This is a genomic window from Nonomuraea sp. B5E05 (genome assembly GCF_039880665.1).
Taxonomy (GTDB): Bacteria; Actinomycetota; Actinomycetes; order Streptosporangiales; family Streptosporangiaceae; genus Nonomuraea.
The window spans coordinates 167,951-282,899 of sequence record NZ_JBDPMJ010000002.1; the positions used below are offsets into that span (position 1 = coordinate 167,951).

97 protein-coding genes (2 of these 97 cut by a window edge) are annotated in these 114,949 nt (G+C 72.1%); 53 read left to right on the top strand and 44 right to left on the bottom strand.

The window, feature by feature from the left end; translation table 11 throughout:
- Both ABGB01_RS04225 and ABGB01_RS04230 read left to right on the top strand, forming a co-directional pair.
- Positions 1–57: the 3' end of an ABC transporter ATP-binding protein gene (locus tag ABGB01_RS04225; RefSeq protein WP_347770475.1), read on the top strand. 945 nt of this gene lie to the left of the window's left edge; only the last 57 of its 1,002 coding nucleotides appear in the window; its start codon lies beyond the left edge, outside the window; the stop codon is at positions 55–57.
- A complete protein-coding gene (locus ABGB01_RS04230) occupies positions 41–1,066 on the top strand; it encodes an oligopeptide/dipeptide ABC transporter ATP-binding protein (protein WP_347770477.1) in 1,026 nt (341 codons plus the stop codon). Before ABGB01_RS04225 ends, ABGB01_RS04230 begins: the two co-directional genes overlap by 17 nt.
- Before the next feature lie 31 nt (positions 1,067–1,097).
- Here ABGB01_RS04230 and ABGB01_RS04235 read toward each other — a convergent pair whose 3' ends face one another.
- From ABGB01_RS04235 to ABGB01_RS04260, 6 genes are read right to left on the bottom strand one after another with little or no spacing between them, the layout of a single operon-like run.
- The gene (locus ABGB01_RS04235; RefSeq protein ID WP_347770479.1) at positions 1,098–2,696 is read right to left on the bottom strand and encodes a fused response regulator/phosphatase; all 1,599 of its coding nucleotides are present in this window, start codon (positions 2,694–2,696) and stop codon (positions 1,098–1,100) included.
- Positions 2,693–4,375: an ATP-binding protein gene (locus ABGB01_RS04240; RefSeq protein ID WP_347770481.1), complete on the bottom strand. Its 1,683-nt coding sequence runs from the start codon at positions 4,373–4,375 to the stop codon at positions 2,693–2,695. The genes ABGB01_RS04235 and ABGB01_RS04240 overlap by 4 nt, the downstream gene beginning before the upstream one ends.
- Positions 4,345–5,352, bottom strand: coding sequence for an ATP-binding SpoIIE family protein phosphatase (locus ABGB01_RS04245; RefSeq protein ID WP_347770483.1), 1,008 nt, complete (start codon positions 5,350–5,352; stop codon positions 4,345–4,347). The genes ABGB01_RS04240 and ABGB01_RS04245 overlap by 31 nt, the downstream gene beginning before the upstream one ends.
- A gap of 16 nt (positions 5,353–5,368) precedes the next feature.
- Positions 5,369–5,770, bottom strand: a complete 402-nt coding sequence (locus ABGB01_RS04250) for an ATP-binding protein (protein WP_347770485.1) — start codon at positions 5,768–5,770, stop codon at positions 5,369–5,371.
- Positions 5,767–6,132, bottom strand: coding sequence for an STAS domain-containing protein (locus ABGB01_RS04255; protein WP_347771234.1), 366 nt, complete (start codon positions 6,130–6,132; stop codon positions 5,767–5,769). Before ABGB01_RS04255 ends, ABGB01_RS04250 begins: the two co-directional genes overlap by 4 nt.
- Positions 6,132–6,947: an STAS domain-containing protein gene (locus ABGB01_RS04260; protein ID WP_347770487.1), complete on the bottom strand. Its 816-nt coding sequence runs from the start codon at positions 6,945–6,947 to the stop codon at positions 6,132–6,134. Before ABGB01_RS04260 ends, ABGB01_RS04255 begins: the two co-directional genes overlap by 1 nt.
- A 159-nt stretch (positions 6,948–7,106) precedes the next feature.
- Between ABGB01_RS04260 and ABGB01_RS04265 the strand changes: the two genes are divergently transcribed.
- Together ABGB01_RS04265 and ABGB01_RS04270 are read left to right on the top strand one after the other, a co-directional pair.
- Positions 7,107–7,922 (top strand): alpha/beta hydrolase, encoded by an 816-nt coding sequence (locus ABGB01_RS04265; protein ID WP_347770489.1) that lies wholly within the window; start codon positions 7,107–7,109, stop codon positions 7,920–7,922.
- A gap of 118 nt (positions 7,923–8,040) precedes the next feature.
- Positions 8,041–8,685, top strand: coding sequence for a biliverdin-producing heme oxygenase (locus tag ABGB01_RS04270; protein WP_347770491.1), 645 nt, complete (start codon positions 8,041–8,043; stop codon positions 8,683–8,685).
- Between the two features lie 9 nt (positions 8,686–8,694).
- Here ABGB01_RS04270 and ABGB01_RS04275 read toward each other — a convergent pair whose 3' ends face one another.
- A complete protein-coding gene (locus ABGB01_RS04275) occupies positions 8,695–9,834 on the bottom strand; it encodes a Fic family protein (RefSeq protein ID WP_347770493.1) in 1,140 nt (379 codons plus the stop codon).
- 110 nt (positions 9,835–9,944) lie between these two features.
- On the opposite strand from ABGB01_RS04275, the gene ABGB01_RS04280 reads away from it, so the two are divergent.
- Both ABGB01_RS04280 and ABGB01_RS04285 read left to right on the top strand, forming a co-directional pair.
- Complete coding sequence (locus ABGB01_RS04280) at positions 9,945–10,553, top strand: TetR/AcrR family transcriptional regulator (protein WP_347770495.1); 609 nt, start codon at positions 9,945–9,947, stop codon at positions 10,551–10,553.
- 13 nt (positions 10,554–10,566) lie between these two features.
- Positions 10,567–11,979, top strand: coding sequence for an MFS transporter (locus tag ABGB01_RS04285; protein ID WP_347770497.1), 1,413 nt, complete (start codon positions 10,567–10,569; stop codon positions 11,977–11,979).
- Positions 11,980–11,985: 6 nt separating this feature from the next.
- Here the strand turns inward: ABGB01_RS04285 and ABGB01_RS04290 are convergent, their stop codons facing one another.
- Positions 11,986–13,218 (bottom strand): cytochrome P450, encoded by a 1,233-nt coding sequence (locus tag ABGB01_RS04290; protein WP_347770499.1) that lies wholly within the window; start codon positions 13,216–13,218, stop codon positions 11,986–11,988.
- 155 nt (positions 13,219–13,373) lie between these two features.
- Here ABGB01_RS04290 and ABGB01_RS04295 point away from each other — a divergent pair, with 155 nt between their 5' ends.
- Positions 13,374–14,753 (top strand): FG-GAP and VCBS repeat-containing protein, encoded by a 1,380-nt coding sequence (locus ABGB01_RS04295; protein WP_347770501.1) that lies wholly within the window; start codon positions 13,374–13,376, stop codon positions 14,751–14,753.
- Positions 14,754–14,837: 84 nt separating this feature from the next.
- Here the strand turns inward: ABGB01_RS04295 and ABGB01_RS04300 are convergent, their stop codons facing one another.
- The 3 genes from ABGB01_RS04300 to ABGB01_RS04310 all read right to left on the bottom strand — a co-directional run bounded on the left by ABGB01_RS04300 (position 14,838) and on the right by ABGB01_RS04310 (position 17,937).
- A complete protein-coding gene (locus tag ABGB01_RS04300; RefSeq protein ID WP_347770503.1) occupies positions 14,838–16,403 on the bottom strand; it encodes an alkaline phosphatase D family protein in 1,566 nt (521 codons plus the stop codon).
- A 128-nt stretch (positions 16,404–16,531) separates the two neighbouring features.
- Positions 16,532–17,110, bottom strand: coding sequence for an HAD family phosphatase (locus ABGB01_RS04305; RefSeq protein ID WP_347770505.1), 579 nt, complete (start codon positions 17,108–17,110; stop codon positions 16,532–16,534).
- On the bottom strand, positions 17,107–17,937 hold the full coding sequence (locus ABGB01_RS04310) for a hypothetical protein (protein WP_347770507.1): 831 nt from the start codon (positions 17,935–17,937) through the stop codon (positions 17,107–17,109). Before ABGB01_RS04310 ends, ABGB01_RS04305 begins: the two co-directional genes overlap by 4 nt.
- Before the next feature lie 168 nt (positions 17,938–18,105).
- On the opposite strand from ABGB01_RS04310, the gene arfB reads away from it, so the two are divergent.
- Positions 18,106–18,513, top strand: coding sequence for an alternative ribosome rescue aminoacyl-tRNA hydrolase ArfB (gene arfB, locus ABGB01_RS04315; RefSeq protein ID WP_347643030.1), 408 nt, complete (start codon positions 18,106–18,108; stop codon positions 18,511–18,513).
- A gap of 20 nt (positions 18,514–18,533) precedes the next feature.
- On the opposite strand, the gene ABGB01_RS04320 is transcribed toward arfB, so the two are convergent.
- Positions 18,534–19,073: an NAD(P)H-dependent oxidoreductase gene (locus tag ABGB01_RS04320; protein ID WP_347770510.1), complete on the bottom strand. Its 540-nt coding sequence runs from the start codon at positions 19,071–19,073 to the stop codon at positions 18,534–18,536.
- Between the two features lie 749 nt (positions 19,074–19,822).
- On the opposite strand from ABGB01_RS04320, the gene ABGB01_RS04325 reads away from it, so the two are divergent.
- Positions 19,823–21,832: a zinc ribbon domain-containing protein gene (locus tag ABGB01_RS04325; RefSeq protein WP_347770512.1), complete on the top strand. Its 2,010-nt coding sequence runs from the start codon at positions 19,823–19,825 to the stop codon at positions 21,830–21,832.
- Positions 21,833–21,857: 25 nt separating this feature from the next.
- Here ABGB01_RS04325 and ABGB01_RS04330 read toward each other — a convergent pair whose 3' ends face one another.
- The gene (locus ABGB01_RS04330) at positions 21,858–23,822 is read right to left on the bottom strand and encodes an AarF/UbiB family protein (RefSeq protein WP_347770514.1); all 1,965 of its coding nucleotides are present in this window, start codon (positions 23,820–23,822) and stop codon (positions 21,858–21,860) included.
- Positions 23,823–23,879: 57 nt separating this feature from the next.
- Positions 23,880–24,809, bottom strand: a complete 930-nt coding sequence (locus ABGB01_RS04335; RefSeq protein ID WP_347770516.1) for an acyl-ACP desaturase — start codon at positions 24,807–24,809, stop codon at positions 23,880–23,882.
- A 78-nt stretch (positions 24,810–24,887) separates the two neighbouring features.
- On the opposite strand from ABGB01_RS04335, the gene ABGB01_RS04340 reads away from it, so the two are divergent.
- On the top strand, positions 24,888–25,337 hold the full coding sequence (locus tag ABGB01_RS04340; protein ID WP_347770518.1) for an NUDIX hydrolase: 450 nt from the start codon (positions 24,888–24,890) through the stop codon (positions 25,335–25,337).
- Positions 25,338–25,340: 3 nt separating this feature from the next.
- Here ABGB01_RS04340 and ABGB01_RS04345 read toward each other — a convergent pair whose 3' ends face one another.
- The 3 genes from ABGB01_RS04345 to ABGB01_RS04355 form a co-directional block, all read right to left on the bottom strand.
- Positions 25,341–25,763, bottom strand: coding sequence for a hypothetical protein (locus tag ABGB01_RS04345; RefSeq protein WP_347770520.1), 423 nt, complete (start codon positions 25,761–25,763; stop codon positions 25,341–25,343).
- A 113-nt stretch (positions 25,764–25,876) separates the two neighbouring features.
- Positions 25,877–26,500, bottom strand: a complete 624-nt coding sequence (locus ABGB01_RS04350; protein ID WP_347770522.1) for a hypothetical protein — start codon at positions 26,498–26,500, stop codon at positions 25,877–25,879.
- 43 nt (positions 26,501–26,543) lie between these two features.
- Complete coding sequence (locus tag ABGB01_RS04355; RefSeq protein ID WP_347770524.1) at positions 26,544–27,323, bottom strand: HAD-IIA family hydrolase; 780 nt, start codon at positions 27,321–27,323, stop codon at positions 26,544–26,546.
- A gap of 110 nt (positions 27,324–27,433) precedes the next feature.
- Here ABGB01_RS04355 and ABGB01_RS04360 point away from each other — a divergent pair, with 110 nt between their 5' ends.
- From ABGB01_RS04360 to ABGB01_RS04395, 8 genes are all read left to right on the top strand, one after another.
- Positions 27,434–28,630 carry a M20 family metallopeptidase gene (locus tag ABGB01_RS04360; protein WP_347770526.1) on the top strand — a complete coding sequence of 399 codons (1,197 nt, stop codon included), beginning with the start codon at positions 27,434–27,436 and terminating at the stop codon, positions 28,628–28,630.
- A 1-nt stretch (position 28,631) separates the two neighbouring features.
- Positions 28,632–29,600 carry a zinc-binding alcohol dehydrogenase family protein gene (locus tag ABGB01_RS04365; RefSeq protein WP_347770528.1) on the top strand — a complete coding sequence of 323 codons (969 nt, stop codon included), beginning with the start codon at positions 28,632–28,634 and terminating at the stop codon, positions 29,598–29,600.
- A gap of 162 nt (positions 29,601–29,762) precedes the next feature.
- On the top strand, positions 29,763–31,583 hold the full coding sequence (locus tag ABGB01_RS04370) for an ABC transporter substrate-binding protein (RefSeq protein WP_347770530.1): 1,821 nt from the start codon (positions 29,763–29,765) through the stop codon (positions 31,581–31,583).
- Positions 31,584–31,594: 11 nt separating this feature from the next.
- Positions 31,595–32,605, top strand: coding sequence for an ABC transporter permease (locus tag ABGB01_RS04375; protein WP_347770532.1), 1,011 nt, complete (start codon positions 31,595–31,597; stop codon positions 32,603–32,605).
- Entirely contained in the window at positions 32,602–33,501 is a 900-nt protein-coding gene (locus tag ABGB01_RS04380; protein WP_347621319.1) for an ABC transporter permease, read from the top strand. Before ABGB01_RS04375 ends, ABGB01_RS04380 begins: the two co-directional genes overlap by 4 nt.
- Positions 33,502–33,503: 2 nt before the next feature.
- Positions 33,504–34,502: an ABC transporter ATP-binding protein gene (locus ABGB01_RS04385; protein ID WP_347770535.1), complete on the top strand. Its 999-nt coding sequence runs from the start codon at positions 33,504–33,506 to the stop codon at positions 34,500–34,502.
- Positions 34,499–35,509 carry an ABC transporter ATP-binding protein gene (locus tag ABGB01_RS04390; RefSeq protein ID WP_347770537.1) on the top strand — a complete coding sequence of 337 codons (1,011 nt, stop codon included), beginning with the start codon at positions 34,499–34,501 and terminating at the stop codon, positions 35,507–35,509. The genes ABGB01_RS04385 and ABGB01_RS04390 overlap by 4 nt, the downstream gene beginning before the upstream one ends.
- Entirely contained in the window at positions 35,509–36,411 is a 903-nt protein-coding gene (locus ABGB01_RS04395) for a GNAT family N-acetyltransferase (RefSeq protein ID WP_347770539.1), read from the top strand. Before ABGB01_RS04390 ends, ABGB01_RS04395 begins: the two co-directional genes overlap by 1 nt.
- A 68-nt stretch (positions 36,412–36,479) precedes the next feature.
- Here the strand turns inward: ABGB01_RS04395 and ABGB01_RS04400 are convergent, their stop codons facing one another.
- The gene (locus ABGB01_RS04400; RefSeq protein ID WP_347770541.1) at positions 36,480–37,607 is read right to left on the bottom strand and encodes a DUF1343 domain-containing protein; all 1,128 of its coding nucleotides are present in this window, start codon (positions 37,605–37,607) and stop codon (positions 36,480–36,482) included.
- 57 nt (positions 37,608–37,664) lie between these two features.
- Between ABGB01_RS04400 and murQ the strand changes: the two genes are divergently transcribed.
- From murQ to ABGB01_RS04460, 12 genes are all read left to right on the top strand, one after another.
- Positions 37,665–38,564 (top strand): N-acetylmuramic acid 6-phosphate etherase, encoded by a 900-nt coding sequence (murQ, locus tag ABGB01_RS04405; RefSeq protein ID WP_347770543.1) that lies wholly within the window; start codon positions 37,665–37,667, stop codon positions 38,562–38,564.
- 47 nt (positions 38,565–38,611) lie between these two features.
- Positions 38,612–39,667 (top strand): serine hydrolase domain-containing protein, encoded by a 1,056-nt coding sequence (locus tag ABGB01_RS04410; RefSeq protein ID WP_347770545.1) that lies wholly within the window; start codon positions 38,612–38,614, stop codon positions 39,665–39,667.
- 195 nt (positions 39,668–39,862) lie between these two features.
- Positions 39,863–41,164, top strand: coding sequence for an MFS transporter (locus tag ABGB01_RS04415; protein WP_347770547.1), 1,302 nt, complete (start codon positions 39,863–39,865; stop codon positions 41,162–41,164).
- A gap of 2 nt (positions 41,165–41,166) precedes the next feature.
- Complete coding sequence (locus ABGB01_RS04420) at positions 41,167–41,370, top strand: MbtH family protein (protein WP_132341522.1); 204 nt, start codon at positions 41,167–41,169, stop codon at positions 41,368–41,370.
- Between the two features lie 2 nt (positions 41,371–41,372).
- On the top strand, positions 41,373–44,858 hold the full coding sequence (locus ABGB01_RS04425) for an amino acid adenylation domain-containing protein (RefSeq protein ID WP_347770550.1): 3,486 nt from the start codon (positions 41,373–41,375) through the stop codon (positions 44,856–44,858).
- Between the two features lie 75 nt (positions 44,859–44,933).
- Positions 44,934–45,980 carry a MupA/Atu3671 family FMN-dependent luciferase-like monooxygenase gene (locus ABGB01_RS04430; RefSeq protein ID WP_347770552.1) on the top strand — a complete coding sequence of 349 codons (1,047 nt, stop codon included), beginning with the start codon at positions 44,934–44,936 and terminating at the stop codon, positions 45,978–45,980.
- A 32-nt stretch (positions 45,981–46,012) separates the two neighbouring features.
- Positions 46,013–50,674 (top strand): amino acid adenylation domain-containing protein, encoded by a 4,662-nt coding sequence (locus ABGB01_RS04435; RefSeq protein ID WP_347770554.1) that lies wholly within the window; start codon positions 46,013–46,015, stop codon positions 50,672–50,674.
- Positions 50,671–54,477: an amino acid adenylation domain-containing protein gene (locus tag ABGB01_RS04440; RefSeq protein WP_347770556.1), complete on the top strand. Its 3,807-nt coding sequence runs from the start codon at positions 50,671–50,673 to the stop codon at positions 54,475–54,477. Before ABGB01_RS04435 ends, ABGB01_RS04440 begins: the two co-directional genes overlap by 4 nt.
- On the top strand, positions 54,477–57,680 hold the full coding sequence (locus ABGB01_RS04445; RefSeq protein WP_347770558.1) for an amino acid adenylation domain-containing protein: 3,204 nt from the start codon (positions 54,477–54,479) through the stop codon (positions 57,678–57,680). Before ABGB01_RS04440 ends, ABGB01_RS04445 begins: the two co-directional genes overlap by 1 nt.
- Before the next feature lie 3 nt (positions 57,681–57,683).
- On the top strand, positions 57,684–59,660 hold the full coding sequence (locus ABGB01_RS04450; RefSeq protein WP_347770560.1) for a beta-ketoacyl synthase N-terminal-like domain-containing protein: 1,977 nt from the start codon (positions 57,684–57,686) through the stop codon (positions 59,658–59,660).
- A complete protein-coding gene (locus ABGB01_RS04455; RefSeq protein ID WP_347770562.1) occupies positions 59,657–60,865 on the top strand; it encodes a cytochrome P450 in 1,209 nt (402 codons plus the stop codon). Before ABGB01_RS04450 ends, ABGB01_RS04455 begins: the two co-directional genes overlap by 4 nt.
- 9 nt (positions 60,866–60,874) lie before the next feature.
- Positions 60,875–61,258 carry a VOC family protein gene (locus ABGB01_RS04460; RefSeq protein ID WP_347770564.1) on the top strand — a complete coding sequence of 128 codons (384 nt, stop codon included), beginning with the start codon at positions 60,875–60,877 and terminating at the stop codon, positions 61,256–61,258.
- On the opposite strand, the gene ABGB01_RS04465 is transcribed toward ABGB01_RS04460, so the two are convergent.
- The gene (locus tag ABGB01_RS04465; protein ID WP_347770566.1) at positions 61,255–62,142 is read right to left on the bottom strand and encodes a TIGR03619 family F420-dependent LLM class oxidoreductase; all 888 of its coding nucleotides are present in this window, start codon (positions 62,140–62,142) and stop codon (positions 61,255–61,257) included. The two genes, ABGB01_RS04460 and ABGB01_RS04465, sit on opposite strands and share 4 nt — an antisense overlap.
- Positions 62,143–62,536: 394 nt before the next feature.
- Between ABGB01_RS04465 and ABGB01_RS04470 the strand changes: the two genes are divergently transcribed.
- From ABGB01_RS04470 to ABGB01_RS04480, 3 genes are all read left to right on the top strand, one after another.
- Positions 62,537–62,875: a hypothetical protein gene (locus ABGB01_RS04470; protein ID WP_347770568.1), complete on the top strand. Its 339-nt coding sequence runs from the start codon at positions 62,537–62,539 to the stop codon at positions 62,873–62,875.
- Between the two features lie 288 nt (positions 62,876–63,163).
- Positions 63,164–64,021, top strand: a complete 858-nt coding sequence (locus ABGB01_RS04475) for a phosphotransferase (protein ID WP_347770570.1) — start codon at positions 63,164–63,166, stop codon at positions 64,019–64,021.
- Positions 64,022–64,080: 59 nt separating this feature from the next.
- A complete protein-coding gene (locus tag ABGB01_RS04480; protein WP_347621338.1) occupies positions 64,081–64,347 on the top strand; it encodes a zf-TFIIB domain-containing protein in 267 nt (88 codons plus the stop codon).
- 58 nt (positions 64,348–64,405) lie between these two features.
- Here the strand turns inward: ABGB01_RS04480 and ABGB01_RS04485 are convergent, their stop codons facing one another.
- The 3 genes from ABGB01_RS04485 to ABGB01_RS04495 all read right to left on the bottom strand — a co-directional run bounded on the left by ABGB01_RS04485 (position 64,406) and on the right by ABGB01_RS04495 (position 67,827).
- Positions 64,406–65,374 (bottom strand): hypothetical protein, encoded by a 969-nt coding sequence (locus tag ABGB01_RS04485; protein ID WP_347770572.1) that lies wholly within the window; start codon positions 65,372–65,374, stop codon positions 64,406–64,408.
- A 37-nt stretch (positions 65,375–65,411) separates the two neighbouring features.
- Positions 65,412–67,064 carry an ABC-F family ATP-binding cassette domain-containing protein gene (locus ABGB01_RS04490; protein ID WP_347770574.1) on the bottom strand — a complete coding sequence of 551 codons (1,653 nt, stop codon included), beginning with the start codon at positions 67,062–67,064 and terminating at the stop codon, positions 65,412–65,414.
- Between the two features lie 241 nt (positions 67,065–67,305).
- The gene (locus ABGB01_RS04495; RefSeq protein ID WP_347770576.1) at positions 67,306–67,827 is read right to left on the bottom strand and encodes a CGNR zinc finger domain-containing protein; all 522 of its coding nucleotides are present in this window, start codon (positions 67,825–67,827) and stop codon (positions 67,306–67,308) included.
- 25 nt (positions 67,828–67,852) lie between these two features.
- Between ABGB01_RS04495 and ABGB01_RS04500 the strand changes: the two genes are divergently transcribed.
- Positions 67,853–68,026: a hypothetical protein gene (locus tag ABGB01_RS04500; RefSeq protein WP_347770578.1), complete on the top strand. Its 174-nt coding sequence runs from the start codon at positions 67,853–67,855 to the stop codon at positions 68,024–68,026.
- 52 nt (positions 68,027–68,078) lie between these two features.
- Positions 68,079–69,848, top strand: a complete 1,770-nt coding sequence (locus ABGB01_RS04505) for a long-chain fatty acid--CoA ligase (protein WP_347770580.1) — start codon at positions 68,079–68,081, stop codon at positions 69,846–69,848.
- A gap of 111 nt (positions 69,849–69,959) precedes the next feature.
- Here the strand turns inward: ABGB01_RS04505 and ABGB01_RS04510 are convergent, their stop codons facing one another.
- Both ABGB01_RS04510 and ABGB01_RS04515 read right to left on the bottom strand, forming a co-directional pair.
- A complete protein-coding gene (locus tag ABGB01_RS04510; RefSeq protein WP_347770582.1) occupies positions 69,960–71,048 on the bottom strand; it encodes an acyltransferase family protein in 1,089 nt (362 codons plus the stop codon).
- Positions 71,045–71,665 (bottom strand): TetR/AcrR family transcriptional regulator, encoded by a 621-nt coding sequence (locus tag ABGB01_RS04515; RefSeq protein ID WP_347770584.1) that lies wholly within the window; start codon positions 71,663–71,665, stop codon positions 71,045–71,047. Before ABGB01_RS04515 ends, ABGB01_RS04510 begins: the two co-directional genes overlap by 4 nt.
- A 113-nt stretch (positions 71,666–71,778) precedes the next feature.
- Between ABGB01_RS04515 and ABGB01_RS04520 the strand changes: the two genes are divergently transcribed.
- Entirely contained in the window at positions 71,779–72,219 is a 441-nt protein-coding gene (locus ABGB01_RS04520; protein WP_347770586.1) for a YbaB/EbfC family nucleoid-associated protein, read from the top strand.
- A gap of 81 nt (positions 72,220–72,300) precedes the next feature.
- Here the strand turns inward: ABGB01_RS04520 and ABGB01_RS04525 are convergent, their stop codons facing one another.
- From ABGB01_RS04525 to meaB, 4 genes are all read right to left on the bottom strand, one after another.
- Positions 72,301–73,005, bottom strand: a complete 705-nt coding sequence (locus ABGB01_RS04525) for a hypothetical protein (protein ID WP_347770588.1) — start codon at positions 73,003–73,005, stop codon at positions 72,301–72,303.
- On the bottom strand, positions 72,989–73,198 hold the full coding sequence (locus ABGB01_RS04530; RefSeq protein WP_347621348.1) for a hypothetical protein: 210 nt from the start codon (positions 73,196–73,198) through the stop codon (positions 72,989–72,991). Before ABGB01_RS04530 ends, ABGB01_RS04525 begins: the two co-directional genes overlap by 17 nt.
- A 296-nt stretch (positions 73,199–73,494) precedes the next feature.
- Positions 73,495–73,620: a hypothetical protein gene (locus ABGB01_RS04535; RefSeq protein ID WP_347770590.1), complete on the bottom strand. Its 126-nt coding sequence runs from the start codon at positions 73,618–73,620 to the stop codon at positions 73,495–73,497.
- Positions 73,621–73,636: 16 nt separating this feature from the next.
- On the bottom strand, positions 73,637–74,596 hold the full coding sequence (meaB, locus tag ABGB01_RS04540) for a methylmalonyl Co-A mutase-associated GTPase MeaB (protein WP_347770592.1): 960 nt from the start codon (positions 74,594–74,596) through the stop codon (positions 73,637–73,639).
- A 111-nt stretch (positions 74,597–74,707) separates the two neighbouring features.
- On the opposite strand from meaB, the gene ABGB01_RS04545 reads away from it, so the two are divergent.
- Positions 74,708–77,272 (top strand): protein kinase, encoded by a 2,565-nt coding sequence (locus tag ABGB01_RS04545; protein ID WP_347770594.1) that lies wholly within the window; start codon positions 74,708–74,710, stop codon positions 77,270–77,272.
- A gap of 2 nt (positions 77,273–77,274) precedes the next feature.
- Here the strand turns inward: ABGB01_RS04545 and scpA are convergent, their stop codons facing one another.
- From scpA to ABGB01_RS04570, 5 genes are all read right to left on the bottom strand, one after another.
- Positions 77,275–79,434 carry a methylmalonyl-CoA mutase gene (gene scpA / locus ABGB01_RS04550; RefSeq protein ID WP_347770596.1) on the bottom strand — a complete coding sequence of 720 codons (2,160 nt, stop codon included), beginning with the start codon at positions 79,432–79,434 and terminating at the stop codon, positions 77,275–77,277.
- Positions 79,431–81,269: a methylmalonyl-CoA mutase subunit beta gene (locus ABGB01_RS04555; RefSeq protein ID WP_347770598.1), complete on the bottom strand. Its 1,839-nt coding sequence runs from the start codon at positions 81,267–81,269 to the stop codon at positions 79,431–79,433. The genes scpA and ABGB01_RS04555 overlap by 4 nt, the downstream gene beginning before the upstream one ends.
- A 60-nt stretch (positions 81,270–81,329) precedes the next feature.
- On the bottom strand, positions 81,330–83,174 hold the full coding sequence (locus tag ABGB01_RS04560; protein WP_347770600.1) for a peptidoglycan-binding protein: 1,845 nt from the start codon (positions 83,172–83,174) through the stop codon (positions 81,330–81,332).
- Positions 83,175–83,256: 82 nt separating this feature from the next.
- The gene (mtnA, locus tag ABGB01_RS04565; RefSeq protein ID WP_347770602.1) at positions 83,257–84,195 is read right to left on the bottom strand and encodes an S-methyl-5-thioribose-1-phosphate isomerase; all 939 of its coding nucleotides are present in this window, start codon (positions 84,193–84,195) and stop codon (positions 83,257–83,259) included.
- Between the two features lie 41 nt (positions 84,196–84,236).
- Positions 84,237–86,102, bottom strand: coding sequence for a TrkA C-terminal domain-containing protein (locus ABGB01_RS04570; protein WP_347770604.1), 1,866 nt, complete (start codon positions 86,100–86,102; stop codon positions 84,237–84,239).
- Between the two features lie 204 nt (positions 86,103–86,306).
- On the opposite strand from ABGB01_RS04570, the gene ABGB01_RS04575 reads away from it, so the two are divergent.
- The 5 genes from ABGB01_RS04575 (at position 86,307) to ABGB01_RS04595 (ending at position 92,257) form a co-directional block, all read left to right on the top strand.
- Positions 86,307–86,507: a hypothetical protein gene (locus ABGB01_RS04575; protein WP_347770606.1), complete on the top strand. Its 201-nt coding sequence runs from the start codon at positions 86,307–86,309 to the stop codon at positions 86,505–86,507.
- A gap of 59 nt (positions 86,508–86,566) precedes the next feature.
- A complete protein-coding gene (locus tag ABGB01_RS04580) occupies positions 86,567–87,676 on the top strand; it encodes a DUF5925 domain-containing protein (protein WP_347770608.1) in 1,110 nt (369 codons plus the stop codon).
- Positions 87,677–87,784: 108 nt separating this feature from the next.
- Complete coding sequence (locus tag ABGB01_RS04585; protein WP_347770610.1) at positions 87,785–89,137, top strand: C39 family peptidase; 1,353 nt, start codon at positions 87,785–87,787, stop codon at positions 89,135–89,137.
- 4 nt (positions 89,138–89,141) lie between these two features.
- A complete protein-coding gene (locus ABGB01_RS04590) occupies positions 89,142–90,998 on the top strand; it encodes a prolyl oligopeptidase family serine peptidase (RefSeq protein ID WP_347770612.1) in 1,857 nt (618 codons plus the stop codon).
- On the top strand, positions 90,995–92,257 hold the full coding sequence (locus ABGB01_RS04595) for a M20/M25/M40 family metallo-hydrolase (RefSeq protein WP_347770614.1): 1,263 nt from the start codon (positions 90,995–90,997) through the stop codon (positions 92,255–92,257). Before ABGB01_RS04590 ends, ABGB01_RS04595 begins: the two co-directional genes overlap by 4 nt.
- A 56-nt stretch (positions 92,258–92,313) precedes the next feature.
- Here the strand turns inward: ABGB01_RS04595 and ABGB01_RS04600 are convergent, their stop codons facing one another.
- From ABGB01_RS04600 to ABGB01_RS04610, 3 genes are all read right to left on the bottom strand, one after another.
- Positions 92,314–93,057 carry a DUF427 domain-containing protein gene (locus ABGB01_RS04600; RefSeq protein WP_347770616.1) on the bottom strand — a complete coding sequence of 248 codons (744 nt, stop codon included), beginning with the start codon at positions 93,055–93,057 and terminating at the stop codon, positions 92,314–92,316.
- Positions 93,058–93,108: 51 nt separating this feature from the next.
- Positions 93,109–93,696 carry a hypothetical protein gene (locus ABGB01_RS04605; protein WP_347770618.1) on the bottom strand — a complete coding sequence of 196 codons (588 nt, stop codon included), beginning with the start codon at positions 93,694–93,696 and terminating at the stop codon, positions 93,109–93,111.
- Positions 93,697–93,790: 94 nt separating this feature from the next.
- Positions 93,791–94,258 carry an adenylyltransferase/cytidyltransferase family protein gene (locus ABGB01_RS04610; RefSeq protein ID WP_347621364.1) on the bottom strand — a complete coding sequence of 156 codons (468 nt, stop codon included), beginning with the start codon at positions 94,256–94,258 and terminating at the stop codon, positions 93,791–93,793.
- Between the two features lie 180 nt (positions 94,259–94,438).
- Between ABGB01_RS04610 and ABGB01_RS04615 the strand changes: the two genes are divergently transcribed.
- On the top strand, positions 94,439–94,900 hold the full coding sequence (locus ABGB01_RS04615) for an ATP-binding protein (protein WP_347770620.1): 462 nt from the start codon (positions 94,439–94,441) through the stop codon (positions 94,898–94,900).
- Here ABGB01_RS04615 and ABGB01_RS04620 read toward each other — a convergent pair.
- Complete coding sequence (locus ABGB01_RS04620) at positions 94,897–95,211, bottom strand: hypothetical protein (RefSeq protein WP_347770622.1); 315 nt, start codon at positions 95,209–95,211, stop codon at positions 94,897–94,899. The two genes, ABGB01_RS04615 and ABGB01_RS04620, sit on opposite strands and share 4 nt — an antisense overlap.
- A 4-nt stretch (positions 95,212–95,215) precedes the next feature.
- The gene (locus ABGB01_RS04625; RefSeq protein ID WP_347770624.1) at positions 95,216–96,205 is read right to left on the bottom strand and encodes a LuxR C-terminal-related transcriptional regulator; all 990 of its coding nucleotides are present in this window, start codon (positions 96,203–96,205) and stop codon (positions 95,216–95,218) included.
- A 76-nt stretch (positions 96,206–96,281) separates the two neighbouring features.
- Here ABGB01_RS04625 and thrS point away from each other — a divergent pair, with 76 nt between their 5' ends.
- The 4 genes from thrS (at position 96,282) to ABGB01_RS04645 (ending at position 101,236) form a co-directional block, all read left to right on the top strand.
- Complete coding sequence (gene thrS / locus ABGB01_RS04630; protein WP_347771236.1) at positions 96,282–97,589, top strand: threonine--tRNA ligase; 1,308 nt, start codon at positions 96,282–96,284, stop codon at positions 97,587–97,589.
- Positions 97,590–97,677: 88 nt separating this feature from the next.
- Positions 97,678–99,798, top strand: coding sequence for a TRAP transporter fused permease subunit (locus ABGB01_RS04635; RefSeq protein WP_347770626.1), 2,121 nt, complete (start codon positions 97,678–97,680; stop codon positions 99,796–99,798).
- Complete coding sequence (locus tag ABGB01_RS04640) at positions 99,795–100,742, top strand: TAXI family TRAP transporter solute-binding subunit (protein ID WP_347770628.1); 948 nt, start codon at positions 99,795–99,797, stop codon at positions 100,740–100,742. The genes ABGB01_RS04635 and ABGB01_RS04640 overlap by 4 nt, the downstream gene beginning before the upstream one ends.
- Positions 100,743–100,768: 26 nt before the next feature.
- Positions 100,769–101,236, top strand: coding sequence for a DUF1850 domain-containing protein (locus ABGB01_RS04645; RefSeq protein WP_347770630.1), 468 nt, complete (start codon positions 100,769–100,771; stop codon positions 101,234–101,236).
- Here the strand turns inward: ABGB01_RS04645 and ABGB01_RS04650 are convergent.
- Together ABGB01_RS04650 and ABGB01_RS04655 are read right to left on the bottom strand one after the other, a co-directional pair.
- The gene (locus ABGB01_RS04650) at positions 101,214–102,182 is read right to left on the bottom strand and encodes a magnesium transporter CorA family protein (protein WP_347770632.1); all 969 of its coding nucleotides are present in this window, start codon (positions 102,180–102,182) and stop codon (positions 101,214–101,216) included. The two genes, ABGB01_RS04645 and ABGB01_RS04650, sit on opposite strands and share 23 nt — an antisense overlap.
- Entirely contained in the window at positions 102,182–102,889 is a 708-nt protein-coding gene (locus ABGB01_RS04655) for a DUF72 domain-containing protein (RefSeq protein WP_347770634.1), read from the bottom strand. The genes ABGB01_RS04650 and ABGB01_RS04655 overlap by 1 nt, the downstream gene beginning before the upstream one ends.
- An 87-nt stretch (positions 102,890–102,976) precedes the next feature.
- On the opposite strand from ABGB01_RS04655, the gene ABGB01_RS04660 reads away from it, so the two are divergent.
- Complete coding sequence (locus ABGB01_RS04660) at positions 102,977–104,356, top strand: YibE/F family protein (protein WP_347770636.1); 1,380 nt, start codon at positions 102,977–102,979, stop codon at positions 104,354–104,356.
- A 125-nt stretch (positions 104,357–104,481) separates the two neighbouring features.
- Here the strand turns inward: ABGB01_RS04660 and ABGB01_RS04665 are convergent, their stop codons facing one another.
- Positions 104,482–105,828, bottom strand: a complete 1,347-nt coding sequence (locus ABGB01_RS04665) for an MFS transporter (protein WP_347771238.1) — start codon at positions 105,826–105,828, stop codon at positions 104,482–104,484.
- Positions 105,829–106,162: 334 nt separating this feature from the next.
- Between ABGB01_RS04665 and ABGB01_RS04670 the strand changes: the two genes are divergently transcribed.
- On the top strand, positions 106,163–107,329 hold the full coding sequence (locus tag ABGB01_RS04670; protein ID WP_347770638.1) for a pyridoxal phosphate-dependent aminotransferase: 1,167 nt from the start codon (positions 106,163–106,165) through the stop codon (positions 107,327–107,329).
- 61 nt (positions 107,330–107,390) lie between these two features.
- Here ABGB01_RS04670 and ABGB01_RS04675 read toward each other — a convergent pair whose 3' ends face one another.
- The gene (locus ABGB01_RS04675) at positions 107,391–108,071 is read right to left on the bottom strand and encodes a GntR family transcriptional regulator (RefSeq protein WP_347770640.1); all 681 of its coding nucleotides are present in this window, start codon (positions 108,069–108,071) and stop codon (positions 107,391–107,393) included.
- Between the two features lie 212 nt (positions 108,072–108,283).
- Between ABGB01_RS04675 and ABGB01_RS04680 the strand changes: the two genes are divergently transcribed.
- Genes ABGB01_RS04680 through ABGB01_RS04695 form a run of 4 tightly spaced genes read left to right on the top strand, consistent with a single transcriptional unit; the run spans position 108,284 to position 113,635 of the window.
- Positions 108,284–109,933, top strand: a complete 1,650-nt coding sequence (locus ABGB01_RS04680; RefSeq protein WP_347770642.1) for a thiamine pyrophosphate-binding protein — start codon at positions 108,284–108,286, stop codon at positions 109,931–109,933.
- 2 nt (positions 109,934–109,935) lie between these two features.
- Entirely contained in the window at positions 109,936–111,333 is a 1,398-nt protein-coding gene (locus ABGB01_RS04685) for an MmgE/PrpD family protein (protein WP_347770644.1), read from the top strand.
- Entirely contained in the window at positions 111,330–112,199 is an 870-nt protein-coding gene (locus ABGB01_RS04690; protein WP_347770646.1) for a DUF1932 domain-containing protein, read from the top strand. The genes ABGB01_RS04685 and ABGB01_RS04690 overlap by 4 nt, the downstream gene beginning before the upstream one ends.
- Positions 112,196–113,635: an aldehyde dehydrogenase family protein gene (locus tag ABGB01_RS04695; protein WP_347770648.1), complete on the top strand. Its 1,440-nt coding sequence runs from the start codon at positions 112,196–112,198 to the stop codon at positions 113,633–113,635. The genes ABGB01_RS04690 and ABGB01_RS04695 overlap by 4 nt, the downstream gene beginning before the upstream one ends.
- 79 nt (positions 113,636–113,714) lie before the next feature.
- Here ABGB01_RS04695 and ABGB01_RS04700 read toward each other — a convergent pair whose 3' ends face one another.
- Both ABGB01_RS04700 and ABGB01_RS04705 read right to left on the bottom strand, forming a co-directional pair.
- The gene (locus ABGB01_RS04700; protein ID WP_347770650.1) at positions 113,715–114,557 is read right to left on the bottom strand and encodes a carbon-nitrogen hydrolase family protein; all 843 of its coding nucleotides are present in this window, start codon (positions 114,555–114,557) and stop codon (positions 113,715–113,717) included.
- 17 nt (positions 114,558–114,574) lie between these two features.
- A protein-coding gene (locus ABGB01_RS04705) for a biotin carboxylase N-terminal domain-containing protein (RefSeq protein WP_347770652.1) crosses the window boundary here: on the bottom strand, positions 114,575–114,949 show its end. 972 nt of this gene lie beyond the right edge of the window; only the last 375 of its 1,347 coding nucleotides appear in the window; its start codon lies off the right edge, out of view; the stop codon is at positions 114,575–114,577.

Sequence of the window (114,949 nt, forward strand, 5' to 3'; positions counted from 1 at the left end):
GGCCGGTACGCCGCCTGCCACCACGTGAAGGAGATGCTCGATGGCGCCCCCGCCTGAACCCGCCACCACCGCCACGCCCACCACCGCCGGGCCGGGCGAGACGGTGTTGCGCGCCACCGGGCTGCACAAGACCTACCGCGGCGGGATCCTCTCGCGCGGCGGGGCCGTACGCGCGGTCGCGGGCGTGGACCTGGAGCTGCGGGCCGGGGAGACCCTGGGCATCGTCGGCGAGTCCGGCTGCGGCAAGTCCACCCTCGCCCGCATGCTCGTCGGCCTCGAACGCCCCGACCAGGGCGAGGTGAGCTTCCGCGACCGGCCGTTCTTCACCCGCGGCGGCGTGCCCCGCGACATCCGCCGCCGCGTCCAGATGGTCTTCCAGGACCCGCTCACCTCGCTCAACCCCCGCATGACCGTGCTCGACATCGTGGCCGAGCCGCTGCGCGTGCACCGGCTGTGCGCGGACGCCCGCGCCCTGCGGGACCGGGTGGGAGAGCTGCTCTCGCTGGTGGGCCTGCCGCCCGAGCGGATGAACCGTTACCCGCACGAGTTCTCCGGCGGCCAGCGCCAGCGCATCGGCATCGCCCGCGCGCTGGCCACCGAGCCGGACGTGATCGTGTGCGACGAGCCGGTCTCGGCGCTGGACATGTCGGTGCAGGCCCAGGTGGTCAACCTGTTCGCCGAGCTGCAGCGCACGCTCGGGGTGGCGCTGGTGTTCATCGCCCACGACCTGGCCGTGGTGCGGCACGTGTCGCACCGGGTGGCCGTGATGTACCTGGGCCGGCTGGCGGAGACCGGGCCGGCGGCCGAGGTGTACGGCAGCCCCGCGCATCCGTACACGATGGCGCTGCTGTCGGCGGCCCCCGCGGCCAAGCCGCAGCTGCGGGGCCGCAAGCGCATCATGCTGGCCGGCGACCCGCCGAGCCCCGTGGCGCCGCCGCCCGGCTGCCGCTTCCACACCCGCTGCTGGAAGGCCACCGACCGGTGCGCCGAGCAGGAGCCCGCGCTCGAGCCCGTCTCCGGCGGCGGCCACGACGCCGCCTGCCACTACGCCGAGCGGCAGTCCTGACTCCACGCCCCGCGCGCCCCCGGCTCAGGGCTCAGGGCTCACGGCGCAGGACGACCAGCGCGACGTCGTCCTCGCGCGCGCCGAACGCCCCCAGCATGCGTTCGGCGAACTGTTCCAGGTCGTCCTCGACGGTCTCCGCCAGCCGCCTGGCGACCTCCAGGCTGTCGTCGAGCGGGGTGTCGCGGTCCTCCACCAGCCCGTCGGTGAACAGCACCATCGTGCCGCCGGGCGGCAGTTTCAGCCGGTCGGCCTCGTAGCGTTCCGGCATCACGCCCAGCAGCAGGTTGCCCAGGCCGTGGTAGGCGGAGCCGGGCCCGGCGAGCAGCGGCGGGAGGTGACCGGCGTTGGCCACCTCGACCTCGCCCGTGGCCGGGTCGACGAGCACCATGCAGACGGTGGCGGTCACGCGCGGGTGGTAGCGCCGCATCATCCGGTTGAGCAGGTCGAGCGAGGCGCTCAGGTCGACCTGCGCGATGAGCGTGGCGCGCATGGCGTGGCGGATCTCCGCCATCACGGTCGCGGCGTGCAGCGAGTGTCCCTCCACGTCGCCGATCGCGACCAGCACCCGGTGGTCGATCGGCAGCACCTCGTAGAAGTCGCCGCCGACCTCGACGTTGTCGACGGCCGGCTGGTAGCGCACGGCAACCTGCAGACCGGGCACGCGGGGGATGCCGGCAGGCAGCAGGCTGCGCTGCAGGGTGAGCGCGATCGCGTGCTCCTCGGTGTAGGCGCGCAGCGCGTCGACGGCCAGCGCCAGCTGCTGGCCCACCTGGCGCAGCAGGTTGACCTCGTCGGCGTCGAGCGGCGGGCCGGTCGCCACGCCGAGGTAGACGGGAGACCTCGACTTCCTCGTCCGGCAGAGCACGCCGGTGCTGGGGCCCTCCGCGTTCACGCCGGGCAGGAGAGCGTGCCAGCGGGCGGCTTCGACCGTGAACACCTGGGCCGGCGCGGCCTTCTCCGGCGCCAGCAGGGAGAGCCGGTCGAGCACGTCGGGACCGGCCGTGTGGGAGGTGGCCCGCTCGCCCGGCCGGGCGCAGTAGCGCCGTGTCCAGCCCTCCGGCAGCAGCGCCAGGGCGCCGCAGAAACGGCCGAGCAGGTCGGCCGTGCCCTCGGCGGCCACCGCGAGCACCTGGTCGAACGTCTCCGCCTCGTTCATCGACAACGTCACGCCGGCCAGCCGGGCCAGCCGCCCGGCCATGAGCTCGGCCTGCCACCGCGCCCGGTAGTAGCGCAGCATGGCCCGCACGATGGCGGCGAACTCGGCGGGCTCGATCGGCTCGATCAGGTACGCGTCGGCGCCGCGTTCCAGCCCTTCGGTGCGGTCGGCCACGGTGATGGCGTTGGCCGACACCTGGACGACGGGGATCGACGCGGTGGCCGGATCAGCCTTGATCCGCTCGCACACCTCGAACCCGGACATGTCGGGCAACCGTACGTCGAGGACGACCAGGTCGATCTGCCCGCCGGCCAGCTTCTCCAGCGCCTCCTCTCCGCTGCTCGCTTCGACCACGCTGTGCCCGGCCCTGCGCAGCCATCTCGCGAGGATGTAGCGCTTGGTGGGCGTGTCGTCGACCACGAGGACGGTTCCCGGCTGGATGTCCGCCACGGGGACGGTTTGCTGTCGCGTCACGCTTCGCCCCCTCTGGCCTGGCGGATGGCCTGGATCAGCTGATCTCTGCGCAGCCCGTGCTTGGACAGGACCGCTCGTCCCTCGGGCGCGTACTGCGGCTGCACGGTCACCACGACCACGGGGATCCGGCTCAGCCGATCGTCCTTTGCCATGCGGAGGAGCAGCGTGTGGCCGTCGACGCGCGGCATGAGCAGGTCGATGAGGATCACGTCGGGCGGCTCGGCGGCCATCGCCTCGAGGGCGGCGGCGCCGTCGGCGGCCTCGACGACGTGGGCGGCGAAGCCGTGCAACATGCGCCGGGCGGCCGCGCGGAACACCTCGTCGTCGTCCGCGACGAGCACCCGCTCCAGCTCGGGCGGACCGCCGTGGTGCGGCAGCCTGAGCGTGGCGGTGGTGCCCTCGCCCGGCGTGCTGGACAGTTCCAGCGTCCCGCCGAGCGCCTCGGCCAGCCTGCGCGCGTACGGCAGGCCCAGGCCGGTGCCCTTCGCCCCGATCTGGAAGGAGCCCGGCACCTGGTAGAAGTCCTCGAACACGCGCTTCACGTGCTCGGGCGCGATGCCGATGCCGGTGTCGGCCACCGTGATGACGACCTCGCCCCTGTCGTCGTCCGCGCGGGCCTCCAGCCGCACCTCGCCGCCCTCGGTGAACTTCAGCGCGTTGGACAGCAGGTTGCGCAGGATCGTGACGAGCATGCCCTCGTCCACGTGCAGTGTGGCGGCCTCGGGCGCCACGTGGTGGCGCAGCTCCACGCCGCCCCGCTCGCTCGTCGGGCCCATCGTCAGGTGCAGATGCTCCGCCACCTCCGTCAGGCTGATCCTGGCGGGGTGCGGTTCGAGACGGCCCGACTCGGCCTTGGCCATGTCGAGCAGCTCGCCGACGAGCCCCAGCAGAGTCTCGGTCGAGCTGCCGATGAGCTCTACCTGGTGGGCCTGCTCCTCGGTCAGCGGATCGCCCCCCGGGCCTGCCAGCAGCCGCACCAGGCCGATGACCGAGTTGAGCGGGGTCCGCAGCTCGTGGCTGACGGTGGCCCAGAAGCGGTTCCTGGCCTCGGTCGCCTCGCGGAGCTGGCTGGACTTCTCATCCAGCTCCGCGTACAGGGCGACCACTCCCCTGTTGGTCTCCTCCAGCTCGGCCGAGAGCTGGTTGTACATCGCCAGCACGCCCGTGTTGGTCTCCTGCAGCTCGGCGTTGAGCCGCAGCACGTCGTCCAGGGTCGCGGCCAGTTCCCTGTTCTGCTCCCGTAGCTCGTCGAGGACGGAGACGGGCGCCAGCCGGGCCAGCCCGGCGCGGATGCCGGCGACCTGACCGTGCCACGGCCGCGCCCGCAACCGCTTGGCGAGCGTGACGTGCCCGTCGTCGAGCTCGACCTGGTCGACCAGCCGGCCCGCCAGCCTGACACCCTCGGACCCGGCCAGGCCGGATCGTTGCTCGTGGCTCAGGGTGATCAGCAGCTCGTCGTCGCCGAGCGCGATCAACGCCGCCGCGCCGGGGCCGTAGACCTCCCTGCCGACCTCGCTGAGCGCCGTCGCCACCCGGACCTGGTCCTGCGGCTCGAGCCCGGCCAGCTCGGCGGCCGCGCGACCGAGGCGGCGCAGCACGAACACGTCCTTCCCGGCGTCGAGCCGGACGCGAATGAGCTCGGCCGCCTTCACGTGCCCGGCCTCGCCGCCACCACGCACACGTCGTCGCGCCTGGTGCCGGCCTCGCGCAGCAGGCACGCGGCGATCACCGCCGGGGTGCGGGCGAACAGGCCGGGTACGTGCGCCGGGTCCCAGCGTTCCGACAGCCCGTCCGAGTGCATGATCACGGTGGCGTGGTCCGGCAGCTCGTACGTGAGCTGCCGCAGCCGTCCCCCACGGTGGCCGGCGATGCCCGGCACCGACACCATGCCCTGCCGTCCCTGGGCGTGCGCGACCCACCCGGAGACGTTGCCGAGCCCCGCGTAGGTCACCGCGCCGCCGGCGAGGCGCGCGACCGCGACCGCACCTCCCCTGGTGACGCCCATCCCGCGGTGCAGGTGATCCACGATGGCCAGCGGCTCCCGCTCGCACACCTGCAGGAACAGCTCGACGGCCAGCTGGGAGGCCTGCGCCGCGATGTGGCCGTGGCCCAGCCCGTCGCAGACCATGACGGTGGTGGCGGCGCCCGTCGTGGAGATGGCGAAGGAGTCGCCGCACACCTCCTCGTCGCCGATGGGCCGGGTCAGGCCGCTGGCCGCCGCCGCCGGCGGAGCGGACCGGCGGCCGGCGGTGAAGTGCATGGCGAGCACGGTCCCCCTGCCGGGCAGGGAGTGCACGTCGTAGCCGGTGGCGATGCGGGCGATGGCGCCCATGCCGATGCCGAGCGTCCCGGAGGAGGAGTAGCCGTCGCGCAGGGCGCGGGCGACGTCGGCCATGCCCGGCCCTCTGTCGAAGGCGATGAGCTCCACCGTGGCGGGGGCCTCGGGATGGAGGCGGACCATGACGCTGCCCTCTACGGCGTGCTTGACGAGGTTGGACGCCGCCTCGCTGACGGCCACCGCCATCTGCCCGGCCAGCGTCGCGTCGAACCCGGCCCGCTCGGCCAACTCGACGGCCCGCCGGCGTACCGCGCCCACCACGCTGGGGTCTTCGGCGCGGACCCAGGCCTCCATCCGCCGGCTGGTCACGTAACTCATCTCGCGGCCCATCGCGTCACCGGGCCCATTTCGTCACCGTCACCGTCGTGCCTTTTCCCGGTTCTGAGAGCAGGTCGAACTCGTCGACCAGCCGGCGTGACCCGCCCAGCCCGAGCCCCAGGCCCGTGCCGGTGGTCCAGCCGTCGGTGAGCGCCCGCTCGACGTCCGAGATGCCCGGTCCTTGGTCGCTGACGACCAGTTTGAGCCCGCGTTTCGGCCCGTTCTCGACGACGTGGACGCGCACCTCTCCCCGCCCCGCGTAGACGAGGGAGTTGCGTGCCAGCTCGCTGGCGGCCGTGATGATCTTGGTCTGGTCGATGAGGGACAGCCCCGCCTCGATGGCGGCGCTTCTGACGAGCCGGCGAACCGCCACGACGTCGGCGCTGCTCGCGATGGCCGTCTCCCGCTCGGAGTTCACGGCACCGCGCCCCTGACGTGGCCTAGCAGCGCAACCCCTTTCTCCAGGTCGAGCGCCGTACGGACGCCGCCGAGCGAGAGTCCGAGCTCCACGAGCGTGATCGCCACGGCCGGCCGCATGCCGACGACCACGGCGTGCGCGTCGAGCACACTGCACATCTCGCCGATCGTGGCCAGGATCCGCCCGGTGAACGAGTCGACGATCTCGACGGCGGAGATGTCGATGATCACTCCTCTGGCCCCGCGCGCGACGACCGCCTCGGCCAGGTCCTCCTTCAGGGCGAGCACGGTCTGGTCGTCCAGATCGACCTGGATGGAGACGATCAGCAGGTCGCCGAGCTTGAGGATGGGCACCCGCTCCATCACGCCTGCTCCGCCCGTACGGTGACGCGCGTGGCCGGCCCGCCGCTCACCTGCACGCCGCTGCGGTTGAAGGCGTGGGCGAGCGCGTCGGCCAGCGACGTCTTGGTCACGATGTCGCCGAACTCGATGCCGAGCGTGACGATGGTGTGCGCGATCTGCGGGCGGATGCCGGAGATGACGCATTCCGCGCCCATGAGCCGCGCCGCGAACACGGTCTTGAGCAGGTGCTGGGCGACCTGCGTGTCGACGGCGGGGACGCCGGTGATGTCGATGACCGCGTGCTCGGCGCCGGTCTCGACCAGCGTCTCCAGCAGCTTCTCCATGACGACCTGGGTGCGGGCGGAGTCGAGCGTGCCGATCAGCGGCACCGCCACGATGCCCTCCCAGAGCTTGACCACCGGGGTGGACAACTCGAGAAGCTGCTCCGCCTGATCCATGATGATCTTCTCGCGGGCCTGCGCGTACGCCTCGAACGTGAACAGGCCGAGGTCGTCGATGAGGCGGGCGACCCGGATGAATCCGCGCAGCACCTCGTCGTCGGCTTGGTCGACCACGACCTCGTACAGGGCCCCCTTCAGGCCGAAGACGGCCTTGGAGGTCTCGGCGGGCGAGTAGCCGGCGCGGGCCCGCGAGCGCGACAGCTCGGCGAGCAGGCCGCGCAGGTCGGCGAGGTCGCGCCCGCCCTCCTCGATGGCGCCGAGTATGGCGCCGTAGATCTCCGCCAGCTCGTCGCGCGGCGCGTCGGCGGACTCCACCCACCGGCGGACGACCTGCTCCTCATGGGTGCGGAGCAGCTCCACCAACCGCCGTTCCACGTCTGCATGATCGGACAAGGTCTCTCCAGAGGGGACTCTCGATGCGCTCTTCCGGCATCCCGGTACACCTTCCCTGCCCAGAGTCACCCCTGAGTACTACGTGCAGGTTCAAACCCTGCGGCGACGCGGATTACCCGGCGGCCTCCATAACGTCGCGGCATGTTCAGAAACCTCGTCCTGGCCGGGCTTGTCGCGACCGGCACATTCCTGCTGTGGCCGGCGCCGCCGGGCGGGCGGCTGGTGAAGATCTACGGAGAGCTGAAGACAGCCGACCGGGTGGCGGTCATCGTGCCGGGCGCGGACACCACAGTGGAGACCTTCGACGACGGCCCCGAACGGCCCGGCGGCGCGGCGCGGGCACTGCTGGCCGAAGCCGCCCGGCTGGCGCCGCACGAGCGGCTGGCGGTGGTGGCGTGGCTGGGCTACGACGCCCCGCCCACGCTGAGCCTGGGCGCGATCGCCGACGACGCGGCCGGCGAAGGGGCCGGGGAGCTGCGCCGCACCGTCGTCAGGCTGCGCGGGCGCACGGACGCGCCGGTGACGCTGCTGTGCCACAGCTACGGCTCGGCGGTGTGCGCCAAGGCCATGCCCGGCCTGCCGGTCTCCGACCTGGCCGTCTTCGGCAGCCCCGGCGTCGACGCGCCGTCGGCCGCCGCGCTGACCGCTCCGCCTCGCACGGGGTCCGTCCTGGCGTCGCACGGTGGGCCCGCCCAGGCGCGCGTCGGGGCGTCGCTGGGTGTGCCCGCCCGGCCGCGGGTCTGGGCGGGGCTCGGGGCGAACGACTGGATCCGGTTCGTGCCCAAGACCAAGCTCGGCCCGCTGGGGTTCGGCACCGATCCCATGAGTGCCGCGTTCGGCGCCCGCGTGTTCGAGGCCGGCCCCGGCGGGCACAGTGACTATTTCGCGCCCGGCAGCACGTCGCTGCGCAACCTGACCCTGATCGTGCTGGGGCGATCCGGGCAGGTCACCGGTTGACCGGGACCGCGTGGGGGTAGGAGGAACTTTGATGACATGGTGTCGTCATCAGCTTGACGCCGGCGGGCGCCGTTTGTGACACTTCGTCATGAAAACACCAGCGGAGTAGAGGTGGGCTGTGACGACGTCGTTCTCCGAGAGCTTGCGAAAGGCCACCTGGGCCGACCACGAGTCGGCCGAGTCCGAGGGCTATCTCACCGAGCTCATGGCCGGCCGGTTGAGCGAGCACGAATACGGCGAGATGGTCGCCCAGCACTACTTCGCCTACACCGCGCTCGACGGGGTGTCACGGGAGCTGGCCGAGCACCCGGTGGCCGGCCGCTTCGTCTTCCCCGAGCTCTACCGCGAGCCCGCCCTCGAACGCGACCTTGCCACCGTCTACGGGCCGGGCTGGCGCGACCGGATCACGCCGTCGGCATCCACCGAGGCCCTCGTGGCGCGCATCCGCGAGACAGCCGGCTGGCCGGGCGGCTACATCGCCCACCACTACACCCGCTACCTGGGCGACCTGTCCGGCGGGCAGTTCATCCGGATGGAGTTGCAGAAGATCTACGGCTACACCAAGGGCGGGGGCGTCGACTTCTACTTCTTCGACGAGCTGGGCAGCCTGCCCCGGTTCAAGACCGAATACCGGTCCCGGCTCGACGCGCTGGAGCTCGACGACAGCGAGCGGCGGCGCGTCATCAGCGAGGTCAAGCTCGCCTACCGGCTCAACACCGCGGTGCTCGCCGAGCTCTTCCAGACCGTCAGGGCCGCCGCCTGACCGGCGGCTCTAGCCGGCGTCCTCGCGATAGGGGTCGCGCAGCGGGGCGGCGCGCCCGGCGAAGTCGGCCTTGATCTCGGCCATCCGGGGGCCGGCCTCGTAATAGCGGCCCTTCGTCTCACCGTAGGGCCGCAGCCAGCCCTTGACGGCCAGGTCGCGCAGGTCACGGGCGGCCTGGCCCTGGCTCAGGCCCTCGTCGGCCTGATAGCGGCTGCGGCGCAGGCGCCGGCTCACGAACGCTTCGTACAACGCCGAGACGCACCGCGTGTTGAGCCCGTCGGTGTCGACCCGCTCCTCCAGCAGGGTCCAGATCTCGCCCGCCTCGGCGAGCCGGCGCCGGACGCGCTGCGCCTGCATGTGATGCGCCTTCAGGCAGAACCGCACCCAGGGAAGGGTGTCGCCGTGCGGGCTCCATCGGCGCCCGCCGACGACGCCGAGCACGTCGTAGTATTCGACCGTCGTGCGCTGCTGCCCCAGCCCTTCCTCGATGGAGGCGAACTCGGGGGTGGTGATCCGGTCTCTGCCCAGCACCAGGGTCTGCAGGGCACGAGACATGCGGCCGTTGCCGTCGCGCCACGGATGGATCTTCACCAGGTTGAGGTGGGCCATCGCGGCCCGCACGTAGCTCGGCGCGTCGCGGTCGCCCTCGTTGAGCCACGTCACGAGCTCGCCGAGCAGGCCCGGCACCACCTCGACGTCCGGCCCTTCGTAGACGACCGTGCCGGACTCGGAGTCACGAATGAAGATGCTTCCCGGCCTGACGACGCCGGGGGTCTTGTGCCGGTGGTGGCCGATCATCATGAAGTTGAGCGCGTTGAGCACGCCCACGTCGTAGCGGAACGCGGGCGCGCGCGACAGCAGCGTGATGTAGGTCAGCGCCTGCTGGTAGCCGGCGATCTCCTTGGCGACAGAGGCGGAGGTTTCCAGAGGCTCTTCCCCCGCCATGATCGACTGGATGTCCTCCACCCCAGCCCGGTAGCCCTCGATGGAGTTGGAGCCCTGGATCGCCCGCGCCTGGAGCTGCCTGCGGAGCTGGCCGTCCCATCGATGGGTCTCGGCCAGGCGGAAGCGCAGATCCTGCCGCATGTCCTCGATCTCGGCGAGCACCGCCTTGTCGGCGGGGTCGAGGACCGGTGTGCCGTAGAGCATGAGGCCATGAAAGCACGGTCGAATCAACCAAGCAAATGAGCGAATGATTCGATTGAATGTGTCCGGTAAGTTCCGCAGGCTAGATCGCCCGTACGCCGTAACATGGGCCTATGCCCCGCATCTCCGCCGCCACCATCGGCGAGCACCGCGCCCAGACGCGCGACCGCATCCTGCAGGCGGTCTCGCGGCTGTCCAGGGAGCAGGGCATCGACGCCATCTCCATGACCGACGTGGCCGGCGAGGCCGGCATCACGCGCACCGTGCTCTACAACTACTTTCCCGACAAGACCGCGCTGCTGCTGGCGTTCACCGAGCGGGTGACCCGCTACTTCATCGACAGCTACGAGCGGGAGCTGCCCGCCGACGCCTCGCCCGCCGACCGGTTGCGGGCGTTCGTCCGCCTCCAGCTGGCCGGGCTGCTCGCGCACCCGCATCCGGGGGCCGCCGACCTCAGCGCGGCCCTCGGCCCCGACGCCTACCAGCGGCTGGCCGAGCACGTCGCGCCCATGCAGCGCGTCCTCGTCGAGATCCTCGAGAGCGGCCAGGCGTCCGGGGACTTCCAGGTGCTCGACGTGCCTGCCACTGCGCGGATGGTGCTCGCGGTCATCGGCGCGGAGCGGGTGCCGCTGATCAGCGGCGACGTGACGGTGGAGGCGGCCGCCGAGCTGGTTTCCGCATTCGTGTTGCGCGCCCTCGGGAGCGAGGCCGGGCGGCGGTGACAGGATTGGGCCCATGACCTCCGGGCCCAACGAGCTGCATGCCGGCGACCATGTCGAGCTCAGGTCGGCGCGCGGCCGCTGGATCCTGTTCGCGACGGTGCTGGGCTCGGGCCTGGCACTGCTCGACAGCACGGTCGTGAACGTCGCGCTCCCCTACCTCGGCAGGGAGCTGGACGCGGGCATGGCGGGGCTGCAGTGGACGATCAACGCCTACACGCTCACCCTCGCCGGGCTGATCCTGCTCGGCGGCTCGCTCGGAGACCGCTACGGCCGGCGCACGATCTTCGTCATCGGCGTCGTGTGGTTCGCCGTGGCCTCCGCGCTGTGCGGGCTGTCGCCGAGCATCGAGTTCCTGATCGGGGCCAGGGCGCTGCAGGGCATCGGCGGCGCGCTGCTCACGCCCGGCTCGCTGGCGATCATCCAGGCGTCGTTCGTCCGGCACGACCGGCCGCGCGCCGTGGGCACGTGGTCGGGGCTCGGCGGGGTGGCCAGCGCCATCGGGCCCCTGCTCGGCGGGTGGCTGGTGCAGACCGCCGGGTGGCGGTGGGCGTTCCTGATCAACCTGCCGTTCGCGGCGCTCATCCTCTTCGTCGCCCTGCGGCACGTGCCCGAGAGCAAGGACGAGCAGGCCGCGGGGCGCTTCGACGTGCTGGGCTCGGTCCTTGCGGCGCTGGCGCTGGCCGGGATCACCTACGGGCTGATCCAGGAGGGCGCGCCGGCGCCACTGCTCGCCGGGTTGCTGCTGGGGGCCGCGTTCGTGGCGATCGAGGTGCGCAGGTCGCCGGACGCGCTGGTGCCCGTCGCCATCTTCCGCGACCGCGTGTTCACGGCCGTCAACGTGGTCACGCTGATCATGTACGCGGCCATGGGCGTGGTGTTCTTCCTGCTCGTGGTGCAGCTCCAGGTCGTCTCCGGCTTCTCCCCCATCGCCGCCGGGCTCGCGATGTTGCCCACGACGATCCTGATGATGTTGCTGTCCGGCAGGGCCGGTGAGCTGGCCAGACGGATCGGGCCGCGCTGGCCGATGACGGGCGGGATCCTGCTGGCGGGCGCCGGTTTCCTGTGGATGAGCACCATCGGCTTCGGTGCGTCCTATCCGCTCCAGGTGCTGCCCGCGGTGTCCGTCTTCGGGCTGGGGCTGTCGGGCGCGGTCGCGCCGCTGACCGCGACGGTGCTGGCCACGGTCGAGGACCGCCACGCGGGCACGGCCAGCGGCGTCAACAACGCGGTGGCCCGCACCGGCAGCCTGTTCGCGGTGGCCGCGGTGCCGCCGGTGGTCGGCCTGGTCGGCGACGCGTTCGAGAACCCTCCGGTGTTCGACGCGGGCTTCAGGATGGCGATGCTGATCAGCGCCGGCATGATGGCGGTGGCGGCACTGATCACGTTCTTCACCATCAGGTCGAACGTCCTCGTGTCCGACGACTAGCGACGGCTAGAAGGCGAATCCCTGGCTGCGCACGCTGTTGTCGAAGTTCGACAGGAGCAGCTCGGGCTCGCCGACCGAGCGGATGCCGGGCAGCCTGGTCAGCAGCTCGCGGAACATCGTCCGCAGCTCCTGCCTGGCCAGGTTGGCGCCGAGGCAGAAGTGCGGCCCGGGCCCGCCGAAGCCGACGTGCGGCTTGGTGTCGCGGGTGATGTCGAACGTGTCGGGGTCGGAGAAGACCGACTCGTCGCGGTTGGCCGAGCCGTAGAAGAGCACGACCTTGTCGCCCTTCTTCAGCTCCAGGCCGCGCAGCGTGTAGTCCTCGGTGAGCGTGCGCCGGAACTGCATGATCGGCGACACGTAGCGGACCATCTCCTCGACGGCGCCGTTGATGTGCGTGTCGAAGTCGCTGATCAGCAGCTCGCGCTGCGCCGGGTTGTCGGTGAGCAGCTTGATGCCGTGGGCCATCGTGTTGCGGGCCGTCTCGTTGCCCGCGACCAGGAGCAGCGCGAAGAACGAGCCGAGCTCCTTGTCGGTCAGCTTCTCCCCGTCGGGGTTGGCGTTGACCAGGAGGGAGACCAGGTCGCCCTTGGGGTTGGCGACCCGCTCGTGGCCTAGCTTGATGACCATGCGCTGCAGGGCGAGCAGGGCCAGCATGTTCTGGCCGGCCATCTGGACGCTGCGGGCCAGGCTGGGCCGCACGCCGGTGTAGGCGGTGGAGATGTCGACGTGCTGGTGCACCTTGGCCCGCAACTCCTGCGGGATGTCGAGCATGTCACAGATGACGTGGATCGGCAGCCGGGCGGCGACCTGGGAGACGAAGTCGCGCGGACCGTCCTTGACGACGTCGTCGACGATGCGGGCGCAGGCCGCCTCGATGTCGCTCTGCAGGCCGGCCAGCATCTTCGGGCTGAACGAGCGGGTGACGATCCTGCGCAGGCGGGCGTGGCGCGGATCGTCCATGTTGACCATCGACTCCCCGAACACCTGCTTCACCCAGCCGGGCGGCTCGGGGTTGGTGACGGCGGGCTCGCTGGAGAACACCTTGGCGTTACGGCTCGCCTCGACCACGTCCGCGTGGCGGACGAGGGCGTAGAAGCCCTTACCCGAGCGGAGGAGCGGGACCTTCTTCTCCGGGAAGAACACCGGGAGCTCCAGCTGACGGAGCCGGGCGAACGCCTCGTTGCGCTCCTTGAGCGGTTTGCGCCAGAAGTCCAGATCAGCGAGGTCGATGTCGTCCACCCGACTATCCTGGCACGGTCCCGCGCCGGTCCGGACACGGGAAACCCCGCGCCCACAGGGCTCCTCGCGGTCGGCGGGCGATGTGCATGCTGCCCTCCTGGCCCGTTCTCGTGCCGTTCAGGCGCGGTTCGACCTGCCTGGTCATTACTTCCGGTATGAACGCTGTGCTCGCCGCCTGCCTGGTTCTTCCCCTCGCCACAGGTACGGCCCCCGCCACCGCCCGGTCGTGCGGCGGCCACCCGCTCGACTTCGACGCCGACGGGCGGCCCGACCTCGCCGTGGCCGCGCCCTACGACGCCTCCAGAGCCGGTTCCGTGACCGTGATGTACGGCTCGGGCAGGACGGCCAAGCTCGTCCAGGACGACGCCGAGCCGGGTGACGCTTTCGGCTCCGCGCTGGCCGTCGGCGACTTCGACGGCGACCGGTGCGCGGACCTGGCCGTGGGCGTGTCGGAGGAGTTCGCCGGCGAGCGGGTGCCGGGCGGCGACGGGAACGGTGTCGTGCAGATCTACGACGGCTCTCCCGAAGGGCTGGTCGCGGGCCGGCGGCTGGCGCCCGCCAAGCCGTCCAGCGACCGGTTCGGCGCGGCCCTGGCCGCAGGCGACCTCGACGGGGACGGCAGGGACGAGCTGGCCGTCGGCTCGCCCAGCCACCGGTCGGGCGGGGCCGTGACGGTGTACGGGATGAAGGGGCGCAAACCGTACCAAATCACGCAGAAGACGCGGTGGGTACGGCAGGCGGCGCGCGTCACCGACCAGTGGGGCGCGGCGCTGGCCACCGGCGACTTCGACGGGGACGGCAGGGACGAGCTGACCGTGGGAGCGCCCGCCGACACCGCGGACAAGGACGGGCAAGGCTCGGCCACCGTCATCGACGTACGCGCGAGGCGGGCCCGGCTGCTCACGCAGAGCACGCCCGGCATCCACGGCGTCGCGGAGAAGTGGGACGGGTTCGGGGCCTCGCTGGCCACCGGCGACTTCAACGGCGACGGCAAGGACGACCTGGCCATCGGCGTGCCCGGCGAAGGGCTCAGCGCGAACCAGCGGGCCATGGACTACGGCGACGGCACCGTGGACGTGTTGTACGGCTCGCGCCGCGGGCTGCGTACCGACCGGACCGAGGCGTGGTCGCAGAACACGCTCGACGGCAGGCCCCGCTACTACGACCGGTTCGGTGCCTCGCTGGCGGCCGGGGACTTCAACGGCGACGGCAGGGACGACCTCGCCATCGGCGTGCCCGGGGAGAAGGCCGTCCAGGTGCTGGCGGGACGTGCGGCGGGCGGGCTCACCAGGAAGGGGAACCTGCTGGTCAAGGGGAAGGGGCGCGACTTCGGCGCCTCGGTGACCGCGCTGCCGGGATGGGGTGACGGCTACCGGCCGCTGACCCGGCGGCGCCCGGTGCACACGCTCGTGGTGGCCGCACCCGGCCAGGGCCTCGTCATGTACGCGCCCGGGTCGCGCAGGGCGGGCCTGCGGCTGGGCAAGGTACGCCCGCTCAGCGAGGGCTCCGGCCTGTACGGCTACACCTTCGGCTGACAGCGCCGGGTGCGGCACCCCTGCGGGCGGGCTCAGCGCCCCCAAGGCGGGGCCCACACGACGAGCGTGGGGTCGTGTCGGCGGTCAGCCGGGAGGGGCGGCGGCCTGGGCGGCGGCAGCGGCGTCGGGGGCGGCGTCGGGGGCGGCCGGGAGGGTGAGGCGGTGGGAGGTGCGCGCGCGGGCACCTCTGCGTGAGATGTAGTCCAGTGTTCGGAACTCGACGGACATCTCATCGCGGGTCAGTCGAGCCATCACATACCCGCGCCGCTGGTCGATGTAGGAAATATGGGGGTTCTCCTGGAGGGCCTCCGCGATCCACGTGCGGTCCCGGTACCCGTCCCCGTCGCTCGCGATCGACGACGCCACCAGTTCCCTGGCCACCACCGGCGAGTCCGGGTCGTCGAAGTCCGTCTTGAGGTCGGCCAGGTGGTGCATGTGCGCGTCCCCCGTCAGCACCACCGGGTTGGAGGTGCGGGCCAGCGACCGCAGCAGCCGCGTGCGCTCGGCCGCGTAGCCGTCCCACGAATCCAGGTTCACCTCGCGTCCCGGGCCGACCTTGTGGTCGCGCTGCGCCATCATGATCTGCTGCCCGAGCAGGTTCCACCGGGTGCTGGAGCCGTGCAGCCCGCTCTCCAGCCAGCGCCACTGGCCGGGCCCGAGGAGCGTGCGGCCGTCCGCCAGCCGCTCGTCGCACCCGGCCCGCACCCCGTCCTCGCACGCCTGGTCGTCGCGGAACTGCCGGGTGTCCAGCAGGTGGAAGCGGGCCAGCCTGCCCCACGAGACCCGCCGGTTCACCCGCAGCACCGCTCCCTGGAGGCTGGCGCGGCGCAACGGCATGTTCTCGTAGTACGCCTTGAACGCCTCACGCCGGCGCCCGGCGAAGTCCCGTGCTCCCGAGCTGGAGACCGGGCCGGCCCAGTTGTTCTCCACCTCGTGGTCGTCGAACGCCACCAGCCACGGCGCCGCCGCGTGCGCGGCCTGCAGGTCGCGGTCGCTCTTGTACTGCGCGTGCCGCAGCCGGTAGTCGGCGAGCGTGCGGCACTTGCCCGGCGTGTGGGTGCGGACGCGGCCGGTCAGCGCGGTGTAGCCGCTGGGGCCGTACTCGTACATGTAGTCGCCGAGGAAGACGACCAGGTCGGGCTCCTCCTGCGCCAGGCGGCGGTAGGCGGTGTAGTAGCCGTGCTCGTAGTGTGCGCACGCGGCCACCGCGAACGTCAGCGGCGTCTCCCCCTCGGGCGTGGTCCTGGTCCGGCCGGCCGGTGAGAGCCGGCCCTCGCTCCTGAACCGGTAGAAGTAGTCGCGCCCCGGCTCCAGCCCTTTCAGCTCGACGTGGACGCTGTGGGCGTCGCGCGCCCTGGCGGTGGCGGTGCCGGATCTCACGATCGTGGCGAAACGTTCGTCGGCCGACACCTGCCAGGCGACGTCCACGTCGCGGGAGGGCATGCCGCCGCGCCCGTCGCCGTTCAGCGGGGCGACGGCCAGCCTGGTCCACAGGACGAAGCCGTCGGTCGTCGGGTCGCCGGAGGCGACGCCCAGCCTGAACGGATCGGATCTGAGGGTTCTGGCCGGGGAGGCGAGGGCCGGCCGGCCGGCGGGCTGCGGGAGGAGGAGTCCGGCGGTCGCCGCTGTCAGGAAGGCTCTGCGGTCCACGCTCCAGGTATGTCCGCCCGTGCTGACCCGGCCGTGACCGCGGAGTCAAGGACGGATGAACAGCGTCAGTCGTCCTGTCCGCGTAGCGTCGCCTTCACCCCAGCGTCGCCTTCACCCCAGCGTCGCCTTCACCCCAGCGTCGCCTTCAGCGCGGCGGCGCCGGTGAAGTGCACGCCGGTCATGCCGGCCCGCTCGGCGCCCTGGACGTTCTCCAGCCGGTCGTCGATAAAGACGATCTCGGCGGGGTCGGCGTCGAGCTCGCGGGCCACCTCGTCGTAGATCTCCTTGTCGGGTTTGACCAGGCCCATCCTGCCGCTGTAGAAGCGCCGCCCGATCGCGGCGATCCAGGGCAGCTCGTCCAGGCCCTCGCTGACGCAGACGGGCGCGTTGGACAGCAGCGCCACGTCGCGGCCCGCCTCGAGCAGCTCGCCCAGGACGGCGACCGTGCCCTCGTCGGGATGGGCCCAGCTCGCGATGTCCATGGCGACCAGCCGGGCGGCCTCGGAGTGGGCGACGGGCCTGCCGAGCACCGCCGACCAGTAGGTGAACGGCGTCAGGCTCCCCCGGTCGAACGCGAGGCGGTACTCCCAGTAGCCGCGGCTGAACAGCTCGGGGTCGGCCCCGGCGGCCCGCGCCATGGCATCCGCGTCGGACTCGGGCTGGGGCAGGGACAGGACACCGCCATAGTCGAACACGATCCACGTCATGCCAGGAATGGTCGCAGATGCGGGTCGAGCGCCGGGCAGCCGAGGTATTTCTCGGCCGTGTGGAAGTCGATCCAGTCGAGGTTGACCAGTTCTTCGGCGTCGACGCCGGTGAAGCTCTCGCGCAGCGCGGGCGGGATGGCGGCGATGTCGTCCTTGTCGGCGATGTTCACCCAGCGCCCCACGTTTTTCGGGCGCTCGCCGCGGCCGTTGATGGGGGCGGGCAGGAGGCGTTCGAAGACGACGTGGCGCATACCGAGCGGGCTGCCGAGGGTGACCAGCAGGTCGATCTCGAGCTCGGGGTGCGCCCAGAGCGTCTCGTACGCGACGACGCTGCCGAGCGAGTGGGCGATCACGACTCTGGGCCGGTTGCGCCGGATGACGTCGGCGACGACCTGCCGGCAGCTCTCCCGCCTGGCCTGGTCGGTGAGGTACGTCGCCACCTCGGGCGCGAACAGCTTCGCGAACGCCGCCGACCTGCCGTCCAGCCTGTCGAGCAGCCAGCCGGTGACCGATTTGAGCGCTCCTGTGATGTGCTCGCCGAGGCCCATGTTCCTGGCCCAGCCGGCGAGGACCTCCTGGGCCTGGATCTCCATCGCGGCGGCGGATTCCGGCGCGTCGTCGACCCGGTCATCGGGCCCGCCGTGGTGCAGGTGGTGGGCGAAGTAGGCGATCTCGGCGAAGTAGGCCGCGGACTCCGCCTCCAGCGTCGCGTGCAGGTAGCGGTCCCACTTGCGGCGCATGGCCTCCGCCGCCCCGGCCGCGGACCGTCCGGCGTCCACGTAGTAGTTGTACTTGCCGATTCCGTGCACGCCGACGATGGCCGCCACAGCGCCTCCCCACCCTTGATCGTTGTTGCGCGATATTGGCATACGCCGCTTGCATCCCGCCGTCAAGCCGGTGATCCCGCCGCGGCGAAGGGAAATGCCGTTGCGACCGGCATAGGTCGCCCGGATACGGTGACACTTCACTGTGGACGTCGAACAGGAGTTTCACCCATGCCCGGCCCGCTGGTCGTCAACGACTCGGTCGTCATCCCCGACGCCGAGCTCGTCTGGCGCTTCTCGCGCTCGTCAGGCCCGGGCGGCCAGGGTGTCAACACCACGGACAGCCGCGTGGAGCTGACCTTCGACCTGGCCGCGAGCACCGCGCTGCCGCCTGCGCTCAAGGAGCGGGCCCGCGGCCGGCTGGGCGCCGACACGATCACGATCGCCGCCTCCGAATACCGCTCGCAGCTGCGCAACAGGGAGGCCGCGCGGCACCGCCTGGCCCAGCGCCTGCGCGAGGCCATCGCCCCGCCGCCCAAGCGCCGCCGCCCGACCAAGCCGAGCCGCGGCGCCGTCGAGCGGCGCATCACCGCCAAGAAGCACCGCTCCGACGTCAAACGCCTGCGCCGCGACCCCTAGAGCGGCCCTCAGGGCGGCCCTCAGGGCGACAAAGAAAGCACGGGTTCCAGGATCCCGGTGGGGCAGAGTTGCCGGATCACCGCGCGCACCTGGTCTCGCAGGGCGGCCGGCCTGAGACGTCCGTACTCGTCGAAATGGGAGCAGGCGGGGGAGATCACCAGCTCGGCGCCCATGACGACCGCCCCGGCGCTCTGGAGCCGCTTGTAGAGCTCCGCCTGGGCCCACATGGCGCCGCAGGCGCGGGCGCTGGCGCTCATGACCGCGACGTGCTTGCCGGACAGGCCGTCGCGGGCCGCCATCCAGTCCAGCGCGTACGTCAGCTCGGGCGGCAGCAGGCTGTGCTCGGGCGCGGTCAGCAGCACGGCGCCACCGGAGGCCACCAGGCGGGCCAGCGCGCCCGCCGGCGCGGGAACCGGACCTCGGGTGTACGGCGGGATCTCGGCCAGCCCGCGCCACTCCTCGAAGGCGATGCCGCGGGGCAACTCGGCGCCCGCGGCGACGAGCAGCCGGTTGATAAAGGACCCCTTGTTGAGGCTGGCCGCAATCCCGATGATTTTCACCCTCTGCTCCCAAGGGGTTCCGGTGTTACCGGGAAACTGCCCGATGCCTTGGATGTCCAAGACCATCCCTCGGTCAAGAGCCCCACAGGTTCACTAGTTTGATTAAAGATCTTTAGTGATCGTAGTAGCGTGATCGCTGTGGAACTTCTTCGACTCTCAAGGGCTGCGAAGCGTCTTGGTGTTCATCCCGTGACGCTTCGCCTTTGGGCTGACTCGGGGAAGATTCCGGTGACATGAGTCGGTCGTGAGCGTCGCTTCTCCTCGGTCGATGTCGAGGCGATGAAGGTCACGAGCGGTGCGGATGGTGTTCGCTTGGAGGCCCTGTACGTACGCGTCTCCGGTTCCTCTGGGCAGGAGTCCTCTCTTATCGCGCAGGAGGAGCTGCGGGCCACCTCCAGCGGAGAGATCGTCCGTGTTTCAAGGACCGGTCATCTGGGCGGGAGGATCGGCCGGGGCTCAACCGGCTGCTGCGGCTGGTCGCTGACGGAAGCGTCACGGTCGTGCGCGTCACGCATGAGGACCGGCTGGCTCGCTTCGGTGTCAGGTGGCTCAAGCAGTTGTTCGCCGTGTACAGGCGTGAGGTTGGACGTCCTGCACCCGAATAGAGTCGGTGGGCGGGATGAACTCCTCGAAGACTTCATTTCCTTGGTCACCACCTTTGCCGGCCGCTTGTACGGGATGCGTTCGGCGGACGCTCGCAAGCGGCTGCTGGCGGAGTCCGGACAGTGCCCCGATGGTGGTCAGGCCCGGTGAGCCGGAAGCTGCCGCTGGCTGAGGGCAAGACCTGCCGTACCGCATGCGCCCGTGGCGTGTTGCGTACGGGAGTGGATGAGAACAGCGGTGAACTGCTCAGCTCCTCGGCGTTGAAGGAGCGAGTTGGCTGGGTTGTTGATCTGGTGTCCGGCATGGTCGCCTCGCTGGTGGAAGCGCACTGGAACGCCACCGATGTGCATGTGCTGGCCTGTGGTCAGGACGCGGGCGGCAGGAAGCTGCCGTCCCATGCCTGGATGGCGTTGCGCCGCCTGGGCTGGAGCGCCTCCGCTCCCGAGGGCGTCAAAGTCAACGACCGTATCGTGCGCATGGCGCAGGAGCAGGCCGGGCGGACCCTGCGCTCGGTGAAGTGGCGGGCCGACCTCACCTGCGGGGTGCTGGCGACGTGGCCCGCCGATCCGGCCAGGCGCACTGCCAAGGAGTGGGATGCCGTCCGTGAGGTGGTAGCGGGCGGGCGGCATCTGCCGGGAGGCGTCATCAAGTCCCGTACCCGGCAGATTGCCGCCTTCGAGCGTAAGCATGGGCGGCTGCCTGCCGACGTGTTCGAGGCGGAGGCAGCGCCGCGCACAGCGCGGATGCTGCTGCTGTCGGCGTGCGACGGGCAGCAGGCCGGCATCGAGCGCGGCGACGATCCCAGGCGGGCGCTGCTGCGCTTGCAGCTGCCCACCCGTCCCGACCCGCGCTCCTACCGGGACTGGACGTGGGTGTCCTGCCCGATCGCGCTGCCGCCCACGATTCCGGCCGGCGCGGTGCTGCACCTGCCCACCCTGCGCATCGGCCGGGGGGAAGTCCGCGCCGATCTTGCCTACACCCACGCGGTGCCCAGGACACGGCGCACTGGTCACGCGGTCGCACTCGGCGTGGACTGGGGCCTGAACACGCTCCTCAGCGCCGGCGCCGCCCGTCTGAACGAGGAGGGACGCCTCACCGCCCTCGGCTCCGGCGCCCAGTTCCGGGCCGCCGGCGTGCTGGCCAAGCAGCATCGGCTGCGCCGCCTGTCCGAACACCTCCACGCTAAAATCGACCACTACCAGCGACTGATCAGCCAAGACGCCGGCCATCCCCTGGCCGCCAGGCACGCGGTCCTGACCGGCGAGCTGACGGCGGTGTCGGAGCGCAGGTCGCACCTCAACCAGGCCCTGGCTTGGTCGGCCGCCCGCTGGGCCGTGGACCAGGCCATCGCGGCCGGTGCCACGGTCATCTACCTGGAAGACCTGCGCTCCATGGAAGCCAGGGGCATGGGCCGCAGCATCAACACGCGCTTGTCCCAGCAGGTACGCGGGCAGATCGCCGACCGTATGCGGCACCTGGCCGCCGAGACGGGCATCGCCGTGGTCACCGTTCCGGCCCGGGACACCTCCCGGCGCTGCCCGCAGTGCCTGACCGTGTTGCGGCACCGCAAGGCACCCGACCGGCCCACTGCTCCGGGCTGGAAGTGGGCGATCTGCCCCGACCGCGACGGCTGTGGCTGGCAGGGCGACCGCGACATGGGTGCATGGCGGCGAATCGCCGCACGCGGCCTGACCCACCAGGCCACAACCGTGACCGACCGCGCCAGCGGGCAGATGGTCATCCGCAACGTCGCAGACAAGCTCGAAGCCAAGGCGGTCATCACCCCGGCCGCACCACAGACCAGCCGAACGGACCGGTCCAAGACCGGCCCCACCCGGCGACGAACCACACGCCCCGCGCCCAGGCGACGCAGGGCACCCTCCCCCACCGGCCCATCGGGTCCGGCGGGCAAGCGTCCGGAGGGACACGCACCCACGGACCGGACCCGGCTGCCCCGCGCAGCCCACCGGCACCAGAGCGTGACGACGATCAGCACTCCCTCCCCCAGACCCCGTCCGGGGGGCTCCCCATCCAGCCGACACCGGCCACGCGGGGCGGCATTGGGCGCGGGCTTCCATCTCCACGCTCACGCCACCCGCCCACGATGGGAAATCCCGCTGCCAGACACTACGTCTGACACAGGATCACTTAGCTGATTAGAGACGCTTTACCGGCGAGGGCTCACAGGCGCTCGTCCGATGCGCGGGGACGGCGGAAGATCAGCGCGAGCACGCGCAGGACGAGGATGGCCGAGATCACCAGCAGGTTGTAGCCGATGAGCTGGAACAGCGACGTCGTGCCCAGCGCGGCGGGCCCGCCGTCGATGCCGAGGAGGATGACCGCCATGATCCCGGCCGTCGCGCCGAGCACCGTGAGCAGCACCTGGTGCAGCAGGCCGGTGAGGTAGGCGCGGTCGCGGTCGTCGGCGAGCAGGCGCACGTTCATGCTGAACCTGCCGTGCTCGGCCGCGCTGGCGATGCGCTCCACGCGGCGCGGCAGGCGGCGCAACATCGGCACCAGCGCGGCCAGCTCCTGGGCGACGGACTCCTTGATCGTCTCGGGGCTGACCTGCTCGGCGAGGTAGCGGCCGGCGAACGCGCGGGCCTCGCCGATGAGGTTGAAGCCGGGCGAGAGGCGGATGAGGGTGCCCTCCAGCGTGGCCAGGGCACGGAAGACGGCGGCCACCTCCGGCGGGATCGACAGCCCGTACGCGGAGACGATCTTGAACAGGTCGGTGAACATCTGCGCGCTGTCCATGCCGCCGGCCAGGTGCCTGGCCATGAACTGGCCGAGCGCCCGTTCGAGCGCGGCCTCGTCGATGTCCTCGGGCCTCGGCACGACCTCCAGCAGCGCGTCGGTCACGCCCAGGGGATCCTGCCGGTTCATGGCCAGCAGGAAACGTTGCAGGGCGGAGCGCACGCCGGCGTCGAGCCGGCCGACCGAGCCGAAGTCGAGCAGGCCCAGCGTGCCGTCGTCGAGCAGCATGAGGTTGCCGGGATGCGGGTCGGCGTGGAAGACGCCTTCGACGAGGATCTGCCTGAGCAGGCAGTCGAGCAGGTCGCGGGCGAGCTCGGGGCCCTGCTCGCGGGTGGCCGCGGTGACCGGCCTGCCGGACAGGCGCCGCATGACGAGCACGCGTTCGGTGCACAGGGCGCTGATCGGGGCCGGGTAGGTGACGCTGCCGCCGCCTGAGGCGGTGACGGCGGCCATGTTGGCGGCCTCGACCCGGAAGTCCAGCTCCTCGCGGATGGCGGTGGCGAACCCCTCGCCCAGGTCGCGCAGGCCGAGCGAGCGGCCCCAGCGGGTCCTGGACTCCAGCGTGACGGCCAGCCGCCGGACGATGTCGAGGTCCTTGGCGACGACCACGCCGATGTCCGGCCGCTGCACCTTGACCACCACGCTCCGACCGTCGTGCAGCCGGGCGACGTGGACCTGCCCGATGGAGGCGGCGGCCAGCGGCGTGCGGTCGAACTCGGCGAACACCTCGTCGACCGGCCCGCCCAGCTCCGCGGCGAGCACCGGCTCGATCCGCTCCCACGGCGCGGGCGCCACCTGGTCCTGCAGCCGCCCCAGCTCCTCGACGAACTCCGCGGGCAGCAGGTCGCGCCGGGTCGACAGGACCTGGCCGAGCTTGACGAACGTGACCCCGCCGTCCTCGAGCGCCTCGCGCAGCGACCTGGCCAGCCGCATCTTGCCCGAGTGGTCCTCCAGGCGCTCGCCCCGGCCCCGCAGGTAGGGGCCGAGGCCGTGCCTGATGGCGATCCTGGTGATTTGCGAGTAGCGCCTGGCCCGGGAGATGCGGCCGCGCACGGAGCGGGACAACTCCAGCGGGCCCGGCACCGAGCCGGGCGGCACCAGCGCCTCGGCCAGCACCAGGATCACCATCGGGATGAGCACCACGCACATGATGACCAGCAGCAGCAGCCCCAGCGCACCCGGGCCGGGAACCGTCTCCCGGTCGGCCGGGCCGATGAGCCCGATGATCGGCTCCAGCACCGGCTGCGCCAGCCCGAAGGCGACCAGAGCCGCCAGGAACGTGCGGACCATGCCGAACCTGACGTTCAGCAACCGTTGCGCCGCCACGGCCAGCGCGATGACCGTCAGGAACGTGAGGAACCAGATGAGCAGCTGGGCGGGGAGATCCATGGGGCGTCATCATGCCACCGACGGGCGGCACTCCGCGCCGGGGTCAGGTGCGGGAGGTCAGGTGCGGGCGGCGGCGCGGGCGCGGCGCTCCTCCCGGCGTTCGACGAACTTGGCGGCGGTGGCGTCGGTCCTGGCCAGAAACGCCGACAATTCCTCGCGAGCCTGCTCGCCCTCGGCGTCCAGCCCGGTCTTGTCGAACACGGCCCACTGCTTCAGCACCGGCATGAGCACGTCGTCGAGGTGGAGACGCAGGTCGTAGATGCCCTCGTGAGCGATGATCATGGCCTTGCGGGCGAAGCCGTCCATCCCGGTGCCCGGCATCTGGAACGTCGTGACGACGTCGGTGACCGCGCGCATGGTCTGGTTGGGGTCGAGCTCGAAGGCGGCCTTGAGCAGGTTGCGGTAGAAGAGCATGTGCAGGTTCTCGTCGGCGGCGATCCTGGCGAGCAGCCGCTCGCAGCCCTCGTCGCCGGAGGCCCTGCCGGTGTTGCGGTGCGAGATGCGGGTGGCCAGCTCCTGGAAGGAGACGTACGCGAGCTGCTGGAGCATGGTGCCGTACTCGGTGGTGAAGCCGTGCTCCATGTGGCGCATGCGGGCCCGCTCGAGGGCGACGGGGTCGACGGCGCGGGTCACGGTGAGGTAGTCGCGCAGCGCGGTGCCGTGGCGGTCCTCCTCGGCGGTCCACCGGTGCACCCAGGTGCCCCAGGCGCCGTCGCGGCCGAACGTGGTGGCGATCTCGTGGTGGTAGCTCGGCAGGTTGTCCTCGGTGAGGAGGTTGACGATGAGCGAGACGCGGGCCGCCTCGGGGATCTTGGAGTCGCCTTCCTGCCACGCCTCGCCCCCGTATATGCCGTCGAAGTCGCGGCCTTCGCTCCACGGGATGTACTCGTGCGGGAACCACTCCTTGGCCATTTTCTCGTGGCGGTCGAGCTCCCCCGCCACCACGGGCTCGAGCTCGTGCAGCAGCTCCGTCTGCGTCATCGCCATAAAAGATCTTCTCCTTCAGGTTACGGTACCGTAGGTTAGGCTACCCGAAGGACATACCGGTCAAATAGGGTGGGCCGTATGCGACCGAGTGTCCGGGGCGTCCTTCTCGACGACGACGAGCGGCTGGTGCTCTTCAGGCGTACGGTGCCGGGCCGCGACGTCTACTGGTCGGTGCCGGGCGGCCACGTCGAGCCGGAGGACGGCTCGCTGGTCGACACGTTGCGCCGCGAACTGCTCGAGGAACTCGGCGCCACGGTCTTCGGCGTGACGCCGCTGACCACCGTGTCGTACGCGTGGAAGGACGCGGTCAAGACACAGCACGTCTTCGGCTGCCGGCTGGCCTCGATGGACCCCGGGCTGCGGCACGGGCCGGAGTTCGAGGATCCGTCGCGCGGAGTGTACGAGGTGGTGCGGGTGCCGCTGGAGCGCGAGGAGATCACCACGCGCCACCTGGTGCCCGAGGCGGTGGCGGACTACCTGTCGTCCGCCATCACCCGGCTCCCCCGGCTCATCGGCCAGGACGCGTGACCTTCAGTCGCTCTCCCGCCGCTTCAGCAGGCGGTCGAGCTTGATGCCCAGATCGGTCATCTCGGACCGCAGGGAGTTGAACTCGTGCTCCAGCCCCGACCGGACGGCCGCGAACTCGTCGGCGACCACGCCCTCACCCGCCTCCGGGGCGGGCGGCCAGGCACTCACCTCCCGCCGGATGGCCGCGATCTCGGTCTCGACGGCCGCGAACTGCTCGACCATCTCGACCCTGCCGTCCGCGAGCGCCGACTTCACCGCCGCGACGTCCGCCCGCAGGCTCTTGGTCCGGTCTCCGAGCTCGCGCAGGAACTCCTCCTGCCGGTCGCGCTCGCCGCGGCGCCCGATCGCCACGGCCCCGTGCCGGACGCCCGTCTCAAGCTCTTCGACACGGAGTTTCAGGTCGAGAATCTCCGCCCGCATGTCCACGCACGCCTACCTCTGCCATGACCGGATGGGAACACGGCCGCCGGCAAGGGCGGCCGATTTCTGTCATCATATGGTCACAGCGTGTAGCCGTGTCCGGTGTTCGCCGTAACGGCTCAGCGCCGGTCCTCGATCTCCCAGAGGTGGTCGATGACGTGCCAGGCGATGCGGCGCAGCGCGTAGCGGGGCGGCCAGCCCGTCGTCTGGGGCGGCTCCCACGGGCGTGACAGGACCTCCGCCAATTCCTCGCGCATCGCCTCGCGGTCGCCGCGGGATCGGTAGGGCCGGTGCCGCACGCCGACCTTCCTGGCGAAGGCGCGCTCGGCGTTCTCCACATGATCGACGATCTTCGTGAGGTCGCGCCCGCCGCCCCGCGGCCCCTTGCGCAGTTCCTCGGGCGAGGCGGCGGCGGTCTCGTCGAACAGGCCCCAGGCCGCCCGCAGCAGGGCGATGCCGCGCTCCGCCTCAGGAGCGGGCAGCGGCTCGAGGTCGAGGTCGGGCACCGCGTACGGGACCCCGAAGTCGGTCATGTCGCTGCCCGGCACGCGCCCTGCCACCACCAGGTCGCCCGGCGCGAACTCCAGCCCGGCCCGCGCGGCCACCACGCGGTAGCGGGGCGCGTATTCCAGCAGCCGTTCGAGCGCCGCCTCCTCGCCCTTGGCGATCCGGCACCAGCCGGGCCAGTCGAGCGAGCAGGCGAACACCTTCTTCGGGCCGGTCTCCAGGTAAACGCGGGTCATGACAGGTGAGCCTGCCAGGTGTACCTGTCAGGGAACGTCAGGTTCAGATGAATTCGATGAGGTCGGCCACCGAGTCGACCACCAGGGACGGGCGGTAGGGGAAGCGCTCGACCTGGTCGCGCGCGGTGACGCCGGTGAGGACGAGGATCGTGTAGAGCCCCGCCTCCATGCCGCACACGATGTCGGTGTCCATGCGGTCGCCGATCATCGCGGTGGTCTCGCTGTGGCCGCCGATGGCGTTGAGCGCGCTGCGCATCATGCGGGGATTGGGCTTGCCGACGAAGTAGGGGGCGACGCCCGTGGCCTTGGTGATCATGGCCGCCACGGCGCCGCAGGCCGGCAGGGAACCCTCGGTGGAGGGGCCGATCGCGTCGGGGTTGGTGGCGATGAAGCGCGCGCCGCCCTCGATGAGCCGGATGGCGCGGGTGATCTGGGTGAAGCTGTAGGTGCGGGTCTCGCCGAGCACGACGTAGTCGGGGTCGAGGTCGGTGAGCACGTAGCCCACCTCGTGCAGCGCCGTCGTCAGGCCCGCCTCGCCGATCACGTACGCCGTGCCGCCCGCCCGCTGGTCGTCGAGGAACTCCGCGGTGGCCACGGCGGAGGTCCAGATGGAGGCGGGGGGCACGTCGAGGCCCGCGGCGCTCAGCCGCACCGACAGGTCGCGCGCCGTGTAGATCGAGTTGTTGGTCAGCACCCGGAAGGGTGTTCCGGACTCGCTGAGCCGTTTGATGAATTCGTCCGCACCGGGGATCGGACGCCCCTCGTGGACGAGCACTCCGTCCATGTCGGACAACCAGAAGTCGATCCGTTTACGCTCGGTCACCGCCCCATCCTACCGATGGAGCCGTACCGGCCTCCTGCCCGCGGGGTGTGGCGAACCGCCACCAGCGTGGCATGACTGGACGCGACGGCACGGACATGAACAATGGCCTCATGTCGTTCACTGAATCCGCGCAGGACATGCGGGACGAAATCGTCCAGCTCAGGCACTCGCTGCACACCACTCCGGAGATCGGTCTCCAGTTGCCCCGCACCCAGGAGAAGGTGCTGGCCGCCCTGGACGGGCTGCCGTTGGAGATCAAGACGGGCACGGCGCTGAGCTCCGTGACCGCGGTGCTGAGGGGCGGGCGGCCGGGCCCCGCCGTGCTGCTGCGCGGCGACATGGACGCGCTGCCGGTGACGGAGAAGAACGACCTGCCGTACGTCTCCGGGCTGGCGGGGCAGATGCACGCGTGCGGGCACGATCTGCACACCGCGATGCTGGTGGGAGCGGCGCGGCTGCTGAGCGCGCGGCGCGACGAGCTGGCCGGGGACGTCGTCTTCATGTTCCAGCCGGGCGAGGAGGGCCACGACGGCGCGAAGCACATGATCGCCGAGGGCGTGCTCGACGCGGCCGGCTCCCGCCCTGTGGCGGCCTACGGCATGCACGTGGTCTCCTCGATGTTGCCGCTGGGGTCGTTCGCCTCGCGGCCGGGGCCGATCATGGCGGCGGCGGACACGTTCTCCGTGACGGTCAGAGGGCGGGGCGGCCACGGCTCGAGCCCGCACCGGTCCCTCGACCCGATCCAGGCGGGCTGCGAGATGGTCGCGGCGCTGCAGTCGATGGTGACCAGGACGTTCGACGTGTTCGACCCCGTGGTCGTGACGGTGGGCAGCTTCCACGGCGGGTCGGCGGACAACATCATCCCCGACGACGCCCGGTTCGACGCGACGGTCCGGACCTTCAGCAAGGAGAACAGGACCCTGGTCAAGCGGCGGCTGGTGGAGGTCGTGGAGGGCATCGCGGCGGCCCACGGGCTGCGCGCCGAGGCGTCGTTCGGAATGGGCTACCCGGTGACGGTGAACAACGGGAGCGAGGCGGACTTCCTGGGCAGGACGGCCGACGAGCTCTTCGGGCCCGGCCGTTACTTCGTCTCGCCGCAGCCGGTGATGGGCTCGGAGGACTTCTCGTACGTGCTGGACTCCGTGCCAGGGGCGTTCGTCTTCCTGGGGGCGTGCCCGCCCGATCGCGACCCGGCCACGGCCCCCTACAACCACTCGCCCGAGGCGGTCTTCGACGACTCGGTCCTGCCGGACGGGGCCGCGCTCTACGCCACCCTCGCCCACGAGCGCCTCGCCGGGGTCGGCTGACGTGCGCGCCTGGGTGGTGAACCGGCCGGGGCCGATGGCGTCGGGGCCGCTGGAGCTCGTCGAGCGGGAGGTGCCCGAGCCGGGGCCCGGCGAGGTGCTGGTGCGGGTGGAGGCGTGCGGCGTGTGCCGTACGGACCTGCATCTGGCGGAGGGCGACCTGGCGCCGCGGCGGCCCCGCACCACCCCGGGCCACCAGGTGGTCGGCCGGGTCGTCGGCACGGACCGGCGGGTCGGGGTGGCCTGGCTCCGCTCCACCTGCGGGAGGTGCCGTTACTGCGTCAGGGGGATGGAGAACCTCTGCCCCGCCTCCACCTACACCGGGTGGGACGCCGACGGCGGGTTCGCCGACTATCTCGTCGCGCCGTCCGCCTACGTCTATCCCCTGCCCGGCGAGCCTCCCGCCGAGTGGCTGGCGCCGCTGCTGTGCGCGGGGATCATCGGCTACCGGGCGCTGGCCCGTGCCGACCTGCCGCAGGGCGGGCGGCTGGGCATCTACGGGTTCGGGGCCTCGGCCCATCTGGCCGCACAGGCCGCCATCGCGCAGGGGGCCACGGTGCACGCCGTCAGCAGGTCCCCCGCCTCCCGCGAGCTGGCGCTGGAGCTGGGAGCGGCCTCTGCGACCGGTGGCCCGCCGCCGGAGCCGCTGGACTCGGCCATCCTGTTCGCTCCGGTGGGCACGCTGGTGCCGCCGGCGCTGGAGGCGCTCGACCGGGGCGGGACGCTGGCCATCGCCGGGATCCACCTGACCGACGTGCCGCCGCTGAGCTACGAGCGCCACCTTTTCCAGGAGCGGACCGTGCGCAGCGTGACGGCCAACACCAGGGCCGACGGCCGGGCCTATCTGGAGCTCGCGCTGGCCCACCGGCCGCGGGTGACGACGACTCCCTACCCCTTGGAAGAGGCCGCCCAGGCGCTGGCCGATCTGGCGAACGACCAGGTCAGCGGGGCTGCCGTCTTGGTAATGAACTGACGTTTTACTTGACGGCGCTTAGCTCCACTTCGCACACTGATGAAGGAAAGTTACATTAACCTCACAACCCCTGGAGATTATTGACGCCGGTCTGACGTGATCGTAGTGTCCGGTCAACTCCTGCAGATCCCTCAACAGGCTCGACATCCTCCGGAGCGGCAAATGAAGCGACTGGCAGCGGTAGTGGCGTTGCTGGGCCTTGCCACCGCGACTGCGGCATGCAGTGGTGGCACCACCGACAAGTCAGGCGGCTCGGGCGGTGGTGGCGGCCTGTTCACCACGATCGACGTCAACAGGCCGGGCCTCGACGCGAGCGCCCCCGCCAACCCCTGGCACCCGAAGGGTAACTCCTACCTGGGGTACAACGCGATGAAGCTGGGGTGGGTCAAGAACCACGTGACCGACCCCAACCAGTTCTACCCCGGCATCGCGGAGAAGTGGGAGATCGCGGAGGACAACTCCTCGATCACCCTGCACCTGCAGCCGAACGGCAAGTGGTCCGACGGCAAGCCGGTCACGGCCGAGGACGTCAAGCTCTCCATCGGCATCGCCTACACGCAGGGCAGCACCGCGTTCGCGATCACGCCCGGCGCGGCCGGCGCGGCGGCGGATGTGGAGGTCGTCGACGACAAGACCGTCAAGGTCACCCAGGACATGTCGAACCCGAGCTCCAAGTTCGCCCGCGGCGTCATGGACAGCCTGGTCGTGCCCGCGCACGTGTGGAACAGCGTGCTGCCCGCCGACTTCTGGGAGAAGCTGAAGACCTCCAGGGGCACCGGCGACGGCGCCGAGAAGGCGCGCGAGGAGATCCTCGCCGTCGGCCAGAAGGTGCTCGCCTTCAAGCCGCCGCAGGACGTCTCCGCCGGGCCGTTCACGCTGGAGCGGGTCAACCCCGGCGAGGCCCTGCTGCTGAAGAACAAGAACTTCTACAACGCCGCCAACGTCGCTCCCGACCAGGTGAAGTTCCTCAACTTCAGCGGCAACGAGCAGATCTGGAACTACCTGACCGCCGGCAAGCTCGACCAGTCCGGTTTCGTCGCCGCCCCGACCGACGTGATGAACCGCATCAAGCAGGCGCCCGGCTCCCACCTGATCAAGGGCTTCTCCCCGGTGGCCGTCGGCATGGCGTTCAACCAGTCGAAGAAGCCGTACGACAACGTGCACGTGCGGCGCGGCCTGGCCTACCTGATCGACCGCCAGCAGGTCACCAAGGTGGCCTCGCCCGAGGGCGGCACGGCGGCCGTGACGACGACCGGCATGCACCAGAAGCCCGCCCAGGAGTGGATCGGCGACGAGCTGTCGAGCCTGGAGCCGTACGCGCACGACGTGGCCAAGGCCGAGACGGAGTTCAAGGAAGCCGGCCTGCAGAAGAAGAACGGCAAGTGGACGCTGGCCGACGGGTCGCCGTGGAAGGTGACCATGCACGCGCCCTCCGGCTTCTCCGACTGGATCTCCGCCCAGGAGAACATCAAGAGCCAGCTCATCGAGAACGGCGTGGACGCCGAGGTCGTCACCGTCGCCGACTACCCGATCTACCTTGAGGAGATCGCGGCCGGCAAGTACGACGTCGGCTTCTGGCTGATGGCGCTCGGCCCTGCGCCGTACGACATCTACCAGCGTCTCTACGGCGCCTCCAACGGCTGGACCAACGTCGCGGGCAAGGTCAAGCACAGCGCCCCCGGCAAGGGCGGCAACTGGATGGGCAGCGCCGAGGAGATCGACGTCGAAGGCGTCGGCACGATCAACCCTGGTGAGCTGACCGGCAAGCTCAACGCGGCCTCCGCCGAGGAGGCCAAGCCGATCATGTCGCAGCTCGCCAAGGCCGCCAACCAGGACCTGCCCGCCATCCAGCTCTGGGACTACGTGAACACGCAGTTCACCAACACCAGCCGCTTCACCGGCTGGCCCGAGCAGGACAGCGACCTGCTGCGCCTGCCGGCCGGGGTCTGGATCCAGCTCGGCCTGGTCAAGAAGAAGCAGTAGAGAAAGAGCCTATGACGGTCATCACACGCCGACTCGCGGGCCATCTGGCCCGCGGGATCGTCATGATCCTGGTCGTCGCCACGATCAGTTTCTTCATCGTCAGGAGCATTCCCGGTGACCCGGTCGCCGCGAACGTGCAGAAGCTGATCGAGCAGGGCATGGCGCCCGAGGCGGCCGAGCAGGCGACCCGCGTGCTGTACGGGTTCCAGCCCACGGGCTCGCTCTGGGAGCAGTACACCGACTACATGGCGGGCCTGCTCACCTTCGACCTGGGCCAGTCGGTGACCCACGCCGGCGCCCCGGTCACCGAGGTGCTCGGCGAGGCGGCCAAGTGGACCGTGCTCCCGGTGCTGGCGGGCACGCTGCTGAGCTTCCTCGTCGGCATCATCTTGGGCGTCTACGCGGCCATCAAGCGCACGGGCAAGCTCGGCGACGTCCTGGCCGTCTCGGGGTCGCTGCTGCACGGGGTGCCGCAGTACGTGCTGGGCCTGCTGCTCAGCGCGATCTTCGCGACGCTCATCCCGATCCTGCCCGCCGACGGCCCGGTGGACATCCTCTTCGAGCCCGGGTTCAACGCCGGCTACATCGGCTCGCTGGCCGAGCACGCGGTGCTGCCGGTGGTGACGTACGCGCTGGCCGCGTACGGCGGCTGGATCCTCGCGATGAAGTCGAGCGTGGTGACCGTCCTGGGCGACGACTTCATCCTGGCCGCCGAGCTGCGCGGGATGAAGCGCTCGATCATCTTCAGGTACATCGCGCGCAACGCGATCCTGCCGCTGTTCACGATCCTCGCGCTGTCGCTGGGGCTGCTGCTCGGCGGCGCGGTGTTCATCGAGCGGATCTTCAACTATCCGGGGCTCGGGCTGCTGCTCCTCGACAGCATCACCATGCGGGACTACGCGCTGATGAGCGGGGCGTTCCTGCTGATCACGGCGGCCATCATCGTGGCCAACATCATCGCGGACCTGTTCTACAGCGTGATCGACCCGCGGGTCCGCAGCGGTGAGGAGGCCGGCGCATGAGTGTGCTGCTCGAGAGCACGTCGACGAGCGCCGCCATGCGGCGCAACTTCTGGTCGGGCGTGTGGCGCGTCATGAAGCGCAAGCCCAGCCGCCTGGTGGGCGTCGTGCTGATGGCCGGGTTCGTCTTCATGGGCCTGTTCGGGCCGCTGTTCTACCCCGACCCGCTGCCCCGCGACCCCGCCATGCTCACCAGGCCGCCGAGCTGGGAGCACTGGCTCGGCACCGACGACCAGGGCAGGGACGTGATCGCCCTGGTGGTCACCGGCTCCCGGTACGTCCTGCTGGCCGCCCTCGTCACCGCCGTCATCACGGTCGTGCTGGGCACCGCCATCGGGCTGTTCTCCGGCTTCAAGCGGGGCCGCTGGGACACCGTGCTCATGCGGCTCACCGACATGAAGCTGACCATCCCCGGCCTGCCGCTGCTGCTGGTGTTGTCGACGGTGTGGAAGTTCAACAGCGCCGTGCAGATGGGCCTGGTGCTGGGGCTGCTCAGCTGGGGCGGCGTGGCGCGGGCCGTGCGGGCGCAGACCCTGTCGCTGCGTGAGCGCGGCTTCATCGAGGCGGCGCGCGGGCTCGGGCTGTCCACCACGCACATCGTGGGCAAGGAACTGCTGCCGAGCATGGCCCCGTACATCGCGATGAACATGCTCATCGCGATCACCGGCGGCGTCTACTCGCAGGTCGGGCTCTTCTTCCTGGGCGTGTTGCCGTACGAGTCGAACAACTGGGGCCAGATGCTCAACACGGCCGTGTTCCGCTCGGGGGCGCTGACCGTGCCGAGCGCGCTCGGCTTCCTGCTGGGGCCGCTGCTGGCGATCCTGCTGCTGACGCTGGCCATCGTGCTCGTGGTCGACGCCATGGACGAGATCTTCAACCCCCGGCTGCGCGAGGAGTGACCGTGACGAGGACTGCGCCGGGAGTGCGCATCGACGGCCTCACGGTCGTCTACAAGACACCCGCGGGCGAGCTGCCCGCGGTCAGGGACGTGGACCTGACGCTGGAGCCGGGCACGATCACCGGCATCGTCGGCGAGTCCGGGTCGGGCAAGTCCACGCTCGCGCTGTCGCTGCTGAACGCGGTGCAGCCGCCGGGCCGGATCTCGGCGGGCAGCGTCGAGATCGACGGGCTCGGCGACGTGGTGGGCCTGCGGAACGAGCAGCTGCGCAAGGCGCGCGGCAAGCACATCGGCTACGTCTTCCAGGCCGCCCAGAACTCACTCAACCCGCTCAAGACCGTCGGCAAGCAACTGCTCGACCTGGGCCGCTCGCACGGCGTGGAGGACCTGCGCGCCCTCGTGCGCGAGGCCAAGGAGCTGCTCGGCCGGATGGGGCTGGACGGCGCCAGGGTGCTCGACTCGCACCAGCACGAGCTGTCCGGCGGCATGCGTCAGCGGGTCGGCATCATGCTCGCGCTGGTGCTCAACGCGCACCTGGTGGTGCTGGACGAGCCGACGACCGCGCTCGACATGATCACCCAGGCGAACATCCTCAAGATCGTCCGTGAGGTGCACGCGGAGCGCGGCCTGACGACGCTCGTCATCACGCACGACATCGGCGTGGTGGCCGAGGTCGCCGACCGGCTGGCCGTCATGTACGGCGGCCGGCTCGTCGAGCAGGGCCCGACCCGGGAGGTGCTGGGCGCGCCGCGGCACCCCTACACCAGGGGTCTCATCAAGGCCATCCCCCGGCTCGTCGGCGACATCGACGAGGCCCAGGCGCTGCCGGGACGGCCGCCGACGCTGGCCACGGTGCCGGCCGAGGGCTGCGTGTTCAGGGAGCGCTGCCCGCTGCGCATGGACGTGTGCGACACCATGGACCCCGAGGCCCGTACCGACGACGGGGCCGGCGGGCCGAGGACGGTGGCCTGCCACGCCGTGACCGTGAAGGAGCACGCATGATCACCGGGACCGGCATCGTCAAGACGTTCAAGCAGCGCGGCAAGGTGCTCGGCGCCCGCGAGGTGCAGGCGCTGCGCGGCGTCGACTTCGCGATCCCGAAGGGCGGCGCGGCCTCGTTCATCGGCGAGTCCGGATGCGGCAAGACGACGCTGGGGCGCATCATCGCGGGGCTGGAGACGTACGACGCGGGCGACGTCGTGATCGGCGACGTGCCGATGTCGCCGCTCAAGCCCAAGCAGCGCCAGCCGCACTTCCGCAAGATCCAGATGATCCACCAGGACCCCTACTCCGCGCTCAACCCGACCAGGACGGTCCACCAGACGCTGTACGCGCCGCTCAGCCTGCGGGCCAGGCAGACCGGGCGGTCCAGGGCGTGGATGGAGGAGCGGGCGGCCGAGGTGCTGTCGCTGGTGGGGCTCGATCCGGGCTCGGTGTTGGCGCGCTACCCGCACCAGCTCTCCGGCGGCATGCGGCAGCGGGTCGTCATCGCCAGGGCGCTGACCGTCGACCCCGAGATGCTCGTCGCGGACGAGGCCGTCTCGATGATCGACGTGTCGCTGCGGCTCGGCATCCTGGCGCTGCTGAAGGACCTGCGCGAGCGGCTGGGCGTGAGCGTGCTGTTCATCACGCACGACGTGGCCACCGCCCGCTACATCGGCGGCGACGGCGAGCTGTACGTCATCTACCGCGGCCAGGTCGTCGAGCGCGGCCCGGTGGACACGATCATCGCCGACCCGGTGCACCCGTACACGCAGTCGCTGCTGTCGGCCATCCCGGTGCTGCACGGCCTGGAGCGGCCGGGCGAGCAGCCGGTGGAGCCGCTGGAGTCGCTGGACGAGAGCCAGGCCGACGAGGGCTGCCTGTTCGCCCGCCGCTGCCCGTTCCGCGCGGAGCGGTGCGAGGATGAGCGGCCGCTGCTGCAGTTGACCGCGGGCGTCCCGCAGGAGCACGCGTGCTTCTTCCCCGAGCGCCGCAGCGTGATCGCCCGCCCGATGAGCGAGGTGTGATGGCCCACACCGTGCGGGCCGCCCAGTGGTTCACGGGTCCTTCTGCTGGGCTCGCCGAGGCGTCCGACATCGCCACCGCGGCCCTGACGCTGGACACCGCGGAGGCCGCGGCCCTGGTCGGCTATCTGTCGCGGCCCCCTGCCGGGCGGAAGTGGACGGCGCTGACCACGGACGGCGGGGTCGTGATGGTGTCGATGTCGGCCACGGACACCGACGACGCCACCGGCGACGGGGCCCCGGCGGGGCACATCGACCTGCTGGCCGTGCACCCGTCGGCGCAGGGTCAGGGGCGCGGGCGGGCGCTGGTGCGGGCGGGCGAGGAGTGGCTGGCCGGGCAGGGCGCCCGGCAGGTGCGCTTCGCCGGCAACCCGCCGTGCTACGCCTGGCCGGGCATCGACGTGCGCTACACCGCCGCGGCCTGCCTCGCCGAGCGCCTCGGGTACGAGCGCTACTCCGTCGCCTGGAACATGACGGCCGACCTGGGCGTGGACCTGTCCGTGGAGGACGACCTCGAACGGCTGGCCCGGCACGGCGTGACCGTGCACGCGGCCGGCGACGACCGCGAGCGGGTGACGGCGTTCGTCCGCGAGCACTTCAACGGCTCCTGGGCCTGGGAGGCGGCGCACGCGGCCGGGGTGCACTACGGCGAGCGTGACGGGCGTGTCCTGGGGTTCGCCGCCTGGGGGGCGCGGCCTGCGTGGTTCGGGCCCACGGGCACCGCGCCGGACGCTCGCGGCCTGGGCCTCGGCCGGGTGCTGCTGCGCAGGTGCCTGGCCGACCAGCGGGCCGCCGGGCAGGCCGACGCCCAGATCGGGTGGGTCGGGCCGTTGCGGTTCTACTCGCGTGCCGTCGGCGCGCGGGCGGAACGCGTCTTCTGGCTCTACCGGCGCGATCTGGCGTGATGGCCCGCGTCCCCGCACAACCTGACACCCGCCGGGGGCCGTCGCACACGGCCCCCGCAGGCGCGCGTTCAGCCCTCCGCGGGGCCGCCGTAGAGCAAACGGCCCTCGGGGTGCGCCGGGGGCGGGCACAGCTCGCGGGGGTCCTCGCCGGCCTCCATGGTGCGGGTCAGCGCGTCGGAGCCCCACAGGTGGTCCATGAACAGGTCGGGGCCCCACCAGCGCAGGTCATCGGGGTAGAGGGTACGGGCCACGTGCAACATCGACAGTCCCGTCAGCACCGGCCGGAACGCGTGGCGGTCGTGCACGTGGAGCTGGACCCCGCGGACGGGCGTGCCGGCGTGCTTGTGGAACGTGGGCGTGAACCACGTCTCGCGGAAGCGCACGCCCGGCAGGCCGAGCCCGGCCAGCGCGGGGGCGAACCGCCCGTCCACGTACGGCGCCCCGGCCAGCTCGAACGGCCTGGTGGTGCCGCGCCCCTCGGAGAAGTCGGTGCCCTCGAACAGGCCGGTGCCCGGGTAGACGAGCGCGGTGTCCACGGTCGGCATGTTGACCGACGGCATCACCCAGGGCAGCCCGGTCTCGGCGTACGTCATGTCGCGCCGCCAGCCCTCCATCTCGATCACGTGCAGGTCCAGGTCGAACCCGAACAGCACGGCCAGCTCCCCCACGGTCCTGCCGTGCCGCACGGGCAGCGGGAACCGCCCCACGAAGCTGGCGAACGCCGGGTCGAGCAGCGGGCCCTCCTCCACGGCGCCGCCGAGCGGGTTGGGCCGGTCCAGCACCACGAACCGCAGGCCCAGCCGGGCGGCGGACTCCATGAGGTCGTACATGGTCCAGACGTAGGTGTAGAAGCGGGCGCCGACGTCGGCGATGTCGAAGACCAGGGTGTCCACCCCGGAGGCGGCGACGACGCGGTCCAGCGCCTCGCCCGAGAGCTTGTGGGTGTCGTACACCGGCAGCCCGGTCCTCTCGTCCACCGTGTCGCCCTCGCTGCCGGCCGCCTGCGCGGTGCCGCGCATGCCGTGCTCGGGTCCGAACATGGCGGTGAGGCCGGCGCCCGCGGCCATGAGCGCGTCGGGGGTGGGGGTCAGGTCGGGGAGGATTCCGGTGGGGTTCGTGATCAGGCCGAGGCGGGTTCCCCCTGCGAGCGAGGGGGTCGTGGCCAGCCGTTCTGCTCCGGTGCGTACGTGCGTCATGAACCCATTGTCTGAAAGATATTTACAAGAGAGAAGTAAAGGGTGGAAATTAGCGTCATGATTGATCCGCTACCCGAGCTGTCCACCGAGCAGAGCGACCCCCGCTACAGCCAGATCGACCGGCTGCCCACCGAGGAGATCGCCCGACTGATGAACCAGGCCGACACGGCCGTGCCCGCCGCCGTGGCGGCGGCCGTCCCGGCCATCTCGGCCGCCATCGACGCCATCGCGGCGCGGATGGCCGAGGGCGGCCGGCTGCTGTACGTCGGCGCGGGAACGTCGGGACGGCTGGCGGTGCTCGACGCCAGCGAGTGCCCGCCCACGTTCGGCACCGACCCTTCGCTGGTGCAGGGGATCATCGCCGGCGGGCCCGAGGCGCTGACCCGGTCCGTCGAGGGTGCGGAGGACGACGCGGAGGCCGGGGCCGCCGCCATCAAGGCCCTGGAGGCCGGCCCGCTGGACTCGGTGCTGGGCGTCTCCGCCAGCGGCCGGGCCCCTTTCGTGCTGGGCGCGCTGGCGGAGGCGTCCGGCCGCGGCGCGCTCACCGCCGCCCTGTCGTGCAACGCGGACGCGCCGCTGTCGGCCGCCGCCGAACACGCGATCGAGGTGGTCGTGGGGCCCGAGGTGGTAACCGGCTCGACCCGCCTCAAGGCCGGGACGGCGCAGAAGCTCGTGCTGAACATGATCTCCACGATCTCCATGGTCAGGCTCGGCCGCACGTACGGCAACGAGATGATCGAGATGTCGGCGATGAACAACAAGCTCGCCGGACGGGCGCTGCGCATGGTCAGGGACATCACCGGAGCCGACCAGGAGACGGCCGTGGCGGCGCTGGACGCGGCCGGCGGCCAGGCGAAGATCGCGGTGCTGATGATCCAGCACGGGCTCGACGCCGAGGCGGCCCGCGCGCTGCTGGAGTCGCACGGCGAGCGCCTCAGCGACGCGCTGAGCGGCTGAGGCCGCCACACCACGACGGGGCCGCGACGGGGATGAGGGGGACGGGGATGGACGACCGGCTGGACACGATCCTGGCGGACGGGGTGCCGCGCGTGTGCTCGGCGGCGGTCGCGCTGATCGCCGTGAACGGCTCCGTGGCCGCCGCCTCGGCGGCCGGCGAGCTCGTACGGTACGCGGACGCGGACGGGACGCCGGCCGGGGAACGCCCGCCGGCACTCCGCGACTCGATCTTCGACCTGGCCTCGATCAGCAAGCTGTTCACCACGGTCGTGCTGCTCTCGCTGGCCGAGGAGGGCCGGCTGGACCTGGACGAGCCCGTGGCGCGCCACATCCCCGTGCGCGACGGGCGGATCACCCTGCGCCACCTGCTCACCCACACGGCGGGCCTGCCGCCGACCCGCCGCATCGACCGGGAACTGCCCGGCGCGGACGCCGCCGCGCGGATGGCCGCGATGCTGGAGACGCCGATCGTCCATCCGGTCGGCGGGCCCTACCTCTACAGCGACGTCGGCATGGTCATGGCCGGCCGGATCGCGGAGCTGGCCGGCGGCGCGCCGCTGGACGCGCTGGTCCGCGCCCGCATCACCGAGGTGCTCGGCCTGGACGGCACCGGCTACCGGCCCGCGTCTCCCGCGAGGGTCGCGGCGACCGAGTGGAAACCGGAGCGTTCCGGGCCCGGCTGTGTACGGGGCGAGGTGCACGACGAGACCGCCCACGCGCTGGGCGGTGTGGCGGGGCACGCGGGGCTGTTCGCGACGGCCGGGGACGTGCTCGCCTTCGGCGAGGCGCTGCGGGTCGGCGGCGGCCCGATGCTGAGCCGGGAGAGCGTGGCGGAGATGACGCGCGACCAGGGTGCCGAGGGCGCCCCCTTCCGCCACGGGCTGGGGGTGCGGCTCGGCGATCCGTCCATCGTGGGACCGCTGGACGGCGCGTACGGGCATTCTGGCTTCACCGGCACCTCGCTCGTCGTCGATCCCGATCGCCGGCTGACCGTGGTGCTGCTGACGAACTCCGTGCATCCGGTGCGGGGCAGGGGCGGCATTCGCGAATTGCGCCACGCGGTCGCCGCCGAAGCGCTCGGCGCGGCTGACCTCGCCCTTTGACAGGACGTAATTACAAAACCACAAAGAGCGTATTGCCCCGCCCAAAACGGTGTGTGAAGGTACACGTGAGGCGGCTGTGAACGGTAGGCCACCTCAGGGTTCCTTTCATCAGAAGGGCCTCGGGCACACATGGGTGAACCTCCATCGTCCAAACAACCGTCGCAACAGAACCGATTTATCCAGCGATTCTCTGGAATGGGTAGATTCAGCCTGGTCTGGAGTGGCCAGGTCGTCACCCTCATCGGGAATTCCGTTCTCCGCTTCTCCCTGGTCATCCAGGCATGGACGGTCGACCACCAGGTCACCCAGGTGGTGGCGCTGTCGCTCTGCGCGCTGCTGCCCCAGATGTTGCTGAGCCCCACCGCGGGCGCCATCGTCGACCGCTTCCGCAAGCGCACCGCCCTGCAACTGGCCGACCTCGGCGGGCTCGTGGCCGTCGCCGCCATGACGGCCGTCTATTTCCTCGGCGACCTGCACCTGTGGCAGGTCTACGTCACCGTCGCGCTGCTCGGCGCCGCCGCCGCCTTCCAGTTTCCCGCCCTGTCGTCGGCCGTGCCGCTGCTGGTCGGCAAGGAGCAGCTGCAGCGGGCCAACGGCCTGCTCGCCACCGCCAAGAGCGTCGCCGACGTGGGCGGGCCCGCGCTGGCCGGGCTGCTCGTGGTGACCGGCGGTCTCGGCGTGGTGCTCTGGATCGACCTGCTGAGCTTCGCGGTCGCGCTGCTCACCGTACGCCTGGTGCGCATGGACGGCGACCAGCCCGGCGAGGCCGGGACGCGCAAACGCCTCGGCGCCGACTCGCTGGAAGGGCTGCGCTACCTGTTCGCCCAGCCCAGCCTGCGCGGGCTCATCCTGGTGTTCTTCACGGTCAACCTGGTGATGGTCTTCGGGTTCGCCGTGGTGCAGCCGATGATCCTGGCCAGGACCGGCAGCGACGTCTCCGCGCTGGCCAGCGTGAACGCCGGCATCGGCGCCGGCGGCATCGCGGGCGGCCTCCTGCTGGCCGCGTGGGGCGGCCCGAAGAACCGGGTGCTCGGCATGATGCTCGGCGTCGTCGGCATGTGCGTGAGCGCGCAGATCGCGACGGCCGTGGTGCACGGCGTCGTCGCCTGGACCGCGGCCATGCTCGTCGGCGCGATGATCATGCCGATCGTCAACGGCTCGATGCAGTCGATCATCCAGACCAAGGTGCCGAAGGACCGGCAGGGGCGGGTGTTCGGCGCTGTCATGTTCGTCTCGCAGATCTCCTCGCCGGTCGCGATGGCCTTCTCCGGGCCGCTCGCCGACCAGGTCTTCGAACCGCAGGCCGCGGCCGGCACCGGCCTGGCCGGGCTGCTGCGGCCCCTCGTCGGGACCGGGCCCGGCAGCGGCATGGCGGCGATGTTGTTCATCGCCGGCCTGCTCGGGGCCGGCGCCGCCCTGTGGGGGCTGGCCCGCCGCGCCGTACGCCACATCGACGTCCTGACCCCCGACCTCGAGCAGCAACCCGCGGGAGGCTGACCATGACCACCAACCCCTTCGAGGACGAGAACGGCTCCTACCTGGTGCTGGTGAACGACGAGAACCAGCACTCGCTCTGGCCGGCCGGCATCGACGTGCCCGCGGGCTGGCGGGTGGCGCTGGAGGAGAGCCCGCGGGCCGCGTGCCTGTCCTACATCGAGACGCACTGGACGGACATGCGCCCGGCGAGTCTCACCCGGTCGTGACGATGAGCGTGCCGAACGGATCTCCAGGCGGTGTGCACGAGGTCTTCGCGCGGCAGGCGGCGCGGACCCCCGGCAGGACGGCGCTCATCGGCGCGGGCGAGCGGCTGACGTACGCCGAGCTGGACGCGCGCGCATCGGCGCTCGCCGCGCGGCTCGGGGCGGATCCTGCTGTGCGGCCGGGCCGCCTGGTCGGGGTGCGCATGGAACGCGGCGCCGAGTTCGTCGTCGCGCTGCTGGCCGTGCTGAAGGCGGGCGCCGGATACCTGGTCCTCGATCCGGACTTCCCCGAGGAACGGCTGCGCGCCGTGGTGGCCGACGCGGGCGCCGCCGCCGTCCTCACCTCCTCCGGGCTCGAACCCCTGCCGTACGACGCCCGCCACGACGGCGTCGCCTGCGTCATGTACACCTCCGGCTCCACCGGCAGGCCCAAGGGCGTCGCCGCCCCGCACCGGGCGATCGTGGCCACGGTGACGGGCCAGGACTACGCGCCGTTCGACGCGGTGTGGCTGCAGTGCTCGCCGGTGTCGTGGGACGCGTTCGCCCTGGAGTTGTGGGGGCCGCTGCTGTCCGGCGGCACCTGCGTGCTGCACCCGGGGCAGCGGCCCGACCCGATGGTGATGGCCCGGCTGGCCGCCGAACACCAGGTCACCTGCATGTACCTGTCGAGCAGCCTGTTCAACGTGATCGTGGACGAGTACCCCGGCGCGCTCGCCGGCGTGCGGCACCTGATCGTCGGCGGCGAGGCGCCGTCGCCCGCGCACGTCGGGCGCGCCCTCGAACGCCATCCCGGGCTGCGGGTGAGCAACGGCTACGGGCCGGTCGAAGGCATGATCTTCATGACCACGCACCCGATCACCCCCGGCGACGGGCCCGTGCCCATCGGCACGCCGTTGCGGGGCAAGCGGGTGCACGTCCTGGACGCGCGGCTGCGGCCGGTGGCGGACGGGGAGGTCGGCGAGCTGTACGCGGCCGGTGAGGGGCTGGCGCTGGGCTATCTGGGACGGCCGGCGGCGAGCGCCGAGCGGTTCGTGGCCGACCCGTTCGGCGCGCCGGGCGAGCGCATGTACCGCACGGGCGACCTGGTACGGCGCCGCGCGGGAACGCTGGAGTACGTGGGCCGGGCCGACGAGCAGGTCAAGATCCGCGGGTTCCGCGTCGAGCCGGACGAGGTGGCCTCCGTGCTGGCCGCCCACCCGGCCGCCGCCCGGGTGAGCGTGGTGGCCAGGGCGGACACGCCCGGCGAGCGGCGGCTGGTCGCGTACGTGGTGCCACGCCCCGGGCACGCGGTGGACGGCGAGGCGCTGCGGGCCCACGCGGCGGCGGCGTTGCCCGCCTTCATGGTGCCGTCGGCCTTCGTGGTGCTGGAGGCGTTGCCGCTGACCGCCACCGGCAAGCTGGACCGGGCGGCGCTGCCCGCGCCCTCGTACGCGCCGGCCGGCCCGCATGAGGGCGAGGGGCCGCGCGACGAGGTGGAGCGGCGGTTGTGCGAGCTGTTCGCCGAGGTCCTCGGGGTGCCGGAGGCGGGGGTGAGCGACGACTTCTTCAGACTGGGCGGCGACTCGCTGACGGTGGCCAGGCTCCTCAGCAGGATCCACGCCGAGCTGGGCGTGGAGGTGGGCGTCAGAACCCTGTTCGAAGGGCCGACGGTGGCCGCGGTCGCCGCCCACGTCCATGACCTCCGCCACGACCCGGCCAACGGTCTGGCGGATGCCCCAGGCTCCGGCGACCACCCGGTGAGCAGCCCAGGGAACCCCCCGCAGGCCGACGGCGCGCTGCCGCTGTCGTTCGCGCAGCGCCGCCTGTGGTTCCTCGACCAGATCGACGCGGGCGTGGCCTACAACATGCCCATGCTGGTACGGCTCAGCGGCCCCGTGGACGTGGCGGCCCTGCGCGGAGCCCTGGAGGACGTGGTGGCGCGGCACGAGCCGCTCCGTACGATCTTCGCCGTGCACGACGGGGAGCCCGCCCAGAAAGTGCTGCCCGCGGAGCGGGCCAGGCCCGGATTCAGCGCCGTCGAGGTGGCGCCGGACGAGCTGGACGCGCGGGTGGCCGAGGCGGCGAGGCACCGCTTCGACCTGGGCGCCGAGCTGCCGATCCACTCCGTGTTGTTCACGACGGGGCCGGACGAGCACGCGCTGCTGCTGGTCATGCACCACATCGCCACCGACGGGTGGTCGCTGCCGCCGTTCATGCGCGACCTGTCACAGGCCTACCGGGAGCGGCTGGCCGGCCGGACCGCCGCGTTCCCTCCCCTGCCGATCCGGTACGCCGACCACGCGGTGCGGCACCGTACGCGGGTGGACGCGCTGCCGGCCGCCGAGCTCGGCTACTGGCGCAAGGCGCTGGCGGATCTGCCCGAGCCGCTCACCCTTCCACGCAGGCCCCGGACGCGGGGCGCGGAGACGGCCGGCGCCGCGGGCACGGTGCGGACGTGGATCGGCCCCGTCCTGCACCGGCGGCTGGTCCAGCTGGGCAGGGAACGCGGGGCGACCCTGTTCATGGTCCTGCAGGCGGGCCTGGCCGTGGTGCTCGAACGGGCGGGCGCGGGCACCGACCTGCCCATCGGCGCGCCGGTCGCGGGGCGGTCCGGCGACGAGGTGGGCGAGCTGGTCGGGTTCTTCGTCAACCTGCTCGTCCTGCGTACCGACCTGTCGGGTGATCCGTCCGCCGGCGAGCTGGTGTCGCGGGTGCGGGAGACGGACCTGGAGGCGTTCTCGCACCAGGAGGTGCCGTTCGAGCGGGTCGTGCAGGAGCTCGGCCCGGTACGGCGCCCCGGGCGGCATCCCCTCGTCGACGTGGTGCTGGCCCTGCAGAACAACGTGCGGGCCGAACTGTCGCTGCCCGGCGCCGAGACGCGGGTCGAGGTGGTCAGGACCGGGGCGGCCCGGTTCGAGCTGCTGGTCGACGTGACCGACGACTACGAGGACGACGGAGCGCCCGCCGGCATCGCCGTGACCGTCGAGTACCGCCTGGACGCCTTCGCCGAGCCGGTGATGGAGTGGCTGGCGGACGCGCTGGTGCGGGCGCTGGAGTCCATGGCCGCCGACCCCGGCGTACCGGTCTCCGCCATCGACCTGCCCCCCGTCCCCGCCTCCGCATCAGCACCCGACCCGGCCATCGAACCCGACCCGGCCTCACCGGCCGAACGGGTCTCAGGAGTTGTCCCGGGAGCCGGACCGGGCTTCGGAGCCGGTCCGGGGCCGGACGGAGGGCGGGTGCCGCGTACCGATGTGGAGCGGCGGATCGCGGCGGTCTGGGCGGACGTGCTCGGCGTCGCGCGGATCGGGCTCGACGACGGATTCTTCGCGCTCGGCGGCAACTCGCTGCAGGCCGTACGGGTCGCCGCGCGCCTCTCGGCGCAGGGTCTGCCCGCCACCGCCGGCCACCTCTTCAACGCCCCCACCGTCGCCGAACTCGCCACCCGGCTGACCGCCGCCCAGGGGCCGGCCATCCCCCGCCTGCCCAGAATCCCGCGCACCCGCCCCTGAGGAGAAGCGCACCGTGACTCCTCCGCTCCCGATTCCCCCATCGCCTGAAGGCGACGGTCCTCTCAGGAGGCTCTGATGGACCTCAGCGTGATGTTCTTCGGCGCGGACGACGCGAGCACCGTCGGCCACGCCACGAAATACGATGACATCCTGGCGATCACGAAGGCCGCCGACCGGCTCGGCTTCACCGCCGTCTGGACCCCCGAGCGGCACTTCCAGCAGGTCGGGCAGGTCTTCCCCAACCCCGCTCTGCTCAGCGCCGCCCTGGCCGTGGCCACGGAGCGCATCCACGTGCGGGCGGGCAGCCTCGTGCTCCCGCTGCACCACCCGCTGCGCGTCGCCGAGGACTGGGCGGTCGTCGACAACCTGTCGCGCGGCCGGACCGGCGTCTCGGTGGCGACCGGCTGGCACTCGAAGGACTTCGTGCTCGCCCCCGGCGCGTACGAGGACCGCAGGGAACGCGCCGTCCGCGACCTCGCCCTGCTGCGGCGGTTGTGGGCGGGCGAGGCGGTGGAGTTCGCCGACGGCGCGGGCGAGCCGGTGACGGTGACGTCGCAGCCGCGCCCGTACTCCGATCACCTGCCGCTGTGGACCACGACCTCGGGCAGCCCCGCGACGTGGGAGGCGGCCGGGCGGACGCGGACGAACATCCTCGGCGCCACCATCGGCCAGACCCGCGAGGAGCTGGCCGGGAAGATCCGCGCCTACCGGGACGCCTACGACCAGGCCCCCGAGCAGCCCGGCTCCCCGCCCAGGGGCACCGTCACGCTCATGGCCCACACCTACGTGGGCGAGACGGACGAGCACGCCAGGGAACGGGCGGGCGGCCCGCTCAAGGACTACCTCAGGTCGTACGTGGCGCAGACCGCGGCGAACAAGGGCGGCGCGGGCCGGGCGGCGGCGCTGAGCGACGAGCAGCTCGGCACGCTCGCCGAGTTCGCCTTCCAGCGGTATCTGACCTGGGGCAGCCTGCTCGGCTCCGCCGAGACGTGCCGCAAGAGCCTGGCCGACCTGGCCGAGCTGGGCTGCGACGAGGTGGCCTGCTTCGTCGACTTCGGGCTCGGCGTGAACGAGGTGCTGGCCGGGCTGGAACGGCTCGCGGAGCTGCGGGAGGACATGTGACATCGGCAGTGACACCGGCAGTGACATCGGCAGTGACATCGACGGGGGGACACGCGAGACCCGCGTCACGGGGCAGCAGCGCGGAGCGGTTCGCCGCGCTCGACGGGAAGCGCCGGGTGGAGCTGCTGCGGCGGCTCGTCGAGGCGGGCAGGCTGGAGGCGATCCCCGACGTCGTGCCGCCGCGCGACCCCGCCGTGCCGGTGCGGCTCAGCCCGGCGCAGGAGGATCTGTGGGTGTTCGAGTCGCTCTATCCGGACACGGCGGCCCTCAACCTGTGCTGCTCGTACCACTTCGACACTCCCGTGGACCCCGCCGACCTGGAGGCGGCGCTGACCATCGTGCAGGACCAGCACGACAGCCTGCGCATGCGGATCAGGGGCGAGGTGGGCGACCTGCGGGTGGAGCTGCCGCCGGCGGAGCCGTTCACGCTGGAGCGGCTCGACCTGCGGGGCACGGGCGTCGGCCTGCGGGAGGCGCTGCACGCGTTCAGCCGCCGTACGTTCGACCTCGACGGCGGGCGGCTGATCAGGGGCCGGTTCATCACCGTGGACGGCACGCGCTCCACGCTGGTGCTGGCGCTGCACCACATCGCGACCGACTGGTGGTCGTTCGACGTGCTGCACGGCGAGCTGACCGAGGCCTACCGCGCCGTGCGCGACCGCACCTCGGACCGGTCCTGGCCGCGCCCGCACCGCCCCGTGATCCAGTACGCCGACTTCGCCGGCTGGCAGCGTGAGCTGGAGGCGGCGGGGGTGTTCGACGCCCAGCTCGCCTGGTGGCGGCGCTACCTGGCGGACCCGCCGCGACCTCTCACCGTCGGCTCGGCGACCCCGGGCGGCGAGTTCGGCGTCGAGCAGATCGCCTTCCGCATCGGACGGGACACCGAGGCCGCCGTGCGCGCGCTCGCGAAGGAGCGCGGCGCCACCGTGTACGGGGTGCTGATGACGGCGTTCGCGGTGTTCGCGCACCGGATGACCGGCGAGCGCGACCTGATCACGGGCACGCCCATGGCCAACAGGTCCGCCAAGGGCCTGGACCGCGTCATCGGCTACGTCATGAACTCCGTCCCGATCCGCTGGCGCTTCGGCGAGGACACCACGTTCGCCCAGTCGCTGTCGGGTTTCACCGCCGCTTTCCCCGAGGTGACGGCGCACGCCGACGTCCCCGTGGGCAGGATCGTGCGGGCGGTCGACCCGGTGCGGGTGGCCGGGCGGTCGCCGCTGTTCCAGTGGGTGTTCATGCACCTGCCCCGCCAGGAGAGCGTGGCCCGGCTGCGGGAGATCGCCGACCCCGAGCGGGTGCACACCGGCGGGGAGCACGACCTGATCGGCATCGTGCGCGACGCCGACGACGGGTTCGAGGCGAGCCTGGAGGTCCGCACCGACCTGTACGCGCCCGAGGTCGTCCGGGCCTGGGCGGAGGCGTTCACGACGCTGCTCGGGTCGCTGGTGGCCGACCCCGACGCGCCGGTGTCGGCGGCCGGCCTGGTGCCTCCAGACGAGCTCCCGCTGACCCCTGCGTGCCCCGCCGAAGACAGCGCGGGTGCCACAGCGGGCGGCGCGGCGAGCGGCAGCGGCGCGGAGTCGCCGTTCACGAGCCTGCCCGAACTGGTGGCCCGGCAGGCGGCACGCAGGCCCGGCGCGGTCGCCGTCGAGTCGGACGGCGAGCGGCTCACCTACCGGGAGCTGCTGGAGCGGGCCGACGGCCTGGCGGGCGCGCTGCGCGAGCGCGGGGCCGGGCCCGAGCGGGTGGTGGCGCTGGCGCTCGGCCGTTCGGTGGACCTGGTGGTGGCGATCCTGGCGGTGCAGCGGGCGGGGGCCGCGTACCTGCCGCTCGACCTCGACCATCCGCTCGAACGGCTCGCGTACCAGATCGAGGACGCGGGAGCGAGGCTGCTGGTCGCCGAACCGGGCGCGCTGCCGGAACTGGCGATCGAGCGCCTGTCACCGGCGCCGGCGCCAGGCGGACCCCCGCCCCCGACCCGACCGCACCACGCGGGACCGCCACCCCTGAACTCCGCGCACGACGCGGCCTGGGTGATGTACACCTCCGGCTCCACCGGCCGCCCCAAGGGGGTCGTGGTCGGCCATGCGGGCGTCGCGAGCCTGACCCGCACCCTGGTGAACGCGTTCGGGCTCGACGCCTCCAGCCGCGTGCTGCAGCTGGGCTCGCCGGCCTTCGACATCTCGGTGGCCGAGCTGTGCATGGCGTTCGGCTCGGGCGGCACGCTCGTCGTCCCGCCCTCGGGTCCCCTGATCGGTGCGGACCTGGGCCGCGTGTTGCGGGAGCGGCGGGTCACGTTCGCGCTGGTGCCGCCGGCGGTGCTGGCGACCGTGCCGCCCGGCGACTACCCCGACCTGCGGGGGCTGGCCTCGGGCGCCGACGTGTGCCCGGCGGAGCTGGTGTCGGCGTGGGCGGGCGTGCGGTTCTGGAACGCGTACGGGCCGACGGAGACCACGGTCGCCGCCAGCGTCAGCGACCCGCTCACCCCCGGCGGCGGCCTCCCCCCGATCGGCCGTCCCCTCGCCGGCCACCGCCTGTACGTCCTGGACGCCCGGCTGCGGCCGGTGCCCGTGGGGGTGCCCGGCGAGCTGTACGTCGCGGGCCCCGGCGTTGCCAGGGGCTATCTCGGCCGGCCCGGGCTGACCGCCGAGCGGTTCGTCGCGGACCCGTACGGCCCGCCAGGTGAGCGCATGTACCGCACCGGGGACCTGGCGCACCGGCGCGCCGACGGCCAGGTGCAGTTCCTGGGCCGGGCGGACGACCAGGTGAAGGTGCGCGGCAACCGGATCGAGCCGGCCGAGATCGAGGCGGTGCTGGCCGGGCACGAGTGCGTCGCCGGGGCGGCGGTCGCTCCGCGCGACGGCCGCCTCGTCGGCTATCTCGTGCCCCGTGAGGGCCGCCCGTGCGACACCGCGGACGTCCTGGCCCGGGCCGTGGCGGCGCTGCCCGCGCCGATGGTGCCGAGCGACCTGGTGGTGCTGGACGCGCTGCCGCTCACGCCGCAGGGCAAGCTGGACCGGGCAGCGCTGCCCGCTCCGCCCGTGGCGGGGCTCTCCGGGCCTCCGTCGCGCGAACCGGCCACGGACCGTGAGGCGGCGCTCTGCGCCCTCTTCGCCGAGCTGCTCGGCGTGCCCGGGGTGGGGCCGGAGGACGACTTCTTCCGGATGGGCGGCGACAGCATCACGGCGATCCAGCTCGTCAGCCGGGCCAGGGCGGAGGGACTCGGGCTCACGCCGCGCGAGGTGTTCGTCGCCAGGACCCCGGCCGCGCTGGCAACCGTCGCCCGGGCCGGCGTACGCACCGTCACCGACGCTCCCGCCGGCCGGTTCCCGATCACGCCGATCATGCACTGGTGGCGCGAGCACGGAGGCCCGCTCGGCACGTTCACGCAGTCGCTGACCGTGCCCGTGCCCGCGGGGACGGACGAGGAGCGGATCAGGGCGGCGCTGCGCACGCTGACGGCCAGGCACGCGGCGCTGCGCACGCGCCTGCTGCGCCACACGGACCCGGGCGCCGGCGCGGACTGGGAGCTGGAGGTTCTGCCCCCGGAGGAGGCGCCGGAGGTCCCGTTCAGCCGCGTGGCCGCCGGGCCGGGCCAGGGCCCGTCCGATCCGGCCCGCGACGCGCCCGGCGCGGACCCGCCGCACGCCGCGTCCCGGCCGGACGCGGGTGCGGTGCTCGATCCCGGGAGCGGGCGGATGCTGGCCGCCGTCTGGCACGCGCCGGACCGGCTGGTCGTCACCGCGCACCACTTCGCCGTGGACGGCGTCTCCTGGCGCCTGCTGGGCCCCGAGCTGGAGGCGCTGCTGCGCTCGCCCGGCTCCGGCGGGCCGGCGCAGGGCACGTCGTTCGCCCGCTGGGCCCGCCTGCTGGCCGCCGAGGCGGAACGTCCCGGGCGGGTGGCGGAGCTGCCCTTCTGGGAGGAGACGGCGGCGGGCGGCGCGACCCTCCTGCCGCCGGGGTGGAAGGGACGCGGCGGCCCGCGCACGACCCTCACCACCCGGCTCCCCGCGGACCTCACCGAGCAGGTCCTCACCCACCTGCCCGCCGCCTTCCGCTGCGGGCCGGACGAGGTCCTGCTGACCGCCCTCGCCATCGCCGTGGCACGCTGGCGCGGCGGCACGGAGGTGCTCGTCGACGTCGAGGGACACGGCCGGGACGCCTTCACCGACGACGCCGACGTCTCCACCACCGTCGGCTGGTTCACCACCCAGCACCCGGTACGGCTGGACGCCGCGGGAGAGCCCGCCGCCGCCCTCAAGCGGATCAAGGAACGGCTGCGCGCCGTCCCGTCGGGCGGGCTCGGCTACGGGCTGCTGCGCCACCTCAACCGGGACACCGCGCCGAGGCTCGCCGCCCTGCCCGCCGCCGACCTGCGCTTCAACTACCTGGGCAGGTTCGAAGGCGAGCTGGCCGGCATGCCGGAGGCGCCGATGGCGTACGCGGTGGAGCTGGACGCGGTCGCCCAGCCGGGCCAGGACGGCGCCCGGCTGGTGGCGAGCTGGTCCTACGCCGCCGGCGCGGTCAGCGCGGAGCGCGCCGGGGAGCTGGCCGGGCTCTGGTCCGGCGCGCTCGCCGAGCTGGCCGGGCAGGCGGGCGAGGGCGGCGCGACGAGCTCGGACTTCCCGCTGGTCGAGCTGACGCAGAGCCAGGTCGAGGCGCTCGAAGCGGACCTGGACGGCGACTGGTGAGCCGCGCGCTGGCCGACGTGCTGCCGCTCTCCCCCGCGCAGGAGGGCCTGCTCTTCCACGCCCTGTACGGCGGCGACGACGCGTACGTCGTCCAGGCCAGGTTCACCGTCGACGGGCCGGCGGACCCGCCCCGGCTGCGGGCCGCCGTGGAGGCCCTGCTCGGCCGCCACCCCAATCTGCGCGCCTGCTTCCGCCACAAGGGACTGGACCGGCCGGTGCAGCTCGTCCCGCACCGGGTGCGCCTGCCGTGGACTGAGGTGGACCCGCCGTCGGACGCCGAGCTCGAGCGCATCCTCGAGGCCGACCTGCTGCGCCCGTTCGACGTGACCCGGCCCCCGCTGGTGCGCGCCACCCTGGTGCGCCGGCGGGAGCTGGTGCTGACCCTGCACCACCTCCTGGTGGACGGCTGGTCGATGCCGATCCTGGCGAGCGAGCTGTCCGCCCTCTACGCGGGGGCGGGCACGCTGCCGCCCGCGCCGCCGTACCGGGACTATCTGGCCTGGCTGCGCGCCCAGGACGGGGAGCGGGCGGCACGGGCCTGGCGGGACGCGCTCGCTGACCTGCCGGGGCCGACCCTGCTGCGGCCCGGCGCGAGCCCAGCCGACAGCGCGGCGAGCATGCGGCAGGGGAGGGTGGAGACCGAGCTGACGGCGGAGCTGAGCGAGGCGCTGCGCCGGCGGGCGCGCCGGTCGGGCGTGACCGTCAACACGCTGGCGCAGGCGGCGTGGGGGCTGGTGCTGGCGCGGCTGACCGGGCGCTCGGACGTGGTGTTCGGCACGGTGGTGTCGGGCCGCCCGCCGGAGCTGGCGGGCGTGGAGTCGATGGTGGGGCTGTTCATCAACACGCTGCCGGTCCGGGTCAGGACGGGCGAGCCCCGCCTGCTGGAGCGCCTGCAGGACGAGCAGGCCCGGCTCTCGGCCTTCCACCACGTACGGCTCGCCGACGTGCGGCGCGGCGCCGGCGAGCTGTTCGACACGCTGCTGGCCTTCGAGAACTACCCCCGCGACGGCCTGGCCTCCTCCGGCGTCCGCCTGACCGAGGTGCGCGACGCCACCCACTACCCGCTCACCGTCACGGTCGTGGCCGGCGAGCGGCTGTGGCTGCGGCTCGGCCACCGCGCCGACATGGTCGGCCGCGCCGAGACCGAGGCCGTCGCGGCCCGCCTGACCCGGGCGTTCGAGAGGGTGGCCGAGGGCTCGGAGAGCGGCGATGTGCTTCCCGAGACGGAGACGCGCCGGCTTCTCGTCACCTGGAACGGCGCCACGCGGGCGCGGGCGGGCGGGTCGGTGCCCGAGCGGTTCGCGGCGCGGGCCGCCCGCACGCCGGACGCCGTGGCCGTCGAGCACGGCGGGCTCACCCTCACCTACGCCGAGCTGGACGCCCGTTCCGACCAGGTCGCGGCCGGGCTCGACGTGGCCCGGGAGGCGCCGGTCGCGGTGCTCATGGACCGCTCGCCTGATCTGGTGGTCGCCCAGCTGGCGGTGCTGAAGGCGGGCGGCTGCTACGTCCCGCTGGATCCCGGGCAGCCGCGCGACCGCCTCGACCGGCTCATCGCCGACAGCGGCGCCCGCACCGTCCTGACCAGCCCGCTGACCGTGGAGGGCGACGGAGACGGGGACGGTGTCCCGCCGAAGCCCGTGCACCCCGGCTCGGCCGCCTACGTCATGTACACCTCCGGCTCCACCGGCGCCCCCAAGGGCGTCGTCGTCACCCACGGGAACATCGCGGAGCTGGCCGCCGACCGGCGCTTCGCCGCGCACCGGCGGGTGCTGCTGCACAGCCCGCACACGTTCGACGCGGCCACGTACGAGGTGTGGGCGCCGCTGCTGAACGGCGGCACCGTCGTCATCGCCCCGCCGGGCCCGCTCCATCCCGGCACGATCCTGCACGGCCGGCTGGACGCGGTGTGGCTGACGGCCGAGCTGTTCCGCACCGTGGCCGACCTCGCGCCCGCGGCGCTGGCCGCGGCGGGCGAGGTGTGGGCGGGGGGCGACGTGCTGCCGCCGGACGCGGTCCGCCGGGCGGCGCTGCACGGCGCGCGGGTCGTCAACGGGTACGGCCCCACGGAGACGACGACGTTCGCCACCGCCCATCCCGCGGGCTCCGATCCTGGGACCGGACCGGTGCCGATCGGCCGGCCGCTGGACAACACGCGCGTGTACGTCCTGGACGCGCGCCTGCGCCCGGCCCCGACCGGCGTCGTCGGCGAGCTGTACATCGCGGGGACGGGCCTGGCCCGCGGCTACCTCGGCCGGCCCGGGCTGACGGCGGAGCGCTTCGTGGCGGACCCGTTCGCGAGCGGCGAGCGGATGTACCGGACGGGGGACCTCGCCCGGTGGACGTTCGGCGGGGAGCTGGAGTTCGCCGGCCGGGCCGACGGCCAGCTGAAGATCCGCGGCCATCGGATCGAGCCCGGCGAGGTGGAGTCCGTCCTGGAGAGCTCGCCGGACGTGACCCGCGCGGTCGTCGCCGCCGCCGACGCACCCGGAGGCGGCCGGCGGCTGGTCGCGTACGTGGTGCCCGGCGGATCGCTGGAGCGGGTGCGCGCGCACGCCGCCGCCCGGCTGCCCAGGTATCTGCTCCCCTCCCAGTACGTGCCGCTCGACCGCCTGCCGCTCACCCCCCACGGCAAGGTCGACCGCGCCGCCCTGCCCCCCGTTCCGCTTCCCGTGCCGCTTGATGGGCCGCTTGATGGGCCGCTTGATGGGCAGCGCGCGGCCCGTCAGGGCGCCGGTCCCCGGCCCGCCGCGAGCCCGCACGACCCCGCCGAGCCGCGCTCCGCGCGCGAGAAGAAGTTGTGCGGCCTGTTCGCCGAGGTGCTCGGGCTGCCGGAGGCGGGCGCGGACACCGACTTCTTCGCCTCCGGCGGGGACTCGCTGCTGGCCATGCGGCTCACCGCCGCGATCGAGGCCGCGACCGGCGTCCGCACCTCCATCGCCGCCCTGTTCGAGGCCCCCACGCCCGCCGAGCTCGCCATCCGCCTCGACGCGCCCTCCGATCAGGGCGAGCTGGACCTGTCGCCGCTGCTGACGTTGCGGGCCGAGGGCGAGCGGGCGCCGCTGTTCTGCGTGCACCCCGGCCGGGGCATCGGCTGGTCGTACACCGCGTTGCTCCCGCACCTCCCGAAGGACCGGCCGGTGCACGCGCTGCAGTCGCCGGTGCTCGGTGACGGCGCCTGGCGGCTGCCCGGCACCATGCGGGAGCTGGCCGACGACTACCTGGCGCGGCTGCTGGCGGTCCGGCCGGAGGGGCCGTACCTGCTGCTCGGGCACTCGTTCGGCGGGCTGCTCGCGTACGAGATGGCCGCCCGGCTGCGGGAGGGCGGCCGGCGGGTGGGGCTGGTCGCCTCGCTGGACGCGGTCCCCTGGCCCCCGGGCGTGGAGCCCGACCCGGACGAGGTCGAGCAGGAGGCGCTGACCATCCTGCTGCGCACCCGCACGCTGCACCCCTACGCGCAGCCGGGGCGGCTGGAGCGGGAGCGGGTGTTCGCCGCCGTGCGCGGCAGCGAGGGCCCGCTGTCGGGGCTGACCGGCGAGCACCTGGCGGCGGTGGCCGGCACGGTGGCCGGGCATCTGCGGCTGGCCGTCACCTACCGGCCGCCCCCCTATGACGGGACGGTGCTTCTGTTCTCGGCCACCGCCCAGCCCGGCGGCGTCGACTCGGCGGTCAAGGCTGAGCGCTGGAGCGGCCGCGCCCGCCACGTGCGGGTCCACGACCTGGAATGCGGGCACAGCGACCTGCTCAGGCCCGGGCCCGCCGCCGAGATCGCCGCAGTCATCGAGCCGATCCTCCGGGAGTCGTGATGGTGAAGTACGAGTTCCCCGTGTCGCCGGCGCAGGCCAGAATGCTGGTGCTCGACCAGCTCAACCCGGGCACCGCCCAGTACAACGTGCCCGTGGCCTTCACCGTGCGCGGGCGCTTCGACGTCGAGGCGTTCCGCGCGGCCCTGGACGCGGTGGTCGCCGCGCACGAGTCGCTGCGCACGGTGTTCCAGCCGCACGACGGCGGCTACCTGCAGGTCGTCGCGGAGGAGGGGAAGGCCGCGCTGCGCGTCGAGCGGGACGTGCCCGCGGCAACGGCGCACGCGCGCCTGCGAACCGAGGCGGCGGCGCCGTTCGACGTCGAGGCGGGGCCGCTGCTGCGGTGCGTGGTGTACGTCCTCGGCGACGAGCACCACCTCGTGCTGCTGACCGCCCACCACCTGGTGTGCGACGGCTGGTCGCTGCGGCTGCTGCTGGAGGAGCTCTCCGGCGCCTACCGGCGGCTCACCTCCCCCGGCGGGTCCACGGCGGACGCCGCACCGGCCGAGCCCGCGCCGCAGTACCCGGACTACGCCGTCTGGCAGCGGGAGCGGCTGCACGCCATGGACGAGTCCGTCGCGTTCTGGGCGGAGACGCTCAAGGACGCCCCCACGACGCTCGCCCTGCCCGCCGACAGGCCCCGCCCCGCCGTGCAGTCGCCGGCGGGCGGCGTCGTACGCGTCCCGCTGCCCTCCGGCACGCGCGAGCGGCTGGCCGAGGTCGCCGCCGAGCGGAACGCGACGCCGTACATGGTGATGTTCGCGGCGTTCGCCACGTTCCTGGCGAGGATCAGCGGCCAGCGGGACCTGGTCATCGCCGTCCCGGTGGCCGGCCGCGACCACCCGGACGTCCAGGGCATGATCGGCCTGCTGGTCAACACGCTCGCCGTCCGTGCCGACCTGTCGGACGACCCCGAGTTCCTCGACCTGCTCGGCCGGGTGCGCGAGCGCCTCCTCGCGGCCCGGCCGCACCACGAAGCCCCGTTCGAGACCGTGGTGCAGGCCCTCGCCCCCGGCAGGGAGCTGAGCCACGACCCGCTCGTCCAGGTGATGCTGGCCTACGACGACGACACCCGGCCGGCCCTCGACCTGCCCGGCGCCACCGCGGAGCGCGTCGAGCTGCTGCTGGACGACGCCAAGTTCGACCTGCTCATGAACGTCGAGCGCCAGGCCGGCGAGCTGGCCGCCCACCTCGTCTACCGGGCCGACCTGTTCGACCGGGAGACCGTACGCCACTGGGCACGCGCCTTCGCGACGCTGCTCGACGGCCTGCTCGGCGAACCCGGCCGGCCCGTGAGCACCGCCGGCCTCCTCCCCGCGGCGGACCGCCGCCTGATCGTCGAGGGATGGAACCGCACGGCCGCCCCCACCGGCACGCGCCTGGTCCCCGACCTGGTGGCCGAACGGGCCGCGGAACGCCCCGGCGCCACGGCACTCGTCTGCGGCGCCACCGCGCTCACGTACCGGGAGGTGCTGGAGCGCGCCGACCGGCTGGCCGGCCGGCTGCGCGCGGCGGGCGTCGGGCCGGAGATCCCCGTGGGGCTCTGCCTGCCCAGAGGCGCGGACATGGTGGTGGCGGCGCTCGCCGTGCTGCGCGCGGGAGGCGCGTACGTACCCCTCGACCCCGGGCATCCGGCCGCCCGGCTGACGTTCATGATCGGCGACGCGGGGGTGCGGCTGCTGATCGCGACCGAGCCCGTGGACCTCGGCGTGCCCGTGGCCGCCCCCGACGGCGACGCCCCCATCCCCCCGGTCGGGCCGGTGCTCACGGCGCGGCCCGAACCCGCGAACACGGCCTACATCCTCTACACCTCCGGCTCCACCGGCACCCCCAAGGGCGTCGCCGTCGAGCACCGGGCGCTGCTGAACCTGGCCACCGCCGTACGCCACCGGTTCCCCGTGACCGGCGACGACCGGGTGCTGCAGTACGTGTCGTTCGGGTTCGACGTGGCCGTGTCCGACCTGTTCTTCTCCCTCGTCGCGGGGGCGGAACTGCACATCGCGGCCGAGTGCGAGCGGCTCGGCGAGGACCTGTACGCCCGCCTGCGCGACTCCCGCATCACCTACGCCTTCCTGCCGCCGTCGGCCGCCATGTCGCTGCCCTGCCCGCCGGACGCCCGCGAGACGGCGCTGCCGGACCTGCGCACACTGGCCGTCGGCGGCGAGGCGTGCCCGGCCGAGCTGGTGGAGCGCTGGGCGACGCCGCGGCGCCGGATCGTGGACGCGTACGGACCGAGTGAGACCACCGTCTACGCGACCACGGCCGACCTGTCGCCGGGGCGGCCCGTGGTGATCGGGCGCCCGGTGGCCAACGGGCGGGCGTACGTGCTGGACGAGCGGCTGCGTCCCGTGCCCGTGGGGGTGACCGGGGAGATCTACCTGGCGGGATCGGGGATGGCCAGGGGTTACGCCAACCGGCCCGGGCTGACCGCGGAGCGCTTCGTCGCCGACCCGTACGGGCCGCCGGGCGAGCGCATGTACCGCACGGGCGACCTCGGCAGGTACGACGCCGGCGGGGTGCTGTCCTACCTCGGCCGGGTCGACACGCAGGTCAAGCTGCGCGGCTTCCGCGTGGAGCTGGGCGAGATCGAGACCGTCCTCGCGGCGCACCCCGGGGTTTCGGTGGCGGCGGCGTCCGTGCGCGGTGACCGGCTGGCGGTGTACGTGGTCGCGGACGGCGAGCCGCCACCCGCCGCGCGGCTGCGGGCGTGGCTCGGCGAGCGGCTGCCGGGCTACATGGTGCCCGACTCGGTCGTCCTCCTGCCGGAGTTGCCCGTCAACAGGTCCGGCAAGGTGGACAGGTCGCTGCTGCCCGAACCGCCGCCGACCCGTCCCGACCTGGGCCGCCCCTACGTCGCCCCGGCCACGGACACCGAGCGGCTGCTGGCGGAGGTGTGGGCGGGGGCCCTCGGCCTGGAACGGGTCGGCACGCAGGACAACTTCTTCGACCTGGGCGGCAACTCGATCAGGCTGCTGGCCGTCCTGGCGGCGCTGCGCGAGCGCGGCAGGGACGGCGGGCTCAAGCTGGTCGACCTCTTCCGGCATCCGACGGTCGCCGCCCTCGCCGACCGGCTGGACCGCCCCGCCGGTTCTCCCGCCGGTTCTCCGGCCGGTTCTCCGGCCGGGGCGGACGTCGGCGCGGCGAGACTGCGCGGCCAGAGCAGGCGCGAACGGCTCGCCGCGCGCAGGAACGCACAGAGAGGGTAACGAATGACCGACGCACCTGCTGTGGCCATCGTGGGGATGAGCGGCCGCTTCCCCGGAGCCCGCGACGTGGCCGGCTTCTGGGCCAACCTGCGTGACGGCGTCTGCTCGATCGCCGACTTCGGCGAGGAGGAGCTGCTGGCCGACGGCGTGCCCGCCGACGAGCTGCGCCATCCCGGCTACGTGCCGTCCAAGGGGTTCCTGGCGGACGCGGACCGCTTCGAGCACGAGCTGTTCGGGTTCGGCGCGGCGGAGGCGCGGGCCCTGGATCCGCAGCTGCGGCAGCTGCTGGAGACGGCGTGGTCGGCGCTGGAGGACGCCGGGCACGACCCGCGCGCGGCTCCCGACAGGACCGGCGTGTACGTGGGCGGCGAGCCCAGCGACCACGCGCTCGCCGCGCAGCTCGATCCGGGGCTGCGGGCCCGGCTCGGGCCCCTGCAGGTGCGGATGTTCACCGACAGGGAGTTCATGGCCGGGTGGCTGTCGTACCGGCTGAACCTGACCGGCCCCAGCATGACCGTGCAGACGGCCTGCTCGACGTCGCTGGCCACCGTGCACATGGCGGTCCAGGCGCTGCTGCTCAGCGAGTGCGACCTGGCGCTGGCCGGCGGCGTGTCGATCGACTCGCCGTACAGGCGGGGATACCTGTACGAGCCCGGCGGCATCTTCTCGCCCGACGGGCGGTGCCGGCCCTTCGACGAGAAGGCGGCGGGCACCGTCGGCGGCAACGGCGTCGGGCTGGTGGTGCTCAAACGCCTGGAGGACGCCCTGGCCGACGGCGACGCGATCCACGCGGTCGTCCGCGGCACGGCGCTCAGCAACGACGGCGCCGGGCGGGTGGGGTTCACCGCGCCCGGCGTGGACGGGCAGACGACCGCCATCGTCGAGGCGTGGGCGGCGGCCGGTCTCGAACCCGCGAACGCGCAGTTCCTGGAGGCGCACGGCACCGGGACGGACCTCGGCGACCGGATCGAGGTGGCGGCCGCCGCGGCGGCCTTCGCGGGCGCGTCCGGGTGCGCGATCGGCTCCGTGAAGTCCAACGTCGGCCACCTGAACGCGGCCGCGGGCGTCACCGGGCTGATCAAGGCCGCGCTGATGCTCCGGCACCGCACGATGGTGCCCACGGTGAACGTCACCCGCCCTCACCCCGACCTCGACCTCGACTCCACCCCGTTCCACCTGCTCACCACCACCACGGAGTGGGCCCCTCCCGCGACCGGCCCGCGCCTCGCCGGAGTCTCGTCCCTCGGCATCGGCGGCACCAACGTCCACGTCGTCCTGTCAGAACCTCCCGCCCCGGCCCCTGCGCCTGGGCAAGGCGGGCCGCCCCTGGTGCTGCCGCTGTCGGCCCGCACCCCTGCCCAGCTGGCCACGGCGGCGGGCCGGCTGGCGGAGGCGCTGCGCGCGCCCGGCGCGCCCTCGCCGGCCGACGTCGCCCACACCCTGGCCACGGGCCGTGCCGCCCTGGACGCCCGCGCCTACGTGGTCGCCACGACCCTCGACGAAGCCGCCGCCGCGCTGGAGGCGCTCGCCGCGCGCGGAGAGGCGACGGGCGGCGGTGGTTCCGCGCTGGGTGACGCGTGGGTCCGGGGCGGGAACGTCGCCTGGCCACAGGCGGGCGGGCGGCGGGTCCACCTGCCCGCGTACCCGTTCGCGGGCGAACACCACGGCGCGCTCACCGTCGGCGCCCCGCCGCCTCCCGAACCCGAACAGCCGCAGGACATGAGGACCGCGGTGACCGAGCTGTTCCTGACCACCCTGGACCTGCCCGGCAGGGAGGACCTGACCAGGACGTACTTCGCCGTCGGCGGCGACTCCCTGACCGCCGTCTTCCTGGTCGGCGAGCTGCGCGACCGCTTCGGCCTGGAGGCGCCCATCGAGCTGTTCCTGGAGGAGCTGCCGCTGGAGGAGCTCATCTCCCGCGTCCTGAGCGACCCGGACGACGACCCGCTCGGCGCCCTGCTGGACGAGCTGGAATCATGAGGCCCAGCCAGGACCCGGCCGGGATCGACGCGCTCGACCTGCTCGATCCCGCGCTCCACGCCGCCCACGACCTCACCCCCGTGTGGCGCTGGCTGCGCGCCCACGACCCGGTGCGCAGGCACGAGCGGTTCTGGAGCGTGACCCGCCACGCCGACGTGCTGCGCGTCGTGCGCGACCCGGACACGTTCAGCTCGCTCCAGGGCAACATGTTGCGGACCCTCCTGCGCGGGCACGATCCCGGCGCGGGCAAGATGCTGGTCGTCACGGACGGGCCCGGGCACACCCGCCTGCGCCGCCTGCTGGCGCCCGGCTTCGGCCCGCGCGCGCTCGGCCCGGTCACGCGCTCGATCGAGGAGGCCACCCGCGACCTGCTCGGTGCGCTCGTGCGGCGCGGCGGCGGCGACTTCGTGGCGGAGGTGGCCGCCCAGGTGCCCCTGCGTGCCATCTGCGAGCTGCTCGGCGTCCCCGAGCAGGATCGGCAGCGCGTGCTGGAGCTGACCGGCGAGGCCATGCTGGGCGAGACCCCGGCCGGACAGCGGGCCGGACAGCAGGCGGGGAGCGCGCCGCCGGCGGCGATGATCGCCCAGAGCGAGATCCTGCTCTACTACACGCGCCTGGCCGCCCGGCGCAGGCATGCGCCGGGCGACGACGTGATCAGCCTGCTCGTCGGCAGCGACCTGACCGAGGAGGAGGTGCTGCTCAACTGTTACAACCTCATCATCGGCGGCGACGAGACGGCCCGCCTGGCGATGGCCGGCGGGCTGCTGGCGCTGGCCACGTACGACAAGGAGTGGGCGCGCCTGCGCGAGGACCCCGCGCTCGTCGACCCGGCCGTCGAGGAGGTCCTGCGCTGGACCACCCCGGCCGCCCACGTCGGGAGGATCGCCACGCGGGACGCGGAGCTGGCCGGGCGGCAGGTCGCGGCCGGCGACGTGGTGGCGCTGTGGACGGTGTCCGCCAACCGTGACGAGGCCGTCTTCGACGACCCGGACCGCTTCGACGTCGGCAGGACGCCGAACCGGCACCTCACGTTCGGTCACGGCCCGCACTTCTGCCTGGGCGCCCAGCTCGCCCGGGCCGAGATCCGCGCGCTGCTGGCCGAGCTGCGGGCGAGCGTGTCGGCGATCACGGTGACGGGCCCGGCGACCTGGTTGCCGTCGAACTTCGTCAACGGCGTCGGCACGCTCCCCGTGGCGCTGGCGTAGCCTGCGATTATGGCTGTCCACCTGAACCACACCATCGTCGCGGCGAAGGACAGAGACGCGACCGCCGCGTTCCTGGCCGACGTCCTGGGGCTGGAGCCGCCACCGGTCTACGGCCCGTTCCGCGTCGTCTCGCTCGGCAACGACGTCTCGCTCGACGTCGTCCAGGCGGGCGAGCCCGTGCATCCGCAGCACTACGCGTTCCTGGTCGGCGAGGAGGAGTTCGACCTGATCAAGGGGCGCATCGAGGAGCGCGGGCTGACCTACTGGGCCGACCCGCACCACCGGCGGCCGGGCGAGATCAACACCAACGACGGCGGCCGCGGCCTCTACTGGGAAGACCCCAACGGCCACAACCTGGAGATCATCACGGTGCCCTACGGCGGCGGAGCCTAGGGCGCCAGCGCCTCCAGGGCCTCCTCGGCCCGGCGCATCGCCTCCTCGGGCTCGGCTGTGACGATCTCGCGGTCGAAGTTGAGGTCGTGGAAGACGTCCGTCACGCCGCGGGCCGCCAGGCCGGCCACATCGGCTCTGATCTTGTCGTACGTGCCCGTCAGCGGACGGTCCTCGGCACCGGGCCGGACCTGGGTGACGCCCCGGCACACGAACCGGAACCCGGTCGCCTCGCGCCCCGACGCCGCCAGCTCCGCCTTGATCAGCTCCACCCTGCCCGCGATGCCGGACAGGTCCTCCCTGCTGGAGCTGACCCACCCGTCGGCCAGCCGGGCGGCGCGGCGCAGCGCGACCTCGGCGGTGCCGCCGAGCAGCAGGCGTGGCGGCGCGGGCACCGGCTTGGGGTCGATGTGGGCGGGCGGCACCCGGTAGAACTCCCCGTCGTGCTCGACCACGTCGTCGCGCCACGCCTTGCGCAGCACCTCGACGAACTCCTCGCCCCTGCGGCCGCGCCGCTCCATGCCGGCGCCCGCCGCCGTGAACTCCTCGGGCAGCCAGCCCAGCCCGATCCCGGCGGTGAGCCGTCCGCCCGCGACCGTCTGCAGCGTGGCCAGTTGCTTGGCCAGCAGCACCGGCGGCACGTAGACGTTGACCACGGCGACGCCCAGGCCGATCCCGCCCGTCACGCCCGACAGGTGCGCCAACGTGATCAGCGGGTCGTGCACGGCGCGGTAGGTCGGCCCCATCGGGTGCCCCACCGGATAGAGCAGCCGCTGGTACGTCCACAGCTCGTGGTAGCCGAGCTCCTCCGCCCGCGTGGCGACGCGGCGCATGTTGGCCGGGGTGGCCCATGGCCCTGACTGGGGGACTGCGAAACCCACTCTCATGCCCTCCAGTCTGACCGAGACGATCTCGTCCCGGGAACGGGCCTTCTGCTGCTGCCTCGGCGTTCGCGGTCCGGCATGCCGCCGCGGGTGCCGCTGGCCACCGTGTTGCGGATGCGGGGCTCGCTGACGCCCTTGCCCGCCAGGACGAGCGTTCTTCGATGACGGCGACGGGGATCCGCCGGCTACGCCAGTGGACGTTACCGGTCGGGGCACGGTTCCATGGTCAATCATGATGCGTAGAAGATCATCCGCCGCCGCCGTCGCCGTTGTTGTCGCTGTCGCGTTCGCCGCTCTCACGTCGTGTTCCACGGATTCTTCGAGCGTATCCCCCACCGAGGGTCAGCCCAGCAGGTCCGGCTCCGGGTCACCGGCGTCCAGTCCCACGGAGACGGCCATGCCGTCGCCCTCGCCGACCGGACCGTGCGCCGACGGGACGTGCGAAATCAAGGTCGCCGTGGGGGACGTCGTGACAGTGCCGGAAAAGTACGGCCTCGGACCGATCGAGGTGACAGCGATCACCGGCGGCGCGGTCGAGATGTTCGCGCCGCTGACCGGGTCGGGCTACAGCATCTCGGGCTGTTCCGGTGGCGGCGGCGTGTCGTCGGAGGGCGGCGGCGGTGTCCGGCTGAGCTGCGACCAGGGAACCGTAGCGACCATCAACGACGCGATGAGCCTGGAGGTCGCCGAGATCCTCGACACCGCCGCCGTCCTCCGTATCGAACCCGCTGGGTGACGTACGGCTCGCTGCGAGAGGTCGCTCAGCGGGTTCTGCCGGTGGCCACCCGGTACGAGGGCAAGGAGCGTGCTGGAAGCCGGCGGCGCCGGCACGTGCGGCACGCTTGCGGCTTACGACCCCCCGTCAGTGCGCACGACCTCGCCAGTCGGCAGCCCACGCGATCAGGTTCGCGATCCGCAGCAGGTTGGCGTAGCCGTCGCAGCGGAGCTCCAGGACCTCCGTGTCGCGCTCTGGCGATGGCACCCGGCGGCACGCGCCCCCAGCACTGCCGAATAGTCTGTACCGGTGAGTCTGGAGGCGGAGCTGGCGGGCGTCGCCGCGGCGTACGGCGGCACGGGCGTGCCCGAGCTGCACCCGACCCGCACCGATGTCGTGGTGTTACGCAGGGGCGAGGTCGTGGTGAAGGCTCACTCGGCGCGTGACGACGCCGGGGCGTTGCGGCCGAGGTTACGGGCCGCCGCCTCGGCCGCGGTGAGCGGCGTGATGCTGGCCCCGCTGGAGCCCGAGGTGCTGACGGTGGCCGGGCGCGCGGTGACGGTGTGGCCCGCGGGGCGGCCTGTCGCGCGCGACGACGATCCGGGCTGCGCCCCGTGGGAGGAGGGGGCCAGGCTGCTGGCCCGGCTGCACGCCGTCCCCCTGACGCTGCTGCCGGTCCTGCCCGCGGCCGGTGGGCCCGCGAGGGCCGCCCGCGCGGTGGGGCGCATGTCCGGGGACGGCCCGGTCGCGCGGCTCGTCAGGAGGGCCTTCATGCGCCTGCCCGCGACCGACCCGCAGCCGGGGCTGCTCACGCACGGCGACTGGCATCTGGGCCAGCTGGTCGACCGCGACGGGTGGCTGCTCATCGACGTCGACGATCTCGGCGTCGGCGACCCGGCGTGGGATCTCGCCAGGCCGGCCGCCTGGTACGCCGCAGGCCTGCTCGCCCCGGACGTCTGGGCCCGGTTCCTGGGGGCCTACCAGGCCTCCGGCGGACCTGCGCTGGGCCAGGGCGACGACCCGTGGCAGCGGCTCGACGTACCGGCCAGGGCGCTCACCATCCAGCTGGCCGCCGTCGCGGTGGTCAACGCCGAACGCGAGAGCCGGGAACTGGACGAGGTGGAGCATTCGTTGATCGAAGCGTGCAACAGAATCGTCCGGGCGTGACGGGGTTGCGCGCGGTAGGTTTCACCCTGGAGACCTCAGAGCCAAGGAGAGCGACTCAGATGCATTGCCCCAAGTGCCACGGAAACATGCGGACCTATGAGCGCAACGGCGTCCACATCGAGCAGTGCGACAACTGCCGCGGGATCTTCCTCGACTACGGCGAGCTCGAGACGCTGTCCCGGATGGAGTCGCAGTATCACTCGGCTCCCCCTCCCGCCCCCGGCCCCGGCCCCGCGTGGGGCGCACCGCACGGCGGCCACGGCGGCCACTACGGACACAAGGGTCACCGCAAGGGCAGCTGGGTGGGCATGCTGTTCTCGAGCTGAGCCGGCTCGTCTCGTCGAGGGCCGCGCACCGGGCGGGTGCGCGGCCCTCGCGCGGTTCTCAGCCGGGGAAGTCGTCCGGGTCCACCGGGGAGGTGCGGGCGTTGCCGCCGGAGATGGCGTGCAGGGTGACCCGCCAGTCGTGCCAGCGAATCTGCGTGGCGGTGTAGGTCGTCCTGAACTTCACCGTCTTCTGGAACCTCTCGAAGCTGCAGTCGCGGGTGAACGCCTTGCGCTTGCCGTCCCAGTCGACGCCGTGCGTGAAATAGATCCGGTACGTGCCGTCGCGCACGCCCCGCACCTTGTACGTCGCGTTCTTGCGCACGTAGACGCTGAACGCCTTGCTGCCGCCCCGCACGGCGGTGATCACCGCGTCGCGGCTGCCGCCGTTGTCGATCTCCAGTGAGCTGCGGCCGTTGAGCGTGCTCTTGCGCACGTACGAGCCGTTGCGCAGCCTCCTGTTCTGCTTCTTCCCGGCCGTCACGCCGACGACGTCGGCCTTGTAGTCTCCGGCGCTCTCCAGGGCCTCTCCGGCCTCGTCGAGCTGGTCCAGCGCGTCGTCGAGGTCGGTGAGCACGGCCGAGGAGGTGCACAGGTCCCTGTCGCCGACCTTGTCGCCGGTGGAGGCCAGCGCGGACGCGACGGCGCGCAGGCCGGCGACGTAGGCGTCGTGCTGGGCGCGTACGGACTCGGGCGGGGTGAGGCCGGCCAGCTCGTCGGCGCCCCCGCTCAGGGCCGTTTCCGCGCGGCCGAGCCGCTGGTCCAGCGCTTTGAGACCGCGCGCGCCCGCCAGCGCGTCGAGCGCGTCGCGGATCGGCTTACGCTCGCTGCCGAGCTCGTCCTTGTACGCCTCGGGGGTGAGGGCGGTCGCGCTGGGCGCGGCGGGCGTGGCGCCGCTGACCGAGGGGGCGCCGCCCTGGCCGCCGGCCTTCGACTCGCCCCCCGTGGGCGAGGGCGAACCGGCCGAGCACGCGCACAGTGTGAGGGTTGTCAGGGCGAGAACGCAGGGAATCAACCGCGGTGCTGCCACCTGCCACACTATCGCCCGGTTGATCCCCGGCCGTCAATCATGTTTCGGCCAGTCCGGCCTCCCTGTCCTGGTGCAGCCAGCGGGTGATCCCCAGCGTCTCCAGGAACGGCATGTCGTGGCTCGCCACGATGAGCGCGCCCCGGTAGGCCGACAGCGCCTGCGCGAGCTGACCGACGCTGGCCATGTCGAGGTTGTTGGTCGGCTCGTCGAGCAGGAGCAGCTGCGGCGGTGGCTCGGCCGACAGCAGCGCGGCCAGCGTCGCGCGGAAGCGCTCGCCGCCCGACAGCGTCCCGGCCGCCTGGTTGGCCCGCTCACCCCTGAACAGGAAGCGCGCCAGGCGGGCGCGCACCTCGTTCACCGAGGCGGAGGGGGCGGCGGCGCGCACGTTGTCCACCACGCTCAGCGAGTCGTCCAGCAGGTCGAGCCGCTGCGGCAGGTAGCGGACGGGCACGTGGGCGCCGTGCGCCAGGATCCGCCTGAGCAGCGTGGTCTTGCCCGAGCCGTTCGGCCCGAGCAGCGCGATGCGCTCCGGTCCGCGCACGACCAGGGTCTCCAGCACGGCCATGCGGACCTCCTCAGCGCCGTCCTCAGCGCCGTTCTCAGAACCGTCCTCAGGACCGTCCTCTCGCGTGGCGGCTGCTCCCCCCGGGGGCGGGTCCAGCGGGAGGGTCAGGACCGTACGGCCGGCCGGCACCTCGGTGCCCGGCAGCTGGATGCGGATCTCCGCGTCGTCGCGCACCGACTGCTCGGCCTCGGTCAGCCGCTCGCGGGCCTCCTCCAGCTTCTCCATGTGCAGGGAGCGCTGCTTGCCCGCGCTCACCTGGGCCTTGCGCTTGAGCCCGTTCGCGACGATCTTCGGCGCCTTCTTGTTCTCGAACGCCTTCCTGCCCGTGCGCAGGCCCCTGTCGATCCTGGTGCGAGCCTCGACGAGCTCGCGCTGCTGCCGTCTCACCTCGCCTTCCGCGGTGCGCACCGTACGTTCGGCGGCCTCCTGCTCGGCCGCGACCTGCTCCTCGTAGGCGCTCAGGTTGCCGCCGTACATGCGCACGGCGCCGTCGCGCAGCTCGGCGATCTGATCGACGAGGTCGAGCAGCGCCCGGTCGTGGCTGACGAGCAGCAGCACGCCCTGCCAGGCGGACACGGCGGCGTAGAGCCTCCGCCTGGCGTCGAGATCGAGGTTGTTGGTGGGCTCGTCGAGCAGCAGCACGTCGGGCCGTTTCAGCAGCTGGGCGGCGAGCGCGACCATGACGCTCTCGCCGCCGGACAGCGTGCCGACCGTGCGGTCCAGGCCGATGTGGGCGAGGCCGAGGCGGTCGAGCTCGGCCCGCGCGCGTTCCTCGACGTCCCAGTCGTCGCCGACCGCGGTGAAATGCTCCTCGGCGACGTCGCCGCTCTCGATGGCGTGCAGCGCCGTCCTCGTCGCGCTGATCTCCAGCAGGTCGGACACGGTACGGCCGGCGGCGAGCGGCACGCTCTGCGGCAGGTATCCCACCTCCCCCGAGACGGAGACGGACCCGGACCGCGGGGCCAGCTCGCCAGCGATGATCTTGATCAGGGTGGACTTGCCCGATCCGTTGAGCCCGATGAGCCCCGTACGCCCCGCGGGAAACGCGGCGTCGAGCCCGTCGAGCACCTTGCCGCCGTCCGGCCAGGCGAAGGAGACATGATCGAGGACAAGAGAGAAAGACATAAGGCGGCTCCCAATCACAAACGTCGAAATGTCGTGACGTGGCGGGAAATCACCGCATAGACGCGCAACCCAGGGGAACTCGTACGGAGTCCGTGATCGAAGCGAGGATGTCGCCGAGGTCAGGTGTGCGCGCAGGCCCAGGACAGGGCGGAACGGCGCGGTGCCCGCGACCTCAGATCCTCACGTCGGCTGCCCCCACGGATCGGCGATAAGACGACCGGAAGTTTATGCGACGTGCAGATCACCTGGCAAGGCCGCGTGCCCGATGCGCCGCGACGTTGACCCTGTTGGCGCAGGCCGGCGAGCAGAACCGGCGGCGCCCGTTGCGCGAGGTGTCGATGTAGACGACACCGCAGCCGTCCCTGTCGCACCGCCCCAGCCGCCGGCCGCCGGCGAACGACATGGCCATGGCCAGGCCGCCGGCCGTGGTGTCCTTCGCCCTGGCCACGATGTCGGCGTCGACCGAGAAGAAGTGCAGGTGGGGCTCGCGGCCGTCGTGGGCGCTCACGTACGGCTTGGACGCGGTCACGTCGAGCAGCTCGTTGACCAACCTGATCTGGGTGTCCTGGTCGAGCTCCCCGAACACCGGGCGGAGCCGTCGTGCCCACTCCCGCAGCTCCCCCGCCTGTGCCGGGGTGACGGCTGCGCGCAGCAGGCGGTGCTCGGTGAGGATCGCCTCGACCGCCGCCGGGCTGAAGTCGGTCGCGTTGACCAGCGCCGCCGCGAGGGCCGCCCCGTTGCCGCCGTAAGCGTTGAAATGCACAAGGCCATTACATCAGGTTGGAATCATGCACTCCGCAGATCAGCACGACCCTCTCGCCCTGACCGTCGTCTCCTCTCACCGCACGTCCGAGGGCCTGGTCTCCTACCTGAGGTGCGCCTGCGGCGTCTGGGAGGTGCGAACCTCACGCATGGTCGCGACCGCCGCTCCCGGAGGACGGTCGATCAGGACCATCGACTGAGACGCCGCCGTGGTCCTAGAGTCGGCCCCACACACCCTCCAGGAGGTCAGGCATGTCCAGCATTCCGTCCTTGCTGCGCGACAGGATCGCGGCGACTCCAGACGCCGAGGCGTACCGGGTGCCCTCCGACGAAGGCTGGAGCTCGCTGTCATGGCGGGAGGTGGGCGAGCGGGTGCGCGGCCTGGCGCTGGGGCTGGCCCGGCTCGGCGCCGGGCCGGGCACGCGCGTGTCGATCCTCTGCTCCACCAGGCTCGAATGGATCCTGGCCGACCTGGCGGTGTTGTCCACGGGGGCGGCCACGACGACGATCTACCCGTCCAACACGGCCGCCGAGTCCGCCTTCGTCATCACCGACTCGGGCAGCACGATCGTCATCGCCGAGAACGACGACCAGGTCGCCAAGATCAGGTCCGTGCGGAAGGAACTGCCCGACGTCACCCACGTCGTGGTGATCGACGGCTCGCCGGGCGACGACGGCTGGGTGATCACCCTCGACTCGCTCGGCGAGGACCCCGCGGGCGGCGACTACGACGCCATGGTCGACGCCATCGCCCAGGACGACCTGGCCACGCTCATCTACACCTCGGGCACCACCGGCAGGCCCAAGGGCGTGGAGCTGACCCACGACAACTGGCTCTACGCGGCCGGCGCCGTGCGCGAGATCGAGCTGATCTCCGCGTCCGACCTGCACTTCCTGTGGCTGCCGCTGTCGCACTCGTTCGGCAAGCTGCTGGAGGTCGTGATGATCGACGCCGGCGTGCCCACGGCGATCGACGGCCGGCTCGACAAGATCGCCGACAACCTGGGCGTGCTGCGGCCGACGGTCATGGCGGCCGCGCCGCGCATCTTCGAGAAGATCCACAACACGGTCGTGGCCAACGTGCGGCGCGAGGGCGGCGCGAAGCTGCCCATCTTCACCTGGGCGAAGCGGACGGGCATCAGGGTCGCGCGTGCCCGCCAGCGCGGTGTCTCCGTCCCGATCACCACGAGGATCGAGTACGCCCTGGCCGACCGCCTGGTCTTCGCCAAGCTCCGCGAACGGTTCGGCGGCCGGATCCGCTTCTTCATCTCGGGCGCCGCCCCTCTGTCGCAGGACATCGCCGAGTTCTTCGACGCGGCCGGCCTGACGATCCTCGAGGGGTACGGCCTGACCGAGTCGTCGGCCGGCAGCTTCCTCAACCGGCCCGAGTCGGTGCGGTTCGGGACGGTCGGGCAGCCGTTCCCCGGCACCGAGGTGCGCATCGCCGACGACGGCGAGATCCTGATCGGCGGGCGCGGCATCATGCGCGGCTACCACGGCCTGCCGGAGGAGACGGCGGCGGCCCTGCAGGACGGCTGGCTCCACACGGGCGACATCGGCGAGCTCGACGAGGCCGGGCGGCTGGTCATCACCGACCGCAAGAAGGAGCTGATCAAGACCTCGGGCGGGAAATACGTGGCGCCGACCTACCTGGAGGGCCGGATCAAGGCCGCCTGCCCGTACGCGTCCCACGTGTTCGTGCACGGCGACCGGCGCAACTACGTGACGGCGCTGGTCACCCTCGACATGGACGTCGTCAGGCCGTGGGCGCAGGCCGAGTCGCTGCCCTCGGACCCCCGCGAGCTGTGCGAGCACCCGCGCATGCGCGCGGAGGTCGAGAAGGCGATCGATCAGGTCAACGCCGGCGAGGCGAGCTACGCGACGGTCAAGAAGTTCGCGATCCTCGCTGACGACTTCACCGTCGAGACGGGCGAGCTGACCCCCAGCCTCAAGATCAAGCGCAAGGCGGTGGAGGAGCTCCACGGCGACGTCCTCGACTCCTTCTACGCCTCGCCGGCCTGATCCTGCACCTCCCGGTGCGCCCGCGGCACCGCGGGGCCGGCCTGGTCGCCGTCGGCACGATCACGTACGTGCGCGTGGCCGGCGGCCGGGCCGCCCCGCTGCCGGAGATGCTCACAACACCCGCTTGGCTCCGGGCAGCGACCGCACCGCGTAGGCCAGCGCCCAGCACGCGGGCAGCGCGATGACGAGCATGATGGCGAACTTGACGATCGCGATCGCCTGGATCGGGCTCAGCGCGTAGCCGAGGGCGACCAGCACGAGCGGGTGGATGATGTAGACGGTGAAGGCGTGGTCGGACAGGAACCTGCCGCGCGGCCCCTGATTGCCGAAGCGCTCACGGAAGACCACGGTCAGCCCGATGATCATGCCGACCGCGAAGACCGACTCCCACAGGGCCGTCAGCGCCGACGACAGTGCGCCGGCCGTCATGAACTGCGCCGGCACCAGCACCGCGCTGGACACGCCCGCCGCGACGAGGCCGAGCGGCCCGGCCTTGGCCGGCAGCGTCTCGAACCAGCCGCGCCTGAAGGCGACGCACCCGAGCACGAACATGGCCGCGTACTGCGGCAGGCACTGCGGCGAAGGCAGCCCGAGCACCGGCACGTAGCTGCCGGTCGGCACCGGGATCCGCCACAGGAACGTCGCGACCGCCAACCCCAGGACGAACAGCGCGATCCAGCCGAACCTGAGAGGGACCGAACGCTGGTCGACCGGCCGGCGCCGGCTCCGCCACACCACGTAGACCAGCGCGAAGACGATCAGCACCTCCGCGAACCACATGGGCCCCGGGTCCCAGGAGCCGATGTAGTAGTGCCAGTACGGCATGCCCGCGGGCGCGGCCCACTCGGCGTATCCGGAGAAGTTGACCAGCGGCCGCAGCAGGAAGAGGAAGACGAGCAGCGGGATGCCCAGCCGTATGAGCCGGTCGCGCATGAAGGCGCGGCCGCCCTTGCGGTCGTAGGAGCGGGGGGTGAAGAAGCCGGAGATGAGGAAGAAGAAGCCCATGAAGAACGCCTGGTTGAAGGAGACCAGGAGGTCGAGCAGTCCACCTGAGGGGTCCTTGGCGGGCTCGGTGTAGAACCAGAGGGGGATGTTTCCGTAGGTGACCGCCACGTGGTGGGCGACGACCAGCACGGTCAGCACGATCCTCAGGTTGTCGACCGCGTGGAGGCGGGTCGTGGCCCTTGGCTCGGTCTTCATGCTGTGCATGCCCTTTCGAAGATGTCGGCCAGTTCCCTGGCGTGCGCGTCGAGATCGTGATCGGGGTAGGCGACCCAGTAGGCGAACATGTTGTCGATGGCGGAGGACTGCGTGACGGCCATGACACGGCGGTCGAAGGGCCGGAACTCTCCGCTCTGCTGGCCCATCGCATAGATCCCTTCCAGCAGCCGGAAGATCTCCTCGTTGGCCTTGATCCCGTAGCGCGGGCGCCCGTTGTCGCCCCTGAGGTTGGCGAAGATCTCTCCCAGCGCCTTCAGCTGCGCGCGGTGGCCGCGCATGTGCTCGGCGACGCCGAGAATGTAGGCCCTGAGCAGGTCGCGGGCCGAGCTCAGGCCCTGCATCCTGGCCGCCACGGCCTCGGAGATGAGGGCGTAGGCCCGTTCGACCACCTCCACCATCAACTCGTCCTTGCCGGCGAAGTGGTAGGAGATGACGCCCTTGCTGATGCCCGCATGCTGGGCTATGCGCGCCAGCGAGGCCTGGGAGAACCCGCCCTCGGCGATCACCTCCACGGCGGACGCGACGATCTGGGCACGCCTGGCCTCCTCGATGAAGGAGCGCCGCTTCTGGCCACTCGGCTCATTTTCTGACCGCATGGCCAAAATCTAGCACACGTGGCAAAGGTCCTGCCGCCGTGCCTGGATGGCGCGACAGAAGCGACTTGTGCTATTTACCGTCTGTTGAATTTCACACACAACGGAGGAAACCGGTGGAGAGCCCGCTTGGCAGCTTCGCGAACATCGACGTCGAGGCGTTCCTGCGAGATTCCCAGCAGCGCGCGAGCAGATTCGCGACCGCACAGAAGGAGGCCGCGGCGGTGGTCGGCCGGGCCACAGCGGCCAACGGGCACATCGTGGTTGAATGCACCGCGCAGGGCGGCGTGACCCGGCTCGACATCGATCCGAGGGCGAAGCGGATGAGCGTCAAGGAGATGTCCGAAGCGATTCTCGCCGCCATCCGTGACGCCGACGCCGACCTCCAGCGCCAGGTTTCCACGATCATGGGCGACTCGTTCGGTGGCCTGGACCCCGCACTGGCCGACCCGGACACGGCACTGGCGAAGGTCGCCGAGGCGCAGCAGGCGTTCGACAGCATGATGAACGACGCCATGGGCGAGCTGGATCGCCTGCGGAGGAAACTCGGCTACTGAAGGAGTCTTCGCGGGACGGGGCCCATCCCTGCCCCGCCAGGGAGGGCGGGACGGGGATGGGCCCCGCCCCGCCAGGGAGGATCAGACGTCCGCGGTGCTGCCGCCTTCCTGCCGCCCCGCCCCGTATGAGGGCTTGAGGCCGTCGGTGAGGGTGAACTCGGCAGCGATGGCGCCGGCGGCCGCCAAACCGACACCCATCGCGGAACGGGCGAGGAAACGCTGCAACTGCCTGACCCTTCCGTCGATGCCCGCCGCCACCGAATCCATGACGAGGCGGCCGTACAGGCGCCCTCCCGGCCCCATGAGCAAGCTCTTGGCCGCAGTCGCCGCTCCCACGCTCGCCGCGAGGAAACTGAGGTAGATCCCGAACGTCTGCAGGTTGGCCACCCACCTGAGTATGGTCGACAGGGTTCGGGCGGAGTCGGACGCGGTGTCCGACGCCAGAGCGTAGCCGTCCATCCGTTCCCCGTAGAGTTCGCGCTCCGGGGCCTGCCAGTTCGCCTGCGAGACGCCGTCGTGCTGCTGCTGCGCCGTTCGGCCCGCGGCGTACAAGCCGCCGCCGAAGGAACTCCAGCCGTCCGCCGCCCTGTGTACCACCTGGGGGTCGGTCGGCACCGTCAGCCCGTACGTGAGCACCGTCCTCTCCAGGTGCGGGAAGACGCAAGCGCTGAACACCAACATGGCGAGGGTGAGGTACTGCAGGTTCTTGAGGTCGCCGCCCTCGTCGCCGGGCTGCCACGGGCTGGGGGTCCCGCCGGGGACGGGGATCTTAAATCCGTCGGACATGCTCTTCGTTCCTGGTTTCCGCGATCTCGATGTTGCCGGCGACCGAGTGCAGCCCTTCCCGGCGCTGGTGCAGTCCGGCGATGGCGTTGGTGACCGTGCTCTCGGCGTAGCCGACGATCTTGTCGTGTTCCAGCGCGAACGGGAAGCCGAGCACGCCCATGGCGAACGGCCCCATGCGCATGTTCGGGGGCATGCGACCGGCCTCGTTCAGATGTGACACCGCAGAGGTGTCGTCGCTGTCGTCAGTGAGAGCGTCACCCAGCGCTCTGATCGCCGGTAAATGATGGATACGTGATACTTCGTCCCCTACCACACCTGCTCCAATTGCACGATGTATGACTCAAGAGGCAATAGTAACGAGGTGTTGCGAAAGGTGCACGCAGGGCAGCGGTGGCATGGGGCATCGCTGGGTGAGGCCGTCGCGATCCGCCACGTCAATGCCCCGGCCCGGGCATCGTCCATGACGCCGTTCGCGCCGCCTGACAAGCGTCAGAACCGCAGCCAGCCGATCCGGTCGTACCAGGTGCCGCCGGAGGCGAGGTGATCGGCGACGGCCCTTTCCAGGCGCGTGCGGCGCGGCAGGCGGGCCGGGTCGGCGGGGTCCACGCCGAACACCGGCCACCGCCGGAGATCACGGACGTTCGAACGCCGACAGCAGGCGGTCGGCCGCGAGCGCGGGAGTGAGGTCGCCCGCGAGGACGTCGCGCTCCACCTCCTCGGTGATCGCCGCGACGCCCGGATCGTGGCGCAGCTCCGCCAGCAACCGGTCCCGCACCAGGGTCCAGGTCCACCGCACCAGCTGCCGGCGGCGCTTGGCGGGCAGGTCGATCGCCTGCTCGTGAGCCAGGACCTGCCGCCAGAGCTTGTCCAGCCCGTCACCGGTCAGGCCGCTGCAGGTCAGCACGGGCGGCGGCGTCGAGTCGGAGCGGAGCATGCGCAGCGCTCCCGCCAGCTCGCGCGCGGCCTTCCTGGCCGGCAGCTCGTGGTCGCCGTCGGCCTTGTTGACCGCGATCACGTCGGCCAGCTCCAGCACGCCCTTCTTGATCCCCTGGAGCTGGTCGCCGGTCCGCGCCAGCGTGAGCAGCAGGAACGTGTCGACCATGTCGGCCACGGCGGTCTCCGACTGGCCGACCCCGACCGTCTCGACCAGCACGACGTCGAACCCGGCCGCCTCCACGACCACCATGGCCTCCCTGGTGGCCTTGGCGACGCCGCCGAGGGTGCCGGACGTGGGCGAGGGGCGGATGAAGGCGGAGGGGTCGGCCGACAGCCGGGCCATGCGGGTCTTGTCGCCGAGAATGCTGCCGCCCGTCCTGGTGGAGGAGGGGTCCACGGCCAGCACCGCCACCTTGTGACCCTGCTCGGTGAGCATGGTGCCGAAGGCGTCGATGAACGTCGACTTGCCCACGCCGGGCACGCCGGAGACGCCCACCCTGCGCGCGTGCCCGGACTGCGGGGTCAGCTCGACGAGCAGTTGCTGGGCCAGGGCCATGTGGTCGGCCCTGGTCGACTCGACGAGCGTGATCGCCCGGCCGATCCACGTACGCGAGCCGGCGCGTACGCCGCGGGCGTAGTCCTCCAGCGAGTGCACCCGTCTTACCCCTTTCTTCCCAGTTGATCAGCCTAATGTCTTACAAGGCTTGACATTTGCCAGTAGGGTGCTGGAGTTCTGATCTCAGCCGTCACAGGAGTCACTCCCCTCATGCCCAACGTCGAACCCCTTCACGAGGGCGACCCGGCAGCGGTGGGGCCGTACCGGCTGGTCGGGCGGCTCGGCGCGGGCGGCCACGGCGTCGTCTACCTCGGCCAGGCACGCAACGGAACCCCCGTCGCCGTCAAGGCGCTGCGCGAGGGGATCGTCATGGGCGGCCGGCTGGTCGAGGACATCGCCACCGCGCGCATGGTCGAGCCCTTCTGCATCGCGCGCGTGCTCGACGCGTCGACCAGCGGCAGGGCGTACATCGTGGCCGAGTACGTGGACGGGCCCTCGCTCCAGCAGGCCGGCCGGCACGCCGGCGTGGAGCTGCAGCGGCTCGCCGTGGCGACCGCGACCGCGCTGGACGCGATCCACCAGGCGGGCGTGCTCCACGGGGACTTCAAACCGGCCAACGTGCTGCTCGGGCCCGAGGGGCCGCAGGTGGTGGACTTCGGCATCGCGGCGGCGCTCGGGTCGGGCATGAAGGCGACCAGCACCATCGTGGGAACGCCCGCGTACATGGCCCCCGAGCAGCTCGCGGGCAAGCCGGTGGGCGCGCCCGCGGACGTGTTCGCGTGGGCGTCGGTGATCGTGTTCGCGGCCACGGGGGTGCCGCCGTTCGGGGACGACTCGCTGCCCGTAGTGATCAACCGCATCGTGAACGAGGAGCCGCAACTCGGCGAACTGCCGCGGCCGCTGCGCGAGGTCGTGCCGACGTGCCTGGCCAAGGATCCGGCAGCCCGCCCCACGATGCGCGACGTACTGCTCCACCTGACCGCGCCCCAGCGCAAGGGCACGCCCTCCGCACAGAGCACCCCTTCCGCGGAGGCCACGCCCCCCGCGCCGGGCACCGCCTCCCACCAGGGCGCCGCCTCCCCTCGCGGCGCCGGCTCCAAGTCCTCCGGTTCCGGGCAGGGCACGCACTCTCCGGAGGCGGAGGGCTCGCAGCAGGCGCCCGCGTACGACGCGCCCTACCAGACGCCTGAGCACCAGAACGCCGGCCAACCGGCCAGGAACGACACCCCCGACTGGCTCTGGGAGCAGACACCGGAGCCGGCTTCCACCGAGCCCGCGGCGGGGCCCGGCAGCGAACAGCCCGCGCACGACGCTCCCGGACAGGGAGCCCTGCCGGACGCGCCCGGCCAAGCCGCCTGGCCCGATATGCCCGGCCAGCCTGGGTTCGAGACACCCGGCCAGTCCGGGCGCGACATGCCCGGCCGGCCTGCGTTCGATACGCCCGATCGGCCCCGGCTGGAGACGGCCGACTCGGCGGCCTGGCAGCAGACCGCCGACCAGACTCTCGATCAGGAAGCGTCCCCGCCCCCCGGCAGCTCCGCCGGTGAGCCGCCGCCCCTCGGCAGGGTCGTCGGCGAGCCCCTGCCCAGGCGCAGGACCAGACCGCCGCAGCAGGGCGGGGCTCCCGGTGATCCCGCTTCCTACCAGGGCCCCGGGCAGGCCGCGTACCCGTCGCCTGATCACCAGCCGGGCGGTGGCCCGCACGGGCTGGGCCGCGAGGTCCAGGATCCGCAGGGAGACCCGGCACAGGAAGGCCCATCGCAGGGAGGCCCCGCGCAAGGAGGTCCGGCGCAGGATGGCTCGCCGCTCCAGGCGCTGTTCGATCTGTCGTCGCCGGTCGAGTCCACGCCCGGGCACGGCACGCAGCAGGCGTTCGGGCAGGGCGCGCCGCACGGCTCCCCTGCCGGGTTCGGAGCACCGTCCGGACACGGGACCTACGAGCCACCGTCCGGACACGGGACCTACGAGCCACAGATCGGACACGGGACGCACGACGAGGGGCAGGACCGGTACGGCGGGCAGGCGTCCGAGGTGCCGGCGTGGTCGGAGCCGCCCGCGCCGTTCGCCGCGAAGCAGGGGCTCGAGCCGGCGCCGTTCGAGTCTCAGCCGCATGCCTCCGTGCCTCCTCACGCGCCCGAGTCGACGCACTCGGTGCCGACGCCGCAGTCCTCGGCGCTCGTGGACGCCCTGGTGGCCGGCGAGAGAACATCCGCGGCTCCCCCGCCGAGGAAACGGCGCCGGGCGAAGAAGGTGATCGTCGCCTGCGTCTCCGGTGTGTGCGCGCTCGCCCTCGGCGGCGCCATCGTCTGGCTCACCCCCACCAAGCCCACTCCCAAGACCACGAGACTCGCCGTCGTCAGCGACGCGCCGACGGCCTCTCCGTCCGCCACCAAGGCCGAGCGGCCAAGGCGCAGCCGTACCACCACCCCCCAGCCCGACGACTCGACCGGCACCGGCCGCGCCACGAAAGGCCGGCTGAGGCTGGTCTACGTACGGGCCGGAGGCACCAGGACCGGCGACTGCTGGGCCGGCGGCGAGGCGACGCTGCAGGCGCTGGTCGAGCGGACCGGCGAGGCGGTGACCTTCGCCTACACCTGGTACGTCGACGGGTCCGCCATCGGCCGCGCGACGGCGGGGGTCTCGCGGAACGGCCGGCGCTATCTGGCCGCGCCGCGCAACCTCACGAGTGCGGGGGGCGTCCACAAGGTCACGTTGCGGATCACCTCCCCCCTCACCACCCAGCGGACCGTCTCCGTCACCATGTGCCCGCACTAGCCCTATGGGCGCCTCCTCAGCTGGTCGATGAGGTCGAGGGCGGCGTCGGCGATCACGGTGCCCGGCGGGAAGATCGCGGCGGCGCCGGCGGCCCGCAGCGCGTCGTGGTCGTCAGGCGGGATGACGCCGCCGACCACGATCATGGTCTCGCCGGCGTCGTGGTCGGCCAGCGCCTTGCGCAGCGCGGGCACGAGCGTGAGGTGGCCGGCGGCCAGCGACGACACGCCCACGATGTGCACGTCGGCCTCGACCGCCTGCCTGGCGACCTCTTCCGGCGTCTGGAACAGCGGGCCGACGTCGACGTCGAAGCCCAGGTCGGCGAAGGCCGTGGCGATGACCTTCTGGCCGCGGTCGTGACCGTCCTGGCCCATCTTGGCGACCAGGATGCGCGGGCGGCGCCCTTCGGCGCGCTCGAAGTCGGCGCAGGCCTGGCGGACGCGTTCGATGGCGGCGGAGGGGCCTGACTCGTCGCGGTACACCCCTGAGATGGTACGAACCTGCTCGGCGTGCCTGCCGAAGACCCGCTCCAGCGCGTCGGAGATCTCGCCCACCGTGGCCTTGGCGCGGGCGGCGTCGACGGCCAGCTTGAGCAGGTTGTGCTCCAGGCCGTGTTTCGGGCCGGGCGCCGGGTTGTCGGCGGCCTTGGTGAGCGCGTCGAGCGCGTGCTGGACGTCGGGCTCGTGGCGCTCGGCACGGAGCCTGGCGAGCTTGTCGAGTTGCTGGGCGCGTACGGCACTGTTGTCGACCTTGAGCACCTCGATGTCCTCGTCACCGGTCGCGCGGTACTTGTTCACGCCGATGACGGGCTGGCGGCCCGAGTCGATGCGGGCCTGGGTGCGGGCGGCGGCCTCCTCGATGCGCAGCTTGGGCAGGCCCGCCTCGATGGCCCTGGCCATGCCGCCGGCGGCCTCGACCTCCTGGATGTGCTCCCATGCGCGTTCCGCGAGGTCGTGGGTGAGGCGTTCGACGTAGTAGGAGCCGCCCCAGGGGTCGATCACCTGCGTGGTGCCCGACTCCTGCTGGAGGAGGAGCTGGGTGTTGCGGGCGATGCGGGCGGAGAAGTCGGTGGGCAGGGCGAGTGCCTCGTCCAGGGCGTTGGTGTGGAGCGACTGGGTGTGGCCCTGGGTGGCGGCCATGGCCTCGACGCAGGTGCGGGCGACGTTGTTGAACACGTCCTGCGCGGTCAGGGACCAGCCGGAGGTCTGGCTGTGCGTACGGAGGCTCAGCGATTTCGGATTTTTCGCGTTGAATTTGGAAACGAGCTTGGCCCACAACAACCGGGCGGCCCTCAGCTTGGCGACCTCCATGAAGAAGTTCATGCCGATGCACCAGAAGAACGACAACCGCGGCGCGAACCGGTCGATGTCCATGCCCGCGGCGACCCCGGCCCGCAGGTATTCGACGCCGTCGGCCAGCGTGTAGGCCAGCTCGAGGTCACACGTGGCGCCGGCCTCCTGGATGTGGTAGCCGGAAATGCTGATCGAATTGAATTTCGGCATCTTCTCGCTCGTATACGCGAAAATATCCGAAATAATTCGCATCGACGGCGCCGGGGGATAAATGTAAGTGTTGCGGACCATGAACTCTTTGAGGATGTCGTTCTGGATCGTCCCCGCGAGCTGCTCCGGCGCGACGCCCTGCTCCTCGGCCGCCACGATGTACAGCGCGAGAACGGGCAGCACGGCGCCGTTCATGGTCATGGACACGGACATGCGGTCGAGCGGGATCCCGTCGAACAACTGCCGCATGTCGTAGATGGAGTCGATCGCCACGCCCGCCATGCCCACGTCCCCGGCGACGCGGGGGTGGTCGGAGTCGTAGCCGCGGTGCGTGGCCAGGTCGAACGCGACCGACAGGCCCTTCTGCCCGGCGGCGAGGTTACGCCGGTAGAAGGCGTTGGAGTCCTCGGCCGTGGAGAAGCCCGCGTACTGGCGGATCGTCCACGGCTGGTTGACGTACATCGTGGGGTACGGCCCGCGCAGGTAGGGGGCCGCGCCGGGATAGGTGCGCAGGAAGTCGAGACCGTCGAGGTCGCCGGCGGTGTAGAGCGGCTTGACCTCGATGCCCTCGGGCGTCTCCCACACCTCGCCCGCGGGCTCGGGGGCGTTCGTCCCCGGCTTGGGCCCGCCGTTGAGGGGGATGCCGGAGAAGTCCGGGATCATCGGGTCACCTCCAGGTCGTCGAAGGTCGTGCGGAGCACGGCCAGCGCGTCACAGCCCGCGTGGAGGGCGGCGTCCACGCCGTCGTAGTCTCCCTTCCCCGCCAGCCACACCTTCTTCGCCCCCGCCCTGCGCAGGGCGGTGGCGACGGCCGCGGCGTGCTGGGCGTACAGCTTGTCGCTGGAGCACAGGCAGGCGACCGCCGTGCCGCTGACGGCGAAGGCGGTGGCGATCTGCTCGGGATCGGTGCCCGGGCCCGCGGTCTCGGTCTCCAGCCCGCCCGCCTGGAACAGGTTCGCCGCGAACGCGGCCCTGGCGGTGTGGGCGGCCACGGGGCCGATGGTGGCGAGGAACACCTTGGGGCGCTCGGCCTGAGCGTCGGCCAGATCGCGCAACTCCTCGAACGGCTCGGCGTAGCGCACCCGCGGCAGACCCGCGCTCCCGCCGGCCTCCGCCGGCTCCGGTGAGCGGTCCGCCCGCGACGCGCCTGGAGGGCCTGACCCTTCCGGCGGCGCGTCCCTCCGGATGTCTTCAGGTGTCCCCTGCGGGGGTGTGCCGGAGGCCGGGGCAGGGCGGAGGGGTTTCTCGTGGAGGTCGGGGTATTCGCTCACGCCCGTGATCGGGTGGCGCCGGTGGGCGATGTCGTCGGCGCGGCGGGCACGGGTGGCGGCGATCCGGTCGGACACCAGCCCGGCCCCCGCCTCGATCCCCCCAGAGGCCTCGATCTCCTGGAACCAGCCCCACGCCCGCTCGGCCAGGTCGGCGGTGCGGCGTTCGACGTACCAGGAACCGCCGGCGGGGTCGATCACCCGCCCCGCACCCGACTCCTCCAGCAGCAGCGCCTGCGTGTTGCGGGCGATGCGGCGGGAGAAGGCGTCCGGCAGACGGAGGCGGGCGTCGAAGGGGCGCACCGTGACCGCCTCGGCTCCGCCCACGCCGGCGGCGAAGCAGGCGAGCGTGGTGCGCAGCATGTTGACCCAGGGGTCGCGGGCGGTCATCATGGCCGCGCTCGTCACGGCGTGCTGCGCCTGGCCCCCGTGCTCGGGGGCGCCGCAGACCTCGGCGACCCTGGCCCAGAGCCGGCGCGCCGCGCGCAGCTTGGCGATGGTGGCGAACTGGTCGGCGGTGGCGGCGTACCGGAACTCGATCTGCCCCAGCGCCTGCTCGACGGAGAGCCCGCCGCCGGTGAGCGCCCGCAGCTCCGCGACGCCCCGCGCCATCGAGCAGCCGAGCTCCTCGGCGTCGCTCGCGCCGGCGTCGTGGTAGGGGGTCGCGTCGACGACGACGGCCCGCAACCCGGGGAAGCCGGCGACGCAGCGACGCGCCAGCTCGGCCCCGAGCGCGCCGGAGGCCCCCAGGTTGCCGCTCAGCGTGGTGCCGCGGGCGGCGGCCAGGCCGAGCAGCGCCTCGGCGGCCTCCGCGGCGAGCTCGCCGGCCTCCAGGACGACGGGCGCCAGGTCGAGATAGACGTCCTTCAGCACCGTGCCGAGCTCGCCCACCGGGATGGCGCCCGGCCCGACGACCAGCCACAACGAGGTGACGCCGCTCTCCAGGTCGGCCAGCACGGCCTCGGGGTCGGCCACGGTGTGACGCTGCCGCACGTCCCACCCGGGCACGGCCCTGGCCCCGCGGACGTAAGGGGCCGCGCCTGGCAGCCCCGGATCCTCGGGCAGGTCGCCGGCGTCGTAGAGCGGCGCGACCGTCACCCCGTCGTAGGTCAGGGTCGACAGCGCCTCCTCGGGAGAGTCGGCCTCGATCCCGGATTTGCGCAGGACCGCCACCGCCAGCGCCCGCCAGTCGTCGCGCGACACGGGCGCGAACCCCGCTGCCAGTTCCATGTTCGGATAGTAGGCGGAAGGCCGCGAACCCAGTAACCCAGGGTCCACCCCTACACGAGATCAGCTGGTCGGGGCCTCCCACGCCAGCCGCCAGGTGACCGGGCCCACGATCCCGTCGTCGTCGATCTCCTGCACGCGCTGGAACCTGCGGCACACGTCGCGCGACTCGGGACCGTACGCGCCGTCCACGTCGAGGTCCCAGCCGCGCTTGCGCATCTGCGCCTGCCACGTCCGCACGTCCTCTCCGCGCGTCACCGGAGGGTACCTCAGCAGCCGCCCGGGGAACGGCGGCCTCGAGGGCGCCGGCGGCGCGGGCGTGCCGGGACGCGGGGCGCCACGCCTGACCCAGGCGTACAGCGGGTCGCCGGGGCAGTCGGTGGCGTAGCCGTCGCGGTGCCCCTTGATCTCCTTGCCCGCGCGCCCGCGTGCGCGCAGGTGCTCGATCGCGTCGACGATCGCGTGCATGACGCCGTCGGGCGGCTGCACCAGCCCCGCGTTGCCCACCAGCCCGAGCACGGCGTAGTGGCCGGAGTTGAGCCCGGGGCCGTTGGCGGCGGGCAGATGATGCGGCCCGCGCCCCTCGAACACCTTCCGGTGCGGGCAGGCGATCATGGTGTTGCCGGTGAAGTAGACGGTCCCGTCCCTGCGCGCCAGCCAGCTCTGGTTCTCGGTCCTGGGACACCAGATCGGGCCGTGGTACGTCTCCTTCCTGATGGTGAAGCCGGCGTCGCCGCGTTCTTCGGCCGGTCGCGGCACGACGTGCCGCCGTCCGTCGACGGAGGTCATCCACCCGTCCGTCTCCGTGTCACCGACCGGCGGCACGCGGCGCAGAGACGCTCCCGACCCGGACAACAGCACGGCGACCATGAAGGCCTCAGCCGCCGCCCGGTCCTCCCGCACGAGCCCCCCGGGCCCGGCCTCGCCCGCCGCCAGAGAGGTCTCCACGAACAGGGCGAGCTGCGCCCTCGACAGGGAGAGCAGGAAGTCGAGCGCGGGCACCCGGCCTGGCGCCACCTCGAGCAGCCGCCGGCCCGCCCCGGCCGGGAGGCGGAACGCGACGCGATCGCCCGTGACCGTCTCCCGCCATCGGGGACCGCCACCGCCCTGCCGGCGGAGCCGATCGGCGGGAGGGCCGAAGGCCCCGTGGAGCGCGGCACGGATGCGTACGAGATGCGCCTCGTCCTCCGGCGACCGGTGGATCGCGACGCCGCCCTGGGCCAGGGCGCCCTCGACGACCCCCGCCGTCCAGAACCATGCGGCCAGCTCCACGAAGGCGTCCGACCATTTCGGCTCGGCCGGCAGGTCGGCGCAGGGAGCCGCGATCGCGATGCGGTCGTCGTGGCGGATGGCCTCGGTGGTCACCCACGCGCGCTCACGACGGGTGACCGTCCGGCCCGCCCTCCCGGCGGGAAGCCACTTCGTGCCGGGCCCCCTCCACCGTACGGGGCCGGGGCCGCGGCGGCGGCGCTCCACCGGCCAGCGGTGATGGGGCGTGGTCAGCGAGGAGTGGCCGGCGCCTTCCATCCGGATCATCTCCCGCTCCCGCGCGGGGAACACGCACACCTCGAGCACGGGCTGCCACTCCGACATGCCCGTGCCGTGGTCGAGCGTGAGCGCGATGTCGCCGGGGCGCAGCTCACGGTGGGACCTCCACCCCTGCCGGGTGAGGATCTCGGTCTTCTCGTCGACGCAGTAGCCGATGTCGATCCAGCCGTTGCCGTTCATGTGGTGACCCTGGATGGAACGTACCAAGGCCGTGCAGGCGTCGTGGTCGGTGACGATGCCGGGGTCGACCCTGCCGCCCGTGTAGTGGACCTTCACACCTTTGGCGGAGTCGAGCTGCGTGTAGTCGCCGCGCGGCGGGCGAGCGTTCCAGTCGCGCCTTGATACCAGGTCGATGGCCACAGGTGAGCTCCGGGGGTCGCTGTCGGTGACGACCGAGCGTAACGCGGGTGGCGCGGACCGGTCCTGGAGATGGGGGATTTGGTCAGGGGCGGATCACTCGCTGCTCCGTCACGATCGCGGTGATGAGGTCGTGCGGCGTCACGTCGAACGCCGGGTTGATCGCGCGCGTGCCCTCCGGAGCCACGCGCACCCCTCTGATGGCCACGATCTCGTCCTCGCCCCGGTCCTCGATCGCGATCTGCTCGCCGGACGGGGTGTTCTGGTCGATCGTCGACTCGGGCGCGACCACCACGAACGGCACCCCGGCGCGTTCGGCGCCGAGCGCGAGCGCGTACGAGCCGATCTTGTTGGCGGTGTCGCCGTTGGCGGCGATGCGGTCGGCGCCGATGAGCACGGCGTCCACCTCGCCCTTGGCCAGCAGGTAGGGGCCCGCGGAGTCGGCGACGAGCCGGTGCGGCGCGCCCATCCTGGCCAGCTCCCACGTGGTGAGCCGGGCGCCCTGCAGCAGCGGGCGGGTCTCCAGCGCCAGCACCTCGGCCAGCCGCCCGCGCTCGTGCAGCGTCTGGACGACGCCGAGCGCGGTGCCGCGTTCGACGGCGGCGAGCCCGCCGGTGTTGCAGACGGTCATGATCCGCAGCCGGTCGCCGTCGAGGAGGTCGGCGCCGCGCTCCCCCATGGACCTGCAGGCGGCGATGTCGGCGTCGCGGACGCGCAGCGCGGCGGCGAGCACCGCGTCGCGGCCCTCCGGCAGGTGCGCGGCGACCTGGTCGACGCCCCAGGCGAGGTTGACCGCGGTCGGCCTGGCGGCGCGGAGCCTGGCGATCCGGCCCGGGTCGCCGTCGGCCAGCACGACGCCCAGCGCCCCGGCCACGCCGAGCGCGGGGGCGCCGCGCACGGCCAGCCGCCGGATGGCGTCGACGAGGTCGTCCACGGTGTGGATGCGCAGCATCACGCACTTGTCGGGCAGCAGCGTCTGGTCCACGAGCTCGACCGCGCCGTCCACCCAGTCAATGGTCCTCACGGGGCACACGGTAACCCACCGCAACCCAACGGGGCGCGGGGTCAGCGTTCGGCGAGCACGATCACCGAGTCCGCCCCCTCCAGGACGATGGGCTCGGACTTGTCCGGGTTGAGGACGATGCCGTAGTGCGGCGGATCGTTCCTCGCCGTGTTCTTGCGGTAGCCGATGGCCGTCTCGCCCCTGCGCCTGGCGGACTCCACGACCGTGGAGAACGACACCTTCACCCCCGTCTTCACGTAGGAGACGGCGGGGCGCGGGTAGATCTCCGATCCGCGCGAGTCGAACAGGTAGCCGAACACGTCGGCCAGGTGCCGGTTCTCGGCGAGCTGGGCGAGGAGCAGGCCGATGACGGTGTCGCTGATGACGATGTCGTCGGCTTCGGTGACCTCGGCCAGGGAGCGGTTGTTCTCGTCGTGCATCTCGCTGACGATCGAGTAGTGCTCGCCGAGCGCGCGCTGCATGTCGCGGAGCTGGAGCAGCGTCATGAGCGTGCGCGTGTCGGAGTGGTGCGGCTCGAAACGGTCGTCGCTGAGCACGATGACGTGCTGGAAGAGGCCGACGCCGAGCGATTCGAGGGCGAAGCGGTCGGTGGTGTCGCAGTCCTTGACGTTGACGGTGAGGTTGGCCAGACCGGCCAGGCCGGTGCCGGCCTTGGGGTGGTCGGCGGCGATCTCCAGGACGGCGCCGGGGGCGACGTAGCCGTCGAGGTAGCGGACGATCTGCTCGGCCCTGCCGTTCCAGTTGAGCAGCAGCATGCGCTCCGGCTCGGCGGGCGTGCGCTGCGTCCCGACGATGGCGCCCTCCTCGACGTACGGCATGCCGGCCGCCAGGCGGACGTGGGAGTCGTCGTGGGCGATGACGATGACCTGGTCGTCGGCGTCGATGACGGTGTCGCCCGGCGGGTTCAGCACGACGCCGGACGGCCGGCGCAGCCCGATCACGGAGGCGGTCTGGTACGCGTGCAGCGCCTCGCCGTACGTGACGCCGACGAGCTTCTTCGGGGTGCGCAGGTAGATCTCGCCGCCGTCGAAGTTGAGCAGGTCCATGCACACCACGGACATCCCGGACTGGCGCGAGGACTGCACGATGAGCCGGGACGCGGTGTCGTCGGAGTCGACCAGGAGCACCTCCTGGCCGCCGGCCAGGCGGGCGGCGGCGATGTTGCGGCTGGAGGTCAGCGCCGCGACGGCCGGCGGGTGCACGCCCTCGCGCTTGGCCAGCGCGAGCAGGATCTTGATGACGTGGGCGTCGGGATCCTCGCGCTCGGGCGAGAGCACGACGACCGAGCGGGCCGCCGCCAGGTTCATCAGGTCGAGGTCGTGCGGCTCGGTGGGCCGCCCGGTGCGGCAGACGACGCGCGTCTTGCCCAGGTTGCCGGCCTGCTCACGGATCTGGTCCTCCATCTCCAGTTTGTCACGTTCCGCCAGGATGGCGATCACCGAGCTGCGCTGGCTCGCCTGCGCCTTGGACAGCTCGGCCACGATCGTGAAGATCTGGTCGGACCAGCCGAGCACCACCGTGTGGCCGGACTCGACGATCCGCGAGCGGCCCTTGCGCAGGCGGTCGACCTTCTGCTTCAACCCGTTGGAGAGCAGGCCGACGAGCATGCTGACGATGAAGATGCCGCCGAGCGAGCCGGCGAACATCACCGTCATGTACGCCGTCGAACCCTCATCGCTGGAGATCTTGCCAGGGCTGAGCGCGTGCATGAGCGCGATCCAGAGCACGTGTCCGGGCCCGGTCACGCCCTCCGGCTCGTTGGGCGCGAGCCAGAGCGTCAGCACCGTGACCACGACGAGGAGCGCGACCGACACCATGGCCAGCCAGCCGATCAGCGAAGCCGTCCCCCTGGACATGGTGTTGTCGAACCAGTACCGCGCCCTTTCGCGGAACGTGATCTTCGACACTTCCCCTGATACCTCCGCGTAAGGAGTGAAATAACGCAACGGTCTAAAATACCGCTGGATCTTGGCGTCCGCATGGCGATGGGATCTTTGTCGCGTGCGTGACGACGGTAACGTATCGCCCATGGTGACTCCCCCTGACACCAGACGACCCGGCGTCACTGGGCGATTACCGCCTGGACGGGAGGCTCGGCGAAGGCGGGCAGGGTGCGCGAGCACTGCAGGGGCACCATCACCCTGACCGAGGTGGAGGAGACCCGGCCGACCTTCGCCCTGGGCCGGAACGAGGGCGGTTGCGTCCCCGGCACCATCGTGCTGACGTTGGAGGGCGACTCGCTCACCTATACCCGGCGCGACGCACCTGGCCTCGATCTCATGTCGCAGACGGGTACCCTCAACAAGGAATGACCACTTCTCCTTTCGGAAACCCTTCGACATCCGACGACCCTGCGGAGATCATTACCGATATGTCTGTGATCAGGGAGGTGCCGTTCCCCAGCCCCGACGCCGCAGGGCTGCCGATGAACATCACCATCGACGACGCCGACTCCGCCATCGACCTCATCGACGCCCTGGCGCTGTCGCCGTTCGCGACGGGCGCGCAGCCCTGGTCCCGGCTGGCCAACCTGGAGCGCGTACGCCCTGAGGCCACGCTCAGCCCCGCCGAGGGCCGCGTGCTGCGCACGGCGCGGGTCGAGGACGGCCCGGAGTCGCGGCTCATCGGCGGCGACGGCTGGACCCTGCGCGTCGTGCGCCACCGCGACCGCACCGCCACGGTCAGCGTGACGGCGGTGAGCGAGGAGCTGGCCAAGTCGGTGCTCCACGAGACGATCGACGGCGCGGAAGAGGCCATGCCGGACGTCGACCACGTCGAGATGGGCTTCTGGTGGCGCGGCACGCACGGCGGCACCCGCTCGGAGCGGCCGATCACGGCGCAGCCGTGGTACGAGATCAGCGCCAACTACTCCGGCAAGATACGCGCGTCCCTCGGCAAGCTGATGTCCGTCACGCCCTCCGACGTGAACGGCCGGCTCATCCTCCTGCACGGCCGGCCGGGCACCGGCAAGACCACGCTGCTGCGCACGCTGGCCAAGCAGTGGCACGACTGGTGCCAGGTCGACTGCGTGCTCGACCCCGAGCGGCTGTTCAACGAGCCGGGCTACCTGATGGAGGTGGCGGTCGGCTACGACACCGACGATGACGCCCAGCGCTGGCGGCTGCTCGTCCTGGAGGACTGCGACGAGCTGATCAGCGCCGGCGCCAAGGCCCAGGCGGGTCAGGGTCTGTCGCGCCTGCTCAACCTGACGGACGGCCTGCTCGGCCAGGGCCGCGACGTGCTGGTGGCGATCACCACGAACGAGGACCTCGCCCGCCTCCACCCTGCCGTCGTACGCCCGGGCCGCTGCCTGGCGCAGCTCGAGGTCGGGCCGCTGAGCAGGGACGAAGCGATCGCGTGGCTCGGCACGCCGCAGGGCGTGGGCCCTTCGGGGGCGACGCTCGCGGAGCTGTACGCGCTCCGCGCCGGCCGCGAGCTCCCCCACTCCTCCGGCAACGACTCCACGGGCCTCTACCTCTGACCGCCGCGCACCCGCTCAGGACAGGCGGGTGCGCGGCGTCCCCGGCTCCGGGACGGTTCCGCCCGTCGTGGAGAGCCGGGCCGGTACGTAAACCATCCGATGTGCGACATGGAGTGCGAAACCACAATATGGGTGGTGCTCACCGTCGACCTGTCCCCCGTGGCCTTCACCCGCTTCACGATGCCCGACACGGGGCCCGACACGGGACCCGGCACGGGACCCGACACGGGGCCCGACACGGGACCCGGCACGGGACCCGACACGGGGCCCGGCACGGGACCCGACACGGGACCCGACACGGGACCCGACGCGGGGCCGCGCATCTGGATCGGTGAGGAGCACCCGATCGGTTTCGCCGCCACGCAGCTCGTGCCCTCGTGGACCGCTCGCACCCCGCCGGGCACGTGGATCGAGATCGCGCTGCGCGCCACGACGGCGTCCGGCACCCGCACCAAGTGGTACATCATGGGCCGCTGGTCCGAGCACGGCGATCCGCGCACCTCGGTGCCCGGCCAGGGCGACGGGGACGGCGACGTGGCGGTGGACACGTTCGTCGCCAGGCGTCCCGTCGTGGCCTGCCAGCTGCGCGTCACCCGGCACGGCGCGGGCGCCCGCGTCACCGGCCTGGGCGTGATGGCCTCGGCCCCGCCCCAGCACCCGCTCCCCCCGGCCACCGCCGCCGGGCCGGGCGCTGACACCGGCGCGGTCGATGCCGCCGGGCCGGACGCGGACACCGGGCCGGGCGCGCCGGGGACCGGCGGCGGCGTGGGGACCGGCGGCGGAGCGGGAAGCTTCAGCGGGGTGGAAGCCCGCGGCGGGGTGGGGGCCGTCGAGCTGGCGGTGCCCCGGCACTCGCAGTACGCGCACGCCGGGCACCACCCGCGCTGGGACGGCGGCGGCGCCAACTGGTGCAGCCCCGCCTCGGTGGCCATGGTGCTCGGCTTCTGGGGCCGCGGCCCCGGCCCCGGCGAGCTGGCCTGGGTCGGGGCGGACGACCCCGCGCCGACGGTGGACCACGCGGCCATGGGCGTGTACGACGAGAGCTACCAGGGCACCGGCAACTGGCCGTTCAACGTCGCGTACGCGGGGCGGTACGGGCTGGCCGGCTTCGTGACGCGGCTGCGGTCTGCGGCGGAGCTGGAGCGGTTCGTACGGGCCGGGATCCCCGTGATCACGTCCCAGTCGTTCAAGGCGCACGAGCTGCCCGGCTCCGGCTACTCCACGAACGGGCACATCATGGTCGTGAGGGGTTTCACCGCCGGCGGCGACGTCGTCGTGAACGACCCCGCCGCGCCGGCCGAGGCCGAGGTCCGCCGGGTCTATCCGCGGGCCGCGTTCGAGCGCGTGTGGCTCAGGAGCCCAGGCAGTGGCGGCGGCACCGGCGACGGCAGCGGCGGCATCGTGTACATCCTCCACCCACCAGAGCATCCCCTTCCTCCCTGTATGAATGGTAATTGGTGAATTAATGAGTATTCGTCCGATCGACGTTGCCCGTACCGACGGCGGCCCTCAGTGGGTGGAGGCGGTGGCCACGCCCTCAGGCACCGAGGTCTGGTGGGACGAGCCCCGCCCGCATGAGGGCGGCAGGCGCTGCGTGGTGCGTCGCCTGCCGGACGGCTCCCGCGTGGACGTCCTGCCGCCCGGCTGGAACGCGCGCAACCGGGTGGTCGAGTACGGAGGCCGCTCCTGGCGCCCGCTGCCCGGCGGCGGGCTCGTCTTCACCAACTGGGCCGACCAGCGCCTTTACCGCCTCGACGCGGGTGGGGACCCGGTGGCGATCACTCCCGTGGGTACGTACCGTTACGCGGACCTGTACCTGCCCCCGGGACGTGAGGAGGTGTGGGCGGTCAGGGAGACGGACAACGTGCGGGATCTGGCGGCGGTGCCGCTGGACGGCGGCCGGACCAGCGTCATCGTCAAAGCCCATCATTTTCTGATGAATCCTCGGATTTCACCCAACGGCCGCCAGGTCTCATGGATCGGCTGGGACCACCCCAACATGCCCTGGGACGGCACCGAGCTCTGCGTGGCCGAACTGCGCGCGGACGGCACGGCCGGCCCCCACCGGGTGGTGGCGGGCGGCCCGCGCGAATCGGTCGCCCAGGCCGAGTGGCGCGACGACACCGCCCTGTACGCGGTCACCGACCCCACCGGCTGGTGGAACGTGCACCTCGTGCCCGCCGGCGGCGGGCCGGGCCGCAACCTCACGCCGATGGAGCTGGAGTTCGGCGGCGCGGCGTGGAAGCCGGGCATGACCTACCTGACGCTCGCGGACGACGGCGACCTGGTCGTCGTGTACGGCACCGCCGACCGCCGCCGCCTGGGCGTGCTGGATCCGGAGACGGGCGACCTGCGCGAGATCGGCGGCGCGGCCACCCACTGGTCCTCGACCGTGTCGGTGGCGGGCGGCAAGGTCGCGGCGGTGCGCGCGACGCCGTACACGCCGCTGGAGGTGGCGCTGGTCGGCCTCGACGGCGCGTACGAGATCGTGTCGGCGCCCAAGCCGCTGCCGGACGGGGACCTGCTGCCCACGCCGGAGGCGATGACGATCGAGGGCGTGCACGCGCACCTCTACCCGCCGTCGGGGGCCACCGGCCCGAGCCCGTACGTGATCTTCGTGCACGGCGGGCCGACCGGGCACCTGCCGATCGTGCTCGACCTGGAGATCGCCTACTTCACCAGCAGGGGCATCGGCGTGGCCGTGGTGAACTACGGCGGCTCGACCGGCTACGGCCGGGCCTACCGGGAGCGGCTGCGTCACCAGTGGGGCGTGGTCGACGTGCAGGACTGCGCCAAGGTGGCCCGTGGCCTGGTGGAGCTGGGCCGGGCCGACGCGTCGCGGATCGCCGTCCGTGGCGGCAGCGCCGGGGGCTGGACCACGGTGGCGGCGCTCGTCCACAGCGACGTGTTCGCGGGCGGGGTCGCGCACTACGCGATCACCGACCCGGAGAGCTGGGCCACGGAGACGCACGACTTCGAGTCCCGCTATCTGGACGGCCTGGTGGGGCCGCTGCCCGAGACGCGGCAGCGCTACACCGAGCGTTCGCCGCTGCTGAACGCCGCCCGCGCGTCGGGCCCGTGCCTGATGTTGCACGGCCTGGAGGACGCGATCGTGGACGTCGGGCAGGCGGAGCGGTTCACCGCCGAGCTGGACCGGCACGGCAAGGCGTGGGCCCTGCTGACGTTCCCTGGCGAGCAGCACGGCTGGCGCAGGGAAGAGACCATTGTCGCGGTGCTGGAGGCCGAGCTGGCCTTCTACGGGCTGATCTTCGACCTGGAGACGCCCGAGGTGCCGCCGTTGACGCTTAAGGGGAGAGCATGAAGAGCGTTGCCGAGATCTGCTCGGATCTGATCAGGTTCGACACCACCAATCCGGGCTCGGGCGAGCGGCCCGCCGCCGAGTACGTCGCCACGCTGCTGGCCGACGCCGGGCTCGAGCCCGTGGTGTTCGAGTCGGCGCCGAAGCGGACCACCGTCGTGGCCAGGATCGACGGCGACTCCCCCGACGCGCTGCTCATCCACGGCCACCTCGACGTCGTGCCCGCCGACCCGGCCGAGTGGCGGATGCACCCGTTCTCCGGGGAGATCGTGGACGACTGCGTGTACGGCCGGGGCGCGGTCGACATGAAGGGCTCGTGCGCGATGACCCTCGCGACCGTGCTCGACCTGGCCGCGCGGGGAGTGCGCCCGAAGCGCGATCTGGTCCTGGCCTTCCTCGCCGACGAGGAGGCGACCGGCGACTTCGGCTCGCGGCACGCCGTCACCGAGCACCGCGAGCTGTTCGACGGCGTCACGGAGGCGATCAGCGAGTCGGGCGGCTTCAGCGTGGCCTCCGGCGAGCACCGGGTCTACCCGATCGCGGTGGGCGAGCGCGGCACCGCCTGGATGCGGCTCACCGCGCGCGGCGTGGCCGGCCACGGCTCCAAGCCCGCCGTGGACAACCCGGTCGCGACGATGGCGCACGCCCTGTCGCGGGTGGCCTCCCACCAGTGGCCGGTACGCCTGACGCCGCCGGTCGCGGCGCTCATCGAGCACCTGTCGGAGATCACCGGCCAGCGCATCGACCTCGACCGCCTGGACGAGGAGGCGGCCCGGCTGGGGCCGCTGGGCAGCCTGTTCAAGGGCCAGATCCGCAACTCCGCGAACCCGACGATGCTGGACGCCGGCTACAAGGTCAACGTGGTGCCCTCGACCGCCGGGGCGCACGTGGACGGGCGCTACCTGCCGGGGCTGCGCGAGGAGTTCCTGGAGACGATCGACGCCCTGCTCGGCCCGAAGATCACCCGCGAGTTCGTCAACCTGGAGGACGCTCCCGCCGCGCCGTACCCGTCGGCGTTCTTCGACGAGCTGGCGGGCTCGCTCGTGGCCGAGGACCCGCTCGCGCGGCCGGTGCCGTACGTGATGTCCGGCGGCACGGACGCGAAGTCGTTCGCGCGGATCGGCATCAAGGGGTACGGCTTCGCGCCGCTGATGCTCCGGCCCGACCTCGACTATTTCGGGATGTTCCACGGCAAGGACGAGCGGGTGCCGGTGGAGGGGCTGAAGTTCGGCACCCGGGTGCTCGCCCGCCTGATCGCCTGAGCCGCCCGGCGCCGCCTCCCGAGCTCAGGCGGCGCCGTGCTCGCCGCGCGGTCACTTCAGCCGAACTTGGTCTTGGGACGCTCCTGCAACTCCCCGTCGAGGTAGATGTCGAGCTTCTCGTCGTAGAAGGCGATCAGCCCGGCGACCCGCTCGCTCTCGGGCAGCGGTGTCCGGTAGGACCAGGCGAGGTCCTCCTTGCCGTTGACCGACCAGTATTCGGCCGTGCCTTTGTACGGGCAGTGCGTGATCGTGGCGGTGGATTCCAGCAGGTCAAGCCGGACGTCCGGCTTCGGCAGGTAGTAGCGGGCCGGCAGCCCCGTCTCGAAGAGGATGTGCGGGCTGCGGGAGTCGGCCACGGTCACCCCGTCCACCTCGACGCGCACGTGCCGCGAGCTCGGCAGGATGTCCACCCGGGTGTACGGGTCGCGCGGGTGGAAGAAGACCTCCTCGTCCTCCTCGAACCAGGCGTCCATGGCGTCCCACTCGAAGCGCACGTGGCCGCGGATCTCCTCCAGCGGAGAGTCCTGGTAGACCAGCGCCGCGCCGGGGGCCTCCTTGGCGCCCGCGGTGACCGTGTGCACCAGGCCGTCGCCCCTGCTCGGCGAGTGCTGGGCCGTTCCGGCCGGCTTGAGCGCCGACTCGTCGACGTCCGCCAGCGGGAAGTAGTAGGCCGGATAGTAGGGGACCTCCCACACCAGCAGGGCGGAGGCGGTGTCGGCCACCACCCGGCCGCCGAGGTAGGTCCGCACCCGTTTGGCCGTGCGCTCGACGCGTACCCGGCCGCGTTTCGTGGCATCCATGCTCGCGGCAACCGCCGCGCGCACCCCGCTATTCCGCGATCGTCCCGGTGATCAGCTCAGGCCGAACGCGGCCAGCGTGGCCCACGTCACCAGCGCCCCCACCGCCGTGCCCGCCACCACCTGCGGCCAGGTGTGGTGCGTCAGGCGCACCCTGGCCCAGCACACCAGCGCCACGACGGCGGCGCCGGCGACCGCGGCCGGCCAGGAGGGCAGCACGTGCGCGAGCACCACCACCGTGCCCGCGCAGACGGCGGCGTGGAAGGAGATCTTCCAGCGCAGCGTGATCGGCACGGTCACCGCCAGCGCGGCCAGCATCGCGGTCACGGTGGCGACGAGCAGCCTCGGCGCGCCCATGAGGACCAGCAGAGCCAGCGCCGCCAGCACCGCCGCCACCGCGGCCAGCAGCGGGCGCGTGCGGCGGGCGCGGTCGACGATGTGGTGCGAGTCGAGCCGCCCCGAGCGCACGCCGACCGCGATCACCGCCGCCGGCACTCCCCCGCAGAACGCCGAGGCGACCAGGCCCCACGCCGCCCCGCTCCAGCCCTGCGCGAGCAGGCCCACGAGTGGCGGCATGACGATGACCAGCACCTGCGGTGCCAGCAGGTTGGTCACCTGTCTCGCCACGAGGTCACCCGTCATGACAGCCAAGATTACGCGATCATGGCGCGCGGCCCCGGCGACATGCCCGCCGGCCGGCCCGCGCGCCATGCCCGGCCGGGCGCCAGGGGCGGGGTCAGCCCTTTCCCGCCGCGTTCACGATGCGGGTGGTCGAGCGGCCCGGGATGGCGTCCATCTCCCAGCACTCCGCGCCCAGGATCGCCGCGGCGGCGGCCCGCGCGCCCGCGTGCGGGTCGCCGGCCGTGTGTGCGAGCGCGCCCGGCCGCATCGGAGCGAGCAGGTCGATGTAGTCCTCAGGCCCGTGCGCCTCGGGCGGCCCCGTCACGATGAACACCCCGGTCACGAAGCGGAGCGCGGCCAGCACCTCGGCGCGTTCGGCCGCCGGGTTGAGCGGCCTGCTGGGGCCCTTCCACGCCCGCACCCGCGGATCGTCCTCGACGCCGACGACCAGTGGCAGCCCGCGCTCGGCCACCGCTCCCAGATAGCGCACATGGCCCACGTGCAGGATGTCGAAGACGCCGGTCACGACCGCCGCACCCGGCCGGTCGTACGGCCGCACCCAGACGGCATCCAGGCTGTTCACGCCACCTCCTCGCACGCTGCGCTCCCCCGGGGTCTGGACGACTCGTCGATCGCAGCGTACTCGGTCGCCGCCGGAGGTAGCGCAGGCGACCTTGGGAAAGCCCATTCCTACCTTTTCGCGATAATCTCCAGCACCCCTCTGGCGCGTCTCATGAAGTCACCGGATTTGGGGGAGGCCGCCGTGGCACCGCCGGACTCGCACCGCGTCGATGGGACCGAGGAGAGCGATCCGCCCGCCGGCCACGATCTCGTGGCCCGGCTGCCGGGAAGCCCCTCCCAGGTCTCCAGGGCCAGGAGCCTCGTGACGGACGCGCTCGGCCGCGATCATCCCCTCCACGACGACGTCGTGCTGCTGACCAGCGAGCTGGCCACGAACGCCGTGCTGCACAGCCGGTCCGGCGCCGGGGGGTCGTTCACGGTGACCGTGACACGCTCGGACACGCTGGTGCGGGTGTTCGTGGCGGACGCCGGGTCGGAGGGGCCTCCCTGCGTGTGCCGTACGAGTGCGCAGGCGACCAGCGGCCGGGGCCTGCCGTTGATCGAGGCGCTCAGCCACCGCTGGGGTTTCACCCGCGAGGCCGGTTCGACGACCGTCTGGTTCGAGCTGCTCCAGGCTCGCGTGGCCGCGGGGCTGGCCGTCTAGTCCTTTGGAACGGTCCCTCGGCTTCCCGGGGCGCCGGGGCGGTAGTGCCAGACGAATTCCAGCCAGGGCGGAGCCACCGTCATGAAGTGCTCCCAGCTCCCCGGTTCGGCGTCGCGGGCGTCACCGTGGACCTCGGAGAGCAGCCTCAGCACGACGCCCTCCCGGGTCAGGCTGTTGACGATCCGGCTCAGCGTCTGCGTGTATTCCCTGGGTTCGCGGACGATGCGGCCCGCCGGCGTGCGGTCGTAGACCCGGTCCTGGTCGGGACAGGACGTCATGGCCTCGTCCGCGTAGGGCTGGGCGATCGCCACTCCTTTACTTCCCGGACGCACCTCGCACGTCGAGGCGGCACAGGCCCTCGGCGAGGGCCTTGGTGGTCAGGCGGGTGCGGCTGTCGCAGCCCAGCTTGGCGAAAATGTGCTCCAGGTGGGTGGTGACCGTGCGGACGCTGAGCACGAGCGCGGCGGCGATCTGCGGGTTGGAGTCGCCCGCGGCCACCCTGGTGAGCACGTCCACCTCCCGGCCCGTGAGGTCGTAGGGCAGCGGGCACGGGCGCTCGGCGGCGACGGCGCCCTGCAGCGCGCCCTGGAACCCGACGCCCGCCCTGAGCAGCCGCAGCTCGTGCCATCCGCCGGCGCCGTCGAGCCAGAGCCCGTGCCTGCTCAGCTCGCGCGAGTCGATGAACGCGCGGGCGAAGGCGGCCATCGCCGGGTCGTCCCGCAGCGCGGGCGAGATCTCGCGCCCCGGCACCTCCCGCCGGGCGCCGAGCCGGTCGAAGGCGACCGCGCGGAAGTCGGCCGGCAGCCCCACCGGGTCGATCACGCACCGGGTCAGGTCGGTGACGTGGGCCAGCATGGGGCTCACGGCGGCCACGAGCGCTTTCGTACGGCGCGGGAAGTCGCCACGGGAGACCAGGTGCAGCAGCCCGGTGTAGCGGCCGCCGCCGAGGAACAGCGGCGCGGTCAGCCCGGCCCGCCACCCGTAGGGGGCCAGATGGCGCCGGAAATAGCGCTCGGTGCCCGGCTCGGGCATGCCGACCGGCGCTCTGGTGGCCAGCGCCCTGCGGTAGGCCTCCAGCCCGGCGTACTCCTCCGCCGCGTCGCGGTCGATGCGCGGGTGCCCGTCGGACACGACGCTCTGGTGCCGCCCGGTGGCGGGGTCGAACGCGACGAACTCGTAGGCGTCGAGCGGGACCACGCGGCGCAGCGCCGCCATCGCGGCGCACGCGCCGCCACCACCCGCGACCTGGTAGCCGACCTCGGCGAACACCTGCAACTGGCGAACGTCCAGGGTGATCTCGGCCACGGGCTCTTTATATCATTTGCCATTCCTTGGGATTCTCGTGAAGGTTTTCTTCACGGAGATCCCCGAGACGCGCCGGATGTTATGGTCGTCCCATGCAGCGCGCTCTCGTCACGACGACGCCGGACCTCGTCCCGGCGCGCTGATTCCATGCTTCCCGGGCGAACGCCCGGGAACGCGGTCGTTCGCCCTTTCCACGCAAAGGACGATCATGAACGACCACCGCAAACTCGGCCGCGAGCTGGGCATCTTCGACACCGACCCGCTGATCGGCTCCGGCCTGCCCTGCTGGCTGCCGGCGGGCGCGGCCGTGCGCAAGGCCATCGAGGACTACGTCCACGAGCTCGAACGTCGCAACGGCTACCAGCACGTCAACTCTCCCGTGCTCGGCAAGCGCGAGCTGTACGAACGATCGGGGCACTGGGCGCACTACGCCGACGACATGTTCCCGCCCATGAACGTGGGCGGCGAGGAGTTCGTGCTGCGGCCCAGCCTGTGCCCGCACCACGCGCTCATCTACCGCTCGCGCGGGCGCAGCCGCCGGGACCTGCCCCTGCGCCTGGCGGAGCTGGGCGGGATGTACCGCTCGGAGCTGTCCGGCGTGCTCGGCGGGCTGACCAGGGTGCGCGCCATCCAGCTCAACGACGGCCACGTCTTCTGTGCTCCCGAGCAGGCCGCCGCCGAGGTGTCGGCCTCGCTCGACCTGATCGAGGCCGCGCACGCCCAGCTCGGCATCCGGGCCGCCCGCTATCGGCTGTCGCTGCGGGGCGAGGGCGACAAGTTCGTCGACGACCCCGCCATGTGGGCGCGGGCGGAGGCGGTGTTGCGCGAGGTGCTGAAGGAGCGCGGGCGCGGCTACGACGAGGAACGGGGCGAGGGCGCCTTCTACGGACCGAAGATCGACATTCAGATCACCGACCCGGCCGGCCGCGAGACCACCCTGTCCACCGTCCAGGTCGACTATTTCCAGCCGCAGCGCTTCGACCTGAGCTACGCCGGCGGGGAGCGGCCCGTCATGGTGCACCGCAGCGTCGTGGGCGGGATCGAGCGCCTGGTCGCGCACCTCATCGAGATACACGGCGGGGCGTTCCCCTCCTGGCTGGCGCCCGTTCAGGCCGTGGTGCTGCCGCTGTCCGACGCGGAGTTGCCCGCCGCCGAGTCGGTGCTGCGGAGCTGCCTGGCCGCTGGGCTGCGGGCGGAGCTGGCGCCCGCGGGCCGGGGCAGTCTCGGGGCCAGGATCCGGGCGCACCGGCTGGTGCCGTACCAGCTGGTCGTGGGGCCGCGCGAGGCGGCGGACGGCGGGATCGCGGTGCGGCGGCGGGACGGCAGCCAGGCCGGTGACGTGCCCGTCGAGCGGCTGGCGGCCGATTCGCGCCCCTTGTACTGATAGCGGAAACCAAATAGGTAACGGCCTCTTCCCAGATCAAGTAAGCGGCTCGTAAAGTCCCTGCAACGCGCCCTGTCGGGAGGACGACTTGACCGAGCTGAGCGACCGTGAGGCCGACCTGGTTTCCGCGCACGAACAGGAACGCCCGGCGCGGCAGCTCGGCGGGGCCCTTCGGCTCGGCGTGTGGATCCTCGGCGGGCTGCTGTCGGTCTATGCGCTGGTGGTGGTGTTCCGGCCGGTCGAGGCGTTGCAGCACCGGATGACGTTCCTGGCCGTGGCGCTGCCGCTGGTGTTCGTCTGCTACCGCTCGGGCCTGTCGGGGTTTCTGCGGCGGAAGGCGTGGCTGCTGCGGCTGGAGTGGCGGACGCGGCGCCGCCGGGCCGATGACCGCCTGACCGCGATCGGCGGCACCTCCGCCGAAGAGGCGCGCGCCGGCGACGCGCCGCCCGAGGCCGGGACCGGCGGGCTCCCGCCCGAGGCCCCCGGCGTGCGCCCGTCCGAGGCCAAGGCCGGGGCGCTGCGGTCCGAGCGGCCGAGCGTCATGGACTGGCTGCTGGCCGCGGCCTCGCTGGCCGTGCTGGTCTATCCGCTGGCCGCCATCGACGACTTCCGCAACCGGGGCTCGGGCGCGGCGCTGACGGACCTCGACATCGTGGCCGGGCTGGCACTGACGGTGTTGCTGCTGGAGGCGGTACGCCGGACCGTCGGCATGGCGTTGAGCATCATCAGCGTCATTTTCCTGATTTATGCCTATTACGGGGCCTATCTGCCGATCGATTGGACCATCGGTCACCGGGGTTTCGACCTCAGCCAGATCGTCTCGCAGCTCTACACCGGCACCGAAGGCTTCTTCGGCGTCCCGATGCAGGTGGCGGCGAGTTACATCATCCTGTTCACCATCTACGGCGCCGTGCTGGACTATTCGGGCGCGAGCCGGTTCTTCATCGACCTGAGCTTCGCCGCCTTCCGCAGATCCCGCTCCGCCCCCGGCCGCACCGTCGCCACCGCGGGCTTCCTGCTCGGCACCGTGTCGGGCTCGGGCGTGGCGACCACGGTCAGCCTCGGCAGCGTCGCCTGGCCGGTGCTCAGGCGGGCCGGCTACCCGAGGGAACCGGCCGGCGGCATCCTGGCCGCGAGCGGCATCGGCGCCATCCTGTCGCCGCCCACGCTCGGCGCGGCGGCGTTCATCATCGCCGAATACCTCCGGGTCGGCTACCTCGAGGTGCTGCTGTACGCGACGATCCCGACCCTTCTCTACTACCTGGGCATCTTCCTGGCCATCGAGATCGACTCGCGCCGCTTCGGCACCCACGCCGTGCCGGTCGACGCGCCCGGAGCGGGCCGGCTGCTGCTGCGCTTCGGCTACCACTTCAGCTCGCTGATCCTCATCATCGTGCTGATGGCGCTCGACCGGTCGGCGTTCCAGGCGGTGGTGATCGCCACGGCGGTCGCGTTCGCGCTGTCGTTCCTCGACCCGCACCACCGGATGGGCCCCAAACGCGTCGGGCAGGCGCTGGCCAAGGGCGCGCTCGAGGTGCTGCCCGTGACGGCCGTGTGCGCGGCGGCGGGCATCATCGTGGGCGTCATCACCCAGACCGGCCTGGGCCTCAACCTCAGCGCGATCATCGTGGACTTCGCGGCGGGCCACCTGCTCCTGACGACGCTCATGTCCGCCGTCGCGGTCATGCTGCTGGGCCTGGCCGTGCCGGTGACCGCGAGCTTCATCATCGCGGCGGTCATCATCGGGCCGGCGCTCACCGCGCTAGGGGTGTCGCAGGCCGAGGCGTACATGTTCGTCTTCTACTACGCGGTGTTGTCGGAGGTGAGCCCGCCCACCGCGCTGTCGGCGGTCGCGGCGGCCGCGATCACCGGCGGCAACACGTACCGCACGATGATGATGGCCTGGCGTTACACGCTGCCGGCCTTCCTGGTGCCGTTCGCCTTCGTGCTCACGCCCAACGGGCAGGCGCTGCTCGGGCAGGGGCCGATCGGCACCGTGCTGCTGATGGCCGCCGTGTCGGCCGTCGCCGTGGCTGCTCTGGCCATGGCGACGGGCGGCCTGTCCGGCTGGTTCGAGCGGGTGCTGGCGTCCGTGGCCGCGGTGCTGCTGCTGTTCCTCGAGCCCGTCCCCATCGTCGCCGGTCTGGCCGTGCTGGCCGTGGCCGCCGCCGTGCATCTGGTCAGAAGAAGGAGAAGGGACCCAGCGTGAAGCGGATTCTTGCGATAGTCGCAGCGACCGTCCTGACCGTGGCGGGCTGCGGCGGGGGTGCGGGCGGCGGCTCGGGCAACCGGCTGTCGATCGCCACGGGCGGCACGACGGGCGTCTACTACGTCTACGGCGGCGGCCTGGCCAAGCAGCTGTCCTCCAACATCGCCAACACCCAGGCCACCGCGTCCGTCACCTCCGCGTCGGTCGAGAACATCAAGCTCCTCGCCAGCGGCAAGGCCGACATCGGCTTCTCCCAGGCCGACACCGCGGCCGACGCGGTCAACGCCAAGGACACCTTCACCGCGAAACAGCCCATCAAGGCCATCGCCCGCATCTACGACAACTACGCCCACGTCGTGGCCGCCCCCGGCGTCGAGGCGGCCAAGGTCGCCGACCTGAAGGGCAAGCGCGTCTCGCTCGGGCCCGCCAACTCCGGCACCCAGGTCGTGGCCAGGCGCATCCTGGAGGCGGCCGGCATCAACCCCGACAGCGACATCACCAAGCAGCAGTTGTCCATCAACGAGTCGGTGCAGGCGGCCAAGGACGGCACCATCGACGCGTTCTTCTGGGTCGGCGGCCTGCCCACGGCCGGCATCACCGACCTGGCGACGAGCAAGCCCGACATGAAGCTGCTCGACACCAGCGACGTCCTGGAGAAGATGCGCGCCACCTACGGCGAGCAGTACGTCCCGCTCGACGTGGACCTGTCCGTCTACAAGCTGTCCGGCGCCGTCAAGACCGTCGGCATCGCGAACCTGCTGCTGGTGCCCGACTCGATGGACGAGCAGCTCGCGTACGACATCACCAAGACCCTGTTCGCCAAGAAGGCCGAGCTGACGGCCGTGCACCCCGAGGCGGAGAAGCTCGACGTCAAGCTGGGCCAGCAGGTGGCGCCGGTCGAGCTGCACCCGGGCGCCGCCCGCTACTACAAGGAACAGGCCTGACCCGGCTGCTCCTGACGCTCGCCCTGGTGGCGGCGCTCGGCGGCGGCGCCGGGCGCCTCACCGTGAACGGCCTGCCCGTCGTCGCGGGTTCCTTCGCGATCGCCTACGTGCACTCGGTCTACAAGGCGCCCTCGGCTGAGGTGTTCACCGTCGAGGGGCGCCGGTTCACCATGCGGGCGGTCGTCTCGGCGAGCGACAGCGTGCTCGACTACTACGCCCTCGACGGCACGCGCTCCCGCACCCCCGAGGGCCTGTGGGTGCTGCGCCTGGCGTCGCCCGCGACGTACGACGGGCTGTCGCTGCTCACCACCTCGATCGGCCGCAGGACCCTGCTCGCGGGCGGCCGCTGCCTGCCCCTGTATCCCGCGTCCGGCGCCGCCCAGGTGCGGGTCGCGGTGCGGCTCACTCCCGACGTGCGCGGCCGGGCCTGCCGGCCGCCGTACGACGGGCTGCGCGCGGCAGGGGCGACGCTCACAACCAGTCGTTCTTCTTGAACACCGAGTACAGCACCACCGAGGTGAGCGCCACGAGGACCGCGGACGCCCAGAGCCCCCAGCTCTGCCCGGTGCCGGGAACGGGCACGTTCTGCCCGTAGAAGCCGGTGATCAGCGTGGGCACCGCGATGATGGCGGCCCAGCTGGTGACCCGTTTCATGATCTCGTCCAGCCGGAAGCCCTGCTGGGCGAGGCGGGTCTCGCGGACGTTCGCGAGCATCTCGCGGATCCCCTCGACCCACTCCGTCGCCCGCAGCACGTGGTCGTAGACGTCCGCGTAGTAGGGGGCCATCACGGGGTCGGCGACGATGTCCTGGTCGCGGTGGAGCAGGGTGCCGATCACCTCGCGCATCGGCATCGTGATCCTGCGGACCCGGGTGGTGTTCCCGCGCAGGTCGAACATCGCGCGTTGCAGCCGCCTGCCGTCTCCTGAGTCGCCTTCGTACAGGGACTCCTCCAGGGCCTCCGCCTGCGCGTCCAGCTCTTCCACCAGGTCGAGCTGGCCGTCCACCACGTAGTCGAGCAGGCCGTGCAGCAGGAACGGCACCCCGTGCCCGGCCAGGCGGGACAGCGTGTCCCAGCGCCTGACCACCTCGTCGATGTCGAAGGCGTCGCCGTCGCGCACGGTGACCAGGGCGTTCGCGGTGACGAAGACGTTCACCTCGACGGGACGCAGCCGCCCCTTCTCCACGTGCACCCCGTAGACCGTGATGAACAGCTGGTTGTCGTAGACGTCGACCTTCGGCCGCTGCCGGTCGGTGAGCGCGTCCTCCATCGCCAGCTCGTGCAGCCCCAGCTCCTCACCGACCGCGGTGAGCTCGGCGGCCGAGGGGCGGCACAGGTCGAGCCAGACGACGTTGCCCCGATCCGACACATGCCCGGAGAGCTCCTCGAGGGGGAAGCCCTCCTTCTCGAGGACGCCGTTCCGGTAGAGACGCGTGCGCACTAGCAGAGTCTGGTGAAGCGTCGCGCGTCCCGCACCGCCGCTCCCCCCAGGTCGTTGTTGAAGTAGACGTAGGCGTCCTGCCAGCCCGCCTCGCGCACCCGCCCGGCCCACGTCCTCAGCGCGGCGTCGCCGTAACCGATGCCGGCCCGCCCCTGGTGCAGGCGTACGTACCCCCATCCCGCGGTGCGCCAGAACGGGCCCTGCGGCCGGCCGCGGCGATCCGCCCAGCACAGCGCGGCGCCCCAGGCGCTCAGGATGTCGCGCACCTCGCGGGTCCACCACGAGTCGTGGCGCGGCTCCACGGCCACCCTGACGTGCGCGGGGAAGCAGGCCAGGCACCGGTCGAGGCGGCCGGGGTCGACCTGGAGGGTGGGCGGGAGCTGCAGCAGGATCGGCCCGAGCTTGTCCTTCAGCTCCGACGCGGCACCCATCAGCCGCCGCACCGGCTCATCCGGCTCGGCCAGCCGCTTGATGTGGGTCAGGAACCTGCTGGCCTTGACGGCCATCACGAAGCGCGGAGGCGTCCTGTCGCGCCAGGCGGCGAACACCTCGGGGCCGGGCAGGCGGTAGAAGGCGTTGTTGCTCTCGACCGTGGGGAACTCCGCCGCGTACGTCTCCAGCCAGAGCCGCTGCGGCACCCCCTGGGGATACAGCACGCCCCGCCAGTCCTTGTACTGCCACCCCGAGGTGCCCACCAGGCATGTCATGCCGTTGCAGCTACCCAGGCCCGCCGCGTGCAGTACTGTCCTTGTTCGTCAGCCGAGGAGGACCTTTCACCCGATGGGCGTTATCTGATGGGCGCCGGGCACGGGCACGGGCACGGCGCGTCCGCACCCCGCTCGCGGCGCACGATGATGGCGAGCCTGGCCGTCCTGGTGCCGGTGGCCGTCGTCACGCTGGCGGCCCTGCTGTGGCTCTGGCCGGACGGCCGGGCGGAGCAGCAGGGCGGCGGCGCGCAAGCGTCGGCCGTCGAGCGGCTGGCCGGCACCGTCACCGGCGTCACGCTCAGACGTTGCCCCGCCGCCCCCGAGGGCGCGCCGCGGCCCGACCCCGCCACCTGCGGCACCGCCACGGTCAAGCTCGGTGAGGGGCGCGACGCCGGCCGTGACGTCACGCTCCGCCTGCCGGGCGGCCCGGGGGCGCAGCGCTTCGCGCCCGGCGACGGCGTGATCCTGCTGCGCGACGCCGAGGGGGCCTACCAGATCTCCGACCATGACCGGGCGACGCCGCTGTGGTTGTTCGGCGTGGCCTTCGCGGTCGCGGTGATCGCGTTCGGCCGCTGGCGCGGGGTGACGGCGCTGATCGGGCTGGCGGTCACGTTCGTGCTGCTGCTGACGTTCGTCATCCCCGGCATCCTGGAGGGCAGATCCCCGATGCTGGTGGCCATCGTCGGGGCGGCGGCGATCATGCTGACGGTGCTCTACCTCACGCACGGCTTCTCGCTGCCCACGTCCATGGCCGTGCTCGGCACGCTGGCCAGCCTGGCGCTGACGGGCGCGCTGTCGTACGCGGCGCTCGGGCTCGCCCGGCTCAACGGGATCACCGATGACAGCGCGCTGACGCTGGGCATGAGCCTGTCGATCGACACTCAGGGGCTGCTGCTGGCCGGGATCATCATCGGCGCGCTTGGGGTGCTCGACGACGTCACGGTCACGCAGGCGGTGACGGTGGCCGAACTGGCCCAGGCCAACCCGTCGTACGGCTTCGCCCGCCTCTACCAGGCGGCCGGACGCATCGGGCGGGCCCACATCGCCTCGGTGATCAACACCATCATCCTGGCGTACGCGGGGGCGTCGCTGCCGCTGCTGCTGCTGTTCAGCATCGGGGAGCAGCCTCTGGGTCAGGTGCTGACGACACCGGTCATCGCCCAGGAGATCGTCCGCAGCGTGGCCGGCACGCTCGGCCTCATCGCCGCCGTCCCCATCACCACGGCCCTGGCCGCCCTGGCGGCCACCCGCCACCGGGAAGAGCCGGCGAAGACCTCCTCCGGCCGCCGCGCGAACCCTGACATGTCCGCCTCACGCCGCCGTGCGGAGCCCCGCGCGGCGGACGCTCCGCGAGAGGACTTCTTCACCCCGCATCCGTCCCACCACCACGACGGTTCCCCCGGCCAGGAGCCGGAGCCCCGCGGGGAACGCGGCCGCCCGGCCCGCCACCGCCGCGCGAGCACCTAGTCAGGGCCCTCGCCCGGCCGGCGAGGACGGCGCCGGCGGAGCGGGGACGTTGGGGGATCCAGCATCGGGATCCCGGCGGCCGGCCCGCGGCCGCGTTCACGGCCGGTGCCGGGTGGTCCATGGGCTCACTTCTCGGGGGAGACCGGGATCGCCGAAGGCTGCGCGTCCTGGGCGGTCAGGTCGTGCTCGTCCGGCTCACGCTGGGCTTCCGTGCGCTTGATGAGCGCGCGGACCCCCACGATCGACACGCACACCATGAGCATGGCGTACACGACGACTGCCACGATCGAGCCGGTCATGGTGAGCAGCGCCTGCCCGACGAACGGCACCGAGCCTCCGAAGAGCAGCGAGGACAACGCGTAGGAGACCGAGATGCCGGTGTAGCGGACCCGGCCAGGGAAGGCCTGCGCGAGCAGACCCGCCGTGGTGGCGTAGAACATCACATTGGGGATGGTCGCCACGACCACTCCGACCAGCGCCCAGCCGAAGGAGCCGGCGGAGAGCAGCAGGAACATGACCGGCAGGGTGCCCAGTTCGATCACCAGCATCGCGGTGACGCTCTTTCGTGGATCGAACCGGTTCGCGAGCACGGCGCCGAACGGCTGCACGCAGAACTGGACGATGGACGCGATCAGGATCACGCTGAGGATCGTCTGCCGCTGGAAGCCGAGATCGGCCGTGCCCCAGGAGAGCATGAAGGTGCTGCGGATGTAGGCCGAGGTCATCACCGCCGCCATGGTCAAAGTGGCGATCAGCACGATCATCCGGTGTTTCTTGAGCACGTCGACGAGCGGGTAGCGGACCACCTTTTTCGTGTCGCGCAGCCGGGCCAGCACCGGTGACTCCTCGATGCCGAGCCGGATGATCAGGCCGATGACGATGAGCACCGAGGAGACCAGGAAGGGGATGCGCCATCCCCACGACATGAATGCCTCGTCGCTGAGCAGGCTCGTCGCGGAGAAGGCCAGCGCGGCGAGGATGTGCCCGATCGGCGAGCCCTGCTGGGCGAAGGCCCCGAAGAGCACGCTCCGTTTGCGGTCGGTGTGCTCGGTGGCGATGAGTACCGCACCGCCCCACTCGCCACCGACGGCCAGCCCTTGGATGGCTCTGAGCAGGACCAGCGACACCGGGGCCAGCGGTCCGATGGTCTCGTAGGTGGGCAGCAGGCCGATGCCGACCGTCGCCGTTCCCATGAGCAGGAGCGTCGTGATCAGCATCCTCTTCCGGCCGATGCGATCACCGAGGTGACCGAAGATGATGCCGCCGAACGGGCGTGCCAGGAACCCGACCCAGAAGGTGGCGAAGGAGGCCAGGACGCCCGCGCCGGGCGAGGACTGCGGAAAGAACAGCGGCCCGAACACGAGCGCCGCCGCCGTCCCGAAGATATAGAAGTCGTACCATTCGATCGCCGTCCCGAACAGCGACGCTATTCCAGCTTTTCGCGCCATCTTCTCGTCGTGACGGAGCTGCATCACGGCCACCACATTTCAGTATTTGGGGGATCGATCGGACATTGCGGCTTCCGGCCTCGCGGGAGGTGATCGTCCACGGTCGGCGCGGCGTGAGCCTTCCTAGCCGGGGTGGGACTGTGGGCAGCCGCTCATTGGCGAATACTGATGTGTTCGGCACCATACACAGCTGTGTTCTGCACATCAACCCCCCTTTCATCGTTCGAAGAGAGGCGGAGAAGAATTTCCCATACCGTGGTATACAGTGGCATGCAGCCGTCGCCGCCTGGGTGGGAGAAGGGTTCGGCCTGCGTCATGAGGCTTGAGGCGACCTGCCGAAGCGGATCAAGGAGAAGAAATGACCGGTGCCCCATCTCGCACGTCCCGGGTCAGCCAGACCATCAAGCAGCACACGCAGCGCCCGTCCAGCCGGCCCGGTCCCACGGTGTCCCCGCTGCACGTCGGCGACCCCGACTTCGCCACACCGGAGTTCATCACGGACGCCCTGTGCGCGGCGGTGCGATCCGGTCTGACGCATTACGCGCAGCCCCAGGGCGATCCGCTCCTGCGGGAGGCGCTGGCGGCCGATCTCAGCTCACGGGCGCGCCGGCCCTACTCGGACCGCCAGGTCATCGTCACCGCCGGCGGCAGTCCGGCGATCAACTCGGCGATCCTGGCCGTCGTCGACCCAGGCGACCGCGTGCTGATCCCCAACCCCACCTACTCGCTCTACGCCGACTCGACGCGGCTGGCGGGCGGGGTGCCCGAGTACCTGCCACCGGGTCGCGACGGGCGGATCGACCTGGAACTGCTCGAACGGCGCGCGCCGGGGGCGCGCCTCGTCGTGTTGTGCCAGCCCGGCAATCCGACCGGCGGCGTCTACACGCGCGGGGAGCTCGAGCAGATCGCCAGGACGTCAGCCGAGCACGGCCTGCTCGTGCTGAGCGACGAGGCGTACGACCACATCGTCTACCACCACGCGACCTTCGTCTCCGCACTGGAGATCGACGCGCTCGCCGACCGCCTGATCTACTGCCAGACGCTGTCCAAGACCTTCGCGATGACCGGATGGCGCATCGGTTACGTCGCGGCGCCGCCTGATGTGGCCGCGGCGGCGGGACTGATCCATCGCACCTACAACGGCGCGGTCAACAGCGCTGTCCAGCGGGCGGCCCTGGCCGCGGTGACCACGCCGTCGACCTGGCCGGCGGACCGGCTCGCCGACTACGAGCGGCGACGCAAGATCGCGGTCGACGCGCTGGTGGACCTGCCCGGCGTCTCCTTCGAAGAGCCCGACGGAGCCTTCTACGTCTTCCTGCGCTACCCGCACGCACTGTCGTCGCGGCAGATGGCCGGGCATGCGCTGGCACACGGCGTCGGAGTGCGCTCCGGCAGCGAATTCGGCCCCGCGGGCGAAGGGTTCGTGCGCATCGCGTTCTGTGTCGAGGACGCGCAGCTGACAACCGGGCTGGCGCGGCTGCGCACGGCCCTCACCACCGACAGCCCGCAGGAGCTCACACCCTAGTGGTGCGCACTCCCCCGGGCGAGAGCTCTCGCGCGTCCGGCGCCGGCGCGGGCCGCGTGGGTCAGTCCTCGCTCTCCCACAGGGCCAGCCTTATGTCGCGGGCGTCGCTGAAGTGCCGGCCGCACAGCTTGCCTGCCTGCTCCTGGTCGCGCGCCTCGATCGCCTGCACGATCGCACGATGTTGCTCGATGGTCTGCTCGCGCCGGTTGGGGTAGGTCAGCGTCGTGTTGGGGAAACGGCCCAGATGCAGCTCGAGGCGTTCGAGCAGGTCCAGCAGCGCGAGCTGGTGTGTGCACCGCCAGACCGCCTCGTGGAACTCCCGGTTCGCCTCGACCATGCCCCGCGGGTTGTCGACGTCAACGGCTTCGTACCGCTTCGCGGCCTTGCGCAGGGTCAGCAGGTCGTGCGTCGTCCGCCGTTCGGCGGCCGCCCGTCCCGCCTCGCTCTCCAGCAGGATCCGCACCTCGTAGAGATCCAGGATCTCGGCCGGGCTGTGGTCGCGGACCATCAGGCCGTCCCCGCCCCGGACGACCAGCCCGTCCTGCTCCAGGCGCAGCAGTGCCTCGCGGATGGGCGTGCGGCTGACTTCGTACATGCCCGCGAGTGCGCTTTCCACCAGGTGCTGGCCCGGTTTCAGGTCGCCGAGGTAGATCGACTCCTTGAGCTGCTCGTACAGCGGGCGACGCCGGCTGTCGGGAAGGCTCGCGAGCGATCGGCTCGATCCGGCCGAGGCAGACTTCATACCGCTCCTCTGTCGTGTGGCGCTGCCCGGCAGTGTCAGTGCGCAGCTGCATACAGCATAACTGCACCGGCGTGAGACCGTCGACGGGCCCGTTACGCGGACATGTTCCTCGTTCACCGTGCCCGTGACCTGACTGGGGAGAGGCTTGGCCGGTTGACCCCTTCGTGTCTGTATTCTACGGTGGACCTCTGTATACAGCCTTGTAGCGAGGCATGCTGCGGTGGATCGTCGAAGGGAACTCCATGGCCGAGTCCGGCAATGTGGCATCCGTGATGGCCGACTACCTCGTCGGCGCAGGGGTATCGCACGTCTTCACCTACCCAGGAGACCCGACGATCGAGTTTCTGGAGGCGCTACGCCGAAGCGGCTGCGAGGTCGTCCTCGGCCGGCGGGAAGGCACCGCGGTCTTCATGGCCGAGGGGTACGCGCAGGCGACAGGCAGGCTCGGGGCATGCGTGTCGACGCTCGGCCCCGGATCGACCGCCATCGTCAACGGCGTGGCCGCGGCGACCTGGGACCGGGTGCCGATGCTCGCGATCTCCGGGCAGATCGAGACGGCACGTGAGCAGTTCTTCACCCATCAGGTGGTGGACCATCAGGCGTTGTTCGGCCCGATCACCAAATGGGCCGGCCGGGTGGAGGCGGCCGCCGTGGGCGTCACCCTGCGCAAGGCCATCCGCACCGCGACGGCGGAGCGGCCCGGTGCCGTGCACCTCAGCGTCGGAGGGGACGTCTTCAAGACGCCGGTCGCCGGCACCGACGTCGTGGTGCCTCCGCTCGAAGCCGAACGTCTCGGAATCGAGGTTCACCGTGCGCCCACAGCGGACGCCGACACGGTCGGCGCCCTCCGCCGTGCCAGGCGCCCGGTGATCCTGGCCGGGATCGGCGCGGTGCGCGCGGGCGCCACCGAGTCCCTGACCCGGTGCGCGGAGACCATCGGCGCGCCGGTGGTCGTCGCACCGATGGCGAAGGGCGTACTGCCGGAGGACCATCCCTACTTCGCGGGTGTCCTCGACATGGCCTGCAACACGGTGATGTGGGACCTGCTGGCCGGGAGCGACCTCATCCTCGCGGTCGGCTTCGATCCGGTCGAACTGATCAAGCCGTGGACGCTGCGCGTCCCGGTGATCCACGTGGACGCGCTCGCCAACACCGACCAGATCTACCGTGCCGACATCGAACTCGTCGGCGCCATCCCCGTCATCCTCGACGCGTTGTCCGGCGACTGGCAGGGACAGCCGAGGTGGGCGGAGGCCGAGGTGCGCCGGCACCGGGAGAATCTCAGCGCTCTCTACTACGCCGGGCGAAACCCCGACCGGCTCAACCCGACCGACGTGGTCGACGGGGTGCGCGCCGCGCTCCCGCCCGACGCGGTCGTCAGCTGCGACGTCGGCTCGCACAAGCTTCTGGTCGGGCAGGGCTGGCGCACGACGCGGCCACGCGGCGTCCTGATGAGCAACGGGCTCTCCTCGATGGGCTTCGGCCTGCCCGCCGCCATCGGCGCGAAACTCGCCGATCCCGGCCGGCCGGTGGCCGCGCTGGTGGGGGACGGAGGCTTCGCGATGGCAGCCACCGAGATGCGGCTCGCCGCCGCCCTGGGGCTGCCCATCGCGGTCGTGGTCTTCGTCGACGAAAGCCTGAACAGGATCGAGCTGAAGCAGATGGCGCAGGGCTATCCCAGCACGGCGACGCGGATCGAGCCGATGGACCTGACACGGCTGGCCGAGTCGATGGACTGCGACGGCGTACGCGTCGAGACGGTCGCCGAGCTGGAGAAGGCGACCGGCTCGCTCGGTGAGCTGTCGCGGCCACTGGTGATCGAGGCCGTCATCGACCCCGCTCAGTACGAGCACCAGTTCTGACCATGTCACGCATCCACGAACACCACGATGCTCCGATCCTTGCCGAGCTCGCCGCACGCACCGTTCAGGCGCGGACCGGCGCAATCCCGCAAGCCGCCGGACATGCCGCGAACCGAGCCCTCGTCGACTGGTACGCCGCCGCGGTGTCCGGCGGCGTGGAGCCACCGGCCCGCATTCTCAGCGAGGTGGTGCTGGCCGAGAGCGTGGCGGGCCACTCGTGTGTCGTACCCTCCGGACGCGCCGTACCCGCCCGTCCCGCGGCGCTGATCAACGCGACGGCCGCCCACACCACCGAGATAGACGACATCTTCCGCGACGGCATGTACCACCCGGGCGCCCCCACCATCGCCGCGGCGCTCGCGGTCGCCGAGGAGGTGAACGCCTCGGGCGCCGACCTGCTGCGGGCCATAGTTCTCGGGTTCGAGGTGGGCTGCCGCCTGGCGCAGGCCGTCGCGCCCTCGCACTATCGTTTCTGGCATCCGACCGGCACCATCGGCGCGCTCGGCGCCACGGTGGCCGCCGCCGACCTGTACGACCTCGACGCCGACCGGTTGACGCACGCCCTGGCGACCGCCACCACCATGGCGGCCGGGCTGCAGCAGGCGTTCCGCGGCGAGTCGATGAGCAAGCCACTGCATGCGGGGCGGGCGGCGGAGACCGGAGTGTTCGCCGCCGCCACGGCCGCGCGCGGGTTCACGGGCACCGCCGGCGCCTTCGACGGCGAGGCCGGCCTCGCCGCGGCGATGTCGGCTGACGCCGATCTCTCCGTCGCGGCCCGGAGCTTCGGCGAACCCTTCGCGGTCGGCTCGATCACCGTCAAGAACCACGCGTGTTGCGGGCACACGTTCGCCGCGGTGGACGCCGCGCTGGAGCTGCGCTCCGCGTTCCCGGATCTCCGGGACATCGAGCGGATCGAGATCGATACCTACCGCGCGGCCACCATCACCGCGGGACATCCACGGCCGGAGACCGCCTTCGAGGCGAAGTTCAGCCTGGCCTACTGCGTCGCCGCGGCACTGGGCCTCGGCACGGTCCGCGCAGCGGCCTTCGAACCGTCCGCGCTCGCCGACCCGCTGCTGCGCCGTCTGGTGGAACGCACCGTGGTCCGGGTGGACGGCCGCTACGAGAAGCTCGCCCCGAACCGGCGTGCCGCCAGGGTGACCGTCTCCGGCGAGAACAACGGCCGGCGCTCCGCCGAGAGGCTGACCCGGCGCGGCGATCCGGACGAACCGCTCAGCGACGCCGAGCTCAGCGACAAGTTCGTCGAGTTCACCCAGCCGGTCCTCGGCGGGACGGCCGCTCGCGACCTGCTCGCCCGGGCCTGGCGGGTGTCCTCCCTGCGGCACGTACGTGACCTGAACCGGCTGCCGGCATCTACCGAGAATCGAGTGATCACATGAGCGTCACCCTGGGGTTGATCGGCCTGGGCGAGGCGGGACTCGCCATCGCCGACGGGCTGCGCACCGAGGGGGTGGAGGTCCACGGCTACGACGTGCGGGCCGGTGACCCCGCCGTGGCCGAGCGCATCCGCGAGGCCGGAGTCGTACCGCGGGCGAGCACGGCCGACCTCGCCGGCACCTGCGACGTCCTGATCGGGCTGACCACGGCGAGCACGGCGAAGGCGGTGGTGGGCGACCTGGAGGATTCACTCCGGCCACGGCACGTCTTCACCGACTGGAACTCGGGCAGCCCGGGGCTCAAACGCGAGCTCGCCGGGATGGTCTCGCGGACCGGCGCGCGGTTCGCCGACGGCGCCGTGATGGGCGCCGTACCACCGGCGCGGCACCGGGTGCCGGTGTTGCTGAGCGGTGACGGGGCCGAGGCCCTGGCCGCAACGGTGGAGGGCCTCGGGTTCAACCTCGAAGTGATCGGCCCCGAGCCGGGGCAGGCGTCCGCGGTCAAGATGATGCGCAGCCTTCTGATCAAAGGGCTGGAGGCGCTGCTGCTGGAGTTCGTGGCGGGAGCCGACCGCTACGGGATCACCGAGCGCGTGCTCGGCTCCATGGACGGCGCCCTGCCCGTACACGACTGGGGTGAGCTCGCCTCCTATCTGCTGACCCGCAGCTACACGCACGGAGCCCGGCGAGCCGAGGAGCTGCGCCAGGTGGCGGCCACGCTGGCCTCGTCCGGGGTGGAGCCGGTGGTCGCCTCCGCGGGGGCCACGCGACTGCAGTGGCTGGTGGATCTCGGCCTGGATCGTTCCTCCCCGCCTCCCGCGCATTACCGGGACGTGCTGGAACTCATCAAGGAGGCGCAGGCGAGATGACCGATCTTCCCCTTTTCCTCGAAGGCGCTTGGGTCGCCGGCGAGACCAGCTACCAGCACGACGACACCTACAGCGGGCAGTTCGCCGCGACCGTGCAGGTCCCCGGCCGCGAGCAGGTGAGCTCGGCGCTCAGGGCCCTGGCCACGGCGCAGGCGGCGAGCAGGCTCACCGCGCACGACCGGTTCCGGATCCTCGCGCGTGCCTCGGACGGGGTACGGCGGCGTTCGGCCGAGTTCGCCGACACGATCATCACCGACACCGGCTTCACGGTGACCGACGCGGAGCGGGAGGTCTCCAGGGCGGTCGAGACGCTGCGCCTGTGCGGGGAGGAAGCCAACCGGCTCACCGGCCGGATGGTGCCGTTGGAGGGCGCTCCCGGGGTCAGCGGCCGGTTCGGCTACACGATGCGCCGCCCGCTCGGTGTCGTCTGCGCGATCACTCCCTTCAACTCGCCGCTGAACACCGTCTGCCACAAGGTCGGGCCGGCGCTGGCCGCGGGGAACGCGGTGCTGCTCAAGCCGGCCGCGGAGACACCGCTGACGGCGGCGCTGCTCGTCCGCGTGCTGCTGGAGGCGGGGCTGCCGGAAGATCTCATCGCGCTCGTCCAGGGCGAGGGCGCCGACGTGGGCCAATGGCTGCTGGACGACCCCACTCCCGCGTTCTACGCCTTCACCGGGAGCACCCGGGTGGGAGAGCACATCCGGCGCAGCGTCGGACTCCGCCGTACCCAGCTCGAACTGGGCAGCCTGGCGAGCACGATCGTCTGCGACGACGCGGACGTCGCGGCGGCGGCGGCCCTGTGCGTGAACGCGGCCTTCCGCAAGGCGGGCCAGGTGTGCACGTCGGTGCAGCGGCTCTACGTGCAGCGGCCCGTGCAGGACGAGCTGGTGGCCGCGCTGGGCGAGCAGCTTCGCGGTCGCCCGGCCGGGGATCCCCGGCTGCCGGAGACCTTCGTCGGCCCGCTCATCCGCCCCGCGGCCGCCGACCGGGTGTCGAGCTGGGTCGGCGCGGCGGTGGAGTGCGGAGCCCGGGTGGTCAGCGGGGGCGGGCGCAGCGGCGCGGTCCTGGAGCCGACGATCCTCACCGACGCGACGACCGAGATGCGGGTCATGCGGGAGGAGGTGTTCGGGCCCGTCGTGGTGCTGCGCCCGTTCGACGACCTCGACGAGGCGATCGCGGAGGCCAACGACACCCCCTACGGTCTGGCGGCCGGGGTGTTCACGGCGAGCCTTGGACGCGCGCTGCGCGCGGCGGAGAATCTCCGGGTGGGCACGGTGCACATCAACGAGACGTCGAGCAGCCGCGTGGACCTCATGCCGTTCGCCGGCGTCAAAGCGAGCGGCACCGGCGCGGAGGGCCCCCGGTACGCGGTCGCGGAGATGACGGAGGAACGGCTGGTCACCATCGGGGCGGGCCCGGGCGACCGGTCACGATGACCGGACCCTCAACACCGAGCCGCCACGACCGGCCCCTCATGGCAGGGCCCCATGACCGGGAAGAGGCCGCCAGGCGACGTCATGCCCCGGGTGCGCCCAGAGCCCGGTAGAGCTCCGGACGGCGGTGCCGGCGCACGTCCGCGTAGTCGCGCGCCGTGGTGATCGCGCCGCCGTCCAGCCGGGCGCGGACCACCTCGGCCGTTCCGTCCGGGTCGGATGCGATGATCTCACCGCTCGGTGCGGCGACGCCGCTCCCGCCGCGGAAGATGCCCGCGCTGTCCACCCCGCGCCGGTTCGCCGCGATGAAGAAGGCGTTGTTCTCCATGGCGCGCGTGCTCGCGCGTGTCAGCAGGGTGCTGGGCGATCCTGGCCTGCTGACGAGTGCGAACACGCAGACCAGCAGTTCGGCGCCGAGCACCGACTGGACGCGGCACACCTCGGGGAAGCGGGAGTCGTAACAGACGGACAGGCCGATCCGTGCCAGCTCGCTGTCCGCGACCCGGATCTCGGCGCCGGGCGTGAAGTAGTGCCATTCCTCGCGCCACAGGTGTGTCTTGCGCTGAACCCGCGGCGCGGCGCCGTCGGGTGAGACCAGGGCGACCGAGTTGTACAGGGCGCCGCTTCCCGGCTGCTCGCTGAAGCCGTACACGACGTGCACGCCGGCCGCTCGGGCCGCGCGCCCGATGGCGTCGCCGGCCGGGCCACCGAGCTGGTCCGACTGCGTTCGAAGCGCTCGGTGGAACGCGGGGTCGTAGCGCGGCGGCACGTAGCCGGTGGTGGCCAGTTCGGGAAAGACGACGAGATCGGTCGGCGCGGCCGCCGCCTCGCGCTCGATGATGCCGGCCATCAGCGCGACGTTCGTGTCCCGCTCCAGGGCTCGCGGGGAGAACTGCGCTATCGCGACGTCGATGTGGTCTCGCACGGCGCCCGCCTTCCTCCTCAGCCGGCTCTCTCCCGCATTCTGCTGATGATCCCGGTGTCGTAGTCCCCCGACCTGAATTCGGGGTCGTCGAGCAGTTCGAGGTGGAAGGGCAGCGTCGTCTTCGGCCCGGAGACGACGAACGCGGCCACCGCCTCGCGCGCCAGGGCGATCGCCGCTTCCCGATCGCCGGCGTGGACGATGAGCTTGGCCAGGAGCGAGTCGTACTGAGCCGTCACGGCGTCGCCTTTCCCGTAGCCGGCGTCCACCCGGATGCCCTCGCCGGCCGGCTCCTCCCATGCGGTGATGTCTCCTGGTGAAGGAAGGAACCTGCGAGCGTCCTCGGCGTTGACGCGCATCTCGATGGCGTGCCCTCGGGAGCGCAGACCGTCCAG

Excerpts from the sequence above, each read along its gene's own strand:
- ABGB01_RS04230 (WP_347770477.1), top strand. The coding sequence starts at position 41 with ATGGCGCCCCCGCCTGAACCCGCCACCACCGCCACGCCCACCACCGCC.
- ABGB01_RS04245 (WP_347770483.1), bottom strand. The coding sequence starts at position 5,352 with ATGAGTTACGTGACCAGCCGGCGGATGGAGGCCTGGGTCCGCGCCGAA.
- ABGB01_RS04255 (WP_347771234.1), bottom strand. The coding sequence starts at position 6,132 with ATGGAGCGGGTGCCCATCCTCAAGCTCGGCGACCTGCTGATCGTCTCC.
- ABGB01_RS04265 (WP_347770489.1), top strand. The coding sequence starts at position 7,107 with ATGTTCAGAAACCTCGTCCTGGCCGGGCTTGTCGCGACCGGCACATTC.
- ABGB01_RS04275 (WP_347770493.1), bottom strand. The coding sequence starts at position 9,834 with ATGCTCTACGGCACACCGGTCCTCGACCCCGCCGACAAGGCGGTGCTC.
- ABGB01_RS04280 (WP_347770495.1), top strand. The coding sequence starts at position 9,945 with ATGCCCCGCATCTCCGCCGCCACCATCGGCGAGCACCGCGCCCAGACG.
- ABGB01_RS04285 (WP_347770497.1), top strand. The coding sequence starts at position 10,567 with ATGACCTCCGGGCCCAACGAGCTGCATGCCGGCGACCATGTCGAGCTC.
- ABGB01_RS04295 (WP_347770501.1), top strand. The coding sequence starts at position 13,374 with ATGAACGCTGTGCTCGCCGCCTGCCTGGTTCTTCCCCTCGCCACAGGT.
- ABGB01_RS04305 (WP_347770505.1), bottom strand. The coding sequence starts at position 17,110 with ATGACGTGGATCGTGTTCGACTATGGCGGTGTCCTGTCCCTGCCCCAG.
- arfB (WP_347643030.1), top strand. The coding sequence starts at position 18,106 with ATGCCCGGCCCGCTGGTCGTCAACGACTCGGTCGTCATCCCCGACGCC.
- ABGB01_RS04330 (WP_347770514.1), bottom strand. The coding sequence starts at position 23,822 with ATGGATCTCCCCGCCCAGCTGCTCATCTGGTTCCTCACGTTCCTGACG.
- ABGB01_RS04335 (WP_347770516.1), bottom strand. The coding sequence starts at position 24,809 with ATGGCGATGACGCAGACGGAGCTGCTGCACGAGCTCGAGCCCGTGGTG.
- ABGB01_RS04340 (WP_347770518.1), top strand. The coding sequence starts at position 24,888 with ATGCGACCGAGTGTCCGGGGCGTCCTTCTCGACGACGACGAGCGGCTG.
- ABGB01_RS04350 (WP_347770522.1), bottom strand. The coding sequence starts at position 26,500 with ATGACCCGCGTTTACCTGGAGACCGGCCCGAAGAAGGTGTTCGCCTGC.
- ABGB01_RS04360 (WP_347770526.1), top strand. The coding sequence starts at position 27,434 with ATGTCGTTCACTGAATCCGCGCAGGACATGCGGGACGAAATCGTCCAG.
- ABGB01_RS04370 (WP_347770530.1), top strand. The coding sequence starts at position 29,763 with ATGAAGCGACTGGCAGCGGTAGTGGCGTTGCTGGGCCTTGCCACCGCG.
- ABGB01_RS04375 (WP_347770532.1), top strand. The coding sequence starts at position 31,595 with ATGACGGTCATCACACGCCGACTCGCGGGCCATCTGGCCCGCGGGATC.
- ABGB01_RS04380 (WP_347621319.1), top strand. The coding sequence starts at position 32,602 with ATGAGTGTGCTGCTCGAGAGCACGTCGACGAGCGCCGCCATGCGGCGC.
- ABGB01_RS04390 (WP_347770537.1), top strand. The coding sequence starts at position 34,499 with ATGATCACCGGGACCGGCATCGTCAAGACGTTCAAGCAGCGCGGCAAG.
- ABGB01_RS04395 (WP_347770539.1), top strand. The coding sequence starts at position 35,509 with ATGGCCCACACCGTGCGGGCCGCCCAGTGGTTCACGGGTCCTTCTGCT.
- ABGB01_RS04400 (WP_347770541.1), bottom strand. The coding sequence starts at position 37,607 with ATGACGCACGTACGCACCGGAGCAGAACGGCTGGCCACGACCCCCTCG.
- murQ (WP_347770543.1), top strand. The coding sequence starts at position 37,665 with ATGATTGATCCGCTACCCGAGCTGTCCACCGAGCAGAGCGACCCCCGC.
- ABGB01_RS04410 (WP_347770545.1), top strand. The coding sequence starts at position 38,612 with ATGGACGACCGGCTGGACACGATCCTGGCGGACGGGGTGCCGCGCGTG.
- ABGB01_RS04415 (WP_347770547.1), top strand. The coding sequence starts at position 39,863 with ATGGGTAGATTCAGCCTGGTCTGGAGTGGCCAGGTCGTCACCCTCATC.
- ABGB01_RS04420 (WP_132341522.1), top strand. The coding sequence starts at position 41,167 with ATGACCACCAACCCCTTCGAGGACGAGAACGGCTCCTACCTGGTGCTG.
- ABGB01_RS04425 (WP_347770550.1), top strand. The coding sequence starts at position 41,373 with ATGAGCGTGCCGAACGGATCTCCAGGCGGTGTGCACGAGGTCTTCGCG.
- ABGB01_RS04430 (WP_347770552.1), top strand. The coding sequence starts at position 44,934 with ATGGACCTCAGCGTGATGTTCTTCGGCGCGGACGACGCGAGCACCGTC.
- ABGB01_RS04445 (WP_347770558.1), top strand. The coding sequence starts at position 54,477 with ATGGTGAAGTACGAGTTCCCCGTGTCGCCGGCGCAGGCCAGAATGCTG.
- ABGB01_RS04450 (WP_347770560.1), top strand. The coding sequence starts at position 57,684 with ATGACCGACGCACCTGCTGTGGCCATCGTGGGGATGAGCGGCCGCTTC.
- ABGB01_RS04455 (WP_347770562.1), top strand. The coding sequence starts at position 59,657 with ATGAGGCCCAGCCAGGACCCGGCCGGGATCGACGCGCTCGACCTGCTC.
- ABGB01_RS04460 (WP_347770564.1), top strand. The coding sequence starts at position 60,875 with ATGGCTGTCCACCTGAACCACACCATCGTCGCGGCGAAGGACAGAGAC.
- ABGB01_RS04465 (WP_347770566.1), bottom strand. The coding sequence starts at position 62,142 with ATGAGAGTGGGTTTCGCAGTCCCCCAGTCAGGGCCATGGGCCACCCCG.
- ABGB01_RS04470 (WP_347770568.1), top strand. The coding sequence starts at position 62,537 with ATGCCGTCGCCCTCGCCGACCGGACCGTGCGCCGACGGGACGTGCGAA.
- ABGB01_RS04480 (WP_347621338.1), top strand. The coding sequence starts at position 64,081 with ATGCATTGCCCCAAGTGCCACGGAAACATGCGGACCTATGAGCGCAAC.
- ABGB01_RS04490 (WP_347770574.1), bottom strand. The coding sequence starts at position 67,064 with ATGTCTTTCTCTCTTGTCCTCGATCATGTCTCCTTCGCCTGGCCGGAC.
- ABGB01_RS04500 (WP_347770578.1), top strand. The coding sequence starts at position 67,853 with ATGCACTCCGCAGATCAGCACGACCCTCTCGCCCTGACCGTCGTCTCC.
- ABGB01_RS04505 (WP_347770580.1), top strand. The coding sequence starts at position 68,079 with ATGTCCAGCATTCCGTCCTTGCTGCGCGACAGGATCGCGGCGACTCCA.
- ABGB01_RS04510 (WP_347770582.1), bottom strand. The coding sequence starts at position 71,048 with ATGAAGACCGAGCCAAGGGCCACGACCCGCCTCCACGCGGTCGACAAC.
- ABGB01_RS04515 (WP_347770584.1), bottom strand. The coding sequence starts at position 71,665 with ATGCGGTCAGAAAATGAGCCGAGTGGCCAGAAGCGGCGCTCCTTCATC.
- ABGB01_RS04525 (WP_347770588.1), bottom strand. The coding sequence starts at position 73,005 with ATGTCCGACGGATTTAAGATCCCCGTCCCCGGCGGGACCCCCAGCCCG.
- ABGB01_RS04530 (WP_347621348.1), bottom strand. The coding sequence starts at position 73,198 with ATGCCCCCGAACATGCGCATGGGGCCGTTCGCCATGGGCGTGCTCGGC.
- ABGB01_RS04545 (WP_347770594.1), top strand. The coding sequence starts at position 74,708 with ATGCCCAACGTCGAACCCCTTCACGAGGGCGACCCGGCAGCGGTGGGG.
- scpA (WP_347770596.1), bottom strand. The coding sequence starts at position 79,434 with ATGATCCCGGACTTCTCCGGCATCCCCCTCAACGGCGGGCCCAAGCCG.
- ABGB01_RS04555 (WP_347770598.1), bottom strand. The coding sequence starts at position 81,269 with ATGGAACTGGCAGCGGGGTTCGCGCCCGTGTCGCGCGACGACTGGCGG.
- ABGB01_RS04580 (WP_347770608.1), top strand. The coding sequence starts at position 86,567 with ATGTCTGTGATCAGGGAGGTGCCGTTCCCCAGCCCCGACGCCGCAGGG.
- ABGB01_RS04585 (WP_347770610.1), top strand. The coding sequence starts at position 87,785 with ATGGAGTGCGAAACCACAATATGGGTGGTGCTCACCGTCGACCTGTCC.
- ABGB01_RS04590 (WP_347770612.1), top strand. The coding sequence starts at position 89,142 with ATGAGTATTCGTCCGATCGACGTTGCCCGTACCGACGGCGGCCCTCAG.
- ABGB01_RS04595 (WP_347770614.1), top strand. The coding sequence starts at position 90,995 with ATGAAGAGCGTTGCCGAGATCTGCTCGGATCTGATCAGGTTCGACACC.
- ABGB01_RS04600 (WP_347770616.1), bottom strand. The coding sequence starts at position 93,057 with ATGGATGCCACGAAACGCGGCCGGGTACGCGTCGAGCGCACGGCCAAA.
- ABGB01_RS04605 (WP_347770618.1), bottom strand. The coding sequence starts at position 93,696 with ATGACGGGTGACCTCGTGGCGAGACAGGTGACCAACCTGCTGGCACCG.
- thrS (WP_347771236.1), top strand. The coding sequence starts at position 96,282 with ATGTTATGGTCGTCCCATGCAGCGCGCTCTCGTCACGACGACGCCGGA.
- ABGB01_RS04655 (WP_347770634.1), bottom strand. The coding sequence starts at position 102,889 with ATGACATGCCTGGTGGGCACCTCGGGGTGGCAGTACAAGGACTGGCGG.
- ABGB01_RS04660 (WP_347770636.1), top strand. The coding sequence starts at position 102,977 with ATGGGCGCCGGGCACGGGCACGGGCACGGCGCGTCCGCACCCCGCTCG.
- ABGB01_RS04665 (WP_347771238.1), bottom strand. The coding sequence starts at position 105,828 with ATGCAGCTCCGTCACGACGAGAAGATGGCGCGAAAAGCTGGAATAGCG.
- ABGB01_RS04670 (WP_347770638.1), top strand. The coding sequence starts at position 106,163 with ATGACCGGTGCCCCATCTCGCACGTCCCGGGTCAGCCAGACCATCAAG.
- ABGB01_RS04675 (WP_347770640.1), bottom strand. The coding sequence starts at position 108,071 with ATGAAGTCTGCCTCGGCCGGATCGAGCCGATCGCTCGCGAGCCTTCCC.
- ABGB01_RS04680 (WP_347770642.1), top strand. The coding sequence starts at position 108,284 with ATGCTGCGGTGGATCGTCGAAGGGAACTCCATGGCCGAGTCCGGCAAT.
- ABGB01_RS04685 (WP_347770644.1), top strand. The coding sequence starts at position 109,936 with ATGTCACGCATCCACGAACACCACGATGCTCCGATCCTTGCCGAGCTC.
- ABGB01_RS04690 (WP_347770646.1), top strand. The coding sequence starts at position 111,330 with ATGAGCGTCACCCTGGGGTTGATCGGCCTGGGCGAGGCGGGACTCGCC.
- ABGB01_RS04695 (WP_347770648.1), top strand. The coding sequence starts at position 112,196 with ATGACCGATCTTCCCCTTTTCCTCGAAGGCGCTTGGGTCGCCGGCGAG.